Raw genomic sequence first — 109,708 nt, 5'->3', positions numbered from 1 at the left:
GTACAGCCCGACGCCGATCGGCTCCGGTTCGCCGGCGTACTCGTGTGTGACGACGAGATAGCCCCAGTCGCCGTCCCAGTCGACCTCCTGGTCTTCGCCGGCGAGGAACCGGGTCGCGGTTTCGCCCTCGACCTGGATCACGTTTTTCGTCGCCTCGCCCCCGAACCGCTGAACGGCGTTCGTCGTCGGTTTCCAGTGCTCCTGTCTCGTGCGCAGGAACGCGAGGCCGAGCCCCTCGATCTCGATCGGCGATGGCGCCTCGCCGCTGTACGCCCAGATCTTTCCGGCGCCCTTCTCCCAGAAGCTGTGCTCGTCGAACGTCGACGGCGGGATCCCGAACCGGCCCTCCCACCACTCGAGTACCTCCGCCCGCGTGGCCCGTCCGGGAACCGTCCGGTCGTCCGCAGTTTCGGGCAGTCGGTCGAACCGCTGGCCGTCGTTCGTGGGGGCGTCGGCCGGATCTGATTTGTCGGTCATCCTGTCACCTCCAGGGTCGCACAGTAGAACCCGCCCGTGTCGTTGTGGTGGGGATACACGCGGTGGGTGTCCCGGAGGCTCTCGTCGTACCTCTCCCCCTCCCACTCGGTGACGCCTTCGGCAGTTACGAGCGGAAGAGCGATTGGGTCGATCCGACACGGTTCAAGGTCGAGGACGTGATCGACCACCGCTTCGTTCTCCTCGGGTGCGAATGTGCACGTCGAGTAGACGACGCGGCCGCCCGGCGCAGTCAGCTGGACCGCCCGGCGCAGCAGTCCCTTCTGAATCCCCGCGATCGACTCCACGTGACCCAGCGACCACTCCTCGAGAACATCCGGGTTCTTCCGACACGTCCCCTCACACGAGCAGGGGACGTCGACGAGGACCCGGTCGAACGCCTCGAAGCCGAACGGTTTCACCGAGAAGTTCCGGCCGTCCTGGTTCGTCACCGCCACGTTGGTGACCCCGAGGCGCTCGCAGTTGTGCCGCAGCGCCGAGAGCCGGCCCAGGTTGTTGTCGTTAGCGACGAGCGTGCCGCTGTCGTCCATGGCGGCCGCGAGTTGACTCGTCTTGCTTCCCGGGGCCGCACAGAGGTCGAGCACGCGCTCGCCGGGGTCGGGGCCGAGTGCAATGCCGGGCAGCACCGATACCTCCTCCTGGCCGTGGAGCCAGCCGTGGACGTACGCCCAGTTGCGCCCGGGACTGTGCCCGTCGAGTCGGAACAGGCCTTCGTGCCAGTCGACGGGTTCGTAGTCGACGCCCTCGGAGTCGAGCCCCTGTCGGGCCCGCTCGACGGTCGACTTGATCGTGTTCGCGCGGACGACCGACGGGAGCGGGCGGTCGCAGGCGGCTCGAAACGCCGCTGGATCGTCGACGAGCGGTTCGTACCGCTCGAGTGGGTTCATACTCGCCTCTCGGCGGGGAGGCGTTTGTCGGTTTCGGAGTCGGCGGTCAGTTCCCCGCATCCCGGGTGCTGCGGGACCACACCACACTTTATATGTTCCGTCGAGTTGCCTCTACTATGGCACATGTTCGCATTCTCGAGGACGACGTCGAACTGACGGAACCGTACATGATCGAGGGGCTTCCGGGCGTGGGGCTGGTCGGAAAGATCGTCGCCGATCACCTGATCGACGCCCTCGAGATGACTCAGTACGCGAACGTCCACTGTAGCGGGCTCCCGTCCGTCGCACGATACGAGGAGGGGGATCCGACGCTTTCGACGCCGCTGAGACTGTACGCTAACGAAACCGGCGACCTTCTGGTATTGCAAAGCGACATCCCGGTCTCGCCGGACGCGGCCACGGAGATCGCAAACTGCATCCAGGGCTGGTTCGACGAGGAGGAGGTAACGCCCGTGTATCTCTCCGGGATTCCGCGGGAGAAGGACGCCGAACCGCCGGAGCTGTACGGGATCTGTGCGGGCGACGGCGGTCGACTGCTCTCGGATGTCGGTATCGGCGATCCGACCGAAACCGGGATCGTAACCGGGCCGACGGGGGCGTTGCTCGCTCACGCCATCGAGAACGACACGACTGCTGTCGGCTTCGTCGTCGAATCGGATCCGCAGTTCCCCGACCCGGAAGCTGCCCGGATCGTCATCACGGAGGGGATCGAACCGCTGACGGGAAGGGAGTTCCCCGTCGACGACCTCGTCGATAGCGCAAGCGAGATCAGAACGGCGAAAGAACAGCTCGCACAGCAGATGCAAAGCGGCGGCGAGGAGAGCACACAGGTGCAACCGCTGCGGATGTACCAGTAGTTCTGTCGGACGGAGTTTCGGACGGAGTTTCAGACTGAGTTTCGGACGGAATATCGGAGCGCTATTTTTCTTCGGAGCCGTCTGCGTCCTCGAGGACGTTCAAGACCGGCTGGAACTTGAGCTGCGCTTCGTCCCACTCTTCGTCGGGATCGCTGTCGCCGACGACGCCGACACCGGCAAACAGGGTCGCACTCGATCCGGCTGCAAGCGCCGACCGGAGCGCGACCGCGAACTCGCCGTTTCCGGCGGCGTCGACCCACCCCACCGGTGCGGCGTACCAGCCGCGGTCGAACGGTTCCGTCTCCCTGATCGTCTCGAGTGCGCGTTCGGGCGGAACGCCGCCGACCGCCGGGGTCGGGTGTAACGCCTCCACGAGTTCGAGAACGCCGCGATCGCCGACCAGTTCGGCGGTTATCGGCGTCCAGAGGTGCTGGACGGTCGCGAGCCGCTTGATCCGTCGTTCCCCTGTCGAAATCGAGGCCGAAAACGGGGACAACTGGTCGCGGATCGCCTCAACCACGAGCTCGTGCTCGTGGGCGTTTTTCGGGTCCGTTCGGAGCTGCTGTGCGAGCCACTCGTCTTCGGCGGGCGTCTCGCCGCGGCCGGTCGTGCCGGCGAGCGCTCCGGTCTCGACGGTCCGACCGTGCAGAGAGACGAGTCGTTCCGGCGTCGCTCCGAAGAACGCAGCCTCACCGTCGGGCGTTTCAAAACAGAAGCGATAACAGTCGGGATACGCGCTGCCGAGCCGATCCAGCGTCGAGCCCGGATCCAGTTTTCCCTCGAGTTCGACTTCGAGCGCCTGGGCGAACACGACCTTGGTGAGTTCGTTTCGCTCGATCCGGTCGATCGCCGACTGGATCGACGCGCTCCACTCTTCGGGGGTGGTGGTCCGCCGCCGCTTTGCGATCCCCGGCGGGGTCGGGGGAGACGCTGCCTGCGACGTCTCGGTGAGGCGGTCGAACTCGGCGTCGAGACGCCGCTCGACGTCCTCGACCCGCGCGTTCTCTCCCGCCTCGGTGACGGTCAGCCACGCGCCCCGATCCGTGAGCGTAACCTGCACGCTGGGCAACAGAAACCGCGCGTCCGGATATCCGTCCCACGTCGATCCGTCGTCGTGTTCGCGGTGATCCCCGTCGCCGCCGTGAAAGGAGAACCCGCCGAACACGCGAGGACGAGCCGCCTCGGTTCCCGCGTGGACGTCTCCGGAATCGAACAGCGTCTCGATCGCCGATGCCACCTCTCGAAAGCGGTTCCCCTCCGTCGCCTCGATCGTGGCGGCCGCTCCTCCGGCGACGACGAGTGCACCCTCGGGGGGGCCCCAGACAGTTCGAGGTGGTGAGAGGGCGTCGAACGCTGTCCGGAGCGACGTCTCCGGCAACTGTCTGGCCCGGCTGACGAGGCCGGGGCGGTTCCTCGTTCGGGGCGACTCCATCGACGGACAGTGAGGGTGCCGGACTCTTAGGGCTGACTATCCGCCGAACCGGGTCGACCGACTGTCGCCTCGATCAGTTGTAGTCCCGCCACCGGTGGCCACACTCCTTACATTTGAAAAACCGCGTCGGCGGTTCGTCGGCGGAGGCGGTCTGTTTGATCGTGTACCACGCCTCGCCGTGGCCACACTCCTCGCAGGTGACGTCGTCCGCCGTCGGTTTGCCCTCGAAGTTCGCCCCTTCCTCGGTTTCGATCACGTCGTCGTCGCGCTGTTGGTCCGTCGAGACGAACTCCGCGGCCAGCCCCTCGTCCCGTTTTGCGGTCGCACCGCAGTCGTCGTTCGTACACGTCATTTCTCCGTCCTGTGACACCATCATCGAACCGCACTCCTCACAGAACTGCATGTCTCCGTGTATACGACCTCGTCAAAATTAATCGTGTGGATGGACGCCGCCACCGGCGGATCCGCCGCCGGTCGGGAGTCAACGCGTCGTCGATTCCGGTCCGCCCCGCTCGATCATCGGACAGCCTCGAACCCTGAACCTCTCGCTGTCGACGACCTCGAGGATCTCGGTTCCGTCGTGGGTGCATTCAACCGCCGGCGGTGCCGACAGGTACCGGCAGCGCTGGCAGAACGACCGCTTGTCGACGACGTCCGCTTCCACCCTGTCTTTTTCATCGACGGGAGCCAGCGTCGACTCGCCCGCGGACTCCCCCTCGCCGAGCGTCTCCCAGACGTCCTCTATCGGCTCTTCCTCGTCGTCCATCTCCTCGAACGGATCCTCGGGCGAGCCGTCCAGTTCTTCGAACGGGTCCTCGGACGAGTCGTCCAGTTCTTCGAACGGATCCTCGGACGAGTCGTCACCGTCGTCGAGTTCCGCGAAGGGATCGTCCCTCCCGTCGGGATCCCGGTTCGGATCACTCACGGGCGGTCGCCCCCCGTCGGTCGTCAGACTCGTCGTTCCCGGGATCCGCTTCAGGGGCAGTCTCCCCCTCCAACGCCGGCCGATCGTCCGCCAAAAGCGTCGCCGAACCGAAAAAGCCCCGCGACGGGTCGATCTCCCGGAACCCCGCCTCGCAGTGCGGACACCTCGGGGCCGAAAGCAGCGCGACCGTGACCGTCCGACCGCATTGCCCACAGTCTGCGGTCCGACTCCCCGTCCGGTTCGCTTCCCGTTTGAGCGCGTCCAGTCGGTCCTGGGTTTCGAGCCTCGCTTCGAGCCGGTCGGTTCGTCTTCGGAGCCCGACGACGGCGCTTGCGAGCCTGTCGAGTTTCCCCTCGATTTCCCCGGTTCGATCCTCGACGGCACCGAAACGCGTCGTGAATTCGTCGACGCGGTCGGTAGTTTCCGCGAGATCGGACTCGAGAGCCTCCATGTCCTGACGCTGCGCTTCGACGTCGATCGACTCCTCGAGCTCCGTCAGTGACGCTTCCAGGTCTGCCAGCGATTCCTCGAGAGGTTCGATCCGGTCCGTGACGTCGGCGATCGAGTTGTCGATCTCCGGGTGCGTGTGGTCTTTCTCCGCCCGGTCGTGGGTCTCCTCGAGAACCTGAATGACGCGTTCGCGGACGTCCTCGATCCCCTGCTGGAACTCCGCTCTGGTTTCTTCGAGTCGGTCGGGGAGCCGTGCGATCGACTCGAGGTCGGGCGGGTTCTCGCCGTCGGTGCCGAGCTCGGTGCCGTCGGTTCCGGGGCCGGCGCCGTCGGTGGCGAGTCGGTAGACGGCGACGATGCGATCGAGTTCCTCCCCAGGAGTCCGGTCGGTCCCCTCGACGCGGTCGGTCAGCCACGATTCAAGCTCCTCCTGCAGCTGTGGTGTGGTCGTACTTTCGCCGGTATCAGACATTCTCGCTTCCCCCGAGATGGCGTCGGCATCTACTCATCGGATCTTCCTCACGTCGCTTATGTCGAGTCCACCCTCGTGGATCTCTACCTCGAACTGTACGATGTCCTCCTCCTCGAGACGGGACAGTACGCCCCGGAACTCCCGGACGACCATCGTTCTCGCCCGCTGGGATCCGCCCGTCTCCCAGGAGAACCGCAACGTTCCGCTCGCGGCGTCCATCAACGCGCCGAACTGTCGGTCGGTGATCGCGTCCTCGCTCACCAGAAGCAGTATCAGTCCGTCCCAGCGGAACGCGGCCTTCTTGAGCCCGCGAACGAGCATGATGACGTCGTCCCATCCTCGTTCCATCTCGCCACCCCTCGCGGTCGTGAGATCGGTCAACGAGTCGAGCAGGACGAGGTTCCCCGGCGCGTGTTCGCTCAGATATTCTCCCAGCGTGCTGAGGACTCCATCTCGCCGTTCGCGCTTTCCCATCTCTCCGATCGAGGTGGCGTTTCCGAGATACCACTCCCGCGGCAGCGGGGATAGCTGGAAGTACTCGGGTGAGAAATCACGAAACTGAATCTCCTCGATCGCTGCGTCGACGATCTCTTCGGTCATCGTGAACGCGAGTTCCCGACGGAGCGATTCCGGCCCCTCTGTCAACGAGAGATAGTGAACTTCCGGCGGGACCGACACGTTCGGGTCGAGATCGCCGTAGTGCAGCGAAAACAGTTCCTGATCCGCGTGTGACAGCGCGTTCATCGCGGCGCTGGTGTACAGAAACTCCCGTGCGCCGGCACCTGACTCCTCGGCCAGGAGGACGACGCTTCCCGACGGCGCTCCCCCGCCGAGAAGCCTGTCGAGTCGCCCCACGCCCAGCGGTAAGCTCCCCATAACAACCGTGTGGATGCGCCGGCCGCTTAGCCGTTACGGCGTCTGGGTGGGTGGACTGTTCTCGACGCAGATGTACCCGAACGCTGACACAAACGATTTATCCCGTCCCGTCGTTGGTTTTCGTATGGCAGACAAACCCGAATCCGGCGAGGTTTTCGGCGTGCCGTACAACTTCGAGCGACCGAGCCTCGGTCGGATGCTTTCGGCCTACTGGCAGCCCGGCAAGGGGATGCTGGTGCAGAAGCCGTTCGGCATCGGCTACACGCTGAACCTCGCGAACTGGCGGTCCTGGATCGCGCTCGTGGTCGTCGGGGCGCTCTTGTGGCACGACCGGGAGTCCCGCAGTGACGTCGACACCGAAGAGGAGCAGGACGACGGGCCCGTCGAAGTAATCGTCGACGACTGAGGGGATATCGACGCGCAACTGAATCGCCCTCTCGGGCCGTTCAGCCGCTTTCCCCAGGCTTTTTCGCCCCCGTCGCGTGGCTTTCAGCATGTCAGACGATCCAGCCGAGCCACCGTCCACGGCGGATGTAGCGGGGACGTATCCGCCGGCGCTTCTGGACGCGCTCGGACGCACGTGGACCGATCGCAGCGCGTGGGAGTTTCTCACCGAGATCACCGCGATCGGGAGTCGCATGGCCGGCAGTTCCGGAGAGCGACGGGCAGCCGAGACGGTCGCACGGGCGTTTCGGGACGCAGGCGTCGACGACGTGACCGAAGAGACGTTCGAACTGACCGGCTGGAAGCGGGGGGAATCTACCCTGGAACTGCTGTCGCCACGGGAACGCTTGTTCGAGGCGATCGCGCTCCCGTACTCCCCGTCGGGCGAGATGACCGGCGACCTCGTCGACGTGGGGTACGGCACGCCCGACGAGATCGACGATCTCGACGTCGATCTCGAGGGCCGGATCGCGGTCGCCTCGACGACGACCCCGCCCGGCGGGCGATTTATCCATCGGATCGAGAAGTTCGGCTACGCGATCGAGAAGGGGGCGGAGGCGTTCGTCTTCGCAAACCACGTGGCGGGACAGCTCCCGCCGACGGGGGCGCTCACGTTCGGGGAGGAGGCTGCCGCCCCGGCGGTCGGGGTCAGCAGCGAAACCGGCGAGTGGCTCCGGGAGTACGCGGTCAACTCGCCCGGGGGGACGGGAACCGTCCGCCTCGCGGTCGAAGCATCGACCGCGCCGGCCACGAGCCGGAACGTCGTGGGACGTCTCGGCCCGGAGACCGACGGGACGCTGCTGTTGCTCGCCCATTACGACGCCCACGACATCGCCGAAGGGGCGCTGGATAACGGCTGCGGGATCGCGACCGTCATCGAAACCGCCCGGATTCTCTCGGCGGTCGAAGACGAACTACCGACCCGCGTTCGGGTCGCCGGCGTCGGCTGCGAGGAGGTCGGACTGCTCGGCGCGGAGGCGCTTGCAGACCGGCTCGATCTCTCCGACGTCCACGGCGTGATCAACGTGGACGGCGCCGGACGCCACCGAAACCTGGTGGCGTACTCCCACGGATCGGAGGCGACGGCGGGTGCCACAAAGGACGTGTCGGAGGCGACCCGCCAGCCGATCGAACTCGAATCGGAACCGCATCCGTTCTCGGATCAGTGGCCGTTCGTCCGGCGCGGCGTCCCGGCACTGCAGCTCCACAGCGACAGCGGCGAGCGCGGACGTGGCTGGGGCCACACCCACGCCGACACTCGAGACAAAATTGACGACCGGAACGTGCGCGAACACGCCATGTTGACGGCGCTTCTGGCGTTCGAACTGGGGCGGCGGGAACTGCCGCGACTGGACGACGAAAAACTCTCCGCGGCGTTCCGCGAGGCCGAATTCGAGGTCGGGATGCGCGCGGCGGACCTGTGGCCCGAGAAGTGGGAGTGAGTCGGGGGCTATCGGAGCTCCGCTGTTCCGATCTCTCTATCCCTGTCGATATTCGGAAACGAGTAAAAGAAAACTGACACATATTCAGAAATATGCTTATCCCCGTTGAGGGCCGACAGTAGTAAATCCACGGAGGGATGTACCCATGGTTGACAGAACATACACGTCGCGTCGTACAGCACTGAAGTTGATCGGGATCGGTGGGGGTATGCTGCTCGGTTCGGGGACAGCCACCGCCGACCACGGGGGTTCACATCCCGGCCCCACTTTTTTCGCCCGCCTTTCGGACAATCCCTCGATTCCAGGACACGACAAAGTGCGCTCCAGGGGGCGGGGAAGAGTGGATCTGGAGGGAGATTCAGACGGGACTGAACTCCACTTCGAACTGCACGTCGCAAACCTGGAAGGCGGTGCATTTGCGGCCCATATTCACGGCGAGGGGCGAGCTGACGGGCCGATCTGGGTGACGCTGTACGAGGGTGAACCAATCAACGACGAAAAATTAACTGGAACCATTCGTGACGATGACGTCGACAAGTCGGTTGGAACCGTCCGGAATCTCATCTGGAACGAACTCGTCGAGGGAAACGGCGTCGTAAACGTTCACACGAAGTTCGAATCGGGTGGGGAGATAGCCGGCATAGTCAGACCACGTCCCGTTGGCGGATGGATCGCCGTTTGAAAAACGATCCAGCAATACGGCGTGCTCTCGGTTCGGAGTTCGAGTCGCTCGAGACCCTTATCCCAAGAGCCCGGGCTCTTCGTCGACCCGCTGGAGCCAGACGATTCCGCCGGCGGCGAGCAGAAACGCGACCGTCTCCCCGTCGATCCAGCCGTCGACGACCGAACAGCTCCCCCGGTCGAGCGTTCGACTCCACCGTCGCCCCTCGGAGTCCACGCCGATCGCCTCGCAGTTTTCACCGAGCGAGTAGACGCCCTCGGTCCCGGCAACGATCGGCGGTGCGGCGCCGACGTCCGCCGTCTCCCATCGTCGATCACCGGTGTCCCGGTCGTAGGCGGTCACCCTCCCGTGAACCACGAGGTGTACCCGACCGTCGGCGATCGCCGGCCGAGCGTCTCTGCCTTGGACAGTGGTCGACCAGCGGACGTCCCCAGTACCGGTGTCGACAGCCGCGAGGTCGGTGTCGTCGCCGGACAGGCTCCCTCGTGCTCGGAGGACTGTCAGGTCACCGTCGACCGCGAACGTCGCCGGTCCGTCGATCTCGAACTCCCAGCGAGCCCCGCCGTCGGGATCCAGCGCGAGCGCGGCCGACTCGATCGCGGCCAGCACGACCCCGTCCTGGGCCTGGAGCGTCTCTGCTGGTCCAGCAAGGCTTCGTTCCCAGACGACAGTTCCGTCCCGGACTGCGAGGAGTCTGTTTCCGTCGGGGACGTACACCGTCCCGTCGGCGGCGGCGATCGGTGCGTCCGGGTCGTCGAGTTCGATACGCCAGGCCTCTTCGAGGCCGTCGGTGTCGTCGGTTTCGTCGGCGTCCTCGCGGGCTCGGATCGGCTCGGAGGCAACGAGGCGTCCCGCCTCGTCGAGGACAACGAGGCGTTCTCCCAGCGCCAGGTCCAGGGTCGGTTCGAGGTGGACGAACTCGCCGATCTCCTCGGCGTCTCGGTCGGTGATGTGCACGGTCGTTGCTGTCTCGAACGATCGATCGCCGAACTCGCCGACCCACTGCTGGCCGCTTTTGGCGGCGGCGATCCGATCCCCCTCGACATCGAACCGGTTGCTGCCGCCCAGCCCACCGATCCCTGTTAGGAGCGACGCTTCCCTGCGCACGTCACCGCCGCCGGGGGCGTAGCCACAGCCGGCGATCCCGGTGGCGAGTCCGGTTCCGATCGCCGCGAGGAGTCGTCGTCGGGAGTTCTTCATTCCACTTCACCAGCCAGTTCGCGGAGGCGGTCGATGCGGTCTTCGGTCTGTGGGTGGGTGTCGGGGAAGATGTCCGTGGAGACGAGTGCGGCGTCGGTGAACGATCGCGCCGAAAGCGGGGCCACGTATAACGCCTCGGCGCCGCCGTCGAGCTTCCGGAGATCACGGTCCGGAATCTCGGACATCTCTTCGTCCAGGGTTCGGAGTGCGCTCGCGAGGGCTGCTGGCTCGCCGGTCAGCGTCGCCGCCCCCCGGTCGGCGGCGTACTCGCGGTATCGCGAGAGGATCCGATGGATCAGCACGCTCGCCGCCCAGAACAGCGCGGAGATGGCGATGGTAACGACCGCAGTGACCGTGAGGACGACCACCGCCTTCGCCAGCCCGCGGCCGTTTCTGCCGGAGGAACTGCCAGCGCCGAGCGCCCGGTAGGTGCCGTACAGCAGGTACGCCGCCGCGAGCGCCAGATAGTAGGTGACCGTCGGGAGGAACCACGCGACGGTCATGACGGTCGCGTCGCGGTTCTTGAGATGGGCGATCTCGTGGGCGAGAACCGCTTCGAGTTCCTCCCCGTCCAGCCGGTCGAGCAGCCCCGTCGTCACGACGATCGACGCCCCCGCAGGCCCGCGGACGGCAGCCGCGTTCGGGGCGTCGTTGCTCGCGACGGCGATGTCGGGTGATTCGACGTCCGCTGCCTGTGCGAGTCGAGTCACCGCAGCATGTAGTTCCGGGCGCTCGTCGGGAGTGATGCGACGGGCACCGATGCTCCCCAGCACTGTCGAGGGGCCGAACCAGACTTGTGTCGCCAGTCCCCCGAGGACGATCACGACAGCCAGCACTGGGCTGACGTAGACGCGCCCGTGGTAGGGCCCGTGTCCGAACGATTCGAGCAACGGGAGGAGCACGTGGTTTATCGCGGCTACGAACGCGTAGATGAATCCGAACGGGAGGAGGACCACCAGTACACTGGCTATCAGAATCCGACGTCCGAGGGCGGGATCCGCGGCGTGCATGGGAGGGCAGGTACCCGCGTGGTGTTCGTATCCGACAGTAAATCCTCCGATTCGTTCGACTTTCGTTCCGCTACGGCTCGACTGTGTCGGCCGGATCCACCGCTTCACCGTCGAGTTCGTCGATCCCGACCCGATCACACTGGTCGTACAGCGGACACGCCTCGGGACCTTCGAGACACGCCGGCTCCCGGGCAGTGCAGTACTCACGGCCGAACTGGATCATCGACGTGTGGCCGAAGCCGCACTTCTCGCCGGGGATTGTAGCCTCCAGGTGTTCGCGTACCTCCTCGTGGTCGGCGTCCGGCGGGGCCAGACCCATCCGCCGCGCGATCCGATGGACGTGCGTGTCCACGGGAAAGACACCGTCCTGTCCCCCCGAAAACAGCAGCACGCAGTCGGCCGTTTTGGGGCCGACTCCCCGGATCGACAGGAGCGTCTCGCGGACATCCACGGGTTCACCCTGTGTTACGTATTCGTCGAAGGAAGCCGCCGACCCGTACGAGTCGAGCGCCCACTCGGCCGCCTCGCCGATCACCTTCGACTTTTGGTTGTACAGGCCGGCCGAGGAGATCGTCTCCGCCAGCTCCGATCGCTCGGCGTCGGCGAGCGCCCGGGCGAGGTCGACGCGTTCCGGATTTCCGTCCTCTGGATCCCTCTCCGGGCCGTACCGGGCGATCAACTCGTCGAACGCGGGCTGGCTCGCCTTGTCGGAGGTGTTCTGTGAGAGGATCGTCCGGACGAGACACTCGAAGGCCGCCTGTCCCCCGTACGCCTTCTCCCAGTACATGTCCCCGAGCTCGTCGACGGCTGCCTCCGCCCGGGTCTTCGGTTCGCCGTCCGGAAACGCCTCCACGCGACCGCCGCCACCGGCGCCACCGCTTATGTTCTCGGCGGGTTCCTCGGCCATGCACCGCCGTATGGTTTCCACCGACGAGAACGTTTTCATCGGCGAAATCTAGCTCGATCACTCGACGGAAAGTGTCAGAGTCGCTTCGGCCCCCGCGGCCAGCGCAGCCACCAGCTCCCTGTCGACGTCGACGGCGGCGGAATCCGCCTCCACGAGCACCGTTCGGTCGTCGACGTAGTCGCTCGTGCGCCCAACCAGGCTCCGGTCGCTCTCGAAGGTGAGTTCCGGATCGCCACGTCCGGTGATCGTCTCGACGAGCGGCTCGGCGCCGTCGTTCGAACCGACCGGAGTCACCTCAAGCCGGGCAGTGATCGTGGCCTCCCGGCTCCTGCAGGCCTCGACGAACTCCGGGGAGAACTCCGCCGGCGTTCGGTCGGCCTCGACCGCGAGGATGCAGTCGCCCGCCGGCGTGAGCCAGTCGTCGCTGGTCACCTCGAAAGTGCTTTCGTGTTCGCCGCGGACGTTCTCGTGACCCCTGGCCCGGATCGTCTCGGTGAGAGCGTCGTCCATACCGAGTATCTTCGCCTGAGAACCAAGTCCCTGACGACCTTCGATCGAACCGTCTCCCGAAAAAACCGAACCTCACCACATCGATCGCGTGTATTCGAACGCCAGTTCGTCGACGTGTCCGGGATCGAGGCCTACGTCCTCGAACATCCGCCGGAACGTCTCCCGATACTCGGCTTCGGGAATTTCCTCGCCCGCTGGAAGTTCGATCCGGAGGTTGAACCCGCCGAGCCGATCCAACTTGAGCCGGTACTCGCGGTCCCCGTCCTCGTGGACGACCGCGAGGCTCTGGACGACGAAGTCAACGTCGGCGAACTGCACCTCGTCTCGGAACGAGCGCTGTGTGTACCAGCCGTTGCCGCCGGTTTCGGATCCCTCCACGGCGGTCCGTTCCGCCTCCATGTGGGCGTACGCGTTCTGGAACGTCACCGGATCGGAGACGTCGATTCGCGGGGTTCGCGTCCCTGCAACCACCTGCTCCCGGAGATCGGCGGCGTACGTCTCGGCGGTCGATCGCCCGACTTCGAGCGATAGCATGATTCGTTCGACGATCCACTCCGCGGGCGGGAACGATTCGAGGTCGAAATCTTCCATCACCGTCCGCCAGTCGAAGAGTGCGATCGAGGTTCCGCCCGTAAGCTCGAAGACCATCACGATCTGTGGAGTGTGGTAGAACGCGAACTCGAACACACGGTAATCCGGCCCAAATCGATCGTCGAGGGGCGCGATACCCTCCGGATGGATCCCACCTGGATTCCGCGAATTCACGTAGTAGGGCTCCTTGACGGTGTACCCGGCGTCCCGCGCGTTCGAGAGCACCGACTCGTAGTCGGCGTCTCCGGGCCCGAGCTGTCCCGGATCAGACCAGTATACCGCCGCGTCGTTCCAGGGACCCGCACAGCCGGCGAGCGAGCCGAGCACAGCCACTGCTGTGGCTCCGACCGCTCGCTTACAAAACGATCGACGCGTCGTCATTTCGGTCATGAGAACGCTCGCATGAACCACGCAAGCAGCGCAAGACCAAACAGGACGAGCACCGTCCCGATCCCGAGAACGAGCGTCGCCTGCTCGTGTTTCTGGCTCCGCAGGTACAGCCCCAGCGCGAGCAGCACGATTCCCAGGCCGATCGACACGTACGAGGTAAGGATGACTACCATACAGAACTGTTCGTCTACATCGGTGAAAAAATGTATGTGAGCTATGATGTCTGTTCTCTCGCCGAAGGCCTCCGGAATCACTTACTTTGATGATCCCGTGAGATACCGCGATCGTCGCTCAACCCAGCAACGTCGCCGCCGCGTCCGACAGGAAGTAGACGCCGAACCCCGCGAGCACGAGCGCCGACAGCACTGCGACGACGGGCGCCATGCTGTCGATCCGTCGCTCGGCGTAAACCAGCGCCGCCGGGTAGGCGACGATCCAGATCCCGATTCCGACGAACAGCCCGCCGACGAGCGCCGTCGAGCCGGTCTCGACTATCACGGTCCCCGAAAGCGCCTCGCCGACGTACGGCACCTGCGCGAACAGGTCGACCCGCCCCGGACGCAAAAGCGCCGTGCCGATCGTGAGCCAAAAGAGGATCTGGTAGGGGTTCGACAGCCCGAGGACGAGCGCCTTCCGGAACCCGCGGCTCTCGGGAAGCGTCCCGTCGGTCGGTCGAAACGACGCGCGGGCGCTCCGCGTCGCGTCGTACGCGAAGTACAGCATGAACAGCCCACCCGCGCCGATCATCACGCCCTGCAGGGTTTCGAACCGCTCGATCACCGCGACGACGCCGACGGACGCCAGGACGAAAAACAGCAGGTCGGCCACGCCCGCCCCCAGTCCGGCCAGCACGCCTTCCCGCCACCCCCGGACCACGGACTCCTCGGCGATGATCGCGTTCATCGGGCCGGGGGGCGCCGCAAGTGCCAGGCCGAACAGTGTTCCCAGCAGTAGCGAACTCAGTGTCGATACCACACCGTATCGGCTGACAGCAGTCCCGATAAATGGATTGATTCGATCCCGTGGATCGTCCCGGAGCTGATCGAACACAATATTATTGACAGTTCGATGCGTTCCCGTTCGGTATGCCGCGAGCGTGGATCCGACGCAACCAGGTCCCCGCCTTCCTCCTTGTGACGTTCGCCTGGACGTGGTTCTGGCACGGAATCTTCTTCCTGTTCGGCCTGTGGGACGAACTCCTTTATACGGCGATCCCGTCCGTCTGGGGTCCGCTGATCGGCGCGATCACCGTCGTCTGGGCGGGTGAGACGACGTTCCGGTCGTGGTTCCGGCGACGACTTAACTGGCGGCTTCGGCCCACACTGTATCTCGTCGCCGTGCTCGCGCCGCTGATCGTCACTAATCTGCAACCGGTGATCGGGGCCGTCGGCGGGGGGATGTTGCGGTACGATCCGCCGGCTCCTGTGGGCCTGATGGTGGTGTGGGTACTCGTGAACGTGTTCGTCTGGGGCGGAACCGAAGAGATCGGTTGGCGAGGGTTTCTGCAGCCGCGGCTACAGGAACGGACGTCGGTGTTTACCGCGGGACTCGCGATCGGCGTGATCTGGTGGGCGTGGCACCTGCCGATGTTCCTTACGGGAGATCCGAACTACTCGCTCGCGCCGTTGGCGTTCGCGTCGTACGGCGCGATGATTCTGGGAATCTCGGTCGTCCTCGGAGCGCTCGTAAACGCGACTGACGGGTCGGCGCTTCCGGCGATGGTGCTGCACGGAACGGCCAACCTCGGCGCGGTGCTCGCGGCTACCGGCGGCCTGCTCGGTGGCTCTCCTGTCCTCCCGCTCCTCGGAGGCGGTCTCTGGTGGGTGATCGTGCTTTCGCTTCTGCTCAAGAACGGTCCGTCGATGGTGTCGGACCCCTCGATCGAGCCACGGGTGTGATTGGACCCCTGATCGACACCCCGGTACCGGGACTACGTCTCTTCGACGTGCCGGACCGCGGAGGCGACGCCTCGCGTCGATTCGACCATCTCCGGGCCGGACATCGCCGCCCGCCCGACGGCGAACGCCTTCGGCCCCTCGATGACGACCTCGTCGCCGACACGGATCGCGTCGTCGGCGTCGACGACCCCCGGTGCGAGCACCGACCCGTGGGGGACGAACCCGTCGATCTCGACCCGTTTCGTGGGGGCGTCACTGTCGACCCACTGGCGCGCCCCGGCGAGGGTGAACGCCAGGGTACCGTACTGCGGCACCACTGTCGCCAGCTGGTCGCTGTCGTCGCCACCGCGGTCGACGTCGCGGGCCCGGATCTGGAGCTTCGGATACCGGCCGGTCGTCTCGATCGCACCCTCGCCGAAGACGTCATCGCCGGCAGCCGGCCCGAGCATGTAGTCGGCGATCGCCCGGACGGTGTTGTGTTCCCGCTGCCGCTTCGCGTACGCCAGTTCCCCGTCGAGAGCATTCCGGAGGTTCGACAGCGAGTCCCCCGACGTCGGATGCCCGTCGCAGGTGAACTCGAACGGGACGTCGGCCTCCTCGCTGACGCGCTCGCAGATGTCCCGGTAGCCCTCGTCGGGGACGTGTGCGATCACCCGCGGGTAGTCGTTGCCCTCGAGATACCGCCGCAGAACCTCCGAGACGAACTCCTTTTCGTCTTCGGACCACCGACCCGTCACCACCGTGTCGTAGTGCTGTGCCGGATACGTGAGCTCCAGCTCCTGTGGTACCACCCCGATCGGTGAGGTCATCGAGACGATGTGGGCCCGCCAGCCGATCGCGTCGTGGAACTGCTTGTGGCTCTGTGATTCGCTGTACGGCTTCCGGGCCGAGCAGGGGAGCAACACGAGCGGCGCGGAAAACCGGTTGCGGTACCGGGTCGTCACCCGGTCGGCGAACCGCTGAATCTCCACCCGCCGGATGGTGTCCTCGCTGGCGGCGAGCAGTTCGGTGTCGCGCACGACGGGCGTCCGCTGTTCGAGGTAGCCGTACTCCCCGTCGAACTCCCGGAACGTCGCAGTCAGCCACGCCTCGTGGCGGGCCTGCCCCTCGATGTAATCCCGGAGCCGCCCGGCGCGGATCCGCTCGCGAACCCGGCGGAGCTCCGCCTCCAGCGCGTTGACGTTGTGCTGGCTGCAGTCCTCGCGGGTAAACTCCTCCCGGGGACCCTGACACGCCGGACACGAACAGGGGAGTTCGGTCAGATCCTCGAGGAAGTGTTCGCCGTCGGCGGTGAGGTATCGGCCGCGGGCGCCGGCGATCCGGGCGTACGTCCGATCGAACAGGTCGACGCCGACAGACGAAAGCGTCGCGACGTTCGCCGGCGTCGCCACGCCGGAGAGAAACAGCGCTGTGTCGGCCGGAATCGCCCCCTTGACCGCGAGGATCGCCTCCTTCAGGCCGGCGGCATGGCCGATGAACCCCTGGACGTCGGAGAGAACGTACGAGTCAGGCGGGTGGTCGATCTCGTTGCCGGGAGCGATGTCGATCTCCGCCTCGCCCGACAACTCGACAGCGTCACTGGAGACGACTGCAGCGGTCGGCGCGTCGACGTCGGTCGGATCGACCGCGAACGCCTCTCGAACGTCCGGCGGCGTTCCGGACGGAAACGCCCGGTGGGGAAGCACTGTCAACACCGAGTCGTCCGGCTCGGGTATCTCCCGATCGGCGGCCCACAGCGAGCCGGCGTCCCGGAGCCGGCCGTCGATCGTCGCCGGCGTCACGACCGGCGGATCGAGCCGGAGCTCCCCGAGCCGGGCGGCGGCGTCCCGCTCGAGGACTTCGAAGTAGTCGGTCATGAAAACGGATCGCACCCGGAGGCGGGAAGCTTTTGCGTTCCGTCGCCGGGATCTTACACCGGCGCAGGCCGGGACAACCGACCGATCGCTCCCTCTCCTTGCGGCCGATCACCCGTCGTCGTTTCGGCGCTCGATCGCCGCGAGGCTTTCGAGTTCGACCCGGTCGGGAAGTCGATCGATCGCCGAGTCGACCCAGTCGTCGTGTGCAAGACGGATCCGGCTCTCCGGCGCCACCTCGGCCAGCCGGGCGACGCCGTCGGCGGCGGCACGCTGGGCGCTTTCCTCGGGTCGATCGGGCGTCTGGGCGGTGAGCGGATACGTCTCTGCGAGCTCGCGGGGATACGGCCCGAACGGCGGCTTGATACGCCAGACGGCGTCGTACTCGTGTGTTCTCGGGACCCCACCTTCGGTGACCAGTACGCTGTCGGGAACCTCGAGCCGATCGAGCCGCTCGTGGTGCCGGCGGACCTCGGGTCGGCGAGCGCTTTCGGGGGAGACGGCGAAGAACGTCCCCTTCGAGGTGGGATCTTCCCGCTCCAGCTGTGCTGTGCCGTCGAGCAACGCCCGGTAGCCATCCAGGAGTGCGGGATGTCCTCGGGCCCGACGTTCGACGAGTTCGAGCAGGCGCCCCTGCCGGATCGCCTCCTTGATCCGGCGGAGCTCCGCGAAGCTGACGTGGAGGTTGTGCTCGGCGAGCAGCCGCTCGGTCTCCGCTTCGTCGGCGTCTCGAAGTTCGTCGGGAGTGTGTTCGACGCAGACTGGACACGAGCACGGGAGATACGACAGCTCCGAAAGGTGCTCCGTTCCGGACGCGGTGAGATATCGTCCGTCGCGGGCGTAGATCGCATACGCCGCGGAATCGAACAGGTCACACCCCGCCGCGACCGCCAGCGCGAACGTCATCGGGTGGCCAGCTCCGAACAGGTGGACGGGGGCGGCCGGACCGAGCCCCCGCTTTGCTGCGAGGACGACCTCGATCATCTCGCCGTAGCGGTAGCTGTTCATCAGGGGGACGACGGCGCCGACGGGGAACACGTCGAGGTCGGTTTCGCCGGCGCGTTCGGCGGCCTGCTCTCGGAGATCCGGATACGTCGATCCCTGGATCGGTGCGTTGACGAGCATCTCTCCGGTGTTTGCGGCCTCGGCGTCCGACAGCGCCATCGCGGTCGTCTCGAGGTCCCGTTCGGCCTGCTCGCGGTCCACGTCCGGCGGCGTCGGAATGTCGACAGGGGTGGCGACGTCGGAGCCGATCTCCCGCTGGAACGCGAGGATCTCCTCGGTCGTCACGTCGATGTCGCCGTACTCGGCGAGCTGGAACGAACCCGAGTCCGTGGCGATGACGCCGTCGAATCCGAGCATTTCGTGGAGCCCTACCGACCGGGCCTGTTCCCGGAGGTCGTCGTTCGAGTGGATGATGTAGGAGTTGGTGATCAGCATCTCGGCGCCGAACTCCCCACGCAGACGGGACGGAGCGATCGTCTCCAGGTTCGGGTTGATCACCGGCATCAGCGCCGGCGTCTCGACGACTGCGTCGGCCCTGGGAACGGACAGCTCCCCGATCCGGCCGAGACAGTCTGCGTCCCGCAGCTCGAAGCAGTCGCGCATAATCGTCGTGGAACGGGCGCGTCACTAAGCCTTTCGAGTGGAATCGAACCGCCCGCGGTCCACGGTGCGGCCCCAACTCTCACCGGAACCGAGTCTGCCCGCGATCGAACTCCCGGGCGAGCGTCGCCTCCTCGATTCGCAACAGCGTGGGGCGTCCGTGCGGACAGGCGTACGGTTCCGCACACTCTGCGAGCCGATCCAGCAGCGCGTTCGCCTCCGGGTCGGTCAGCGTCTGGCCCGCTTTCAGCGACGGATGACATGCGAGATCCCGGAGCAGCCGGTCCCGTCGTCGGTCCGGCGAGCCGCCGTCTGCCAGTCGATCCAGCAGGTCGCAAAGCGCCTCGGGATCCGCCTCCCGTCCCAGTGGGGCCGGCACCGCCCGCACCCGGACTAGGTCGCCGCCGAACGGTTCGGCGTCGAAGCCGAGTTCCCGGATCGTCCCCTCGTTGGCTTCGAACACCGAGAGGTGTCCCGGGTCGAGCGATACGGTCGCCGGCGGCTCCAGCTCCCGGTTCGGAACCGGTTCCCCGGAGAGGGCCGCCCCGAGTCGCTCGTAGTTCACCCGTTCGTGGGCCGCGTGGCCGTCGACGACGAGCAGGTCGCCGTCGAGTTCGCACAGCAGGTACAGCTCCCGGTACTGGCCGATGACTTCCGCGTTGGTGAGCGACGACGCAGGCCCGGACGCGTTCGCGACGTCTCCGGATTCGAGTCGGGTCACGAAATCGGTCGGCACGGCGGCTGCACGCTCGACGTCTGCGGTCTCGAGTCCGTCGGAAACGGCGGTCTCGATGGCCGTCTCGACGGCTCCGGAGACGGAGAGCGCCACCTCCTGCTTCGCCGGGTGGACATTCGCGTCGACGAGCTGGGGCGGCAGCCGCACGTCGATCGCGCCGATCGGGTGACGGTTCTCGGGAAGCAGCGTCCCGTACCCGGATTCGACCGCCCGGACGAGCTCGCCGTTCGACACGGGGCGGCCCCCGATTGCGACCCTGGTGGCCTCCCGCGTGGCACGGGTCTCAGCCGGCGGGACGATCGCCCCCCGGACCCGGCACTCTGCTGTGTCGGCCCGGGATTTGTCACCCGCGTTGACCTTCCCGACGCCGATGTCGACGGTCCGATCCAGTTCGATCGCCCGGCGGGCTACCTCCCTGCCGTACACCGACAACAGTGCCCCTCTGACTCCGTCCCCGTTCGCCGAGAGCGTCTCGCGGCCGTCGTGAATCAGGGCGATCGCGACGTCCGGACGGGCGAGCGCATAGTCCGCAACAAGCGTCGAGATCCGCGAAAACTCCGTGTCCGGGTCCGCAAGCGACGCCAACCGGGCCGGCCGATCGGCGAACAGGTCAGTCACCTCCACGGTGGTGCCCCGGGCCCGGCCGGCGTCGGCGACGGTCTTTTCGTCGCGTTCGACCAGCACGCGTGTTCCTCGGTCGCCGCCGTCGTTGGTGAGGACGTCCAGCGTCGCAGACTCCGCGATCGCCGCGAGTGCCTCCCCCCGGAAGCCGAGGGTGTCGACCTCCCGGAGGTCGTCGGCCCCTCCGAGCTTGCTCGTCGTGTGGGGTTCGACCGCCAGTTCGGCGTCCCGCCGACTCATTCCGCGTCCGTCGTCGGCGACGCGGATCCGTCCGGGCCGGGCGTTGCCTTCCCCCGTCTTTTGGTTACTGCGGTCGGTCCCGTCGCCGTCGATCGTGACCTCGATCCTGGACGCGCCGGCGTCGAGGGCGTTTTCGACGAGCTCTGCGACCACCCGCGCCGGCCGGGTGATCACCTCGCCGGCGGCGATCCGTTCGACCGTGTCGGTGTCCAGTTCGCGGACCCTGGATGGCTCGGCCTCGGTTCCGGACTTTTCGTCACTCATCGTTGAGCCGTTCCTGGAGCTCCTGGAGCGTGAGCAGCGCCTCCATCGGGGTCGTCCGGGCCAGATCCACCTCCCGGAGCTTCGAGAGCACCTCGTGCTGGGAAGCTGGAACGTCACCCTCCTGACCGGTTTCGTTCCCGTCGGCGACGTCGGCTTTGCCGTCGTCGTTCACGTTGCTGTCCGCAGTCCCTTCGTCGATTCCAACCCTCGAGCGCTCTTTTGCGTCGGTTGCTTCGAGGAACTCCTGTGCACGTTGGACGACCGGCTCGGGCACTCCCGCCATCTCGGCGACCTCGACGCCGTAGGAGGACGAGGATGGCCCGCGGGCCACCCGGTGGAGGAACCTCACGTCGCCGTCCTCCCGGGTCGCGGTGAAGTGGAGGTTGAACACCCGCTCGAACTCGTCGGCGAGTGTCGTCAGATCGTGGTAGTGTGTCGCAAACAGCGTCGTCGCCTCGAGCTCGTCGTGGACGAATTCGACGGCGGCCCGGGCGATCGCCTGGCCGTCGGTGGTCGCGGTGCCGCGTCCGACCTCGTCCAGCAGGACGAGCGAGTCGGGGGTCGCATCGTGGAGTACTTCCGTCAACTCGGCCATCTCCCGCATAAACGTCGACTCCCCGCCCGCGATGTCGTCGCTCGCACCGACCCTGGTGAAGACCCGGTCGACGACTGGAAGCCGTGCCCGCTGGGCGGGAACGAAGCTCCCCGACTGTGCAAGCACCACACACAGCGCGATCTGGCGCATGTACGTCGACTTCCCGCTCATGTTCGGGCCGGTAATGACGGCGACGCTCCCCCGGGGGTGCGTGGCGTCGTTCGGGACGAACTCCGGCTGAGTTCGCTCGACGACCGGGTGTCGTCCGCCCTCGATCTCGATCTCCCCGTCGGATCGAACGGACGGCCGGACGTACTCCCGCTCGACTGCGGCGGTCGAAAGCGACGCGAGCGCGTCGAGTTCGGCGATCGCCGACGCGAGCGCCTGTATCCGGTCGGTCTCGGCGCCGACCTGCGATCGAACATTGGTGAACAGCTCGTATTCGAGGCTGTCGGCGCGCTCGGCGGCCCCGAGGATCTCGTCTTCGCGCCGCTTCAGCTCCGGGGTATAAAAGCGCTCGGCGTTCTTCAGCGTCTGTCGTCGGCGATAATCGTCCGGAACCCGGTCCAGGTTCGGGTCGGTCACCTCGATGTAGTAGCCGTGGACCTGGTTGTGGCCGACCTTCAGCGAGTCGATCCCGGTGCGTTCCCGTTCGCGGGCCTCGAGATCCGCAACCCAGGCCCGTCCGTCGCGTTCGGTCGCCCGGAGATCGTCGAGCTGTTCGTCGAATCCCTCGCGAACGATTCCGCCTTCCGTGATCTCCGTGGGCGGGTCCGGGGCGATCGACTTGTCGATCAGTTCGCAGATCTCCGAGAGGGGGTCCAGCCGGTCTCGGAGCTCTTCGAGGGGGTGGCTTTCGCGTTCGCCATCCGTCCCGCCGTCGTCCGAAAGCGCCGCCCGGAGTTGGGGAACGATCTCGAGGGTGGCGTGTAGCGACCGGAGGTCGCGTGCGTCGGCCCGCCCTCGAGAGATCCGACCGACGAGACGCTCGAGGTCGTACGCCGACGCGAGGCGATCGCGGATCTCCTCGCGGACGATCGGTCGATCGGCCAGCTCCGCGACGGCGTCGTGACGGGCCTCGATTCGGTCCCGGTCCACGAGGGGTCGCCGGAGCCAGTGTTCGAGACGTCGCCGCCCCAGCGCCGAGACGGTTCGATCGAGGCTGTCGAACAGCGTGGTCCCGTCGGCGCTGCTTCGGTTTTCGAACAGTTCGAGCGATCTAAGCGCCGCCGAGTCCAGCCGGAGATGATCCCGTGTGTCGTACCGCCGAATCCGGGAGATGTACTCCAGCGGCCCGTCGTCCCCCTGGGTGTACTCGGCGTACGCGAGCACCGCACCGGCGGCGCGGCGCTGTGCCCGTGAGAACCGGCGTTCCGGCGCGGCGACGTACGCCCCGAGCCGTTCGCTCGCGGGGTCGAGTTCGAACGCCGCCGGATCGTACTCGTTTTCGTCCCAGTCGGCGCCGACCGTGTCGGGCGGGAACTCGGGACCGTCGGGTGATCTGAGGAGTTCAGCGGGGGCGATCCGCTGGAGCTCTTCGGCGATCGTCTCGCGGTCGCCGTCGGTGACCAGACACTCGCCGGTGGAGACGTCGACGGCAGCGAGCCCGACGAGGTCGGCGGATCTTCCGTCCGCGCCCCCATCTGCTGTCGTTTCCCCGGCAACCGCGGCGACGTAGTTCGCCGTGGCGCTTTCGAGCAGTTCGTCGTCGACGATCGTTCCGGGCGTGATCACCCGCGTGACCGCACGATCGACGAGTCCGGTCGCCTCCTCGGCGTCCTCCACCTGGTCGGCGATCGCGACCCGGTAGCCCGCCTCCAGCAGCGCTTCGAGGTAGGAGGCTGCGTTGTCGATCGGGATCCCGGCCATCGGGTATTCGCCGGTCGAGTCCTCGCGTTGGGTCAGGGTCACCTCACAGATCCGCGCGACCGCCTCGGCCGCCTCGCAGAACGCCTCGTAGAAGTCGCCGACCTGGAACAACACGAGCGCATCCTCGTGGTCTGCACACAGTTCGACGTACTGGGTGAGCATCGGCGTCAGTTCGTCGGCGACGGGCGCCATCGACGGCGGCATCCCGGTCACGCGCTCCTCGTCGATCCCCGCTTTCGCCATCGTTGTTCGATCACGTGCGCGGCAGGGAGATAAACGCCACGCCGCCGGTCGCGACTCGAGCGTTTAAGGGCCGGGACGACCGAAGGGCCCACAGGTGATCGAACGTGGACTTTGATGGGAGTTTGAACGGATCGACCGGCGTGTTCGCCCGGCAGTTCGAACGCATCGGTCGCGCGGTCGAGCTCGGCCTCGCCAGCGGGCGCGTCATCAGCGTCTCGTTTCCCGAGTCAGCGCCGGCGGACGCCGACGCGGACCATCCGCTCCTCGACCGGATCGGGGCGTATCTCGAGGACGAACCGGACGACTTTTCGGATGTCCAGGTGGCGCTGACGCTTTCGACCGATCGACGCCGCGTCCTGGAGGCGACCCGGAAGATCCCGTACGGCGAGACGGCGACCGTGAGCCAGATCGTCCAGCTCTCCGGACTCGATTCCGACGATCCGGAGGACGTCGAGCTGGTGAAAGACGCACTCGAAGAAAACCCGACGCCGCTTTTCGTCCCGGATCACCGGGTCGAGGCGCGAACGGCGACGCCCGAGGACGTCGCCGAAACACTACGCGCAATTGAGCGCTGAAGAGCGGGCGAGGGACCCGGCTACTCCGAATCCAGATCGAACCCTTCCGAGACCCGGTCTTCGATCGTCTCCCGATCCCACGACCGGATCGCCTCCCCTTCGACTTCCGCCTGGATCTTCTCTTCGAGCAGGTTCACAGCGACGCTGTTTGCCCCCTCCGGAACGATGAGGTCGGCGTGTTTCTTCGTCGGCTCGACGAACTGCTCGTGCATCGGCTTTACCGTCGAGAGATACTGGCGCATCACACCCTCGAGGTCGCGCCCGCGTTCGACGACGTCCCGCTGGATCCGTCGGAGGATACGAACGTCCGCATCGGTTTCGACGTACAGACGGAGATCGAGCATCTCGTTTATCCGCTCGTCGTACAGCGCGAGGATCCCTTCGAGCACGATAACGTCAGTCGGTTCGACCCGGATTCGCTCGTCTTTGCGGTTGTGGATCTCGAAGTCGTACTGTGGCATCTCCACCGTTCGCCCCTCGAGTAGGTGAGTCAACTGCTTCCGGAGTAGTTCCCACTCGAACGCCGACGGGTGGTCGTAGTTCACGGTCTCGCGCTCCTCCATCTCGAGATGCGAGAGGTCCTCGTAGTAATTGTCCAGCGGAATCCTGGTGACCGCGTCCTCGACGTTTTCGGTGACGAGCTGTGCGACCGTCGTCTTGCCAGCTCCCGTCCCCCCGGCGATGCCGATCACGAACGACGGAATGGTCATGATCATATGAGCGACAGCCGGGAGCAAAAGGACGACGGGTTGCCGGCGATGAAATCCCAATCGACTCAGAACCTGAATCTACGTGAAGGGCCGATATAACCGTACCGGGGGCAGTTTTTACAGGATGGACGGTAAGATACGGATATGAGAGACGAACCGACCGTCAGGGACGTGATGCATCGGGAGTTCCTGGGGGTGAGCGAGTCGGACGCGCTCGAAGATGCCGCCGAGCTGTTGATCAGGGAGAACGCGGACCATCTCGTCGTCCTGCGGGGACACGAGCCGGTCGGCTCGCTTTCGGCCCGCAACGTTCTCGCTGCAGTGCTCTCCGAGGAGGCACTCGACGACGATGTCGCCACGGTCATGCAGCCCCCCGTACCGACCGTGTCGTCCGAGGAGCGCCTCGCGGATGTCGAGGAGCGACTGCTCGGGGAGGACGCGGGACACCTGATCGTCACCGAGGAGGGGGAGGCGATCGGCGTTATCACCGAGCGGGACCTGCTTGCGGCGACGACGACGGCCCGGGAGCCGACGCATCTCCACGAGGGATCGGATCCAGCCGTCGAAAACAGTATCTGTGAGGTTTGTGGGTCGCTCTCCCCGGAGCTCACGTCCGTGAACGGTCAGCTCGTCTGTCCGGACTGTCAGGGCGGCCTGTGACCGGCGTCCGGACGGCGGGCTCTGTCGACGATCGTCGGGCGTTCGTCTCGCGTCAGGCGTACGCCTCGAACTCTGTTCCGTACACCAGGAAGTAGCCCGTGCCGACCACACCGATTACGGCGGCGATCGTGAACGCGACTTCCGGACTCACGAACTCCCAGAGGGCGCCGCCGATCGCCGCACTCGGGATCACAACCGTGTTCCGAAGTAGGTAGTAGGTCCCCGTCACCCGCCCGCCGGCGCCGCTTTCGGCGGGGCCGACGATGAGCGCCTTGTGCGATGGGAGCCCCGCAAAGCGCAGTCCAGAGAACGCAAACACCAGGATCAACGCGGCGGCGCTCGCAGGAGTGTTTATAAGCACGATCGGGAAGATCGCGTAGACGGCGAACCCGACAGCGACGACAGGTTTGAGGCCGACCGACTCGGCGAACTTCGCGGCCGGCGCCATCACCAAAAGCGCGATCAGCATCTCCACGCCGAGCAGGTAACCGAAGAAGGCTGGCGGTGAGAGGCTGACATCGTAGCTGAACCCGCCGACCGCAATAGTCGTGTCCAGGCCGACCTGGAGAATCTGCGTGACCACGAGCACGAAGAAGACGTACACCATGCCGTTGGCGAATCGAACGAGGGTATCGCCGACGAGCAGAGGGCGCAGCTCGTCAGGCATCTCCCGGAGGTCCCGTCGAATGCGCGCGATTCCCTCGAAAGAACCGCCGATCGTGTCCGCGCTTGCGTCGTACAGGAAATGCTGGGCGACGGTGCCGACGACGCCGAAGATCACCGCCACCGCGAGTACGTACCGGAAGCTCACCGTGAAGTCGGGGTGGAGATCGATGAGGATCGCCGCGAGCACCGGCCCGACGAGAAACGCCGTCCGCCGGAACGTTTCGGTGCTGGCGAAGCCGACCGCCAGCCGCGATGAGTCTGTCGCCTGCTTTACAACCGCGAAGGTCGCGCCGAGCCCGAACGACTTCCACGCCTGGGCGAGCAGGAGGCCGACGAAGATCCAAATCCACGGCTCGATCGTGATGTCCCCGACGGTGAACGCCCCGATGGTCGGCGCGAACAGCCAGACGATGAACCCGAGTGTCGAAACGAGCCCAAAGACCGTAAGCGCGTATCGGGAGCCGATACGGTCGGAGATAGCGCCGCCGGGATACGGGTAGAGGGCGGCGATAACGTTGCCGAACGTGCCGAACAGCCCGATGACGAATCCGGTCGCCCCGAGCGCGACCATGTACTCTGGGAGGAATCGGTTCGTCATCTGGAACCCGAGGCTGAACGCGAACATCGCAAGCGAGAGCACCAGCACGTCCCGCTGGAGGGCGAAGAACTGCCGAAACGCGTCGATCGCGCCGGACGCTTCCGCCGTCTCTTTCGCCATGACCCACAGTTGCGAGGAATCCAATAAAAAGGTCCCTTCGGAAACCCTGCTCGGGGTCGCTCACGGATTTTCGATCGAGATCCGTCGGAGGTCGCGAGGCGACCCACAGCGACGCGGCTTCGAAAGCGCCCTGGAACTGAACGAGATGTGCTCACAAATGGGCGTTAGACGGCCTCAAAAGGGCAATTTCACTTCCACCACGAGATCGGGGAACGGTTAAGTGACCGGCGATCAGTGATACAGCCGATGGGAGACGGCCACGACGACGGGATGCTCTCGTGGGATGAATCGGTGTTTCGCGACGAGCACGTCTTCGAGATCGATTACGTTCCCGAGACGTTCAAACACCGCGAAAGCCAGCTCGAGAGCCTGAAGTACGCGCTCCGGCCGGCTGTCCGGGGCTCGCGCCCGCTCAACACGATGGTACGTGGCCCTCCGGGGACCGGGAAGACGACCGCCGTCCAGAAGCTGTTCGGGGAGCTTCACGCCCAGACGGACGTCAGAACCGTCCACGTCAACTGCCAGGTGGATTCGACCAGGTACGCCGTTTTCTCCCGGCTGTTCGAGGCGATCTTCGACTACGAGCCGCCCTCCTCGGGCGTCTCGTTCAAGAAGCTGTTCCGCCAGGTCGCAGAGCAACTCGTCGACGAGGACGACGTCCTGGTCGTCGCGCTCGACGACGTGAACTACCTCTTTTATGAAAACGAGGCGTCCGACACGCTGTACTCGCTGTTGCGCGCCCACGAGGCTCACTCCGGCGCGAAGATCGGCGTGATCTTGATCTCCTCGGACCTGAATCTGGACGTCGTCGAGTCGCTCGACTCCCGGGTACAGAGCGTCTTCCGCCCCGAGGAGGTGTATTTCCCGGTGTACGACGTCGACGAGATCTACGACATCCTCCGGGAGCGGGCAAAGCGGGGATTCCACGAGGGCGTCGCTGGCCGACCGGAGCTGGAGCGGGTCGCCGATCTGACCGCCGAGAGCGGCGACCTCCGGGTAGGGATCGACCTGCTCAGACGCGCGGGGCTCAACGCGGAGATGCGCGCCTCCCGAACCGTCTCGACGGCGGACATCGAGGAGGCGTACGACAAATCGAAGTACGTGCATCTCTCGCGGTCGCTCCGCGGGTTGGCCGATTCCGAACGGACGCTTCTGGCCGTGGTCGCCGATCACGACGGCGAACAGGCGGGCGAGGTGTACGAGGCGTTCCACGAACGGACCGACCTCGGCTACACGCGGTATTCGGAGATCGTCAACAAGCTCGATCGCCTCAACCTTATCGAGGCCGAGTATACGGATGTCGACGGGCGGGGTCGCTCGCGCTCACTGGAACTCCAGTACGACGCCGACGCCGTATTAGCGCGGCTCGAAGACGGCTGATCCGTTTTTCCCGTCGTACGGTTGTTCGACCCCGGAACCCTTTTGAGCGGGACTCGTCTATCTCGACTCACAATGGGACTGGGCTCGGACATGTATCGCCAGCAGATCCTGGATCACTACAAGAACCCCCGTAACTACGGGGAGCTGGAAGATTCCGATTTCAGCCACGTCGGGGAGAACCCCTCGTGTGGCGACACGATCCGGATCGACGTGCGACTCGATGACGACGGCGAGACGATCGACTACGTGGCGTTTACGGGTGACGGCTGTGCGATCTCGATGGCGAGCGCGAGCATGCTCTCCGAGCGCCTCCAGGGGATGACTCTCGAGGAGCTCGAGGAGCTCGACACGGACGCCGTCACCGACATGCTGGGCGTCGATATCTCCCCGATGCGGATCAAGTGTGCCGTCCTCGCGAGGCAGGTCGCCCAGGACGGCGCCAAACTCCACCGCGGCGAGGTCGACGACCTGGGGCCGACCAGAACCGAAGACTGAACGCCCAGATCTCTGCGTCCTGCTGGCTACTGTTTCCGTCGGCGTCCCGGTTTCCGTCGTCTTTTTCCTTTTTAGGCTCGTTCGTTCCCCTATGAGCGATTTCGACAAGGAAGCAGAGCGGGAGAAACTCCGCGAGAAGTACGAACGCGACCGAGAGAAGCGTCAGTCGACCCAGGTGATGAGCGATCTCCTCTTGAAGGGGGCGACGATGACCAACCGCCACTGTGACTCCTGCGGCGATCCGATCTTCCGATACGACGGCCAGGAGTTCTGTCCGACCTGCCAGCGTTCGGAGGCTGACGAGGGCGCCTCCGAACCCTCCCCTGGAGACGGGGATGAAGTGGACGAGACTGCCACAGACCACCAGTCGACCGCGAGTGGAGGGGTCGGCGCTGACGGCGTCGATCAGCGGAAGCCCTCGCCGGGAGCGTCCGGACCGAGCAACGATCCCGGTCGAGGCTATCCTTCAGATTCCGTCGACCCCTCACCCGTCGATGGGGGGCTCTCGGAGGCCCACGATTCGCTCGTCCGGACGGTCGTGAAGTTCTCGCGAGCCGCCGAGTCTACCGACGACCCGCGGCGTGCCCGGGAGGCGCTGTCGGCGGCGCGGGAGGCTGCCGAGACCCTCGAAGCGCTGCGACGATAATTGTTCTCGGGACGCGGTCGCTCCACCGGACTGCGATCTTTACTCGCCATAGAATAAATCTTTTGTCGGTGCTCCACTTGAGTGTATACATGGAAGCCATAGCGGTTCGGCGCGAGGGCGGGAACGCGACCGTAGAGCGCATCGAAAAGCCCCGTCCGGAGCCGTCGACAGGGGAGGCGCTGGTCCGGACGCTCCGCGTCGGCGTCGACGGCACCGACCACGAGGTCATCGAGGGGGTTCACGGGGAGCTTCCCGAGGGGGAGGACCACCTCGTGCTCGGTCACGAAGCCGTCGGAGTGGTCGCGGACGCGAACGGGACCGACCTCGAGGAGGGCGACCTGGTGGTTCCGACAGTCAGACGCCCGCCGAACGGGACGAACGACTACTTCGAACGCGGGGAACCCGACATGGCCCCGGAAGGGCAGTACGTCGAACGGGGGATCGTCGGCGCCCACGGGTTCATGGCCGAGTATTTTACCTCCCCTGTGGAGTATCTGGTGACGCTGCCGCCGGAACTCGCGGAGTGGGGGTTTCTGGTCGAGCCCCTCTCGATCACCGAGAAGGCGGTCGAACACGCCGAGGCCGCGCGGTCGGCATTCGACTGGCAGCCCGAATCCGCGCTCGTGCTCGGCAATGGCAGTCTGGGACTGATCACGCTTGCGGCGTTCGAACGGGAGTACGAGCGGACGTACTGCCTGGGCCGGCGCGAGCGTCCGGATCCGACGATCGATATCATCGAGTGGCTCGGCTCGACGTACGTCAACTCCACCGAGACGCCGGTGTCGGAGATCCCGGCGGCGTACGAGCCGATGGATCTGATCTACGAGGCGACCGGCTACGCCCCGCACGCGTTCGAGACAATCGAGGCGCTTGCACCCAACGGTGTCGGGGCGCTGGTCGGCGTTCCCGAGGACTGGTCGTTCGAGATCGACGGCGGGAAGCTCCACCGGGAGTTCGTGCTCCACAACAAGGCGCTCGTGGGGAGCGTGAACTCCCACGCCGGCCACTTCGAGGCGGCGATCGACACGCTGGCCGGGCTGGAGGAGGCGTTCCTCGACCGACTGGTCACCGGTGTCTACGGGCTCGACAAGTACGAGTCGGCGTTCGCGGATGACGACACGACTATAAAAACAGCCGTCGAATTTGCCTCCTATGAAGAACGTTGACGACCTGATCGAAAGCGCAGCCGAACTCGCAGAACGCGGGCTCTCGAAAGGGGAGATCGCGGACGAGCTGAACGTCTCCCGGGAGACCGCGAGCTGGCTGGTGGAACGCAGCGGCGCGAACCAGATAGAACCCACGCCCGAGCCCGCTACCGCTCACCCGGCCGACATCCACGTCGACTGGAGCGCGATCGGGCGGGACTCCGCCCGGCTCACCCACGTCGGACGGGCGATGGCGGACCTGCTCTCGAAACGGGGCGAGGAGGTCGACCTCACGATCGGGATCGAGAAGGCCGGCGCGCCGATCGCGACGACCGTCGCGCGCGAACTCGACACCGACCTGGGAACGTACGCGCCGGCGAAACACCTGTGGGACGAGGGGGACATCGCCGACAAGGGTGGCGGGTTCTCACAGAACTTCGCGACGATCCGCGACCGGGAGTGTTACGTCGTCGACGACACCATCACCTCCGGGACGACGCTCACCGAGACGATCGAGGCGGTTCGCGCGCAGGGTGGGACCCCGGTCGCCTGCTGTGTCCTCGTCGACAAACAGGGCGTCGAGGAGATCGACGACGTGCCCGTCTACTCGCTCGTGAACGTCGTCCAGGTCGCCCGCGAGGGCGACGAGGAGTAATCGAGGAGGAAGGGATCGAGGAGGAAGGGATCGAGGAGGAAGGGATCGAGGACGTGAACGTTTGTGCACGTTCGGCGGCGGAACGCATTTCCCTATCAACTCCTAACGGAAGCCGATGACGTTCCAGCCAGGCGGAAATCTGTCTCAAGAGGAGGTCGACGAGCGGGTCGACCGAGCCATCGAGGAGAACGACGTCGTGCTGTTTATCAAAGGGAACCGGTTGATGCCACAGTGCGGCTACTCGAAGCGGGCGCTCGAACTCGTCGGACAGTACACCGAAGAGTTCGAGACGGTCGACGTGTTACCGGCACTCCCCGAGTACCGGAACGCGCTCGAATCGCACAGCGGGTGGGAGACGATCCCGCAGACGTTCGTCGGCGGCGAGTTCGTCGGCGGGAGCGACGTGCTCGCGGAACTCGACGAGCGAGGGGAACTCGAGTCGACGCTTCCGGACGCGTGACGTCCCGGACGCTCGGGGGACCGGGAGGCTCGCGACGCCGTGAAGGATAGGTCATATAACCCCTGGGTGCGTATTAGGCAGTAGATACCGTCGCCGTGCGGGGTTCCGTTGCCCCCGACACGCCGGAATTCGATCGACCAACGACCGCTTCAATCCATGTCAGGCCGCGTATTCAGACTGCACTCGACGCTGGAACTGCCCCTCGAAGACGTCGAATCGTTCTTCGACGACGACCCAGAACTACCGCCGGAGGTCGAGGACGTCGATATCACTCGGCGGAACAACACGCTGATCTTGAAAGCCGTCTCGGCGGACGACAGCATCAGCAAGTACACGCCGACGGCACAGTTGAAAGCGAGCGTCACCGAGACGCGAGTGTACGAAGAGGAACCGCCCCGGGCGGGCGGCCCGCAGTGGGCCCGCGAGGAGGAAGAGGAGATCCCCTCCGAGCTCGTCGAGTTCGCCTGTTTCAAAGGTGACCGAGAGACGGTGTTGCAGAACACTGCCCTCCAGTATCCGATGTTCCTGGTGCTTCGGGAGATCGCGCTGCTGTCCGAGAAGGGGACGCTCACAGCGATCACCGAATCCGACGGCGAGCTCCAGGCGACCCGGATTGTCGAGGGCGAGGAACGCCCCGCGAGCGTCGAAGTCGTCGAAAGCCCCCGCAGCGGCGACGGGGAGGGCGGCGTGAACTGGCGGGACAACAAGTTCATCAGCGAGTGAAACGCGACACTGAAGGGAAGTAACTAGTTGCGCTACCGAAAACGATCGGGAGTTCTTTACGAGACACCCGAGTAGAGTCGACTCGAGAGGTCAAACTACCAGCCACGATGATTCCATCCGATCCACAGACGCTCCTGATAAAGTTGTTCGCGGCGATCGTGCTGATCTGGTTTCTCAGTCTCTGGTTTCCCGCCTTTATGGATGCGCTTTCGGCAGTTCCAGTGTAGGGCTGTTTCTCCGACAGCTCCGGTTTCCTGTGTTGGTTGTCGACCGTCGGCGAAACCAGGATCCCCTGCCGGCGAAACCGGAGTATTCTTTAATGAATATTCATAATATAAGGGCATGGTTCTCGATCGGATGACCGAGTACGGCCACGAGACGGTAACGTACCATACGGATCCGGAGACGGGTCTCCAGGCGATCGTCGCCGTACACGACACGACACTCGGTCCGTCGCTGGGCGGAACGCGAATGCTCCCATACGACACCGAGGCGGACGCCCTCCGTGACGTGTTGCGCCTGTCGGAAGCGATGACCTACAAGGCTGCGGCTGCCGACCTCGATCTCGGTGGTGGGAAGGCCGTCATCCTGGGCGATCCGGAACAAAAGACCGAGGAGATGATGGCCGCCTACGGTCGGGCGGTCGACGCGCTCGGCGGGCGGTACATCACCTCGGTCGATATCAACACCGGCGTCGAAGACCTGGACGTCATCGCTGAACAGACCGACCACGTGGTGGGCGTAAGCGACGGACTGGGCGACCCCTCACCGGTGACGGCTTACGGGGTCTTCCGTGGACTCGAGGAGACTGCGAGAGACGAACTCGACCGACCGGTCTCGGAGCTTTCGGTGACGATTCAGGGGATCGGGAAGGTCGGAACGGGGTTGGCCGAGCGTTTGCTCGAACGGGGGGCAGACGTGACGGTGTCGGACGTCGACAGCGACGCAGTGGAGGCGTTCGCGGAGGAACACGGCGTCGACACGGTCGGGCCCGAGGACGCGTACGCGAAGTCGTGTGACGTGTTCGCACCGTGTGCGATCGGCGGCGTGTTGAACGACGACACGATCCCACAACTGAACTGCGACGTCGTGGCCGGTGGGGCGAACAACGTACTCGAACGCCCCGAACACGCGGAGATGCTCCGCGATCGCGGGATCAGATACGCGCCGGATTACGTCATCAACGCCGGCGGACTGATCACCGTCCACACCGAGTACGTCGGCGGAACGATCGAGGACGCCTTCGAGAAGGCCGACCGAATCGGTGAACGCCTGGTCGAACTGTACGAGCGCGCCGACGACCGCGACGTGACGCCCCTCCAGGCCGCCCGGGAGTACGCCGAGGAACGGCTCGAACGCGAACGCGACCCGCTCGCGACGCCGGCCTGAGATCTCTCTTCCGCTCTGGGGCGTTCTTCTTCCCGACGACGTGACTGTTAACTGTTAACTGATGCCGTGACCTTGTAAGAGACATGCGCGTCGCGATCGTCGGCGGCGGGATCGTCGGGCTGGCGAGCGCGTACTACCTGGCCGACCGGGACGTCTCGGTCACCGTCTTCGAGAAGGAGTCGGTCGGTGGCGAGACTACCGGACGGGCGAACGGGGGGATCCGGGCACAGTTCACCTCGCCGGTGCACGTGCGGTTTTCCCGCGAGAGCATGCGGGTCTGGGAGTCGTTCGAGGGGACGTTCGGCGTGAATATCGGCTACCGCCGGACGGGCTATCTCTTCCTCGCGAGAACGGCCGACACCGCCGAACAGCTCCGGGAGAACGTCGCCAGACAGAACGACCACGGCGTCCCCAGCGACTGTCTCTCCCCGGCAGAGGCTACCGAGTACTGTCCCGGCCTCGACGCCGATCGGTACGTCGGTGCCGCCTACAGCCCGACGGACGGCTTCGCGGATCCGCATCTCGCTCTCCAGGGGTTCCTGCGGGGTGCCGGGGAGGCGGGCGCCGAGATTACCACCGGCGTCGAGGTGATCGACGTCCACACGCGGGACGGACGGGTCGACCGGATCGAGACCGAGGACGGCGTCTCGGACGTCGACTTCGTGGTCAACGCTGCTGGACCGTGGGCGGGAAACGTCGCGGCTATGGTCGGCCTCGAACTCCCGGTTTCACCCCGTCGTCGACAGTTGCTCGTCGCGGAACCGGCGCCGGCGCTGCCGTCGGACGCCCCGATGACCGTCGACGTGGACGCAAGCGTTCACTTCCGACCGGAGTCCGACGGCGCAGCGATCGTCGGCGGCCGGGATGCCGACGGGGATCCCGAGCGCGATCCCGACCGGTACCGAACCTCGAACGATCCCGACTGGATCGTCGACACGCTGGACCGCGCTGCCGACGTCGCTACCTATTTCGGTCCGGAGACAGCGGTCGTCCGCGGCTGGGCGGGGCTGTACACGGTGACGCCGGATCACCACCCGATCGTCGAGGAGACGATACCCGGCTTCGTAAACGCCGTGGGATTCTCGGGACACGGGTTCATGCACGCTCCGGCGACCGGACAGGTGGTCGCGGAACTGATCGTCGATGGAACATCGGAAACAGTCGACGTCTCGCCGCTTTCTGCCGATCGGTTCGAACGAGACGCGGGGTTACGCGAGGGAACTGTGATCGACTGACGAGGAACCGTCGAGCGGGGTAGTCGAATGATCGTTCCAGCGAGACAGAGTGTTCTGTCGACCATACACTTACGTCGAGTTGCGGCGTGTCTCGGAGCATGACCGACGAATCCGACGACCACACGACAGACACCGAATCGACACCGAAACGACTCGTCGCCGGCTGGCACGGGCGCTACTACGAGGACTTCACCGTCGGCGACGTCTACAAACACCCGTTCGGTCGCACGGTTACCGAGACCGACAACGTCTGGTTGACGAACCTGACAATGAACCTAAATCCGATGCACTTCAATGAGGCGTACGCCGCCGAAACCGAGTTCGGCGAGCGTCTCGTCGACGGAACGTTCGTCATCGCCCTGGCGGTCGGGATGAGCGTCATCGACGTCTCTGTCAATGCGACAGCGAACCTGGGATACGACGACGTGCGGCACCACGCCCCGGTGTATCACGGGGACACGATCTTCGCCGAAAGCCAGGTGCTGTCGAAACGCGAGAGCAGCTCCCGCGACCACGTCGGTATCGTTACGACCGAGCTGCGTGCGTACAACCAGGAGGACACCAAAGTGCTTTCCCTGAAACGGACACCGATGGTGCTCAAACGCGAACACGCGAAGCCGACTGCGGCGCGTCCGCCGGGATGGCCGCCGGATGTCGGAACGCAGCCGGACGACCTCTTCGGCGACGACTCACTCTCCAATGACACGGGAACGACGGTCGACGGGGAAGAGACGGACGGCGAGGACGGCCCATAATGACGCGAACGACAGGGTTCGATCCGGAGGCCGGGCGCCTGCAGGGTGTCTCGTCCGTCGTAGACGCTCAGACCGCCGCGTCAGCGATCGATCCAGATGACGTCGTCCTCGTCAGCGGTTTCGGAGGAGTTGGCTATCCAAAGCGGGTTCCGGAAGCGCTGGCATCAGGCTACAGTGGCCTGGGCCTCACTGTCGTGAGCGGCGGCGGCGTCGGTGCGGAGATCGACGACCGGCTCGTCGAATCCGGGAATATCGCCCGTCGGTATCCGTTTCAAACGAGGCGAACCTCTCGAAACGCCATCAACGACGGCAGGGTCGGGTTCCACGACAGGCACATCTCGAGATTCGGCGACGAAGTTCGGTTCGGCGAGTATGGAACGCCCGACCTCGCGATCGTCGAGGCCGTGGCGGTCGGAGACGGCTGGCTCGTTCCGTCGACGTCGATCGGACACACGCCCTCGTTCGTCGCGGCCGCCGACCGGTTGATCGTCGAGGTGAACCGAACCCAGCCGCTGGAACTGGCACGAGTCCACGACGTGTATCTCCGAGAGCTTCCGCCGAACAGGGAGGCGATACCGCTCGAGGGGCCGACCGACCGGATCGGCGGCCCGGCGATCTCGTTCGATCCAGCAACGCTGGTCGCGGTCGTCGAGACGGACCGCGCCGACGATCCCTACGAGTTTCGGGATCCCGACGACACCGACCGACAAATCGCCGAGGGGCTCGGCACCTTTCTGGAGGCGGAACTCGATGGGAACCCGATGCTCGCGGAGACAGTTCACCTGCAGTTCGGCGTCGGGAGCATGGGAAATGCGCTGATGGGGACGCTCGGAGCAGTCGACTTCGGGGATAGGGACGTCGTCTACTTCGGGGAGGTGTTCCAGGACGGTCTCCTCGACAGCATCGATAGCGGGCTCCTCTCGGGAGCCAGTGCCACGTCTCTCGCGCTGTCGGAAACCGGGCAACGCCGGCTATTTGCCGACATCGACCGCTACGCCGCAGACGTCACGCTGCGCCCGGCAAGCGTGTCGAACAACCCAGCACTCGTCGAACGCTTCGGCGTTGTCGGAGTGAACAGCGCAATCGAGGTGGACCTGTACGGTAACGCCAACGCGACTCACATCGGCGGAACCCACCTCGTAAACGGGATCGGCGGCGGCGGGGACTTCAACCGCAACTGCCGGTTGAGCGTTCTCGCACTCCCCTCGACGGCCGGGGACGGAGACATCTCGCGGATCGTCCCCATGTGTCCCCACGTCGACCACACCGAACACGACTTCTCGGTCGTGGTCACCGAACACGGGATTGCCGACCTGCGCGGGGCGACTCCGAGGGAACGCGCCCGGGCGCTCGTCGATATCGCCGACCCGTCGTTCAGGAGGGACCTCCGCGCATATCTACGGCGTGCCAAAGAAGGGGGAGGAAACACGCCACACGACCTCGAGACCGTTTTTGAATGGCAGAACAGTCGGGATTGACTGTCGGGTCGTGGTCAGGGAACCCGGTTCGCGGTGAATCCTGTGTCGGATGTCCGGAACGAGTGGTTTGATATATCATGACAGTAGAGAAATGAGCATGTATCGAATGCTCGTGCCGGTAGACGTAGACGAGACCCGTGCCGGAGCACAGGCCGAGGCGGTTCTCGACCTCGCAGCGGAGATGGACGACCTACAGGTAGAGGTTCTGTACGTTCACGAGGAGATCGACGCCCCTGCAGACGAGGCGGGAACGGCGTACATCGACGCCATAAACGAAAACCTCCAGAACCTGCAGGGGCTCCCGGACTCGACAGCAACTTTCGTCGATCGACTACGGGAGGCTGGCGTCGACGCGGACGTCCACAGCGTCACCGGTGATCCGGCCACAGCAATCCTCGAACTCGCAGACGAATTCCAGGTCGACACGATCGTTCTCGGTGCTCGTCGGCGGTCGCCGGTCGGAAAAGTCCTGTTCGGGAGCGTCACCCAGTCGGTCATCCTCGATAGCGACTGCCCGGTGACAGTCGCGCCGGAGCCGAGAACCGAGCAGTGACCGCGGCTTCGATGGAGGCGGAACCTCGTTTCCTCCGCACTCGCCACAGCGCGGTTCCGGAGCCGTAGCCAACAAATGACCAGTGAATCGACCTCTCGCGGGTGGAAAGTAAACACCGTCCTCATTCTGCTGTGGCAGGTCACGGCCAGCGTGTGTTTTTACACTATTTACGCGGTGACTCCGTTCGTCAGGGACGAGTTTCTCGTGTCCGCGACCCTGGTCGGAGTGATGTTGACGACGTTGACTCTCGGCTACACAGTGTTTTTGTTCCCGGTGGGTTCGCTGGTCGACGAGTACGGGGAGGGATTGATGCTCGTCGTCGGACTCTTCGGACTCGGTCTCGCGGCGGCCGCCGTGACGGTTGCCCCGACGTACCTCGGGTTGCTTTTCGTCGTGTTTGTCCTCGGAGCGTTTTACGCGACAGCGATGCCAGGGACGAACAAGGCGGTGTTCAATGCCATCCCGACGGAGCGACTCAACCTCGCGATGGGGATAAAACAGGTCGGCGTAACCGCAGGAAGTGGGATCAGCGCGATCCTTATCCCGTGGTTCGGAGCGACCCGCTTCGGATGGGAAGTCGGATTTTTGCTCGCGTCAGTGGCCGCCGCAGTGGTCGGCGTCCTTTTTTACTGGACGTACGAGGAGGGCGGTGGCGGGGACGGCGGCAGTCGACACGGGATCCGAACACACTTTCGCAATCCCTCGTATCTCGTGGTGACCGGTGCGGGCTTTTTCCTCGGCGCCGCGCTTTTTACGACAGTCGGGTACACGATCCTCTACGTCGACGAGTCCGTCGGCGCAAGCGTGGTGTTCGCCGGAGTCACGCTCGCGTTCGCTCAGGTGTTCGGCAGCGTCGGCCGGGTCGGATTCGGCTGGCTTGCCGATCGACTTTCGGCCCCGCTTACGACGTCGACGCTGCGGATCCTCGTGGTGCAGGCGGGAGCTTCGACCCTGCTTTTCCTCGCCGTAACACGTGTCGAGTCGCCGCTCGTCACACTGTTTGCCTTCTCGTTGCTCGGAACGTTCGTGCTGGGATTCACCGGCATCTACTACTCGTGTATCGGATCGCTCGTTCCGACCGAGCAGATGGGGAGTGCGACTGCAGGCGGGCAGATCGCGCTCAACTCCGGGGCGCTCGTCGCCCCGACGACGTTCGGATTTCTCGTCGACGTCCGCGGTTACAGCGAGGCGTGGACGATGCTCGCGCTGGCGACGTTCGCCTCCTTTCTCCTGCTGTTTGCGCTGTTGCGACGCTACTGAGCTCTCGAGGCGCCTCTGAAAGAAACCGACGGTGGTTACTTCATCTAAACTATCAAACGCCTTTCGCCAACCATTCCGCAATATTTACTTTTTCAAGAACATTCGCTCACAACGAAAATAATTGTACACGAATGTAACCATGCGATAAATAGATTTAAATATTGGTGAGTTAGCTATTAGGTAATGGTAGTGAATAACAACCAATCACGGCGTGACGTTTTAAAAACGATTGGAGCAGCTAGTGCAGTTGGGGCCACAGGTATCGCGGGTTGCCTCGGGGACGGTGAGGAAGTCGTCACGATCGGTGCCACGTCGACCGGAAGCTCGACGCAAGCGGCCGCACAGGCGCTCGCGAGGGCCGCAAACCAGCACAGCGAAACTGTCCGCGTCGACCCGCAGGAGACGGGGGGATGGACGGCGAACCTCTACGAGTTCGAAGGTGGAGACATTCCCGCGATGGGAGTCGACAACAACTCGCTTGCAAAGGCCATGGCGGGTGAAGGGCCATTCGAGGACGAACCGGTAGACACGCTTCCGATGCAGGGGTTCATTTTCACGAGCCTAGAGATGTACTGGATGGCCATCGAGGGGTCCGGCATCGAGTCCACACAGGACATCGAGGATGGCGGGTACACGATCTATCCGATTCAGCCCGGGTTCGGGACACGGCTGTTGACACAGGAGGTCATCGAACGCGCGGGATTGTGGGAGCAAAACGACATCAACAACCTGGACACGGGCGACATCGCCGGCGCGGTCGAAGAGGGGCGGATCGACGCGATGGTCGTCTACGGCGCCAACGGGGTCGACCTCACGGGCTGGGCCCAGGAGGTCGACGCCAGGGCGGAGGGCGAACTGTACGCGATTCCGATCCACGACACGTTCGAGGAGGCGATCGACAACACCCCGGGCGCGCTGAAGACGGAGTTCGAACCGTACGGCTGGCTCAACCAGGAGGCGGTCACGAGCCGAACGGACACCGTGACGAGCTGGGCACTGGCGGGTCAGTGGGCGTTCGGACCGGATATCTCGGCGGATGCGACCTACGAGCTCTGCCGACTCGCGGTCGAACACGACGACACGATCCGGGAGTCCGACCCGACGACGCTCGATCACACTCCCGAGAGTATGACCGACGCCGTCATCGCTGACCTCGAAATTCATCCGGGTGTGGCAGACTTCTTCGAGGAGCACGGCGTCTGGGACGACTCGTGGATCCGTGGTGAAGTCTAGACAGCGTCGCGTCGAAGGGCGTCGAACGTCAGTATCGTTCGCTCGATGACACATCGGCGGACACGCCGCTTCCAAATAAGTTCGAATGAAAACTCTCAACACCGATCGCAATCAAAACGTACTCGAGTTCATACTGACGTACGGTTCGATCCTGCTGTGGGCCGTCGTCATATTTTACGCGTACACACAGCTCATCGAACGCGCGCTGTACGGCGTCATGTTTCTTGGCGGAATCCTCCTTTTGTACATCGTCCACGAGTACATGGACGTCTTCGAGGAGGACGACTACCTGTCTGCGATCCTGCTCGGCATTTCTGCGATAATCGTTCTGGTCACCACGGTCTACATTGTCCAGAACTTCCAGATGTTGTTCGTCGAACAGCGGGGGAGGGCAACCGATCTCCAACTCGCACTCGCGGTCGCGTTCACCCTGGCGATGATCTACCTCACCTGGCGGTCGTTCGGGATGACGTTCCTCGTCGTCCTGCTCGCCGGGATCGGCTACGGGCTGTTCGGCCAGTACATTCCCGGCGTTCTCGGTCACGGGGGGATCTCCTGGGGTCGGATGCTCCGTCTCCTCGTCCTCGAAGTCGAGGGGTTTTACGGGTTCTTGAACCGGCTGGTTGCCGCGTGGATCGCGCTGTTCCTGTTGTACGCCGGTCTGCTCAAGGCGTACGGGGCGTTCGACCTGATCCTCAGACTCGCAGTCAGGTCGGCGAAGTACGTCTCTTCCGGCGTCGCCCAGACGGCAGTGATCGCGAGTGCGGTCATCGGTTCGGTCAATGGGAGCCAGACCGCAAACGCCGGAATGACCGGCTCGTTCACGATCCCGATGATGATAGAGAACGGCGTCGAGCCGAAAACTGCCGGCGGAATCGAGTCGGTTGCCTCGACGTCGGGACAGGTCCTGCCGCCCGTCATGGGTGCTGGCGCGTTCATTATGGCGTCGTTGATCACGGGCGTCACGTACATCGACGTCGTCATCGCCGGCCTGATCCCGGCTGCGATCCTCGTCGTCTCCGTCGTGGTCGCGGTCCACTACATCGCTGCCCCACAGATCGAGGACCCGTCGATGGACGACTTCTTCGAGGACAAGAAGACTGCCGTAGAGATCGTTCTGGAGACGCTCAAGTACGGTATTCCACTCGTCGTTCTCATCTACGTCCTCGGCGTCCTGCAGTACACGGTGATGACCGGCGCGCTGTGGACGTCGGTGTCGATGATCATCACTGGCACAACGATTCCCGTTGCGAAGGCAGCCTACGATCGACGAAGTATCTCCGGGGAGATCAGAACCGTCATCGACCAGACGATCGAAGGGTCCCGCGAAGGCGTCGTCGTGCTCGCTCCGGTCGCGATCATCCTCGCGGCGATCAACGGCGTCGTCGACATCCTGATGGCTACCGGCGTGCCGACCGCCGTGTCGCTTGCGCTTTTGGATCTCTCTGGTGGGATCATGATCGTCGCGGTAATCCTCTCGATGGCGATCTGTATCCTGCTCGGGTTGGGCATGCCGACCACGGCGGCGTACACCGTGGTCGCGTTGCTCGTAGCGCCGACGCTGATCAACCAGTTCGACATCCCTCACCTGGCTTCCCATTACTTCGTGTTCTACGCGGCGATCCTCGCGGGGCTTACTCCGCCGATTGCGACGTGTGCTGCGGTGGCGTGTGGAATTGCTGGCGCTGACTTCTGGGAGACGATCTGGGAGGGGCTCAAGATCTCTGCGCCGCTGTACATCCTCCCGTTCACGTTCGTCTACCACCCCGAGATCGTCTCCGGGACCTTCGACGCGACGACGTACAGCATCGGCGTGCTCGCCCTGATCGGCGCGCTGTCGATCATTCACGGGATCAACTACCGGTTTTCGTTCGACCGCACGGTGACTTACGCCGCCCGCGCGGTGTTTTTCGCACTGGGCATCGTGGCGATGGTGTTCCCGAATCTCGTCGTACAGCTCGGTGCAGTTGCAGCGATCGCTCTGCTTTACCTGCTCCAGGCGTTCAAAGGCAAGCCCGATCCCGTCGGCGCGTTCCGATCTTTCTTCAGGAACCTCCTCGGATACATCAACGGCCGTCGAACGGTTCCGGAGGAACAGTAGCTGACTCGCCCGGATTTCGATCACTCTCCGTGGCTGTCCTCCAGGTATCTCACTGAATGAACCAGAACGACCGCCGAATCGTTTTGTTCACTGCCGGATCACACGGCCTCGTTCACACCTACGAGCTGTCGATTCCGATCCTGATGACGATCTGGCTCGTCGAGTTTTCCGTGACTGCGGCCGTTCTGGGGGTGGTCGTCACGCTCGGATACGGGCTGTTCGGCGTCGGTGCGTTACCGGGAGGTATCCTCGTAGACCAGTTCGGATCGAAGCCGTTGATCGTCGCCTCGCTTCTCGGGATGGCGGCGTCGTTCGTCCTCGCGAGCGCGTCTCCGACGTTTCTCACGCTCGCGGTGGCGATCGCCCTGTGGGGGGTGGCGGCCTCCGTCTACCATCCGGCAGGTCTCTCGCTCATCTCGAAGGGTGTTTCGAGTCCGGGAGTGGCGTACGGCTACCACGGGATCGGTGGCAATCTGGGTATCGGCCTCGGTCCGCTGGTCACCGTGCTGTTGCTCTTACAGTTCGGCTGGCGGACGGTCGCTTTGGCACTTGCTGTGCCGACCGTCCTGGTCGTCACCTACGGCCTTGCCGTCGATCTGGACGAGACTGCCGGCATCGACCATACAAAGACGGTAGACGACGGTGAAACGAAGGGGCAACTCACCGTGACCGCGATTACGACCAACACGCGGGCGCTTTTCACAGTCGCGTTCTCGCTTGTCTTCGTGGTCGTCCTGTTGAGCGGTCTCTACTACCGGGCATTTCTCACGTTCCTGCCGGATCTCCTCTCGGATCTGCTCGGCGGACTAGTCGATATCCAGCTGTTCTCGGAGGGGAGCCAGTATGCCGAGGAGTTCGACGTCTCGAGGTATCTCTACGTGGCGATCCTGATGGTCGGCGTCGTCGGGCAGTATCTCGGGGGACGGCTCGCCGATCGGTTCGACCCCGTCCGGGCTCTCTCGACTGCACTGGGGGTGCTTGCCGTCCTGGCGGTGCTTTTCGTCCCCGCAGTCGCCGTCGGATTGCTGCCGTTCCTTGCGGTCGCACTGTTTCTCGGGATCGCACTGTTTACGATCCAGCCGCTCCAGCAGGCCACAGTCGCGAGCTACTCCTCACAGGAAACGCGGGGGCTTTCCTTCGGCTACACGTTCCTGGCCATCTTCGGTGTCGGCGCTCTCGGGGCCGGACTGGCCGGAACTGTACTGACGTACGCCGACGTCGGCGTTCTGTTCGTGGTGCTCGCAGTGATCGCGGGAAGCGGGTCGGCTCTCGCGTTCGCCGTCCGACGCATCGACCGGTGAACGTTCCTCCAGTGGCCAAACCGAGTGGACACCGAATCACTCGGAATCGGTCTCGGGCTGCGGCCCGCCGCCGGTCTGGGCCTCGTGGGCGTTGCTCCACCCGCCAGCGTCGACTATCTCGAACAGCTTCCGCCAGTTTTCGTCGTCCTCGCTTTCCGGCAGCATGTCCCGGAGCTGCCGAAAGTCGGATGTCGGTATCTCCGAGTGGACGAGGTCGACGACGATTCTCGCGTGGTGGGCGGCTTCGGGCGGGTCGACGTTTTCGATCTCGCTTACCCGGTCGATGAACTCCCGCCAGTCGAACCGCTGGCCGTGTTCCTCTACAGCACCGGTCAGGTACCACTTGATCTCCATCGGCAGCGAAGCTGCCAGGTCCTCGGCGTTCTCCTCCGGGATCCGAGAACCCAGCGTCATCAGCGTCGCCCGGATCGCGCGCACTGCACGTCCCGTGTCCGGGAGTTCGAGCCTGTGTTGTACTGTCCCGGTGAATTCATCGAAGTTCATACAATTGATAGAAATCCCGGAACTATCATTAATTTAGGTGTGGGTTCTTGCAGGTTGGGAACGGGGTCACTACCGCCGAATTCTGAGCCGGCTACGCACGCACCACCATCTCGTCCATCGTCCCTATGTACTCCATGTCATCCACCCTTAAGTTATGCCGTCCGGGGTCGGTTGTCAACTCATCTCGAACGAGTTGCCGATGAAAACCTGCCGTCACGTCGATTCGGAAACTTCGACGTCGCTTGCGACTCTCCGTATTCCCGTTTGTCGGGAACCTTCGATCGGTACATGGTGTCACGGGACTAACCATTAGATATGTCCGGGCAGACTCCATTCCAGGATCGAACGGATGCGGGCGAGCGTCTCGCGGCGAAACTCCGCGAGCGCGAGGTCGAGGCCGACCTTGTCCTCGCAATCCCGCGGGGAGGCTTGCCGCTGGGGCGGGCGGTCGCCGACGAACTGGGAGTGCCACTCGACGTCGTCGTCGCCAAGAAGATCGGCGCACCCGGGAACCCGGAGTATGCCATCGGCGCGGTCGCGAGTGACGGGAGCGTCTGGCGCAACGAGGAAGCGTTCCGGGGACGCGAGATCGACGAGGAGTACTTCCAGCGGAAGCGGGAGGAGGAAGCGGAAAACGCGCGGCGAAAAGCCGAGCGATACCGCGAGGGGGGACCCGAACCGGCGGTTGCCGGAAAGCGGGTCGTCCTGGTAGACGACGGGGTAGCAACGGGCTCGACCGCCCGTGCGTGTATCGAACAACTGCGAAACGCTCAAGCCGAACGGATCGTCCTCGCCGTACCGGTCGGGCCACCCGAGACGATCGAGGAACTCGTGCGGATTACCGACGAGGTGGTCTGTCTGGAGAGCCCGGAATATTTTATGGGTGTCGGCGGGTTCTACCGACGGTTCGATCAGGTGTCCGACGAGGAAGCGATGGCGTACCTCGAGTAGCTTTCGGACACTCCCCTCATCGCCGTCGATTCGGACGGAGAGCGGGTGACTCAAAAGAGATACAGCAGGAGCGAAAGTACCCAGCCCAGTCCAGTTATCGTCGACGCCGTGACGTCGGCCGCCGTCGGCTCGATCGGCGGATTGCGAAGGATCGCTTCGTACAGTAAAATCGACGATGCGAGACTTCCGAGTGCGAGCCCCTGATGGAACGCCAGGGGCCCGAGGAGACCCGCGAGGGCACCGAGGGCCAGTACGGCCGGAACGGCCGCGAGGAGTTTGTCGTAGTAGTCGACCATTCCCCGTCTGGAGAGACGGTGCCGAACGGTAACAAACTGCTGTCAATTCTCGCGCTGCCGGAATAGCGTCGCTTCGACAACGACGGAGCAAGAGAGAGTCGTCGGATGGTCGTCTCGATCACGAACCGTCGCGTTCAAACAGCGTCGACGCTGCCCCGCCGGCCCCCGCGAACACCAGTGGATAGACGATCCCCGCGAGGACGACGCCCGCCAGCCGATCGGGTGCAGCGCTGGCGCCGCCGACGGTGATTTCAAAGAGGAACAGCCCTGCGACCGATAGCACCAGGTAGCCGATCACAACGGTCACTCCGGCGATCGCCCCGTCGGTCGGATCCGACGCGCCCCGATAGTAGCCGACGGCCAACCCTGCAAGCAACAGCAGGACGATCGGGACCACGTACAGCAGGACAGCAAAGCCCTCCTCGCCGCCGATGTAGGAGGTGGTGTGGCTACCGACGAAGGGCAGATCACTGAAGACGGTGTTCACGAAGTGGGCGTTGTAAAACACCCACCCGACCATCTCGTAGGTCGCGGGTTCGCCGTCGAGCGCCTCGATAATCTGGTTCAACGGCGAATCCCGTACGCCCGGTGAAACCACGAGATACGTGGCGAGATAGCCGAGCAGCCACGCGAGGAGGCCAGCCGCGGCCCCCTCGACGATCGGAACGCCGCCGACGCCGGAGTCGGAACCGGTAGCCGGGCCCCTCTCGTGAGTTTCTGTTCGAGTATGTTCTTCCGCGTTGTCGTCGGAGGATCTGTTTTGACTCATGGTATCGGATATGGCGGGGTCGTTCGTATCGTTCGATCTCGGCTCACTTCGTTTGGTCGGTCGGCTCGTCACCGCTGCTGTCGGCTGATCCGGTTCCCTCGCCGACAATCTTGTCGGCGATGAGGTCGGCACTCGGGTCGAGTCCGACGTAGAGGCGGCCCACGATGACGACGAGCACCGGGAACGCAACGAGCAGGAACATCGCGTCGTACACCCACCCGAAGTCGTCGAACAGTGGAGTCGCGATCCCGGCCAGCCCGCTGTGTGCCACGAGGATTGCGGCCAACACCACGACCCAGTGGACGACGGACGCGACGTTCTCGACTACCTCGCGCGGGCCATCGAAAGCCAACCGAACGAGCGAGGCGAGCTTCGGGGCGGAGTACACGAGCAGCCCGACGACGGCGACGGTCGCGATCGCGGTTACGACTGCCGCGAACGTCACGGGCGTCTGTGGCACGAGTCGGTCGACTCCGGGCAGAAGCGTCACCAGATACAGGACGAACAACAGTGCCGCAGCCGAAAGCAGGAGCTTGCTCGCAGATCTGACTTCGGTGCGGCCGATCGCCTTTCGGAGGGTCGTCGAATCTAGGTTCATGATCGCAGTCTGTTCGGAAGGCCTGGTAGCTTATAGGTAGTCGAGGCCCTCAAGGCGGATTTGACCGAATTAAGCGGGATTGAACTCGCCCAAAACCCCCGGATAGTTTCTTGCCCCGGGCGTGTGACCGTCCAGCTATGGAGCTCTGGAAGCGCCGAGCGGCGAAAACGATCGTCGCCGTCATCGTGCTGATCCTCGTTACGTCGGTGCTATACCACTACATCATGGTCTCGTTCGAGGGCGAATCACCGACGTATCTCCACTCGCTGCAGGTGGTCATCGAGACCTACACCGGGACTGGCTACGGTTCGGACTCCCCGTGGGACTCCCCCGTGGCGAACGTCTTCGTCTCGCTGATGGATCTATCGACGTTCCTCATCTTGTTCATCGTCGTCCCGTACGTCTTTCGCCCGGTGCTCGAGGAGGCGCTGTCGCCGGAGGTTCCCGCGGAGACTGCTCTCTCGGGGCACGTGGTAATCTCCGGTGCAGTGCAGCAGGGCGAACGGTTGGTGGACGAACTCGAAGCGCGCGGTACCGACTACGTGCTCCTCGAACCCGACGAAGAGCGTGCGCTCGAACTCCACGGTCGAGGGATCACCGTTGTTCACGGCGACCCGACCTCCGCAGAGTCGCTGGAGCGCGCGGGCGTCAACAGGGCGCGGTCAGTCGTCGTCGACACCGTTGACGAACGGACAGCAAGCGCAGTACTCGCCGTCAGGGAAGTCAACGAGGACGTGCGAACGATCGTTCTCGTGAGCGACATCGGGTACGAACAGTACCTCCGGTACGCCGGAGCTGACACAGTCATGACGCCGCGGCACCTCCTCGGCAAGCGGATCGCAGAACGGATCCGGGCGGAAACGCGGTCGGGCGCCAGCGACAGAATCTCACTGGGGGAGGACCTGTGTCTGCTCGAACTGTCCGTGTTCGAGGACAGCCCGATCTGTGGGGAATCGATCGAGTCGATCGACACTGATCTCGATGCCGACGTCAGGATCCTCGGGCTCTGGACGGAGGGTGAGTTCCTCGACGAACCGGCTCCCGATACCGTCGTCGACGAGGACACCGTCCTGCTCGTCGCCGGTCCCACCGACGCGCTCCGGGAGATTGAAGAGGAGACCTACCGGGGCCGTCCGATGGACGCGAAGGCCATCGTCGCAGGGTATGGAGAAGTTGGCGCTACCATCGTCGAGGAACTCGACGAGTTCAGGATCGAGTGTACGGTTATCGACCGAGCGGATCTCGAGGGAGTCGACGTTATCGGTGACGTCACCGACGAGGAGACGCTTCGACGCGCCGGAATCGAAGAGTCGACCGTGCTGGTCCTGGCAATTGCTGACGACGACGAGACGATTCTCGCGACGCTTTTGGCTACGGAGCTATCCTCGGACCTGGACACGCTCGTGCGTATCGCAGATCCGGCGAACGCGACCAAGGTCCGCCGCGCCGGCGCAGATTACGTTTTGAGCCTTCCGGAAATAAGCGGGCGGATACTCGCACTCGAGGTTCTCAGGGAGCAGATACTTTCCTACGACAGACAGATGAAGGTCGTCAGGATCGAGGCAGACGAGTTCGTCGGACGCACAATCGCTGAAACGGAAATCGGCGACTCGGGTCGGCTGGTGATCGCGGTGGAGCGCAACGGGGAACTTGACCCCGACGTTTCCCCCCACTTCGAACTCGAGGAGGGGGATCACCTGCTGGTCGCCGGGACGGATCCGATGATCGACGAAATCGAACCCCACGTGGTAACCGACGAATAACAGGAATTATCCCCCCGTCCAGCGTTGCGCCGACAATGCGCCAGGGACTGCGGGCGAAACTCCACCACGCTCGGGTGACACAGACTGAAAAGGAGTACGAGGGGAGTATCACGATCGATCGGTCGCTGCTGGAGGCGGCCGACATCGCGGTACACGAGAAGGTGCAGGTCGTGAACGTCGACAACGGCGAGCGGTTCGAGACGTACACGATCCCCGGCGACGCCGGCGAGGTCTGTCTCAACGGCGCGGCCGCCCGGCTGGCTGCGGTCGGCGATCGGGTCATCATAATGGCGTACGGCCTGTACGACGACGAGATTCCTGACCCGACGGTCGTCAGGCTCGACGAGACCAACGATCCGGTCGAGTAGTCAAGCCCGTCGAACCGACCGAGTAGTCAAGCTCGACGAACCGACCGAGTAGTCCGGTTCGACGGTCCGGCACAGCTCACCGGACGTACTCGCTCGCGACGACCTCCCGAATCCTGTCTGCCGTGACCTCGCCGACGCCGTCGACCTCACGGAGGTCGTCTTTCTCTGCAGTCATCACGGCTTCGACGCTGCCGAACGCCTCCAGCAGTCCCCTGGCCGTGATCGGACCGATGTCGGCGATCGCGGAGACGACGTACTCCTGCTGTTCGGGAAGCGTTTTGCTCCCCTTCTCCCCGTGGACGCTTACAGCACGGTCGCGGTCCTCCTGTTCCCGCCTGGCGATCGTCTCGAGCATGTTTGCCGTCCCCTCGGCGTCCTCGGTCCGGAGCACGCTCACGTCGAAATCGATCGCCAGACTCGCGAGCGCCCCCCGGATCGCGTTGGGATGGACGTTGCGCGCTCCGTACAGGTCGGTCTCGCCCTCCAATATCACCACCGGTCGCGAGTAGTTGCGAGCCAGGTCGCCGGCCTGGTCGAACAGCGACCGGTCGCCGCCCGTCAACGTATCGAGGAAGTCGTCGACTGACTTCCGCTCGACGGCGACCCGGTCCGACAGCACGTAATCGCCCACCGACAGCGTCTCCAGCCGGGTGTGGATCCCCTCGCGAGTCGAGAGGTCCCGGGCGATGTGAGAGTCGAGTTCGCGCTGGTCGATGACGATTTCGACCCCGTCGTCGCGCTCGGCGGTCGCGACGATTCCGTCCTCCTCGCCCGCACCGCCACTGCTGTCCGCACTGGCGCTACCGCGTTCCTCGTCGTTGTCGTCTCCGGTGGCTCCGTCTTCGGGTGTTTCGCCGTCGCTACTGTCCGCTGGCGTTCCCGACCCGGTTGTGAAATCGGAGAGTCCAGGCTGCCTGTCCCCGTCGTAGTCGCCCTCGGCTTCCTTGCCCACGTGTTCGTCGCCGTTGCCGCCGTCGTCGTCGCCATTGCCGCCGTCGTCGTCGCCATTATCGCCGTCGTTTCCGCCCTCGCCCGGAAGCTCCTTTTGAATCTCGTTGGCCGACTCCTTGAGCTCCCGGAGTTCCGATTCCATCCGCTGTTCCCGCCGCCGGGCGATCCAGAAGAACGCCTCGTCGCGGGTGTCCTTCGCCATCAACACGACCACGCGCCCGGCTGCCTGCCGTCCAGTGCGACCCTTCCGCTGGATCGACCGGATCGCCGTCGGGACTGGCTCGAAGAACAACACGAGGTCAACCTCCGGGACGTCCAGCCCTTCCTCGGCGACCGACGTCGAGACGAGAACCTCGAACTCCCCGTTCCGGAACGCCGAAAGCGTCTCGGCCTGCTGGGTCTGCGTCATGCCGTCCGAGCCCTCCTTGTCGCCCTGTCCGACGAACCGGTGGACGTCGAAATGTTCCCCGAGGAACTCCGTAAGCGCCTCCGCTGTGTCGCGTGACTCTGTAAACACGATGACGCGCTCCCCACCGCCGATGCCCAGGGTTTCGGCCAGCAGAATGCGCGTCCGGGAGAACTTCGGGTGGGTGCCGTCGAACGACTCGGCCTTCCGCATCGCCTCCCTCACTTTCGGCTCCGAGACGAGACGCTGGCTCGCCTTCGAGGCGCCCGACGAACGGGCGGCCTGTCGCTGGCGCTCGAAGTACCGACATAAGGCGTCGACGCTTTGCGTCTCGACGAGTTCGACCGCCCGACGGAGCTTCATCACCTCTGCGTGCGTGGAGATCCCCTTGTAGCCTTCCGACTGGTCGGCGTCCATCATCTTCTGGAGCTTCCCCCGCATCCGGTTGAGCTGCTTCTGTGAGAGGTCCGGGGAGGTCGACTCCGTCACCCCGAGCGACTTCAGCTTCTCCAGCCGGTCTTCGATCACCTCGTTGAGCGCGTCCCGGATCTCGATCACCGTCTCCGGGAGCTCCACTTCGATCCACTCGACGTCCGTGTCGTGTGTGTACTCGTCGACGTCCGCGTCCTCCTCGGTCATCACCGCCACGTTCCCGACGCCGAGGTTCTCACAGACCGTCCGAATCTCCTCGCCGTCGCCGCCGGGGGATGCCGACATCGCCGTGACCAGGGGATCGTCGGCGTCGGCGTGGTACCGCTCGGCGATGTACACGTACGAGTAGTCGCCGGTCGCCCGGTGACATTCGTCGAAGGTGAGGTGTGTGACGTCCGCGAGGTCGATCCGATTGCCGACCAGGTCGTTTTCGATGACCTGCGGCGTTGCGATCACGATCCGGGCGCGCTCGAACAGCTCGCCGCGGTCGTCTGGACTGACCTCGCCGGTGAACACCACGATCTCGTCGTCGGGGATCTCGAGTGCCTGGCGGTAGAACTCGGCGTGCTGTGTCACGAGCGGCTTCGTCGGCGCGAGAAACAGCGCGGTCCCGCCGCGCTCGTGGAGCCGCTCGGCGGTCACGAGCAAACTCACCGTCGTCTTTCCCAGACCGGTCGGCAGACAGACAAGGGTGTGTTCGGACCGCGCCTGGCCGGCCAGTTCGAGCTGGTAGCGGCGGCGCTCGACGAGCCCGGGGGGCAAAAGGGGATGCTCCACGTACGCGACGTCTTCGGTGGCCGCCATCGTCGGGTCTATGGCGGCTTCCTCGAAAAGGGTTCCCCAAGCGCGGCGGAAGTGAACCGGCGGCTACCTCGAACGTCGGTGCAGTCCACGTCCGTCCCCCCGGGGGTTTCGGGTGTCTCGGCCGTCCCCGTCGTCCTCGCTGTCCGAATGGCCGTCCGGGAACGCCGACAGCGTGGGACGTTCGAGCGCCCGTTCCGGTAGTTCCTCGTCGACGAGATCGGCCCATTCGGCGAGCCGCAACCGGCGCGAACGCTGATTCATGGTCGTTTTGAACCATTCAGTCAGTCGTAAAAACCGTTGCGCCGATTCCGTCCGAACGAAAGCACCGGGGAAGAAACCTACAGTTCGCCGAGCTTCCGGAGAAGCTGCCCGCGGTACTCCTCGTCGGCTTTGAATCCCTTCATTTCGAGGACGTTGCGTTCGAGTTTGTCGAGTGCGACGTGGAACGCGTGTTCGGAACCGTATCCCTCGCCCGAGCCGGCGACCTGTCCCTCGCTCGTTCGGAGCCGGATCTGACACTGGAGCAACGGGGTGCCGCGAAGCTTCTCCTTGTGCTCGTGGAACCGCACGTGGGCGTGGTGGACGGCCATCTCCTGGTACTTCTCGGAGACGGATTCGATCGACTCGACGATGTGTTCCCGGGAGATGGTGTCCAGAAGTGCGATGTTGGTGATCTGGACGTCCATCGACTCCTCCTCCGTGAACGTCAGTGCCCTGAGGACGTCCGTCTTCGTCACGACGCCGTCGACGGCGTCGCCGTCGTCGCTGACGATCAGGCCCGCGATGTCGTTTTCGAACATCCGCTCGACGGCGGCTTTCACGGTCTCCTCTGGCGTGGCCGTCAAGACGGGGTTGGACATCAGATCGTAGACGGGGATGTCGAGCATCCGGTCGGTGTCGCCCGACCGGTCGTGCCGTCCGAGCCGGTTCTCGCCCCGGATCACGAACTCGACGATGTCGTGGGTCGTGATCACCCCGGTCAACCGATCGTTCTCGTTGAGCACGGGCAGCCTGGAGATGCCGTTTTCGCGTAGCCGATTGATCGCCTGCCCGACGTGTCCTTCCTCGGTGATCGTGACGACGTCTTTCGTGTAGATCTGCTCGACGGTGATCGCATCCAGGTTGTCGAGTACGGCCTCGAGGATGCCGTCTTCCGTGACGATCCCGTAGAGCTTCTCCCCCTCGTAGACGGGCGCGATCTTGACGTTCCCCTCGACGAGGATCCGCGCAACCTCGCGAACGTGCTCGGTTCGCTTCACCCGCGGGGCGTTTTTCATCACGACCGACGCCTTCGTGTCGTCCTCGATCCGCGACTTGATGAGGTCCCGTTCCCCGATGACTCCTGCGTACTCCCCGTCCTCGGTGACGACGATCCCTTTGGGGTTCTTTTCTTCGAAGATAGACCGAATTTTCCCGAGGCGAGTGGAGGCATCGACCTCGACGTACTCCTCGACAGCAATATCAGTGATATTCATAGCGGTATTCGGCGGTTGGATGCGTGTGGTCTTGAAAGTTGGTTCCTGTCGGCGTCACCTATGAATCTCAGTCGTCCCACCCGATTTGTCCGTCCGGGGAGCCGTCCGGTTCGTTCGTCCCGGTTGTTCCTCTCACTAGCCTGAACCCCAACTCGAGTGTTGTACGTTCCGACACACCGCAACGTATGCGTGGAGGCAACTATTGTGTATCGCTACCAATAAACACGAAATACCCGACGACGGCGATCACCACTGATCGGGGAGCTTTCCGGGTGCGGAAACGTCCACCGTCCCGTTGTCCCGTTTGTTCCATTCGACGGGAGCCCCGAACGTCTCGAGCAGTTTCAGGTGGGTCTCGAGATGCTCGGTGAGCCGCGGTGCTCGGAACGCTCCGCCGGCGACGGCGAGAAACGGGAGCAACTGGTCGGCGAGGTGGACGTCGACGGTCGCTCCGGCGTCGATCGGTTCCTGGAGGGCGTCGACCGCGTCGCGCCCGACCCGTTCTGCGGGAACACCGGGTTCCCCGAGCGCGCTGGTCCCGAACCGACACGTCGGCCCGAATCCGGCGTCGGCCGCTTCCGATGCCGGTGGGTCGGTCCCGGCTTCGTGTTCTGCGACCAGCACGATCACCGCCCCTGTGGCGTCGCTGTCGACGTAGCTCACGGTGCGTTCGAGCACGGTCCAGTCGTCGTCGACCTGTTCGAGTGCGGCGTCGGCGAGGCGCTCTGCGACGTCAGCGTCGGAAAGATCCTCGGAGACAGTCGAAAGCGCCCTGATCCCTCGGCGTTCGCCAGATTCGTCCAATTCGAGCGGTGCAGGGGTTGAAGGGCCGATCGACAGCGTCACGTCCCCGCCGCCAACCGGATAGAATCCGCGCCTCCCGACGTCAACTGACGCCAGCAGTCCCGCCTCACGGAGGAGCGGCAGCTTCACCCGGCGGAGATACGAAAGCGGCGGTGACCATTTCACGTCGGTTCCGCCTGTTACCCGCAGTCGTACTGGTCCCCGAGCGACGAGTGAAAGGGGCAACACCGCGTCGACGACCAGCGGCGCGCTGCCGGCGGTTTCGATCTCGACGGTGTACCGTCCCGGACGTACTTCCCCCGGGACGAACGAGACGGTTCGACTTCCACGTTCGACACCGTCGATCTCCGCGCCTGCGATCGACGACAGCGCCTCGGCAGCGGCGACGTGCTGTGGTTTCAGGCCCGGATTCTCGCGTGCTCCGCGAACGTCCCGTATCTCGACGCGCCGGCCGGTCAGCACCGAAAACGACAGCGCGGACCGGAAGTACTGTCCGCCCCCGACACTTCCGTCCAGCGTCAGCCCCGGTTGTTCGGAATCGCCCATACGGGATTCGCGTTCCGGCACCGACAAAGCCGTGTCGGCGGGGAAAACAGAACGTGTCGCTCGAGCGTGTACCGTCCACTACGATTCGAGGAGGCGAAACGCGGTCCGGGTGTCGCCGTCGAACCGGGAGAGCAACCTGCGGACGTCGCGTTTCACCGTCTCGGTGACGGCGACGTGCACCATCCCCTCACCGGGCTGTCCGTACACCACGCTCGATCCGACGGGGACCGCGAGCACGGCGGGAAGCGCCGCGAGGTCCTCCTCGCCGTCGACGCGAAGGATCGTGGGGTTCGGCGAGGAAAGTCCCTCGTGGAGCGCCTCGAGCAGTTCGCGGCGCAACACTGCGGCGGGGTTTTCGACCGTTCGGCTGTCGGCGTCGTTGCTCGCCCCCTCGATCGCCTCGAGCACGGGCTCGGGTGCGGTTTCCCGTTCCGTCCGCCCGTCGACCACCGCGAGGTCCGGACGACGGCCGGCGTCCAGCAGGTGGGCGGTGACGACGTCGCCGACTGCGACGAGCCTCGGTGTCCGAGTGACGGACTCGGTGGCGCCGTCGGGCTCACTCTCGTCGCCCTCCCGGTCGGCGTGCTCGGTGGCGAACTCGTCGATCGCAGCAAGTAGCTCGTTCGCGTCGGTGTAAATCGGCCCGAGCGGGTCCTTCAGCTCGGGTCGAAGTTCGTCCGGAAGACCCAACAGGGGGGCGCCGGTACCGCCGTCGGACAGGAGGTCGACCACGGCGGACACCTACCGGACTTTCAGGGCGTAACTTCCGGGTTCGGTGACGTTCATCTCGTCGGCGATCTCGCTTTGTTCGGGGTGGGTGATGACGACGTAGCCGGCCCAGTCTTCCGTCAGCGACGAGGAGCCACACAGCTTGCAGCTCTGGGCGTCGCCGTGGTTGACGAAGTGACACTCCCGACACGCGAGGCGATCGGAGGCCATCTATTCGTCCCCCGCCGAGGCTTCGCCCTCCTGCTCGCGGCGACGGCGGGCCTTCTCGAGCCACTCGTGTTTGCCCAGTCCGGGCTGTTTCGCCGTCAGACCGATCTTCGAGTCTCGGGGGTTCCGCTCGTCGATACTCTTGGTGACGATCCGGACGCGGACGGGATCGTCGACCCCGAGCGACTGGTCCGACTCGCTGGAGGCGAGCTGCTGGTTCGCTCCGTCGTAGGCGAGATACTCGTCGGAGATCTGCGAGACGTGCAACAGCCCGTCGACCGGACCGATACCGACGAAGGCGCCGAACTCGACCACCTCGACGACGGTGCCGTCGACGACCTCCTGCATCTCCGGATCGTAGGTGATGGCGTCGAACTCCGCCTCGTAGTACACTCCCGGACGGTTCGGCAGCACGGCGCCGTCGCCGATGTCGTGCACGTCGACGACGCTCACGACGCTCCCGACGTCCTCGTCCATTCGTCCCTCGAGCTTCTCCTGCAACAGGGCCTTCACCCGCTGGGGGGTGACGTCCGCCAGATGTTTCGGCGGAACTTCGACCGTGTCCTTGAGTCGTACGCGTTTGTACATTGATCAGATACCTCGCATTCCTGTGACGTTCGTCATCTCGTACCGTTCGTCTCCCCGTGACCGTCTACCTGTAGGGTTGCTGTCTCGTCGCCGCCGTATAACCTCCCTGGTTTCCGCGGATCGCTGCGTACCGCCTCGCTTCTGGCGACGCCGAACCGCCGCCGACGGGCTCGGCCTCACGGCTCCGTTATTGCCAGTGTGTTCCGACCCCTTAAACCGATTACTGGAACACCCGAGTCCAGGAGCCGGTCCCGCAGGGGGAGATCGTTGGTCACCGCGTACGCGCCCTCGGCGACTGCCAGCTCTAACACGGCGTCGTCGGCGTAGCGGGCCTCCGTCTCCCGGACGTCGCACCGTTTCGAGAGGTCCAGTCCGACACTGGCGGCTGTCGCCTCCTCGCCGGCGCCCGAGGCGAGCGACTCCAGCTCCGCGACCACCGGCTGCGGCGCGAGCGGATCGACCTCGCCGAGGAGTCGATCGAGTTCCTCGAACACGCGAACGCCACACTCCACGGGCATCATCAGGGAGCTCGTGTCCATCACGACGGTGGCCACGGGTTCTCACACTCACGTTCACTTGAGCGTCCCGACGCCGATGAGCCGCCACCGGGCACCGACGCGCCGGTTGATCGCGATCTTGGCGCCGTCTTCGGCACAGACGGGACGCTTGAGGTTTACCTCACACTCCCCGCCACGGGCGCTCGTCACCGCGCCGACCGTCGTGGCGGTGCCGACGGTGAGCATGAGCGGTTCACCGGTGGAGATTTCCTCGACGTTACCGTCGCCGTCGCCCTCGCCGACGACCCGATCGAGCAGTTCGACGTCCATCTCGAACGACTCGCGGGTCGGCGGGAGCGTGCCGGGCTCGCCGGCGACCTGTCCGGCGAGGGCGTCGCCTTTGGTGAGGCTCGGATCCAGCCCGGTGCCGACGCCGAGCAGCCCACCCGGCGACGCTTCCTCGACTGGGGATCCCCCGGCCTGCAGCGACCGGACGGTCGTCTCGAGGGAGCGCCACTCGGACTGTCCCCCTTCCTCGACCTGTCGACCGGGTCGGAGCTCCAGTTCGTCGCCGACCGACAGGGTGCCACGCACGAGCGACCCGCCGACGACGCCGCCGACCAGGTCCTCGTGGGTCGCGCCCGGCCGGTTGATGTCGAACGAGCGGGCCGCGAACATCCGCGGGGACAGATCGGGGTCCCGGTCCGGCGTGGGAATCTCCTCTTCGACCGCCTGGATGAGCAGGTCCATGTTCACGTTCTGCTGGGCGCTCACCGGGACGATCGGCGATCCCTCGGCGACGGTTCCCTCGATGAACCCCTGGATCTGTTCGTAGTGATCGACCGCCCGATCTCGATCGACGAGGTCGATCTTGTTCTGGGCGACGACGATGTTGTCGATGCCGATGATGTCCAGCGCCATCAGGTGCTCTTCGGTCTGCGCCTGGGGGACGTCTTCGGTGGCGCTGACCACCAGCACGGCGCCGTCCATGATCGCGGCGCCCGAAAGCATCGTCGCCATCAGGGTCTCGTGGCCCGGCGCGTCGACGAACGACACCGTACGCAGGGGCTCGCTTTCCTCCCCGTCGGGGCACTCCTCTTCGACTGTGTATCGTTCCGGTTCGTCCATCCCCGGGCACTCGCGGAACGTCGCGTCCGCGTACCCGAGCCGTATGGAGATACCGCGTTTCATCTCCTCGGAGTGCTGGTCGGTCCACGACCCCGACAGCGCCTGTACGAGCGTCGTTTTGCCGTGGTCGACGTGGCCGACCAGTCCGATGTTCACCTCCGGTTGTTTGTGGTTTCGTGTCACCGTGTACCTCCTGGAGTAATCTTGTGCGTGATTCGCTCTCTGCGAGTGATAAAGTTGCTGTTATGGATCTCCCGTCGGGCACTGGACGCGGGCGGGCCGGTGGCGAAATCCGCCGGCTGTCACTCCGCGGTCGGATCGGCGACCCGACCGTAAAACAGCAGCGCGTCTGTGGGCCGGTCGCGGATCAGGAACAGGAACGGTCTGTCGGCGACGAATTCGAAGGGATCCGCCGGCGCCGAATCCGCGGAGACGACGACCGCCGTTGCAGCGGCTGCTTCGGTTCCCTCTTCGTCGACTGCGACGTAGCTGTCGTGGTACACGTCGTCGACGAACAGGTTCTCGCCGCCTGCGGCGGGGTCGTCGGGATCGTACATCCCCGTGAGGTCGGCCTCGTCCGGGTCGAACGCTTCGACCATCCCCAGTTCTTCGAGGGCGGGCCGCAGCTGGAAGCCGGACTCGAACTCGAATCGGGGGAGTTCGACCCGTCCCTCCCGTCGGTCCAGGTCCTCGAGGATGGCGGCGAGATCGTCGCCGTCGAAGCTGGCCGCGACCGATTCGAATGCGCCCTCCTCGGGGAGGACGACCAGCATGGAGACGTCGTCTCCCACGTACGGAAGCTCGACCGATTTTACGTCACCGCCGGACAGGTCGGTCTGCGCGTACGGGACGCTGATCTCCGTGTGGCGCATCATCGGGACCTCGACCGACTCGTCCTCGAGTGTAGTGAACGGCCCGATCTCGGTCGCCTGTTCTTCGAACGGCTCGGCCCAGTTGGCCTGGAAGTAGATGGCGTTTGTCAACACCAGCCGGGTGAGTTCGTCCAGCGCACCCTGCGGGAGTAGCTCGTCGATCCGGTCTTCGGTCTGGCCGGCCACCCACTCGTTTATGTCCTCGCGGGCGCCGTCCGCGTCGCTCACGTAATCCACCTCGCGAAGCCCCGCGCCGTAGAAGGTCTCGAGCAGGTCCAGATACTCCTCGCGGAACGGGTAGCTCTCTTGCCCCCAGATCGCGTTGACGATCGACAGTTCGAACGGGACGGGATCGTCTTCCTCGTCGTACGCCGACGGGAGGTCCTCCGGGTCGATCGCTTCACCACGTTCGTTCAGCCGGGACAGCAGCTCGGCGATCGCCCCGTGGAGCGCCTCGTTCGGGACGTCGGTTCCAGCGTCTTCGTCACCGTCGTTTCCGTCAGTGTCGTCATTCCCAGCGTCCCCGGCGGTATCGGCGTCGCCCAGGTCGTATCGCAACGCTGCACGCATTTCTTCCCGCGTCACTCCCCTGGCCCCGGCGTACGTCATCGCAAGGGCCGTCGACACCGACAGCGGGGACGCAAACAGGTTGGGGGCTCCGTCTTCGTCGGCAGCGTGGGAAAGTCGGTCGAACAGGTCGAACGTGAACCCGTTGGCGTTCCGAATCGTCGTCGCGAGCGTTTCGTCGTCCACGTCCGGGAGCGGTCCGGCGGGGGTCATCGAGCCACCGTTGTCGCCGGGACCGTCGCCGACACAGCCGGCGATCCCCCCGACGGCGAGGGCGGCAGACACGGCGAGCAGGCGTCGTCGGTTCATGGTAACAGGTTCGCTCCGTCTACTTGAATCCCTTCTGTAGGCACAAAGGCCGATTTCACACATCCCATCAGCAGGAATCCGGCCTGGCGTCGGGTGTGCGTTGGCCAGCGATATGGCTACAACCGATTCCGATAGATCTCGCCGAACGCCTGCCGTCGAACCGTCGCAATCGCAGCCTCCCGAGCGTCCTGGAAGGTCGCCGCAACGACCCGCTTTGCGAACGGTGCGGCGTGCCAGACGACCCGGTCGACGTTCTCCCCGCCGACGAGCCGGCTGTCGTACGACGGTCGCTCCCCACACCACTCCTCGAACTCCTCGCGGCTCCCGATCCGGACCGAAAGCAGAGACGCGAACAGCGCGTCCCGGGCGGTCTCGACGACGTCGCTCGTCACGCGTGATTCGTATTCGGCACTGTCGAACTCCATCGCGCTGGCCGTCTCGCGAACGATAACTTTCGCCGCGGGGCCGGCCTCCCTGTAGGCTTCCTGCGCCTCCTCGATCGTCTCGGGTTCGTACACTCCCGTCGTCTCCATGGGTTCTCCTCGGGACGGGGATTCAAAAGGCCCGTCGGTCAGTCCTGGATGTCATTGCTGTCGTTTTCGTCGCCGTCGCTATCAGCGTCCGCTTTCTCATCCTCTTGCGTCGCCACTTTTTCTTCCTCGTCGTCCATCATCGCTCGGGTGAGCGCCTGCGCCTCCTGCAGGATCGCTGCGGCCTCGTCGTCGAATCCGCCGCCCCTTGAAGCAGGGCGACGCCGCTCGCGGGTCGGAACCGACTCCCCGTGGGAGTGCGTCTGCTCCACTTCGGGGCCCTCGGTCTCGGACGCCTTCTCGACGATCACCTCGGCCAGTTCCTCGGGGCCGCAGTCGCCCCACCCCGGCGCGTGCTCCTCGAGCCACGCCTCGTGGTCGTCGCCGTGAAGCATCGCCGTAAACGCCAGGTGATGTGCGAGGTGTTCGCCGCCGGGCTGTGTGACCGCGCAGACTGGACACGCGTATCCCATCGTCCGTCCGATGGCGCTCGACGCTGAAAACCGTTGTCCGCGCAGTCGGCGGCACGTTTACGATTGATAGGCCCGAACGGGACGACATGACAGTTATCGCCCTGTTGAGCGTCGCACCGGTGACCGAAGAGAGCATGTCTGGCGAGGTAGCGAAGGCCGTTGCCGCCCTCGACGACTTCGCCGTGAGCTACGAGACGAATCCGATGGGCACAGTGGTCGAGGCCGACGACGTCGACACTCTGCTCGATGCGGTTGCCGCAGCCCACAAGGCGGTCGACGGGGACCGGGTGAGCACCTTTCTCAAGATCGACGACAAACGGACGCGGGACCAGCGCGCGAGCGAAAAAGTCGAGGCAGTCGAACGCGAACTCGGTCGCCCCGCGAAATCGGAGTGAGCTATTTAAATCGGAACGTTTCGAGGTTCTTCGGCGCGAACGTCCGCATGTTGTATTCGTGATACAGCGCGGAGGAGAGGTCCTGGACGGAGCGCTCGTCGCCGTGGACACAAAGCACTTTCTCGGGGCGGGGGTTCATCGTCTTGACGAAGTTCTCGAGGCCTTGTCTGTCTGCGTGACCGGAGAAGCCGTCGACCGTCTCGACGTCCATTTCGAGCTTGAGCGTCTCCCCGCGGCCGTGGTTGCCCCGGGTGTTGATCGGGATCTCGTCCCAGCCGTTCTGGATCCGGCGGCCGAGGGTCCCTTGGGCCTGGTAGCCGACGAACACGAGCCGCGACTCCGGTTCGGTTCCGACGTGACGGAGCCAGGACATGATCGGTCCGCCGGTGACCATCCCCGACGTCGAGAGAACGATGCAGGGGCCGCCGTCGGCGACCTCCTGTCGTTCGTCCTCCCCGCCGTCGATGTGGTTGAACTGTTCGGCGAGGAACGGGTTCTCGTCGTCGTGGAAGATCCGGTTCTGGAGTTCGTCGCGCAGATACTCCGGATAGGTGGTGTGGATCGCCGTCGCCTCCCAGATCATCCCGTCGAGGTGGACCGGCATCTCCGGAATCTCCCCGTTGCGCATCGCCTTCTCCAGCACGAGCATGATCTCCTGTGACCGCCCCACCGCGAACGCCGGGATCAGCACTTTCCCGCCGTCGTCGGCTGTCCGGTTGATCACATCGATCAGTTTCCGCTCGGAGTCCTCCTGGTCGGTCTGGTAGTCGTTTCGCCCGCCGTAGGTCGACTCGAGGACGAGCGTCTCGACGCGGGGGAAGTCGTTGACCGCGCCGTTGAAAAGGCGGGTGTCGTCGTAGTGAATGTCACCGGAGAACGCGACGTTGTACAGTCCGTCCCCGATGTGGAAGTGAGACACTGCAGAGCCGAGGATGTGGCCCGCGTTGTGGAGCGTCAGCTTCACGTCGGGGGCGATGTCGGTGACGTCGCCGTATTCGAGGGGGATCGTGTGTTTGATCGCCTCCCGCACCATCTCCGACTGGTACGGCGGCGTCCGACCCTCCTTTGTGGCGACGTCGAGGTAGTCGAGCTGCAACAACCCCATGAGGTCCCGCGTCGGCTCCGTACAGTAGATCGGCCCGTCGTAGCCGTACTTGAACAGCAACGGGATCAGCGCGGAGTGGTCGAGGTGGGCGTGGGTGAGCACCACCGCGTCGATGTTCGTCGCGCCGGCCCCCAGCGCCTCGGGCACCTGGAGGTACGGGACCTCCCCTTCGGCGCCGGGCTTGTCCCCACAGTCGATGAGGATGCGCGTCTCAGCCGTCGACAGGATGAACGCGGCCCGACCGACCTCCCGACAGCAGCCGAGTGTGGTGATTCGCACCCACTGTTCGTCGGCCATCTCCTCGCGGTGGATCTGCCTGCCGACGCGCTCGAGAATGTCGCGTCGCTCCTCGCGTTCCTGTTTCAGGAAGTTCCGGACGTTCGACACGGTCGCCGACTCGATCGGCGGCGTTCTGACGACCTCCGGGGTCCAGCCGACTTCCTGGGTGATCTGCCGCAGCGTCGACCCGTGTCGACCGATCACCATCCCCGGCTTTTCGGCCTCGATCACGACCTCGCCAGTGTCGGCGTGGAAATCGAGGTCCGTCACGCCGGCCTCGTCGGGGATGACGTTCTGGATCGCGGCTTCCGCCTCCGATGGCGGCGTCAATACGTTGGGGTCGGGGCGGACGGTGATCCGCTTTCGAAGTTTCGACGCGAGCCGGCGAACGAGGTCGCCGTCCTGGGCGAACTCCTTCGGATGCTGGGTGTACACGACGACCTCCGGTCCTTCGTACTTGACGTCGGAAACGTGGATGTCCGGCGGTACTTCCTGTTCGATCTCGTCTCGTATCTGCTCGAGTTGTTTGTCGACTGCGCTCATAGCTCAAAGAGGTTCCCCGCCGCGACCGACCGCCGGACGGCACTGCTCGATAGCGGTATCGCCGGGACGGTCGAGCCACGAGGGTACATAGTGGTAGTCTGTCCGGGTTCGTATCCGGGGCTGCAGTGCGGGAACAGTGCAGGAAAACCCGCTCGAACGAACCTTAAACGCGATTATTATAAAAGCCTTCGCAAAGACGCGGTTCGTGGCGATCCCTCGACGGCCGGCAATTTAAGAGGACAGCGGTCGATCCGGTCGTATGCGAATAACGCCCGAGACGGTCGCAAGCGAGCGCGACTGGGTCCGCGACCGCGCGCCGATCGTCGTTCCACTTATAAACGACACCCGGACTGCGCTGGGGGAACTGTTCGAGACTGACGTGGGTACGGTAGACCGCGAGCAGTATCGCCGCGAGGTCGCGACGGTGTTTGCCGACGGGGACTGTGCGGTGAACGTCGCCGGCTACGTCGGCCTCCTCCGGGACCTGGATATCGAAGGGGACTATCCGGGGTTCGTCGTCGACGAGATACTCGGTCGGAAACTGGCGTCGACGATCGCCGGCGGTCAGCCCCTCGCGCTGCTGGCGGAGGCGACGTTTCACTTCGCGGACTCGCACGTTCACTACGCGGAGCCGGACGTAGACGACGGGCGCCCCGACCTGGACCCCGGGGACGACGCCGCCGGGCTGGACGACCTCGATGCGGCGCTCGCCGCGGGGTTCCAGACGCGGCTGCCCGGATGGAAGTGGCGCGAGACCGAATCGCCGTTTTCGGTCGGGGGCTGATTTCGGGAGGGGAGAATGCGGCCGAGGACTGATCTTCGAAGACTTCAAGCCCGGGCCTACAGAACCAGGAAGTATGCAACACCTCATCGTTCGGGGGGACCCGGGGATCCGCAAGGACGCCATCATCGAGTACGAGGGTGAGGAACTCGTCTGTTTCACCGTCAAACGCCAGGGCGACTGGCACGGTCCAGACGAGGTTCAGCTGTGGTGTACGATCGGAACGGAGGACGAGCGGGAAACCTTCGAGAAGCGGGAGTACGTCCCCACCTGGCTCGAGGTGGACACGATCGAGGCCGAGGAGTTGACGGTCATCAAGGCGAAAGGCGAACTGGCGGTGTAGTCGGCCAGGACGGGAGGTCTCTTCCGTCGAGCGCTACTGTCGTCGAGCTGCAGCTTCCGGACGTTACAGCCGCCGGACGTTACAGCCGCCGGACCTTTTCGACGGCGTCGCCGATCGGGGGTGCGTCGAACCACTCCCGTCCGGTGTACGCGTTGGCGCCGGCGGCATACAGTTTCGAGACCGCGTCGAGTACGTCGGGGGGAAGCGACGTCGGTTCGGCCGAACAGAGCCGCCGCCAGTCGGCGATCTCCCGTTCTGTGACGTCCCGCTTTGCCGCGGCGACGGCGTCGACCCATTCGGGCTGTTCCCGTTTGTACCACTGTCTCACGACCTCCTTCGAGACTTCTTGCCCGCCGTAGGAGAACCTGTTTTCGTCGAACGTCCCCACGACATCGGCCACGCGGAGCGCTCCGCCGTGGTACAGGACCTCTATTTTCCCGTCCTCGTGGACGAACCCCGCGTCCGTCGCCCGTTCCGTGACGACGTCGTTCACCTCGCGTGCGAGCGTCTCGAGGTCGTCAATGTCGGCCTTCCCCGCGATCTCGTCTGCTGTGATCCGGTCGAGATATCGGTCCTGTTCCTCGTATTTCGTGGAGAACTCCACCACCGGCTTCGGGAGGTCGACGGTCTCGTCGGGCCAGGTGTCGAAATCGAGTCCGAGATCGGCAGGGTCGGTTCGGGATCGCAGGCTGGAACCGACGGGAACGGTGTTGCGAAACACGACCTCCAGGGGGACGAGGTAGTTGTCGCCCGCCTCGGCGTGGTACGCACCGTAGTCGTACGATTCACCGTCGTACGGGAGGTCTGGAACCTGTGTGAGTTGGATCTCCATCTCGCGTGGGGGTTCTGCTTCGCCCGATTCGACCGCCTCGGCGGCAGCCGAAAGCGACGTCGACTCGCGATCCCCGGCCGCGTCGTCGGTTCCGGCAGGCACGACTCCCCGGTAGTGGGTCGGAATCCCCGCAGCGTCGAGACGCTCGAAGTTGTCGGCACCCATCACACAGAGGCTCGCCCCCTTGTTCGGAATCGGATCCGGCATCTGCCCCCAGTCGAACACCGAGTACGCGTCGGTGAAGTAAAACCGTCCGCGTCCCGTCTCTGTCGCGGTCGGCTCGGTTTCGATCCGGAACTCCTTCACGCTCGTCATGTGCGAGTACGCGAGGGCCACCCGTATCAATGTGTCTCAATCTTCCCACCTCTATGCCGCTACGGGGGCGGCTACACCGCAATCTTGCCCACGATCATGCGTATCCCCCGGCAGAGCAAACATCGCTTTCGCCGCAACCCACATACCGGCGGACACCGTTCGCTCGTCCATGACTCACTCGCGGACAGTCGAACTGGAGGGGCACATCATTGACTCCGGGACAATGCAACAGTGTTTCGGCGCGATCATGGAACTCGGGGGGATGTTCGAGGTCGAGCAGTTCGACGTCGGAAAGCACAAAGACGAGACCTCCTATTGTCGGATGGTCGTCACCGCCGAAGAGGAGTCGACCCTGCAGTCGATCATCCACGAACTCCACCAGAACGGGGCGACGCTTGCGAACCCGCGGGACGCGACGCTCGAAGCGGCACCGGCCGATCAGGTCGTTCCGCCCGGCTTCTACTCTACGACAAACCATCCGACTGCAGTGCGGTACGACGGAGAGTGGCTCGACGTCGAGCGGATGGAGATGGACTGTGCGATCGTGGTCGATCCCGGTAGCGAAAAGGGGACCGACGAACCGCGAGCGTACACGAAGGTCCTGAACGCGATCGAGGAGGACGACCTGGTCGTCGTCGGGGAGTCGGGGATCCGCGTTCGACCGCCGGAACGTCCGCGCGACGCGTCGGGACCGTTCGGCTTCATGCAGGGGGGCGTCTCGGCGGAACGCCCCTCGGAATCGACGATCCGGGAGGTCGCAGAGGAGATCGAGGCCACCCACGAGTCGGATGGAAACGTACTCGTCGTCGTGGGGCCGGCCGTCATCCACGCGGGCGCGGGCGGAGACCTCGCGCGGCTCGTCCGTGCCGGTTTTGTCGACGCGTTGTCGGCCGGGAACGGCTTCGCGACCCACGACATCGAGCGCAACCTGTACGGGACGTCGCTGGGAGTCGACGTCGACACCCTCGAACATCCCCGGAAGGGACACAAACACCACATCTACACCATAAGCGAGGTGATCAGGCACGGCGGAATCGCCGAGGCAGTCGAGGCGGGCGTGATAACGGACGGCGTGATGTACGAGTGCGTCGAAAACGACGTGCCGTTCGTTCTCGCAGGGTCGATCCGGGACGACGGCCCCCTGCCCGACACGATCACCGACGCCGTCGAAGCACAGGACGCCATCCGGGACCAGGCTCACGAGGCGGACCTCGTGTTGATGCTGTCGACGCTTCTCCACTCGGTTGCCGTCGGGAACTGTCTCCCATCGACGACGAAAACCGTCTGTGTCGACATCAACCCCGCGACGGTGACGCAGCTGCTCGATCGGGGGTCCTCGCAGGCGATCGGGATGGTCACCGACATCGGGACGTTCGTGCCGACGCTCGCGGAGTACCTCATCGAGGAGTAAGGCCGAAGTTCGGAGGCGACGGCGGCCGGCTCACTCCCGCGGGACGACGACGACTGGTCGGTCCGTATTCAAAAGGAGCTTCTGTGCGACGCTGCCGAACAGCGCCTTTCCGGCCGGAGACCGTTCACGAACGCCGATGACAAGTTCGTCGGCGTCCACCTCCTCGGCGAACTGCAGGACGTCGGCCGCCGGGGTATTGCCGCGGATGAACTGGTGGGTATCGACGGTCGCGACTGTTCCCAGTCGGGCGGAGACGACGTTCAGCGCCTCCTCGCCGTCTCGGACGGCCTCGGCGCTTGTGGCGTCGCCGCCGCGCTGTGAGTTCACCGCGTGAACGGTGTCTTCGGCCTCGATCCGCTCGTCGAGATAATCACACAGCGTCGAGCTCACGTGAACCCCATTCGTTGCCAGAACGAACGTCGTCATACGAGTTGGTGTGTGGCCGGAGCATATAATCGGTCCGGGAGCCGGGGGGAGTAGCGTACCGACACTGTGGATCGTCACAAAAGACTTATCCCCCGATCGTAAACGTCCCATCGCATGAACCGCGAAGCCCTCCTTGCGGCGACCGCAGTCGGACTGCTCGCGGTCGTCGCGATCGCCGCCCTCGCCGGTCCGGGCGTGCTCGCGGATCCGGATCCCGAAGAGCCGGTCCGTCCCGGGCACGTCGGCATCGCCGAGGTGGCCGTCTCCCCGGCCGAGGTGACCGGCGAAACCGTCCAGCTCCAGCTCACCACTGCGCTCGCCCACCGCGGTAACGCTGCGGACAACGTGACCGTCCGTCACCGCGCCTACGACGCCGACTCCGGGCTCCTCACCGCCGAGGAGACTGTCGACGTAGGCGAGGTCGACGTCGACGGCGAACAGTCGGTCGAGGCGTCGCTTACGGTCCCCAGGGACGGTGGCTACCGCCTCGAGACGACCGTCTTCCGTGGGTCCGAACGGCTCGACACCACGTCGACGACGGTTCGCGGGGTCGAAGCGCTGGAACCGCCCTACGAACGAACCACCGTCTCCTTTGCAGACAGGCCGGTCTTGCCGTCGCTGTCGGTCGGCGTCGAGGACGCGAGCGACGGGACGGCGACCCTGCGGATCTCGGCGCTGGTCGCCAACGGCGGGGACGACCCCGTCAACGACGTCGAGCTCCGGATCGTGCTGCGGCAGGCCGACTCGAACGTCGTCGCCGACGAGGGGGTCGAACCGGTCGGCGAACTGCGTCCTGGCCGAACCCACTCCGTCGACGCGACCGTCGAGGTTCCCGACGGCTACAACTACTACGTCGATGCCGCGCTGGTTCGCAACGACGTCATCCTCGACGAGACGCGCGAGGCGGCCAACCTGAATCCCCAGGAGACACTCGACGTGAACGAGACGCGCGAGGAGATCGCGTTCGAGATCGAGGAGTTCACAGAGGAGACGGCCGAACCGCGGCCGGAGGCGACGCCGGCGCCGGAGGAACTCGAGGAAGAGACGCCCGGATTCGGCCCCCTCGTCGGGGGCGTCGCCGTGATCGCGCTTGCGCTGTTGTTGGCTCGCTCGCGTCGGACACCAGGTAACTGACCTCGACCCAAACGGAATTCCCAACGATGACCGACCAAAAATCCCTCGCAGGCGAACCGAACGGCGGACAGTCTCCCGACGAACAGTCCACCGACGAACAGTCCACCGAAGCACAATCCACCGAAGCACAACCCACCGACGAACAGCCCGACGAGGAGTTTGTTGGGACGACCAACCGGCTCAGGCGCTACCTCGACAGGGCGTTACTCGTCGCGTTCCTGCTGCTTGCAGCGGTTGCCGCGCTCCAGTTTTACTTCCAGGTCGGCGCCGCGATCGAACTGTGGATCTCGGAGCCGTACGAACCGATCGTGAAAGCCGGATTCAACCTGGCTGTACTCCTGTTTGCGGCAGCCGGCCTCTCCTATCAGCTCCGCCGGGTCGACTCGATCAGGCCGGGCGGCGATTCGGCCGACCCGACCGGCGAGTGAGCGCTGACTGACGCGTTACCCACGGGGGAATCTTCGCCGCCGGGCGGAGAGGAAGTCAATGGAAGCCGCGGTCGACCTCGTCTTCCTCGATCAGGTCCTCGAGTTCGCTGTTCAACAGCTGCTCGGCCTCCTCGAAAGTGTCCGACAACTCGTCGAGTCGGTCCGGTCGACCGGCGAACTCGTACTCCATCGGCCCCCAGGCGGGGGAGTCGACGGCCTCCATAACGTCCTCGAAGAAGTCCTCGGGTGTCGTGGGGGCCTCGGCGTGTACCTTGACGGTCTCCTCGAGCCGTCTGGCCATCCGTTCGGCCTCGTCTTCGTCTTCCGGGGGTTGTCGTACCGCGAACCGACCGCCGTCTTCCTCCCCGTGACCTGGCAACAGGGGATCCAGTTCCTCGTCGATCCGGCGGGCCACACGGGTACCCACACCCCGTAGATCACGGGGGTTCTTGGCGTACGTTTTCAGCTGGTAGACGCCGGTCGCGGGATGGCCGAGATAGAAGTCTTCGCCGACACCAGCGTTCCGGCGGCCCGCAACGGCCCGCCAGCCGTCGGGATCCGCGTCCTCGGAGGCGACGTCCTCGAGAATGTCCTGCCAGTCCCTGACGCGCATGTCCGTCGGTTGTGGCGGGACGGAAATGAGGCTGTCGGGTCCTCCCCGGCCCGGGATATAGCGGTCTACAAGAGCCGGTATCGACCGCCGGATTCGGATGCGTCCCCGCTCCGGACGAGCCGTTCGAGCAGGGTTCGGGCGGCGTCTTCGGGAACGCCACGGTCGGTCGCGTACGCGAGGATCTGGGATTCCGTGGGTTCCTCCACGCAGTCGACGGCGTCGCGAACGATCTCCTCGCGTGATCGGGCGGAGGACTGGCCTGCCCCGACGCTCGCGTTCTCGCCGGCGGATTCGATCTCGGCCACGTCCAGCCCCGACTCCTCGAGGTACTCCCGGTCGTCGACACCTGCGTCCTCGAGTTGCCGTTCGAGGTCGGCGACGTGGGCCACCTCGGCGAACGACTCGCTTTCGTCCCGCTTGTTCGCCAGAAGCGCCGCCCGTGCCTGTCGTGCGGCCGCGCGGTCCTCGTCGGTATAAAAGCGCTTGAGCTTCCGCACGCGGTGGCGCTTGCCACACCGCGAGCAGGTGGCCGACTCCTGACCGTCGGGGTCGGAGAGCAGCCAGAGGTTTCCACACTCGTTGCAGCCGACGACCGCGTACATGGTACCGGGTTGTGCGGTCGGGTATTTTATCGTTCGGCTCTCAGGTGGTGTCGTTGTGAACATTGTTGTGATCCGTGGTCGGTGGCACGTTCCGGCCCGCCCTGAATACAGGGGGCGAATTCAGCACCTGCTTCCCGTTTCTGTCCGGCGGGAACCCGTCACGGAGCCCCCATGCTACTCGTTACCGTGTTCCATGGGATTTTGGGGATGCTGGTTGTGAGCACTATGTATGTCCTCGGTCATGGCCTCAGTAGTGTTTCAGACAGTAACGCTCGAACTAGATGGTCTGATCAGTGGAACCGTTGATTTCTGGCCACACCTCGTTCCAGCCGGATGGTTTCTCGGTGGATTTGCCGTCGTCTTTCTCCTGGGCTGGTACATCGTAGAACCCGCGATTGCACGAACTATCCGTCGTCGCAATCCGAACAATCCGACCATCCAGGAGGCCATCTCCCGATACGTCCGGTTGCTGGTCATCATCGCGGCAGCTTTGTTTGGCGTGAGTGTCTCTGGATATGACCAGTTTCTGGGCAACTCCGCACTCGTCATCGCCGCCGGAACCCTCGCCATCGGTGTCGCCGCACAAACGGTCATCGGCTCGGTCGTAAGCGGGGTGGTGCTCGTAACAGACCCGGAGTTCAACATCGGGAACTACATCGAGTGGTCGGACGGGGAAGGTGAAGTCAAATCGATCACGCTTCGAGTCACTCGCGTCCACACACCTGGCGGGCAGCTCATCACGGTTCCGAACACGACGCTCACAAGCGAGACGATCTCTCGTCCGTACGGTTGGGGACGCTATCGAGTCGTCGAACACATTGGAATTGCCTACGAGGACGACATCGACGACGCACTTGATCACCTCCGAGAGACGGCGACCGAACTCAGCGGCGTTCTGGCTGATCCGCCGCCGCAAGCGTACGTCGACGAGTTCGGTAGCGATGCGATAATCGTCCGCGTTCACTACTGGATCGAAGATCCGGAACATAAAACCACCTTCCGCATCCGGTCGACGTACGCACGAGCTGTCAAAGACCGGCTCGAACGAGCGGGTATCACGATTAGTCCGGCCTCCGAACGCGAGCTTCGTGGCCGAATAGAGATCGCGGACTCGGATTCAGCCCCGTCCTGAGGACGAAAAGCGACTGTTTTGTACTGATTCGGCTTCCGGAAAAATCGAGGCGAAAGCCCCGATTTCAACGCGGGGAGGATGTCAAAGTCGCTCTTGGAAGGGGGCTCGCGCTACGATCGATCCTCCAGCGCCGAGTTCGGGAGTTCCTCCCCTGCAACGCCGGCGAGCAGGTTCTCTGCGGCCATCGTCGCCATCTGGTTGCGGGTCCCGATGCTCGCGCTCGCGATGTGCGGGGTGACGACCAGCTTTTCGGGACAGTGCCGGAGGATCTCGTGGTCTTCAGGAAGCGGCTCAGGATCGGTCACGTCCAGCCCCGCACGCTCGATCCACCCTTCCTCGAGCGCCGTATCCAGGGCGCCGGTGTCGACGATCGGACCCCGGCTCGTGTTTATGAGAATTGCACCCTCCTTCATCCGGCGGAGTTCCGCCTCGCCGATCAGGTGGTGGGTCGACTCGAACAGCGGGACGTGGAGGGTGACGAAGTCGCTGCGATCGAGGAGTTCGTTCTGATCCACGTAGGTGACGTCGACGCCGGCGGCCTCCAGGTCGGCTTCCGCCTCCTCGTTCGGCCCGACGTCGGAGTAGAGCACCTCCATCTCGAAGCCGGCCGCGCGACGGGCGACAGCCTCGCCGATGTTTCCGAGACCGATGACCCCCAGCGTTGCGTGGTGGACGTCCGGGCCGGTCAGGAGTTTCGGCCCCCACGTCTCCCACTCGCCGTCGAGGACGTACTCCTGGCCCTCGACGGTCCGCCTCGCGGTGGTCATCAAAAGCGACCACGCGAAGTCGGCGGTCGTCTCCGACAGGACGCCCGGCGTGTGGCCGACTGCGATCCCGCGGTCTGCTGCATCGTCGAGGTCGACGTGGTCGTATCCCACGGAGAAGGTGCTCACGACCTGCAGGTTCGGCGAGGCGTCCATGATCTCGCCGTCGACGTCGTCGGAGAGGAGACACAACAGGCCGTCGGCCTCCAGCTCCGCGAGTCGCTCGATGATGTGATCCTTCGACGGCGGGAGCTTGCCGTCCCAGACGTGGAGATCACACGACTCCTCGAGCAGTTCCAGGCCGGCGTCAGGGATCTGTCGGGTGACGTACACCGTCGGGTTGCCGTTCGGATCCCCTGCGCTTCCGTCCCTCATATGAATCCCTCGGCGTCCAGCCGATCGACGGCTTCACGGATCCGCTCTTCCGTGTCGACGACGGAGGCACGCACGTAGCCGGGCGTCCCGAACGCCTGTCCGGGAACCAGGCCGACACCGGCCTCCCGCACCGCGTCCTTGCACCACTGCATGTCGTCGTCGGACTCGATCGGGATCATCGCGTAGAAAGCGCTCTCGGGCTCGGGGATATCGACCCCGCGCTCGGCGAACAGATCGACGAGCGTCTCGCTGCGGCGCCTGAACGTCTCTTTCATCTCCCCGGCGATCGCGTCGGTGTCGGCGTTGCCGAGCGCCTCGGCGGCGGCGTGCTGGACGAAGTTCGAAGCACACGACACCGAGTGGCTGTGGACCTTCCCGGCCTGGGTCGTGTGGTCGGTGGGTGCGGCCATAAAGCCCAGGCGGTAGCCGGTCATCGAGTAGGTCTTCGAGACGCCGTTGATGGTGATCGTCCGGTCGAACATCCCGTCCAGCGCCGCCAGGCTCGGTTGTTCTTTCTCGAAGATCAGTTCCTTGTAGATCTCGTCGGAGATGACCGGAATATCGTGATCCACCGCGAGGTCGCGAACTCCCTCGAAGGCGGCGCGGGAGAACACCATCCCGCTGGGGTTGACCGGCGAGTTGAGCATGATCAGGGCAGTGTCGTCGGTGATCGCCTCGGCGAGGTCGTCCAGGGCCGGCTCGAGCCGGAAGTCGTACGGCGCGAGATCCACGTGAACTGCCTCGCCGCCGGCGAGTTTCACCATCGGCTCGTAGGAAGACCAGACCGGATCGAACACGATCACTTCGTCGCCGGGATCGACGATCGCCATGACCGTCTCGAACAGCGCCTGCTTGCCTCCGGGCGTCGCGATGATGTTCTCCGGGGCGTAATCGAGTCCGTGGCGCTCGTTGAGATACCCTGCGGCAGCGCGCCGGAGCTTGGGGATCCCGTCCGAGGGCGTGTACGTCGTGTGTCCCGCATCCAGCGCCTCGTGGGTCGCCTCGAGGATCTCGTCGGGCGTTTCGAAGTCGGGCTGCCCGACGCTGAGGTCGACGATGTCTTCTCCCTGCTCTTGAAGTTCGGAGACGAGGTTCGTGATCACGAACGGTGCGGCCGGTTCGACTGCGTTAACTCGGTTTGAAAAATTGATCATTGTTCTGTTGTACGATAGCAGTACACAAGTACACGTTCGAGTGCTGCTTAAAGCCGGCGCGAATGGTCAAAATTGAACAACCGAGGAGAGTGACCTCCGCATTTGCAGGTGTTTAAGTCACGCACGCCCGCAGAGGGGGGTATGGAACGGATCACGGCCGACGAGGCCGACCCGAGCGAAGCTGTCGAGGGCGTTCACCTCTCGGCGCTTGCGGCTGGCGAGCGAATGAGCCTCCAGGAGTTCCGGATCGAACCGGGCAAGGAAGTCCCGACGCACAGTCACCCCCACGAGCAGGCGGGCTATCTCGTTCGGGGGGAACTCACGTTCGTCGTCGGCGAGGAAAACGCAAAGAGAGAAGAGCTCGTCCTCCAGGAAGGCGACAGCTACGTGCTCCCGGGCGGGGAGCCCCACGAGGTGTACAACGACGGCGACGAGCCTGCGGTGGGAATCGACGTCTTCTCCCCGCCGCGGACGGATCCAGACTGGAAGGACTGATCGGTCGCGGCCGGCGAACTCTCCTACACCAGGTTTCGCAGCGCCGGACCGTACCACCACCACGCGACCAGCCAGAGGCCGACGGTGCCGACCGGAATCGCGATCACATCGCCCACGGTTCGGGTTGCAAGCCCCAGCGAGATCCAAAGCGCCGCGATCCCCGCGAGGACGAGCAAGCCGCCAGTGACCCGCGGATCCTCTCGCCGAAAGACGGCACCCACCCCTGCGCTCGCAAGCGCCGCCCCGTACAGGAGCGTCCCGACCGGCCACACGCGCAGCGAGTGCGGGAGCAGCCAGTAGGACGGCCACGACTCCGTGAGCAACACGTAAAGCGAGTGAACGTGGAGATCATTCGGATGGAACAGCCCCCAGACCATGACGAACGCGACGTCGTCTCCCTGCCAGAGCACGCTCCAGGGGAGCAACCCCAGTAGAAGGACGGCGATCGCCGCCCGAGCAGTTGAACCCGGCGGCCGAGAGACGGCGTCGTCCATGGAAGTTCGAGGGGATCGAGTCGCTTGAACCTCACGGGAAGGAGTCGGTCTCCCCAGCTCACGGGACGGCGATCAAAATTCGGTAATCACTTCCACGCCGACGGTCTCGTGGTCGGTCATCGCTGCAAGCCGGTCGGAGACGTTCTCGAGGGAGATTTCGCGGGCGACGAGGTCCGCAAGGTCGATCCCGGAGGCCGCCACGAGATCGAACAGTTGCTGGTACTGCGTCGGTGGCATTCCCCGGGATCCGACGAACGTGATCTCCCACCGGGTCATCCAGTCGGTCGGCAGCGACACCTCGCCGCGTTCGGCATCCGTCGTTAACCCCACCTGCGCGTGGGTGCCCCGCTCGCGGAGACATCGAACGGAGTTGCGGCAGGTCTCGGCGATGCCGAGCGCGTCGACAGAGACGTCGGCGCCGCCGTCGGTAATCGAGTGGATCTCCTCGACGGGATCGCTGGCTCCCGGATCGATCGTCGTGTCGGCGCCGACCGACTCCGCCCGATCCCGTGCCCGGCCGTCAGGGTCGACGGCGGCGATGCGGGCCCCGAGTGCGTCCGCGAGCTGGATCGTCGACAGGCCGACCCCGCCGCAGCCGTGTACCGCGAGCCAGTCACCACCCGATAGGTCGGCCCGGTCTGCGAGCGCGTGATAGGCGGTCATGTACCGGCAGCCGAGCACGGCGGCGTCGATGGGTTCGAGGCCGTCCGGAAGCGGGACCAGGTTGTAGTCTGCCGCCGGAACCGCGACCTGCTGTGCGAACGCTCCCGGCGCCTCCGGCTGGAACCCGAGTGCGAGCCCGTCCCGGCAGACGTTCCCGTGTCCGGATCTGCAGTTGTGACAGGTTCCGTCACCCAGCGAGAACGGGACGACGACGCGATCGCCCACGCCGATTCGGTCGACCTCCTCGCCGACCGCGATCACCTCCCCTGCCGGCTCGTGTCCTAACACCTGTCCGAGGGGAACGTTGTCGTCGGCCCACTCGCCGTGCCCCTTCCAGGCGTGCCAGTCGCTGCGACACAGGCCACAGGCTTCGACTGCGACGACCGCGCCGTCCGGATCGGGGTCGGGTTCGGGAACCGTCGCTATCTCGAGCGGTTCGCCGTACTCTCGGAGAATCGCTGCGCGCATGGGTCGAGAGAACCGACGCCGACGCCCGACCTAAAGCTTTGGTGGTAGTTCGATCACTTCCGGGCGACGATCCGGAGGACGTCCTCGTCGTCGAGGTGGTGGTCCTTCCCCACCTGCTGTTCGTCGTGTTTCGCGCTCGGACCGGTGACCCGGGCGAACTTGAACCGCTCTGTGAAGTTGCCGCCGATCTTCCGACAGGCGTCCCCGACCGTCTGTCCCTCTCGGAGGATCAGCGGCTCCTCGTAATCGACCCCGCGACCGGGCTTGTCCATGTAGATGCGAATCAATCCCAGCTCCTCCCAGATCCGGTCTTTCAGGGCGTCGAGCCCTCGTTCCTCTTCGGCAGAGATGAACGTCACCGCTTCGGGATCGAGGTCGCGCTCTTCGAGTTCCGACTCCACGGTCGGCAGGTAGTCGCGGTCGATCAGATCGGCCTTGTTCACCGCCGCAATGGACGGGAGATACACCCGGTTGTCCATCACGCCGTCGATCAGTTCGTCCAGGGTGAGGTCATGGGGAATCGTCACTTCGGCGTTCACGAAGCCGTGCTCACGCAGGACGCTTTTGACGGTCCCCTCATCGAGCGAGACTCCGTCGCCCATCGTGACGCGGATCCCGTCCTTGTGGGTCTTCCGGACCGAGATGTTCGGCGGTTCCGTGTCCAGGCGGATCTTGTTTTCGTACAGTTCCCGCTTGAGTCGGTCGTACTGGTCGATCTCGAACACCGAAAGCAGGAAGATCACGAGGTCCGCCGTTCTCACGACCGAAAGCACGGCCTTGCCGTCGCCCCGACCCCCTGCGGCGCCTTCGATGAGCCCGGGGACGTCGAGCATCTGGATGTTTGCGCCCCGGTACTGTAGCATTCCGGGATTCACGTCCAGTGTCGTGAACTCGTAGGCGCCGGTCTCGCTTTCGGCGTTCGTCATTGCGTTTATCAGCGTGGACTTGCCCACGCTCGGAAAGCCGACGAGCGCGACGGTGGCGTCGCCGTGTTTTTCGACGGCGTACCCCTGGCCGCCCCCCGGGGAGGACTGGTTCTCGAGCTTCTCCTTTTTCTCCGCGAGTTTCGCCTTCAGACGGCCGATGTGCTCTTCGGTCGCCTTGTTGTAGGGGGTTTCGGCGATCTCCTCGCGGAGGTCCGCGATCTCCTCCTCCAGTCCCATCACCGGATCGTCGGGTTCGCCCGGCGAAAAAGCTGTCCTTCCCTCCCGGACAGTCGGATGGAGTCTTCTCCGACCCGTCTATCGGATCCGCTCGCCGGGCTCCGCGTCGCCGTGGGTCGTAAGCAGGTCCGCCTCCTCGCCGGCGGCGAGGATCATCCCGTTCGACTCGACCCCGAACAGTTCCGCCTTCTCGAGGTTGGCCAGCAGAATCACCTTCTTGCCGGGGAGCGTATCGAGGTCGTGTAGCTGCTTGATCCCGGCGACGACCTGCCGTATCTCGACGCCGATGTCGACCTCCAGGCGTGCGAGTTTGTCCGCGCCCTCGATCCCTTCCGCGGAGATGATTTCGCCGACGCGCACGTCGAGTTCCTGGAACTCTTCGAAGCTGATCCGCTCGTCTGCAACCGGCTCGAATGCTGCCATGTCGTCTTCGTCGTCGGCCACCGTCTCGTCGCTTTCGGTTTCCGTCCCGGCCGCCGCTTCGGCCGGCTCTCCGTCCGACTCGGCGTCGTCCGCAGTCGCGGCCGCGACACGCTCTTGTAGTTTCTCGTTGAGCTGATCGACCCGCTCTTCGGGGATTTTCTCGAACAGTTCCGTGGGCTCGTCGAACGTCGACTTCGGTGCCTCCAGCGCCGCGTCCACTGTCACGGCGTGGACGTCGCTCTCCTCGCCGATCTGGTCCCAGAGGCGTTCCGCGGCTCGGGGGGCGATCGGCTCGAAAAGCACTGCCACCGCCTTCGACACCTGCACGCAGTCGCGGATGACCTGCGCTGCTGCTTCGGGGTCGTCGTCGGTCAGCTTCCAGGGCTCGTTGCGCTGGATGTACTCGTTGCCGAACCGCGCGAGGTCGACCGCGGCCTCGCCGACCTTCTTGATCGAGTAGTCGTTGACGCCATCGCGGAACGCGTCGATCGCATCCTCGATGCGGGCTTCGACCTCGGAGGAAAGCTCCGCCTCGGGGGTGCCGCCGTACTCCCGGTAGGCGAACAGCAGCGCCCGGTACCAGAAGTTGCCGACGGTACCGACGATCTCGTTGTTTACCCGTTCGCGGAACCGCTCCCAGGAGAAATCGACGTCCTGCTGGAATCCGCCGTTGGTCGCGAGGTAGTATCGTAGCAGATCGGGTTCGAACCCCTCATCGAGGTATTCGTCGGCCCAGACCGCCCGGTTGCGGCTCGTCGAAAAGCCTTTCCCGCCGAGCGTGACGAACCCCGACGCCATCACCGCACGGGGCTCCTCGTAGCCGACGCCCCGCAGCATCGCCGGCCAGAAGATGGTGTGGTGCTGGATGATGTCCCGGCCGATCACGTGGACGATCTCGCCGTCCTCCTGCCAGACCTCCGCCCAGTCGTAAACGTCCTCGCCAACGCGGTCGGTGTACTGCTTCGTCGAAGAGACGTACTCGATCGGGGCGTCGACCCAGACGTACAGGACGAGGTCGTCGGTGTCGTCTTCGTCCGTCCCGTCGCCTTCGTCCGTCCCGTCTCCCCCGTCGCCTTCGTCCGTCCCGTCTCCCCCGTCGCCTTCGTCCGTCCCGTCTCCCCCGTCGCCTTCGTCCGTCCCGTCTCCCTTTTCGTTTTCCGAATCGGGGTAGTCGATCCCCCACTCCATGTCGCGGGTGATACACCAGTCCTGGAGCCCGGATTCGATCCACTCCCGGGGCTGGTTTTGCGCGTTGCTCGTCCCCTCCAGTCGGTCGAGAAACTCGCTGAGATAATCGGCAAACTCCGAGACCCGGAAGAACTTGTGGGTCCGCTCGCGGTACTCCGCAGGATTTCCGGTGATCGTCGAAACGGGATTCTCGATTTCGCCGGGTTCGAGGTGGCGTTGACAGCCCTCGTCGCACTCGTCGCCCCGGGCGTGGGCCCCGCAGTACGGGCAGGTCCCCTCGACGTAGCGGTCGGGGAGGTACTGATCCTCCGCCGGATCGTACGCGACCATGATCTCCTTCTCGTAGACGTATCCCTCCTCGTCGAGCGTCCGGACGAACTCCTTCGTCGTTTCGGTGTTCGCCTCGTCGTGGGTGTGGCCGTAGTTGTCGAAGTCGACGTCGAACCGCGGGAACGTCTCCTCGTAGGTTTCGTGCCATTCGAGGGCGAACTCTTCCGGGGAGACGCCGGCCTGCTCTGCGTTGACAGCCACCGGCGTCCCGTGCATGTCCGAGCCGCTTACGAACGCGGTTTGCTGTCCGAGGCGTTCGAGTGCGCGGGAAAAGACGTCGCCGCCGACGTACGTCCTGAGGTGACCGACGTGGAGATCGCCGTTGGCGTACGGCAGCCCACAGGTGACGACCGCGGGACGGTCGGTCGGAAAGCTCTCGTGACTCATGCTCTATCGTACCTCTCGGCGATGAGCGCCTAAAGCGCGCTGGTTTCCGTCGGGGTTTTCGATCCGCGCGAGGCTGCGAAGCCACTCCCTCGGCGCCGTCCGAGACCAAACGGGTTTTAACGACCGACCCAGTAGAGGCCTGTAAGGTAATCAGCCATGCAGATTCCACGACGCTTCAACACGTACTGTCCGTTCTGCAACGGACACCGGGAGCACGAAGTAGAGAAAGTCCGTACCGGTCGCTCGACCGGAATGAAGAAGGTACAGGACCGACAGCGGAAGCGCCAGACGGCCACCATCGGCAACACGGGGAAGTTCTCGAAGGTGCCCGGTGGCGACAAGCCCACCAAGAAGGTCGATCTTACCTACCGCTGTTCCGACTGTGGAAAGGCACACAACCGGGAAGGCTGGCGCGCCGGCCGGCTGGAGTTCCAGGAGTAACCCGGAGGGGATTCAGATGGCAGGAAACTTCCTTCGCGTCCGGTGTACCGACTGCGAGAACGAACAGATCGTCTTCGAAAAGCCGGCCTCGAAGGTGAACTGCGCGGTCTGCGGGACGACGCTCGTCGTCCCCAAAAGCGGCAAAGGCCATATCGAACACGAGGTCCTCGAGACCGTCGAGGCCCGATAACGGGGGGTTCCGGGCATGAAGTACAGCGGCTATCCCGACCAGGGCGAACTCGTCGTCGGCAAGGTAGACGAGATCGCCGACTTCGGCGTCTTCGTCGACCTCGAGGAGTACGAGGACAAACGTGGCCTCGTCCACATCTCCGAGGTCGCGTCCGGCTGGATCAAGAACGTCCGGGACCACGTCCGTGAAGGCCAGACGGTCGTCGCGAAGGTGCTCGACGTCGATCAGTCCTCCCAGCAGATCGACCTCTCCCTGAAAGACGTCAACGAACACCAGCGCAAGGACAAGATCCAGGAGTGGAAAAACGAGCAGAAGGCGGACAACTGGCTGTTGCTCGCGCTGGGTGAAGACGTCGACGACGAGACGTACGGCGCGGTCGCGAACGCGCTGCTCGCGGAGTTCGAAACCCTGTACGACGCTTTCGAGTCGGCGGCGATCCGGGGGACGGAAGCGCTTTCGGACGTGGATCTCGACGAGGACGAAATCGAGGCGGTCGTCGAGACCGCCCGCGAGAACGTCTCTGTTCCCTACGTCGACGTCACCGGCTACGTCGACCTGGAGTGTGCGGCCGGCGACGGCGTCGACGCGATCAAAGCGGCGCTCGAGGCAGCAGAGGGGAACGGCGAGGTGCCCGAGGAGATCGACCTCGAGGTGACGTACGTGGGCTCGCCCGAGTACCGGATTCGGGTGCGTGCACCCGACTACAAGACCGCCGAGGACGAACTCGAGGCCAGCGCTGCCCGCGCACGCGAATCGATCGAATCTGCCGGCGGAACCGGGGAATTCCACCGCGAGCGGCGAGAAGACGACGAGTGACCGGCGTCGCTACTTTTGAACCCCGATGAAATCCGACATCCGACGGTGTTCGGTGTGGCGCGACCGTCACGACCGACCGGTGTACACGCTCGGCGAGGAGTGTCCCCGCTGTGGCGCTCCGGCGGAAAACAGCGCCCCAGCCAGATTCGATCCGAACGACAGGTACGGGGAGTACCGGCGGCGGCGGAAACGCGCCGCTGGCGTCGTCGAGTTCGAAGAGTAGCGGAAACGGAGTTCCGGGCGGAACACCACGTAAACGCCGCTTCAGGCGACGATGCCTTCTTCGGCTTCCAGCAGTTCGTGATACCGGTTCCGGATCGTCACTTCCGAGATGTCCGCGACCTCGCTTACGGCCGCCTGCGTGGTCTTTTCGTTGGTGAGTAGCGCGGAGGCGTACACGGCGGCGGCGGCCAGTCCCACCGGCGACTTCCCGGAGTGGACGCCCTTGTCCTTCGCGTTCTTCAGCAGCTGTTTCGCCCGGAGCTCCGCCTCGTCGCTCAACTCGAGCGAGGACGCGAACCGCGGGACGTACTGCTCGGGGTCGGCGGGCTTCACCTCGAGGGAGAGCTCGCGGACGACGTAGCGGTACGTCCGAGCGATCTCGCTTTTCTCGACCCGCGAGACGTCGGCGATCTCGTCGAGGCTACGGGGAACGCCGGCCATCCTGGCGGCGGCGTAGACACAGGAGGTCGAGACGCCCTCGATCGAACGGCCGGGCAGGAGGTCTTCATCGAGCGCACGGCGGTAGATGACCGAGGCGGTCTCGCGGACGTTGTCCGGGAGGCCCAGCGCCGAGGCCATGCGGTCGATTTCGCCGAGCGCCTGCTTGAGGTTGCGCTCTTTCGAGTCGCGGGTACGGAACCGTTCGTTCCACTTGCGGAGCCGCTGCATCTTCTGGCGCTGTCGCGCGCCAAGTGACCGGCCGTAGGCGTCCTTGTCGCGCCAGTCGATGTTGGTCGACAGCCCCTTGTCGTGCATCGTGTTCGTCGTCGGGGCGCCCACCCGGCTCTTCTGGTCTTTCTCTCGGGCGTCGAAGGCGCGCCACTCCGGGCCACGATCGACGGATCCCTCGCTTACGACCAGCCCGCAGTCGCTACAGACGGTTTCCCCGTGCTCCTCGTCGGTGACGACGTTGCCACCACACTCCGGACAGGAGAGCGACTCGCTGGTTCCACTCGTTCGTTCGTTCTCTACAGTTCTCGTTCGTGTCGTTACTTCGTCACTCATTGTGTGTCACATCACCCACAACCGAACGTGCTGGGTGGTAGTCTGTACCCGGTGGACGGAAGTGAATCACTTAAAAGATTTGGTGTCGGGCGAGGAAACCGTCGATCCGGGACGGTTCGGGAGGTTTACAAGGGCCGGAAAGGCGTACTTAAATAGTTCTTCGGTTTCGTCCCGGGTGGTGCTTCCGAACGAATCACTCGTTGACCGGATCCGGTTCGTTCAGTTCCCGACTCTCCTCTGCGGCGGTCGACAAGGAGACGTTCAGCGCGAACATCGATATCCCGCCCCCGACGAGGGTGACCACGTTTTTCAGCGCGTGATCCAGGATCGCCGCACCGACGGCGACGGCGGGGCCGATCGGCGTGAGTCCGACAACGAGCAACGTAAACGCTGCCTCGTACAGACCGACTCCGCCGGGCGACAACGGCAACACCTTCGCGAGGTTTCCGACACTGACTGCGAAGAAACAGACCGCGAGCAGCGACGCCGTCGTCAACCCGACGCCGAACGCCGCGAGGACCAGCGCGGCGGTGAGTACGTCGAGCGTCCAGATCACCACACTGGCGGCGCCGACCCGCGCGAACACCGTCGAGTCGGCACCGACCCGCTGGACGTCGGCCACGAACCGTTCGAGCACTCCGGCGACGTACTGGCCGTAGGAGTCGTCGGTAATCCAGCCGACGAACTGGCGGATCCGGTTCCCGCCGGATCGCGCGGAGGCGACGATCGCGGCGACGGCCAGAAGCGCCGCGCTCCCGACGCCGACGGCGCCCGCGACGGCGATCTGTCCCGGGTCTTCCCCGCCGGAGACCGTCGCCGCGACCTCGCCGAACTGACCCGACATCGCGTAGCCGACGAGCACGAGTCCCGCAAGCCCCGTGATGGTCAACAGATCGAACACCCGTTCGGCCGCGAGCGACGCAAAGCCCGAGGGGTACGGGATGTCGCGTCTGACCTTCACGATGTACGCTCGAATCGCGTCGCCAGCCCGTGCCGGGAACACCAGGTTCCCGGTCTGACTGACGAAGATTGCTCCCGTCAGGAACCCGAGGTCCTCGCGGAACCCGAGTTCGGCAAGGATGTCCCGATACCGGTAGCCGCGAACGGGCCAGGAAAGCACGTACACGCCCACGGCGAGTCCGATAAGCGTCGGATCCGCACGTCCCATCTCCGCGAGTACCTCCCGGGGATCCAGATACCGCGTCATCAACAGCACGGCGAGGGCGACCAGCAGCGTCCCCGCAACGAGCGTCACCCGCGTCGTGATCCGCGGGCGAACCGACAGTTGCCACCACAGCCGGACGATCTGCGAGCCCATCCCGAAGACGTCCCGCACCAGGTCGACCTTCGTGTCGCCTTTCGGCTCCCACTCGACGGGGAACTCCGCTACCGACAGCCCCCGCCGCTGCGCCCGGACCAGGAGTTCGGTGTCCCAGAACCAGTGTTCGTCCTGGATCTCGCCTTTCAGCTGGTCGAACGCCTCCCGGGACACCGCCTTGAACCCGCACTGGTGATCGAGCACGTCCGAGCGCAGCATCGTCCTGACCAGGAGGTTGAACCCCTTCGAGGGGATGCTCCGCTTTACTGGGCGGTCGGCCTCGTGGCCGGGCATCCACCGGGAGCCGGTCGCCACGTCGTACTCCCCGGACCGCACCGATTCCACGAGCTCCTCGAGGTGGCCCATGTCCGTCGCCAGATCGGTGTCGAAGTAGACGAGCGTCCCGCCGTCCGCCGCGTCGAACGCCCGTGTCAACGCCCCGCCCCGTCCCAGCCGCTCGTCGCTGTGGAAGTGACGGACGCGCGGATCCGACTCGGCGAGCCGCGTCGCGATCTCCGGGGTGCGATCGTCACAGCCGTCCTCCGCGACGATCACCTCGAAGCTGCCCGACGGAAGAAACTCCGAGAGGGTCGAGAGCGTCAACCGAACCGTCGACTCGATGGTCTCCTCCTCGTTGTACGCCGGGAGGACGACGCTAACTTCGACGGCCGCCGGGTCCGGCCGTGGACCGTCGCTCATTGGGTGACCATCGCCGGGGCGCGGATAAGTACCTTCTGAAGCACTCTGCGCGTTCGACCGTCCGAGCTCTCCTCCCCCGTCGGCGTTTGCGACCCCGTAGACAGCCGTACCCGTTCTGGGGGACACCCGGCCGCTATTGTGGCAGTTTCTCGGGTGAAACCACAGTATAGCGGCGGGTTAGGCCGACGTACCAAACCCGTTTTAGTCGGTGCTCGCCTGGTACCAGTATGAGCAGCACAGCCGCATCGGCCGGCGCCGAGACGTCCGTCGACACCGAACCCGTTCGCGAGTCCGGATCGCTGCCGGAACCAGTCCGCGGCTCGCTTTCCGAGAAACAGCTGCGCATTTACGAATACCTCCGGTCGAACGCCGACGACAAGACGTACTTCAAGTCGCGGCTCATCGCAGAAGAGCTCGAACTCTCCGCGAAGGAAGTCGGTGCGAACATCCGGGCAGTCCGGGAGGCCGAGACGGACCTCACGATCGAGAAGTGGGGGTACTCGTCGGGGACGACCTGGATGGTCGAGTGAGGAAACCGACGCGGTCTGTTCTTGACGAGATCCGGTGGAACTGTCAGCGACGTGGATCGTGGCGGACGTAGTCGGCGAGCTGATCGGCGAACGCGACCGCCTCCGGCCCGAACGAGTCGGCGTACCGGACGACGAGTGCGATGATTCGTTCGGGCTCCTCCAAGCGATAGCCGTCCTCTCGATCGAGGATTCCGGCCTCGGATAGTTCGCCTGCAGCTGCGCTTATCGTCGGCCGCGAGACGCCGATCCGGTCGGCCAGCGCCGCGCCGGTGAGGTCTGGTTCCGAAAGGAGTTCGAGGATCATCAGCCGCGGCGTTTCACGACGGAGATACCCCAGCGCTTGCTTCTCCCACCGGTCGAACCTGTCGGCCGGGTAGTAGCGTCGGTAGTCGCCGTCTTTAATCGATTCGACGGCACCGCCGTCTTCGAGCCGACGGAGGTGATACTGAGTTTCGCCCGTCCCGAGCCTGAGGTCGTCTCGGAGTTTCGAAAAGTGGGCCCCGGGCGTCGTCGAGACGTATCCGCAGATCGCCTCCCGGGTCTCGTTGTCGTCTTGTCCGGACGGATCATCCGTGGTCCCGTCGTCCGAGTCTGCTGTTGCCGATCCGACGAACGGGGCGGCGGCTCCAAGCGCGGCGAACCGCCGCAGCGTGTCCCGCTTCCGTTCGTCGACGCCGTCTGTCACTACCCGTTCGTAGTCGGTTGGCGCTAAAAACACTTCGCTTGGTCGAGCCGATTCTACCGCCGAGAACGGCCGATCGTGTTCACTCCTTGTCGGTCTCGACGGCGGCTTCCCCTTCCATCTCCTCGTCCATTTCCTCGATCACTTCGTTCGCGGACTTGATGCCCCCGCCCGTGTCGCCCGCCTTGATCGCTTCGGCCGCCTCCTCGAGTTGCTCGACGTCCATCTCTGCCGCCTCGTCGATCTGTCCGAGAATCTCTTCGATGTTGTCGAGGCCGAGAAGTTCGCGGGTTTCCTCGTCGAATTCGAGGGCGTCCAGTGCCTGCATCTCCTGGGTGTCGGCACCCGAGAGCTGTTTGCCGTAGCGACCCACGAGGCTGGTCAGCTCCTGGGGTAGCACGAACGTCGTGGATTCACCCTGGCCGATCGCCTCCAGCGTCTCCATGCCGCGTTCGATGATTGCGCGTTCGCCCATCGCTTCCGCGGATCGTGCCCGGAGCACGGTCGAAATCGCGTCACCTTGCGCCTCGAGGATCTGGCTTTGCTTTTCACCCTGTGCCCGGATGATGTTGGACTGCTTGTCACCTTCCGCCTTCTCGACGGCAGAGCGGCGTTCACCCTGCGCTTCCAGGATCATCGCCCGGCGGCGGCGCTCGGCGGACGTCTGCTGTTCCATCGCCTGCTGAACGTCCTTCGATGGGTTGACTTCGCGAACCTCGACCGATTCGACCCGGATTCCCCACTCGTCGGTCGGCTCGTCCAGTTCGGTTCGGATCTTCGCGTTGATCTCCTGGCGCTTGTTGAGCGTGTCGTCCAGTTCCATGTCTCCCAGCACCGCACGCAGCGTCGTCTGAGCCAGGTTCGAGACGGCCTTTTTGTAGTCGTCTACCTCCAGGAACGCTTTCTTCGCGTCCATCACCTTGATGTAGACCACAGCGTCGGCGGTCACCGGCGAGTTGTCCCGCGTGATCGCCTCCTGACGCGGGACGTCGAGCGTCTGGGTCCGCATGTCGAACGGGTACGTCCGGGAGACGAACGGCGGGATGATGTTGAATCCCGGCTCGAGGAGTTTCCGGTACTCTCCGAACACGGTAAGCGCCTTCTTCTCGTAGGCGTCGACGATCTCGACGGACTGCCAGATGACGATGACGACGAGCAAGAGAAACAGTAATCCGATCGTCGCCGCGCCCGTTTCGAGACCGAACTGCAGTACGGGGTCCATACACCGCATAGGGCGACGCGCCACATAAGGATTGGCCAGCACTCTCCCGATTCGACCCGCGCAACCGGGGCAGGCACAGGACACGCCGGGACACGCCGGGACACCACCGCCGGGGGAAGCGATAACCCTCCCGAGTCCCGAGCGGGAGTATGAACCACGGGGATCAGCCGCTGTTGCGCGAGGGGACAGAGCTGTCTGCGGCGTCGGCCGCCGTCGTGTTGCTCCACGGTCGGGGGGCCAGCGCGCGAAGTATCCTGGGGCTAACCGAGGAGTTCGACGCCGAGGGCGTCGCGTACTTCGCCCCGCAGGCGGCACAGCGAACCTGGTATCCACAGTCGTTCCTGGAGCCGATCGAGCGAAACGAGCCGTGGCTTTCGGCCGCCCTCGATCGGGTCGGCGAGGTCGTTTCGAAGGCCGCCGATCGGGTGAGCACAGAGCGGGTCGCACTGATCGGGTTCTCGCAAGGGGCGTGTCTCGCCTCGGAGTGGACCGCACGAAACGCGCGCCGATACGGGGGGCTCGCGGCACTCTCGGGGGGTCTCGTCGGTCCCGACGGAACGCCCCGCGACTACGGGGGCACGCTCGACGGAACGCCGGTGTTTCTCGGTTGCAGCGACGTCGATCCGCACATTCCAGTCGAACGCGTCCACGAGACTCGCGACGTCTTCGAGCGTCTCGGAGGCGACGTCACCGAGTCGATCTACGAGGGCATGGGCCACGGGATAAACGCGGACGAAATCGAACACGTATCGACAATGGTCAAGAGACTCGTGGGGTAGCGAGGCCGACACCGGGAGAGGTCACCGTTCGCGTTCGGGTTCCCGTTCCGAGTCGGGTTCTTGCTCTCGATCCGAGTCGCGGTCGTCTTCCTCCTCTTTCGCCTCCTGCATGGCTGCGTCGACTGCGGCGTCTGCGGCGTCCGAGGCGTCGCGACCGCGGGCAAGTTCCCGGTCGATCTCGTCTTCGACGACCTCCAGCGATTCGACGGTGATGACGTTCCCGCCGCCCGGGTCGATCACGAGCACTTCCGCCCCCTCCGGGATCTCGCCGTCGATGCTCCGTGCCGAGTAGTACGGGTTGAACCCGCCGGAGTCCAGTTTCACCTGTCCGCCGGTCGGCGTGACCGCCTCCGTCACTCGTCCGGTTTGGCCCTTCAACGAGTCGGAGTCCCGCGTCTGTGCTTGCCCTTTCCCGCCGTAGATGTCCAGCTCCCGGTAACCGTAGAAGGCGACCGAACCGAACAGCAAGACGAGCACTGCCAGCACGATCGGGCTTGCGAGCGGCCCCAGTGCGAGACCGACCAGCCCCGCCCCGAGCAGGGCGATCCCGACGACGATGAAGTTTGCTCCCGGTGCGAGCGCCTCCGCCATCGAGATCAAAAGCCCCGCCGTTATCAACAGAAGCGGCAGCGTCTCGGGACCGAGAAGCTCCATCTGGAGTAGCATTGGTTGTAGTTAGGTCTCACGCCGATTAACAGTTGTTGTCACACTGGGGTGGCGATACCGGACGACAGCGAGACCGGCGAAACCGATGTCGGTCCCGCGTCGTTCCGCCTCAGAGAAGTCGGCGACTGGAGTTGAGCACGACGAGCAGGCTGCTTGTCGCCATCGCCGCCGCCGCAAACAGCGGGTTCAAAAGACCCGTGAGGGCGAGCGGAATCGCGATCCCGTTGTAGACGAACGCCCAACCGAGATTCTGTCGGATGCGACGGTTGGTCGCAGACGAGACCGCAAAGAGGGTCGGGATCGAAGACAGGTCTCGTCCGGTGATGACCGCGTCGGCAGCGTCGGCAGAGAGTTCGGTCCCTTCAGCCATGGCGACGCCGAGATCTGCGGCGGCGAGCGCGGGAGCGTCGTTCGTTCCGTCGCCGATCATCGCCACCACACCCGACGACCGGAGACGCTGGATCGCTGCGGTCTTTCCCTCCGGCGGGACGCCGGCAAAGACACTCGAGACGTCCGGGTGGGACTCGAAGTGGGTGGCGGCCGCCGAGTCGTCGCCCGTGAGGACGACGATCTCCCGACCGGTCCCGGCCAGTTCCGCGACGACTTCGTCCCACTCGGCCCGCGGGGCGTCCCCGACGACGAGGACGCCGAGGATCTCCCCCTCTCCGCCTGCGTCTCGCCTGCCGACCACGACCGGCACGTGGCCGGACTCGGCGGCGGCAGCCGCTCGCGTACGGGTTTCCTCGGGCAATGTCCAGTTCCGTTCGTCGAACAGCGACGGATGCCCGACGAGCAGGGATCCACCGTCGAGGGCCGCCTCGACGCCGCGTGCGTGGATCGTCACGTCGCCGGCGTCGACAGTTCCGTCGCCGGCCCGTTCCAGGCTATCGTGTCCGGGTTCGGACGCCGAATCGTCCTCCCCTTGCAGGCCACCCGGTGGATCGCTGTCGGCCGTGCTGCCGTCGACCAGGCCGCCGTCGGCGACCGCTCCGCCCTCGAAGGCGCCCTCTGCGGCGCGTTCGACGATCGCATCCGCGACTGGGTGTTCGGAGAACCGCTCGACTGCGGCGGCGACTTCCAGGAGGTGCCGTTCGGTTCCCTCGAAGGGAACAACGTCGACCACCTGCATACGCCCCTCGGTGAGGGTCCCCGTCTTGTCGAGCGCGACGATGTCGACCTCCGCTGCGTCCTCGAAGATCGTCTCCGTGGCGACGACGATCCCACGGTCGGCGGCAGTGCGGACTCCACTTGCCACCGCAAGCGGTGTCGCCAGCCCGAGCGCGCACGGACACGAGACGATCAACACGGTGAGTCCCACGAGGAACGCCCGGGTGGGCGAGGCTCCCGTGAGGAGGAAAAGCGCCGTGATCGCGACCGCAAGCACGGTCACGAGCGGGACGAACACCGTCGCGAGTTTGTCGGCGAGGTGCTGGACGCCCGAGCGGGCGCTCTGGATCTCCCAGAGCTGCTCGACCAGCCTGTCTCGGGTACTCTCGACGGGATCGGCGACCTCGACGACGAGTGGCGAATCCGCGACGACCGATCCGCCGACCACTTCGTCGCCCGGGCGCTTGGTGACGGGCAGCGACTCGCCGGTGACGACCGCCTCGTCGATTGCGGCGGCCCCATCCCGAACTGTCCCATCGAACGGGATCCGTTCGCCGGGCTTTACGAGGAGCCTGTCGCCGGGCGAGACGTTCTCGATTCCGAACTCGGTGCCGTCCTCTCTCCGGACCGTCTCGATCCGGTCGCCAGCAAGCGTCGAGAGCAGTCCCATCGCCCGACGCTTGATGTGGCTCTCGTAGTAGTTGCCCGCGGTGACGACCACGATTACGGCGACGGTGACGTCGAAGTAGAGGTCGGTCCGCCCGACGAGCATCGCGATCGTGCTGTAGAGATAGGCACTCGAGGCCGCAAGCGACACCAACAGATCCATGTTCGGCTGCCGGGCCCGGAGGCTGACGTACGCCCCTCGGAGGATCGGAAATCCCGTGTAAAACAGCACGACGGATGTGAACAGCCAGATCTGCGTAAAGAGGTACAGCCGGTCGAACTGTCCGAACTCGACGACCGGCTGGAAGCCGAAGTACGTGGGATACAGAAAGAGGACGTACCACAGCATTGCCATCATGCCGAAGAAGCCGCCGCCGATCAGGAACCGGACGACTGCGACGTCTCCCGACTCCGGCTCGCGGTCGACCTCCCGGAACGACGCGGTGTACCCGGTTCCAGTGACGACCGACGGGAGATCCTCCTCGTCGACCGATTCGGGATCGTACCGGATCCGCATCGTGTCCGTCGCGTAGCTGGCCGTGGCGTCGACGACGCCCGACTCGCGTTCCGACACGGCCTCGAGGAACGTCTCGCAGGTCGCACAGTGCATCCCGTCGACCGTCAGATACGCGGTCTCGCAGGCGTTTTCCGGAGGCGACATCTGATCGGCGTCGGCGCTTTCGTTCTTTTCGCCGGTGACCGCCCGTTCGATCGCCTCCCTGTCGAGTTCGTCCCCCTCCCGGCCCTCGAGGGCATCCGTTCCCAGCGCCTTTGCGACCTCCAGACAGCCGCGACAACAGAACTCCCCCTCGACGGCGTCGCCACTCACTGGCGGATCCGGGGTCGGGAGATCACAGAGGGAACACTCACGCGAGGACATCTACTGTCCGACGGGGCCTCCGTTCGCCGCTTTCGCTTCCGGCGGTTCCGACTCGGATTCGGTGTCGGACATCGCGTACACGAGACTCGCGACGATGAGAACCACGTTGACGATTGCGATCGCGGCGATGTACTCGCCGGTGCCGACCGCGAAGATTGCCCCCGGAACGATCGCGGCGAGTCCGATCAAAACGACCTGCCGTGGCGAGAGATCCATACCCTCCGTATGGACTACCCGGTAAAGAATCGTTCCCCGATTCGAGCCCCCCGATTCGACGCTACTTGACTCCGGAAGTCAAAAAGAAGCTTTTTGCGCCCGAACCGCGGGTAGGCCCCCGTCACGAACTGGACCTGGTGCCGATGCAAAACGACGAGTGATCGCGTTCATGTCGGCTGATTTGTGGATGCGTCTCGTAGTATTTATACAACCGTAGATCGAAGGCATACCCATGACAAACGGGGCGGCGTCACAGACATCCACCGAGTCGGCTCTGGTCGACGACTCGGACGGAGAAGAGTTCGATCCGAAAGGCACTCTGGCCCTCATCATGGTGTACTTCGGGATTCTCGTGGTGATGTGGTTCTTCATGTACTTCGTGGAGTTCCTCGGAAACGACCTGGTTGTGATCGGGTGACTATGCACGTTCACAAGTACGAAAAACTCTGGCTCGCGCTTTCGCTCGTGCTCATCCTGGCGTTCATCGCAACGGTGACGTACGGTGCCGTCGGCGCCGGCGTCTCGATGGTCGCCGACGACGAGGAACCGGTCAACCCGGACACGCTTTCCGACCATCCGAAGTTCGGTGAACCCGGTGTCGAACAGGTCGGCGAAAACGAGTACGAGGTGTACGTGATCGCCGAACAGTTCGAGTTCAGGCCGGACCCGATCGTGGTCCCCGAACACAGCACGGTGACGTTTTACGTCACCTCCCCGGACGTGATCCACGGCTTCGGGGTCGTCGGGACCAACGCGAACACGATGGTGATCCCCGGAGAAGTCGCGAAGGTCACCGTCGAAACGGACGAACCGCGGGAGTTCGGAATCGTCTGTAACGAGTACTGCGGAGCCGCCCATCACGCGATGGAGGGGAAACTACACGTCGTTCCCGAAGAGGAGTTCGAAGAACACCACCAGGGAGGTGACGAGGAATGACTGAAACCGCGTTCGTCGACGAGTATCCCGAAGAATCGCGGGTGATCAGGGCTGCGTTCCTGGGCTCGTTCCTGGCGCTTGCACTGGGTGCGTTCTTCGGGATCGTACAGGCACTCCACCGGACGGACATCCTGCGGATATTCAGTTCGGTCGACTACTACACGATCCTGACGGCACACGGCGTCTTCCTCGTGATCAGCTTCACCATCTTCTTCCTCGTGGGTGTGTTCACGTGGGCAACCGTTCGCAGTCTCGGGAGGCCCGTAGAGGACATCCGATTCACCTGGCTGTGGTACGGGCTGATGTCTCTCGGCATCACGATTACCGGCCTGACGATCCTGCTGGGCTTCGTCGGGAGCATCGACATCAGCGCGGACGTGCTGTTCACCTTCTACGCGCCGCTCCAGGCTCATCCGCTGTTTTACGCGGGACTGGTGGTGTTCATCATCGGAACGTGGCTCGCCGGCGCCGACTGGTTCCGGTCGTGGTTCGCCTGGCGGAAGGAGAACCCAGACGAGCGGATCCCGCTGCAGACGTTCATGGTGCTCACGACGATGCTGATGTGGTACATCGCCACGACCGGCATTGCCGTCGCCGTACTCGCGTTCCTGCTGCCGTGGTCGCTGGGTATCGTCGACACGGTGAATCCGCTCTTGACCCGGACGCTGTTCTGGTTCTTCGGCCATCCGATCGTCTACTTCTGGCTGATGCCGGCGTACCTGCTGTGGTACACCGTCCTCCCGAAGATCTCCGGCGGGCGGCTGTTCAGCGACCCGCTCGCACGCGTCGTCTTCGTGCTCTTCTTGCTGCTCTCGACTCCCGTCGGGATCCACCACCAGTACCTGGATCCGGGCATCGCTGAAGGGTTCAAGTTCATCGCGATGACGAACACCATGTTCCTCCTGCTTCCGAGCCTGCTTACGGCCTTTACCGTGGTCGCGAGCATGGAGTACGGCGCCCGACAGCGCGGCGGGACTGGCCTGTTCGGCTGGCTCCGCGCGCTGCCGTGGCGGGATCCGGCGTTTACGGGAATGGCGCTTGCCGGGCTCATGTTCGCGGCTGCCGGCTTCTCCGGGATGATCAACGCCGGGATGAACATCAACTACCTGGTCCACAACACGATGTGGGTGCCGGGTCACTTCCACCTCACCGTCGGCACCGCCGTGACGCTGACGTTCATGGCGGGGACCTACTGGCTCTGGCCTCAGATCAGCGGGAAACAGCTGTACAGCCGGCCGATCGCGCTTTTGCAGGTCGTGCTGTGGTTCGTCGGAATGGCGCTGATGGCCAACGCGATGCACGTCCAGGGGCTGCTCGGCATTCCCCGACGGACTGCCGAACCCCAGTACGCCGGCTTCGAGTTCGAGACAGTCTTCGGCAGCGTTGCCGAACTCAACCTCCAGATTGCCATCGGAGGCACGCTGCTTTTCGTCTCGACTGTACTGTTCCTCGGTAACGTCGTGTTGACGATGGGGAACCCCCGGGCCGACGGCGTCGGAGAGACGCTACCGCCGGCGCTTTCGGGCCCCGACGACGCTCCCCAGGTGCTCGACAACCTGGCGCTGTGGACCGGGATCGCGATCGTGCTCGTGGTTCTCGCGTACGCGCTACCGCTCGCGAGCATTGTCACCGACCGCGGGCTGTTCGGCCTCGGCGGCCGCGCGTTCCCGGTGCTGTTAGAACTCGGAAGCGGACTGCTCCCGGCCGGTCTCGGAGACTCGGCAGTCGCGCTCGCGGAGGCGATCCGATGAGCGGAATCTCCCGCAGTGGACTACTGGTCACGGCCGGAGTCGCCGCCGTGATCCTGCTGGAGCTGCGCACGCTGCTTGGCATGTTCGGGATCGACATCGATCCGCTCGTCCACCTGGTGGGTACGGTCGTCGCGGTCGCCCTGCTGGTCGTGGTTCTCGACTGGTATCCGCGGATCGCCGGCCGCACCGGCGGGCAGGACGGGACAGCGAACTGAGGCGTGAAGTACCTTACAGTTCCCAGTCCAGTTCTGCGAGCAGCGCGTCGACTTCCGCGGGCGTGTTGAACACGTGCAGGGAGATGCGTACCGCGTTCATCGGCGGGATCGACCGAACCGTGAACCCGGCGTCGTCGAGTCGTTCGACCGTCTCCTCGGGATCGGACACGTCGACGGTCACGAGTCCTGACTCGTACTCCCGGGGGCTCAACAGCCGTTCGTCGGGCACGCCGGCCTTGAACCGGTCCGTGAGATCGCGGATCCGACCCTGTATCGTTTCCAGCCCGACCGATTCCATCGTTTCGATCGCCTCGAGCAGTCCGACGTGGGCCGCCAGGTTCGTCGTCCCGATCTCCAGGCGGGGAGCACCCTGCTTGAACCGGAACGACGAATCACCGGGCGACTGGACGCTCCGATAGCCGATCGACCGCGGTTCGAGCCGGTCGGCCACCTCGCGCCGGACGTAGAGGAAGCCGCCGCCCCAGAGCCCGAGCAGCCACTTGTGGCCGGCGGAGGCGACGGCGTCGGCTCCCCACTCTTCGACGTCGAAGGGTGCCTGCCCCGGTACCTGGACGGCGTCGACGAGCGTGAGCGCTCCCGCCTCGCGGGCGATGTCTGCAAGCTCCGAGATCGGAAGCCGTGTCCCGTGGGTCCAGGTGAGCGCGCTGAAACACGCGAGCTTCGCATCCGAGACGGCGTCGGTAAACTCGTCTAAGTCGATCCGGCCGTTTTCGGTTTCGACGACGCGGACCTCGACGCCCTCGCGTTCGAGCCGCTGCCAGGGCAAGATCCCTGCAGGATGCTCGAGATCCGTTCTGACGACGATGTCCCCCGGCTCCCAGTCGATCCCGGACGCGAACCGGGCGATCCCGTCGGTCGTACTCTCGGTGAGCGCCAGTTCCGCCGGCGAGGCACCCACAAACTCCGCGATTTCCTCCCTGATCCGTTCGTATTCCCCGAACGTAAACTCGTAGATGTCGCCCGAGGCGTGAACGTCGTACTCTACACGCTTGAGGTAACCGTGGGCGGCCTCGACGACCCGTCGAGGGCTCGGACCGCTCGCGCCCGTGTTCATGTACGCCACGTTCTGTACGGCTGGAATCTCTGATCTGAGTTCTGCGGGTTTCATCACTGTAGTGTCCGACTTCCAGGTCACCCGGGTGATCGCGCCGGGGTGTGAAAAGATTAGGCGTACCGCTCGACGACAGCAGTTAGCTGTTCGGACGACTGGACACCGACGAGCCGTTCGACCGCCTCGCCCCCATCGAAGAGCAGCAGGGTCGGCACGCCGCGAACGCCGTAGTTTTGTGCCAGCGGCTGGTTGGCGTCGACGTCGACCTTTGCGACGACTGCGTCGGTGTCTGCGGCGATCTCTTCGACTACGGGCTCCATCATCTGACAGGGGCCACACCAGTCGGCGTGGAAGTCGACGAGAACGGTCTCTCCGTCCGCGATCAGCTCTTCGAACTCGGCGGTTCCGTTGACGATCACTGGTTCGTCGGATTCGAGTTGCGTTGACATCGACTGTCGTTTGGACCCTGGGATGTATTAGTATTGTGGTTTCTATACAATTTTGAAAAACCGATGGAACCGTTGCCGCCGGTGGGTCGACTTCGGTCACGGACTGGGACCAAAGACGGCACAGGAACGGGTGGTACAGGAACGGGTGGTACAGGATCGGGTGGCACAGACGATCGAGGACCGCGCTAACGAGAGACGTGACACAGTAATATCAGGGAACCTATATATAGTCGGGAGGTGTATAGACAATTGTCTCACGGTAACCGCTACGTATGGTGATTTATCGCCAAACAGTTCGCTTTCCGTGTCAGTACACAGAGAAAATACGTCATGAAATTACAGACATTATTTACGGAACGGCGCGCAGTTTCTCCGGTTATCGGCGTCATACTGATGGTCGCGATTACCGTGATCCTGGCGGCAGTGATCGGCACGTTCGTGCTCGGACTGGGCGACCAGGTCGGAGACACCGTCCCCAACGCGAACTGGGGCGCGGAATTCGATGCGAACGGGGGCGAAAACGGCACAGTGACGTTCACCCACCAGGGCGGTGACGCGGTGGAGGCGTCGGAACTCTCGATCACCGCATCGGACAGTACCGTGTTCGAGGCCATGAACGCCGCCGAACCCAGCGACGGTCGATTGGCCGCCGGTGACACGATTAGCAGGGAGATCAGCGATAATTTCGGCGGAACCACCACCGCGAACCTCGTCTGGGAAAAGGGCGACCGCTCGAGCATTCTGCGCTCGATCACGATCACCGTCGACTAGCTCTCCCGATCGAGGAACCCTTTTTTGGACAGCAGAACGACGACGCCAAAAGTACAACAGCCCCGGGACCTCATCCGACGACGCCGAACAGGAGCTGGGCAGCGATCACGGCAAGGAACAGCAGGCCGAGGGTTCCGACCCCGACGCCGACCGCCTGAGCGTTGCCGAGCCCCCGGCGTCGACTCGCGGCGTAAGTTCCCCAAAAGAGGTACGCCACGAGCACGAGCGCAAGCGTGGCTCCAAGCACCACCGCAAGCAGGTCGACTGGTACCCCCTCGAGGAACCCGTCGCCGACCGCGGCAACGACGCCCAGGCCCATTCCGACGGCCAAAAGCAGGAATCCCACCGCCAGAACGGCCGGATCCTCGGCTGCCGTTTTCATGCGGGACTGCAGCCGGCGCCATCCGCCCGGCCCCCGATCGTCCGAACTCCCGCCGGCTTTCCTGGAGCGCCGCGTCGCCGCCAGGAAGACGACGAGCAGTACCCCGGCCATCAAAACCGCACTGAGTAACTGGGCAGTAACCATGCGAATATGTCCCGTGCTGCGTACTCCGTTCGGTTGTACTTATACCCTTCGCTGCCTCCCTCGAGTTAATATCAGATTTTTTATCCATACTTAAAAATAGCCTTCATAACTCGGGAAAATAGCCTTATGGCAGCTTCGAGCTCCCCGGCTACATCCCCTATTTGCCAAAAGAGCTAAGTACGTCCTACCGTCAGGAATACCAAGACTCGCTACCCATGACATGTGTACTCTTATCGGGACTCCTCCTGCAGGTTCGACCCGGGGAATGGCGGTCTCAGGCGGACGTGTTCGAGGAGATCTTCTTCGTGTTCCTCGCGCTCGGGACGCTCGTGGGGATCGTCGTGGTCGCCTACACGCTTTACAACGCCTACAAGTACCGGGACAACGGCGAGCCCGAGGACGACGAAGAAAACCGACCGACTCTCGGTGAGCTCCCGACGGGAGACGACGGTGGAAAAGGAAAGAAGCTGTTCCTCTCGTTCGGCATCAGCGCCATCATCGTCATCAGTCTGGTCGTGTACGCGTACACCCTGTTGATCTACGTCGAATCGGGGCCTGACGTCGATCCCGAGGCCGAACTCGAGATAGACGTCGAAGGCTACCAGTTCGGTTGGGAGTTCGAGTATCCGAACGGGCACTCCGTGGACAACGAACTGCGAGTTCCGGCCGATCAGGTGGTGTACCTCCACGTGACATCACGGGACGTGTGGCACAACTTCGGCTCGCCGGAGTTACGCATCAAAACCGACTCCATCCCCGGCGAAACCTCCACGACCTGGTTCCTCGAGGAGGAAACGGGAACGTACACCGCCGAATGCTTCGAGCTGTGCGGAAGCGGTCACTCGTACATGAAAGCAGACATTATCGTAATGGAACCTGGCGAGTTCGAGGAGTGGTACGAAGGAACGGATCCGGAAGCTGACGAAAACGGCGGAGAAAACGCCGAAACTGACGACGCCGATGACGCCGAAACTGACGACGCCGAAACTGACGACGCCGACGACTCGGACGCTGACGATACGTCGTCTTCGCTGACCGGCCCGGCTCTCGGAGCCGTCGTCTCCTCCGGAGGTGTCGCTGCATGAGCGGCGCCCACGCCGGGGACGAACACGGATCGCCCGCCCCCGTCGAATCCGAAGGAGAAGACGACGATCACAGCCACCACCTCCCTCCGAAATCGACGCTGAAACGGTGGTTCGTCACGACGAACCACAAGGACGTCGGCATCCTCTACACCCTGACTGCGCTGTTCTTTCTGCTTTTCGGCGGCATGCTCGCGCTGCTCATCCGGATGCAGATGTGGGTGCCCGGCGACCAGGTCCTGACGGGGCTCGCGTACAACGAGGCGGTGACCGCCCACGGCCTGTTGATGGTGTTTTGGTTCCTCTCGCCGCTGGCGTTCGGCTTCGCGAACTACTTCGTCCCCCTGCAGATCGGCGCGGAGGACCTGGCGTTCCCCCGGCTCAACGCGCTATCGTACTGGCTGTACCTCCTCTCGGGGGTCCTGTTTGCGATCTCGTTTTTCCAGGGCGGAACGCTGGACGCCGGCTGGACGATCTACGCGCCGCTGAATCTGCCGGCGTACACGCCCAGCATCGGCTCGACGGGGGCGATCCTCGCGCTCGGCATGTTCCTCACCGCCTCGACCGCCTCGACGATGAACTTCCTCGTGACGATCCATCACTCGCGGGCGGAGGGGATGGGGCTGTGGGACATGCCGATGTTCACCTGGACGATCCTGCTTACTGTCTGGATGATGTTGTTCGCCTTCGCGACGCTGCTGGCGGCGGCGCTGATCTTGCTTTCCGACCGGATCTTCGGCAGCGTCTACTTCTCCGCGACCGAGGGAGGGTCGTTACTGTGGGGGCATCTGTTCTGGTTCTTCGGCCATCCGGAGGTGTACATCGTCTTCTTCCCTGCGCTGGGGGTGATGCTGGAACTGTTCCAGACGTTCGCCGGCAAGCGTCTCGTCGGCCGCAAGTGGGTGATCATCGCGATGTGTCTGATCGCGATCCAGTCGTTCCTGGTGTGGATGCATCACATGTTCCTCACGACGATCAACCTCGAGATCAAGACGCTGATGATGGCGACCACCATCGGCATCTCGCTCCCGTTCGATCTGCTCGTGTTCGCGCTTATCTACACCCTGATCAAGGGACGTGTCCGGTTTACTACGCCGTTTTTGTTCGCGTTCGGGGCGCTGCTTCTGTTCATCCTCGGTGGGATCACCGGGGTTTTCCTCGGTGCGATTGTGCTCGACTACGAGTTCCGGGGCACCTACTGGGTCGTCGCGCACTTCCATTACGTGATGTTCGGCGGCGCGACCGCCCTCTTCGGCGGGCTCTACTACTGGTTCCCGAAAATGACCGGGAAAATGTACGACGAGCTCCTCGGAAAGCTCCACTTCGCGATCTTCTTCGTCTCCTTCAACGTCGTCTACTTCTCGATGTTCCTCGCCTGGGAGACGCCCCGCCGCGTCTTCGAGTACAACGTCGACTTCATAACGTTCCATCAGTTCGGGACGATCGGTGCGTTCCTGCTGGGTGGATCGTTCTTCATCATGTTCTACAACTTCTTCAAGAGCTACGTTTCCGGCCCGGACGCGGCCGACAATCCCTGGCGGTACACCCGGACTGCCGAGTGGGCGGTTCCCTCTCCGCCGCCGCTGGAAAACTGGTCCGGGCGCCCCAGCTACGCCTCCGGAAGGCTCGAGTTCGTCTCCGACGCGGTGCCCGACGGCGGACACGCGGGTTCGACCGACTCGATAAACGCCAGTCCGGGGGACCACGCCTCTCACGCCAGCATCTGGCCGTTCTGGATCAGCGTCGGGCTGTTCGTGTTCTTCCTCGGACTGTCGGGGCTGGCCGACCAGATCACACTCGAGGCGGGCGCAAGCAGTATCGACGGCTACTTCTACCCGATCACGACCGCCGTCGGGCTCGCGGGGCTCATCTACGCGTGTGTCAAGTTCGGCCTCGAAGACTTCTTCGCGCCCGCAAGCGAGGTCGCCGAGCGGTGGCCCTTCGAGGGGATCGAGAAGAACAAACTCGGCGTGTGGTTCTTCCTCGCCTCCGACGTGATGGTGTTCGGTGCGTTCCTCTCGGCGGCGGTGTTCATCCGCGTCAACGCCGGCTGGACCGCCTGGGAGCCGATCCCCGACGCCACCTTCGGCCTCATAAACACGTTCGTTCTGCTGACCTCCTCGTTTACGGTGATCCTTGCGCTCGTTGCCGCACAACGGGGGGACAGTCGCAAGCTCGTCGGCGCTCTCGGAGCGACGATGCTGCTCGGATTTACCTTCTTCGGCATCAAGCTGTTCGAGTGGTACGAGAAGATCTACATCGACGGGATCACTCTCAGCTCCAGCGTCCAGGCGTCGACGTACTACGTCACCACCGGCCTCCACGCCGTGCACGTCATCATCGGCCTGCTCATCGCCGCGTTCCTGATCGCCAGGGCCGCCAGGGGCGCCTACCTGGAGGACGAGCGGTCGATCGAGTACTTCGGGCTGTACTGGCACTTCGTCGATATCGTCTGGGTGTTCCTCTTCCCGCTGTTCTACCTGATGTGACGCCCCGAACGACGTCGGTGTGACGCCCCGAACGACGTCGGTGTGACGCCCCGAACCACTTTTCCGGTCGGACGCGAACAGTTGCATCGATGGACGTCTTTTCCCTGATGGTGATGCTGTCCGAACTGCATCCGGTGCTCCGCGGGGTCCTCATCGGCGTGTTCGGAATCGGGAGCTGGATCGTCGGATTGGCGATCGCGTATCTCCTGTACCGTCGATATCGTGGATGAGCTGTTGTCGACGAGGTGACTGTAAAGGGCTACCCCCCACATTGGGGGAAGATATAAGTTCACACGGTCCCCCGGTTCGGACGCCAATGACGTCGGTACGACAGTACACACTCGTCTACGTGCTTCTCCTCGTGCTTGCTGCCTCGAAGTGGCTGTTCTTCAATCTCCCGGGGTTCGACTACTGGACCGCGATCGGCGCCACGATGGTCGCGGCGTTCCTCAAAACCGGCCTGATCGTCGGTTACTACCAGCATCTCAAACAGGAGCCGCGGTCGCTTACGTATCTGATGCTTTTGAGTGCCGCCCTCGTCGCACTGCTCGGCGTCGCTGCGTCGTTCTCGATCACGTAGCGGCTCCGGAGGCTCCGATCGACCGCGACCGACCGGTTGCGAACCGCCGAGTTCTTTTCGCGCCTCGTCGATAGCGAGCACATGGATCTCGACCGAGCCCGCGAGGACCTTCTCGTCGCGGGAGTCGCCGCGGCCTGTGCAGTCGCGCTCACGCTGGGGTTCGAATACGCGCTTTCGACCCCGATACCGCTCCAGTACCGTCTGACACCGCTTTTGGTGTACGTACTCTATGTGTTTTCCAGGAAGGGTGGACCGTACGGCCGATACGACACTCCGAAAACGTGGGCAATTCTCGCGGTTCTGGTGTCGGTCGTGACCGCCGTCGTCGTGGCGTGACTGGCCATCGATCTGGTCTACAGACAAAAGCAGACCGAGTGCCTCGGGGTCGTCCGAAAATCGAAGACTTTCGTGATCACGAGAATCGAAGATTCTCGAACGACTTGACCCCGAGGTACTCCACGACTCGTGCAACCGCTATACGATCCTCACAGACGGTCACCGTCGACCGGAACCACCCCGGCCACCGTGTATCCGAACCCCGTATCGAGTACCGACGGTTCGAAACCGGCAGCCGAGAGTTCGTCGGCCAGTTCCGCGGGCGTATAAAAGCGGGAGCGCATACCGACGGCGTGCTCGCCGGCGACCAGCAGTCGTCCGAGAGGGTGGGACGGATCGAACTCCCGGATCACGAGCACACCCCCCGGTGCGAGCACCCTGAACGCCTCCCGTAGTACTACTGGCCGGTCGGGAACGTGATGGAGTGCGTCGACCAGAAGCGCCGCGTCGAAGGCGGCGTCCGCAAACGGAAGCCGCCTCGCGTCGGTCAACACCCCGTGGACGTTCTCGCCGCCGATACGTCGGAGCATCCCCGCGGAGGCGTCGGCGACAACTCGCTCGGGGCCGCGGATCGACGCGATCGCCCGTCCGGTTCCTCCACCGACGTCGAGGACTCGATCGATCGGCCGGTCGGCCATCGCGAGCCCCGCCGACAGGTCCTCGACGGACGCCGGCGGCATCACGGCGTCGTACACGTGCGAGACGAGATCGAAAAAACGGACGTCGCCGGGGCCGAACATGGTTCCATCTACGATCCAGGGACGCATAAAGGATGTATCGTCCCAGTACTTGCGACACACACCGTGATTGCGAGAGGCAGACCGTACTTAAGAGAGCGGATCCTACCGAATGCGTGAAGTTCGAACTGCTCGGCTGGCCGCCGTCGGGGCCCACCCTCAGGCTCGATTTCCGAACGTTCAGCTACGCCGGCAAGTTCGTCATGACCACCACCGGTAAGGCCGTGATCCGCGGTGACACCGAAATCGAGGGCGCGGCAAAAGCGGAAGCTGACGCCGAGGATCTCCCCGACGGAGTCGATCCGTCGGCGTTCGAGGACGACGTCCTGGCAGCGGTGGCGTTCAACGAGGACCGAACAGATCCCGGAACCCTCTGGCTTCGGTACGTCACGGTCCACGCCGACCACCGGGGACGGGGACTGGGTCCCCGTCTCCTCGGGTTCGTCGCCAGAAGGGCCGAGATCCGGGGATACGAGCGCTGTCGAATCGCCGTCAACAACCCGTTCGCCTACGAGGCGGCCTACAGGGCGGGGTTCGCGTACACCGGTCGACGAACGGGGATCGCGGAGCTGGTTCTCGAACGCCCCGGCAGCGCCGATCCGGGAACCTACGAGAACGGTCTGAGACAGTTTCTGGACCGAGAGCTCTCGGTGGCCGAACGCGAGTTCCTCGACCGAAAGTTCGATTCCGAACCGCCAGAAACGATCGATCCGCCACCGTGACCCCTTCGACACTCCCTGCGAGAGCAAAACCCGCACAACCGTTATACGGTACAGGGGCGTACTCGCGCCCATGAGCGCCGACAGGGTCGTGCTCGAACGGGCCCTCGAACGTGGCGAACGGGAGGGCGGACACGTCGAGTTCAAAGAGCGCCTCTCCCGGGAGATCCACCTCGCGGACGGTCGCCTCCAGAGCCTCGCCGCCCAGCTCCGGCACCGCGTACTGTCGGGCAACGGCGAGGCGACCTACGTTGTGGGCGTCACCGACGACGGGGGGATCGCCGGGATCTCGCCGGACGCGTTCTCCGAGACGATGGACGTGCTGTCGTTGCTCTGTGAGGAGGCCGACGCACACATCGCCGATGTCGAGACATGGAGTGCGGGAAAACGAGGGAACGGCTCCGAGGAGGGGCTGGTGGGGGTGGCGACGATCCGGGACGGCGGAATGCTGGCCTCCGATGACGATCACATCGTGGTGGGGACGGCCGGCCACGTCGATCACGGCAAGTCCACGCTCGTGGGATCGCTGGTTACGGGCCGACCTGACGACGGTAACGGCGACACCAGGTCGTATCTCGACGTCCAGCCACACGAGGTCGAGCGGGGGCTCTCTGCGGATCTCTCGTACGGGGTGTACGGCTTCGACGACGAGGGGCCCGTCCGTCTGGAGAACCCCCACCGGAAGCAGGATCGGGCCCGGGTCGTCGAGGAGGCCGACCGGCTCGTCTCCTTCGTGGACACCGTCGGTCACGAGCCGTGGCTCCGGACCACGATCCGAGGACTCGTCGGACAGAAGCTCGATTACGGACTGTTGACCGTCGCTGCCGACGACGGTCCGACGAAGACCACCCGGGAGCATCTGGGGATCCTGCTGGCGACCGATCTCCCCACGATCGTCGCGCTCACCAAGGTCGATCTCGTGGACGAACAGCGGCTGCTGGAGGTCGAACGCGACGTCGAGTCGATGCTCCGGGACGCCGGGCGGACGCCCCTGCTTTTGGCCCGCCACGGCGTCACGACGGCCGTCGACGAGATCGGCGACGGCGTCGTGCCGATCCTCCGGACGTCGGCCGTGAGCGAACAGGGACTGGAAACGCTGGATCGACTGTTCGAACAGCTTCCGAACCGCAACGAGGAAAAGCGAGAGGCCTTCCGGATGTACGTCGATCGGACGTACGGCGTCACCGGCGTCGGCGCAGTCGCCTCCGGAACGGTCAACTCGGGGACAGTCGAGGCGGGAGACCAACTCCTCCTGGGCCCGATGCCGGACGGAACGTTCCGCGACGTCGAGGTCCGGTCGATCGAGATGCACTACCACCGGGTCGACGAGGCGCGCGCTGGTCGGATCGTCGGGATCGCACTTACAGGGGTGAGCGAACCCGAGATCGAACGCGGGATGGCGCTGCTCCCCAGGGACGCCGATCCAACCCCGGTACGGGAGTTCGAGGCGGAAGTGATGGTGCTGAACCATCCTACGCGGATCCAGGACGGCTACGAACCGGTCGTCCACCTCGAGACCGTCTCGGAGGCGGCTTCGTTCCATCCCGACGACGGACGCCTGCTTCCAGGTGACACCGGGACGGCTCGGATTCGATTCAAGTTCAGGCCGTACCTCGTCGAGGAGGGACAGAAGTTCGTCTTTCGGGAGGGACAGAGCAAGGGCGTCGGTACTGTAACTGATCTTACACCAGGAGCAGAAAACGACGACTGAGACCGAACGGGAGTGCCCTCGCTCGCTCGGTACATTTATGTCCGATTCGCTTCAGATCCCTGTATGGACGTACGGCACGGGGTGTGGCGTATCTACCGCGAATCCATCGCCATCCTCCTCGTGAGCCTTCTGGGGGGTGTGTTCGCAGGGTCGGTTCTGGGGACCGAGGGGATGATCGACGGGTTCGAGCGCTATCCTGGGCTGTTACTGCTGTTACCCGCGTTTCTGGCCACCCGTGGTAACGTCTACGGCGCGCTGGGAGCGCGGATCTCCTCCGGGCTCCACCAGGGGCTCATCGAACCACGGTTCCAGCGCGACCGGCGGCTACTGGCCGCGGTGATCGCCTCGTTTATCAACGGGATCGGAATCTCCGTATTCATCGGCTTCCTGTCGTGGGGGCTGTTACAGCTCGTTCCGGGACGGGATCCCGCACGGCTCGTCGAACTCGTCGGTATCATGCTCATCTCCGGGGTGTTGACGTCGATCGTTCTCATCGGTGGACTGCTGGTGCTGGTGTTCGCCGGCTACAAACACGGTCTCGATCCCGACAACCTGATCGGACCGATCGTCACCACACTGGGTGACATCTTCGGCGTCGTCTTCCTGTTCGTCGCGATCACGGTCGTAGGGGTGGTCGTGTAATGGTGTCGATCCCCGGTGACTCGCTGGATAGCTGGACCGTGAAAAGCATCGTCGGAACGATGTTCCCGATTCTGGTGGTGCTGTCGATCCTCGAGATGGGATCGGGGTTTGTCCTCGAGACGCTCGAGGAGACGTATCTCGGCAACCCGACGCTTCTGGTGCTCGTCCCTGTGATGATCGACATGGGAGGGAACCTCGGGGCGATCCTCTCCTCGCGGCTCTCGACCCGGCTGCATCTGGGACTGCTCGAGTTCGATCCCCGGGATACAGTCCTGTGGACGAACATCCTCGCGATCCTCGCGCTCGCTGGAACGATCTTCACGATCCTCGGGTTCGTCGCCTACGGGGTCGGCCACCTGATAACCGGTGAGCCGATGGCACTTTGGGACCTGCTCGTCATCTCGGTCGTCAGCGGGATGATCCTCGCGGTTGTCGCGATCGTGCTGTCGATCGCGGCGACGTACGTCTCCTACAAACAGGGATTGGACCCGGACGACACGACGATCCCGGTGGTGACGAACGTCTGTGACATCCTCGGCGTGATCATCCTGTCGGTCGTCGCCATCGCTGTGCTCGGCGGCCCGCCGCTTCACGTCGTGCTGTTGGAAGAACTCGGCGCTGTGCTCATTCTGTTGTGAAAGTAGTTTATCGAACCCGGACCAGTCCGGGCTAGGTCGCCAGTTCGGCGAACTCCACCGCTGAGGTTCGGGTACCCTTCGTGATCACGACGTCCCCGGGACGAAGGGCAGTATTCATGTCGGGACCGACGATCCAACCCTCCTCGGGACGTCGGATCGCGATGACGCTCGTCGAAATGTCTGTGTCGGGAACCCCCTCCGTGACGTCCGTCCCGTCGAGGGCGCTCCCGGCGGCGATCGTCGTTCGAGTGATGATCTCGTCGGATTCCCGTACCGCGAGCTCGACGACCGGGTGGACGTCCAGGTCCCGGAGCACCCCTTCGGTGATCTCCAGAGCCGCGTCGGACACCTCCTCGGTCGCGACGCCGAGATGGATGAGCCCGCGCAGGGCGACGGGATCCTCGGCGTTTTTCGCCGCCTGGAGCGTCCACGCCTCGAACCGCGACTGCAGCGCGTCCACCTCGACCTCGAGGTTCGACACCTCTTCGGCCAGTTCCTCGTTGTCGAAGAGCACGCTCCCGTAGGCCAGATCGACCGCCAGTTCCGAGAGGTTCTTCATCAGTACGATCGAGTCGACCGCTCGCTCCAGGTCGTCGATGTCGGACTCGACGGGCGGTTCGACCTCGTAGGGGTCACCGGTTGCCCGCTCGTACACCTCCTCGATGTTGGGTTCCGGGCCCCGGAGGATGGTGACGTCGCCGTCTTCGAGAACGGTCTCCGGGCCGGGGTTGAGGATCCAGTCGTCGTCGCGCCGGATCGCGATCACCCGGACGCCGGTCTCCGACTCGAGGTTGATGTCCAAAAGCGTTCGGCCGGCGTACGGTGAGTCCGGCGCGATCGTGCCGCGAACCAGCACTTCGACCGCCTCCGAGAGCGCACCCCGCATCGCATCCGGGAGCCCGATGTCCTCGAGGACGATCTTCGCGATGTCGCCGGCGGCGTCGGATACCTTGTCCGCGCCCGCCACGATCCCGAGGACGGGAGCCAGCTGTTCGGCCTCGGAGGGGTTCCGGGCCGCGAGGATGAGACTCATCCGGGCGCGCATCTGGAGGACGTCCATGCGGTGTTCGAGTTCGAGAACCTCCCGGGCGATGTTCTCGCTTTGATGGAGGACAGCCGAGTACGCCAGATCGATGAGCAGCTCCGAGGTGTCCTTCATCTCGACCAGAAGCTCCTTCACACTGGTGGGTTCGTACTCCACCGGTTCGGCCGGGTCTCGGCCCCCGAACAAGTTCATGAACGATACGTTCCGTGGAAGCGATAAAAGGGTTATTACGCACCTGCGGTCATCGGCGCGTCTTCAGTCGATAAGTCGGCACCGCTGATTTCTCCCCGGGCTCGATGCGGTCTGCCAGATCCAGCCGGACCGCCCACTCGAGGAGCAGTCCGGTTCGTTCCCGCCAATATTCGTCGTGGTGGACGCGCCGGTGACGCTCCCAGGTCGGCTCGCAGTGGGTAATTCGCTCGGCGATCTCTGCGGCAGTCAAGGGGCGATCCGCCGAGGAAACCACAGTCAGCGCCTCCTCGGCAGCGTACACCCGCCGTCGAAACGGTCGGTCGAGGGTTTCCGAAGTTTCCTCGCGGCGCGTTCGGCGATAGCCTCGGGCGGTACGTTCGACCAGTCCGAGCGCCCGGAGAAACGCGAGCCACGCCCCGGCTTCCGTTTCGTCGATGTCCAGTCGCTCACGGAGCCGACGCTTACAGTCCGGTTCGGACGCCGGGACCAGCGGTATCGCACGGCGGACGTCCTCGAGCGACGATCGCTCGGGCACCGTCGGGACGGGCTTGAACCGCATCGGGTCAGTTCGGGGTCGTATGTCCGAACGACTCCGCGAGCAGTTCCTCGTCTGTTTCGCCGTAGACGTACGTCGGCCCGTCCTGGACGTCGATCGTGACTACGGCGGGCGCAAACACCGACGCGTCGACCTCGTAGAGATCCCAGTCGACCGCCTCGAACACCTCCACGAACGGCGTGTCGTGCTCTTCGCGGGCGCTGGAGGGAACCTCCTCGAACCGATCGAACTCTTCGGCGACCTGGAGGTACACCTCCCCACCGTAGGCGACCGCGTCGTTGGTCCGCCCCATCGCCACGGATTCGTCGTACGAGACCGGCGCGACCGGCGCGGAGCCAGTCGCCGTGATGACGTCCCGAGGGTCGTATCCCAGCTCCGAGAGCCGGAAGACGGCGAGCTCGGCCGCGCGCGCGGCGGCCGTCACGCTGCCGACGGTCGAGCCGAGTGCGAAGGTGGGCAGGAACACCCCAGACGGTTCGACGCCCGCCAGGTCCGCGACGTGTTCGGCGATGTCGTCGCCTGGGAGATCGATCGCCTCCACCGCCAGCACGGTGAGGTCGAACTCGTCGAAGTAGCCGACCCGCTGGAACTCCGACTCCTCTCCGACGAGCGCCCGCGCGGGACCGGAGCCGAGCCCGTTGAACCCCTCGACGTCGATCTCCCAGCCCGCTTTCTGGGAGCACAACAGCGCGATTGCAGGGTGATCGCTCGACAGCTCGACGTACGGCGTCGGTGCGCCCGCCACGCGGTCCATCCGCGTTTGAACCGTCGCCAGCCCCGCGGTCTGTATCTCCGACAGCAACAGCCCCGCTTCGAGCCCGGCGTCGACATCGACACCGAAGTCGAGCACGGTCGCCCCACAGCCGAGTTCCCTCGCGACGATTCCCAGCTCCTCGGCGAAGTCCAGCGCCTCGTCCATCAGCTCGATGGCCGTCCGGTTGATGCTCTCCATAACCCCCCTTTCGAGCGCCATCCGGTAAGTGATTTCTCAGTCGCCGGCGCCCCCGAGGATTCAAACCGGACTACGAGCCACCCGGGCGTGCCGTGACAGAAAACCCACGCTTCACGAGACGCACCGGCCTCAAACTGCTCGCACCGCTTCTGGCGGGTGGCGGGACCACGCTGGCGGGGATCTACCGGAGCAGTCGCCCGGCGGTCGCAGTCAGCGATCCCGGTTCCTCCCGGTTCGAGGCCAAAGACGCCCCGACCGTCGAGCGCAACGACGGCCGCGTGAGCGCCGTGACCGTCGCCCCCGAAATCGACGTCGACTGGCGGAACTTCGGCGGCGGAGTGGCCGAGATCGGATTGACGCTGGGCGCCAGCGTCGACGGAAGGATGGACCTGCTGGCCGACGTGTCGGTCGCCCCCGACGAGCCGACTGAGGCTCCGATCGCGGACGTTGACGGGGAGTTCGACGACGTCGACGGGACGCTTGCATTCAGCTTCGAGACGATCGACGCGACGGCGGTCGGCGACGGTGTCACCACCGAGTCGTTCGGGGATCCGGAACTGGAGGCCGACGAAACCGCGACGACGACGGTCGAACTCTACGTCGGCGTCGAGATCACTGGTAACGAAGGCGAGTTCGAGGAGACTGTCGAAACCACAACGTTCGACGTCACCGTCCGGAACCCGGACGGCGAATCCGACGTCGGCGGGCAGGCGAATCCCGACGCCGGCTGAGAGGCGCCGGTGTACCGGGGCGCGGGAGCCGAGTTCGGGTGGTTTCGGAGGTCCAGCCGTCTCACCGGCAGTCCGATTTAAGACCTCCGCGGTAGATGTTGCAACTGTATGACACACCACGACCACGGAGACGGACACGGGCACGGCCACGGAGACGGACACGGACACGGGCACGGGCACGGACATGCACACGGGCACGCCCACGCGCACACTCACTGCCACAGTCACGAACACAGCCACGGCGGGCAGTCGCTGGAGTACGAGGTCGACTACCGGCTCTCGGACCGCGAGGAGAACATCCACCGGGTGTGGGACAACTCGCTGGATCCGATTTTGACCGTCGAGGACGGCGAAGTCGTCCGGTTCGAATGCCGCGACGCGGTAGACAGACAGGTCGACATCGAGTCCGACGTCGAGGACTTCGCGAACGTGAGTTTCGACCCGGTTCACCCCCTTACCGGGCCGGTCGCGATCGAGGGGGCCGAACCCGGCGACGTCCTCCAGGTAGAGCTTCTGGATCTCCAGCACAAGGGCTGGGGATACACCGGGTTCCTGCCCGGCGAGATGGGACTCGGATTGCTCCCCGAGGAGTTCCCCGACGCCGGTGTGCACTACTGGGACCTGGAGGGCGACGTCGGCCGGTTCGTAAACGGGATCGAGGTGCCACTGGATCCGTTCCCGGGCGTGATCGGCGTTGCCCCCGGCGAGGAGGGAGAACACGACACGCTGCCGCCCCGGTCGACCGGGGGCAACATGGACGTAAAGCACATGGCTGCCGGCTCCACCGTCTATCTCCCGGTCGAGGCGGACGGCGCGCTGTTTTCGGTCGGCGACTGTCACGCCGCCCAGGGCGACGGGGAGGTGTGCGTGACGGGGATCGAAGCGCCGATGTTCGTCACCGCACGGTTCACCCTCCGGACGGACATGTCGATCGAACAGCCGCAGTTCGAGACGTCCGGACCGTTCACGCCGACGGGTCACGACGAGCAGATGTACGCTACGACGGGGATCAGCGACGACCTGATGGACGCGACGAAGAAAGCGACGCTGCACATGATCGAGTATCTCGCCGGCGAGCGTGGACTCACCCGCGGGGAGGCGTACATCCTCTGTTCGGCGGCGATGGATCTCAAGATCAGCGAAGTCGTCGACGCGCCCAACTGGACTGTCACGGCGTACATCCCGGAGAGTATATTCCCGGAAACGGAGGACGAATAGGGCGAAAAGCTGCGTTAGCGACCGCCGTGGCCGCGGTCGTCATCGTCGTCGTGATCTGGCCCGCGGTCGTCGGCGCCGCCGCCATCGTGGCCGGGGCCGCGGTCGCCGTCACCGGGCGGGCCGTGTGACATCCCGTCGGGCGGACCTGGCCGGTCACCGGCGTGGGGGCCGGCGATTTCGCGTGCAGTCTCGGCGACGTTGGCTCCACCGAGTTCGCCTGCGCGATCCCGAAGCTCATCGATTTTCGCCACGTCGACCCCCTGCTCTTCGAGCGTCTCCTCGGGGATGTCCGCAGCCGTCGCGTTGGCGTCAGCCAGTGCCCGTTCGAGGCTCCGCGTTTCAGCGTACATCGTTGCCATCCGGGCGTTGTGCATCCCGTGTGAGAGGTCGCTTCGATGACGCTGGTCTGCGATCGAGGCGTTGCGGTTTTCCATCTCCTCGATCTGTGCTTCGGTCCGCTGGATCAGCGAGGCGATCAG

At 64.6% G+C, this 109,708-nt stretch carries 117 protein-coding genes and 1 pseudogene (2 of these 118 cut by a window edge); 56 read left to right on the top strand and 62 right to left on the bottom strand.

The window, feature by feature from the left end; all coding sequences use genetic code 11:
* Positions 1-477 carry the 5' portion of a hypothetical protein gene (locus tag RH858_RS01755; protein ID WP_310561021.1) on the bottom strand. 63 nt of this gene lie to the left of the window's left edge, so only the first 477 of its 540 coding nucleotides appear in the window; its start codon is at positions 475-477; its stop codon lies off the left edge, out of view.
* Positions 474-1,382 (bottom strand): RsmB/NOP family class I SAM-dependent RNA methyltransferase, encoded by a 909-nt coding sequence (locus tag RH858_RS01750; protein WP_310561020.1) that lies wholly within the window; start codon positions 1,380-1,382, stop codon positions 474-476. Before RH858_RS01750 ends, RH858_RS01755 begins: the two co-directional genes overlap by 4 nt.
* A 116-nt stretch (positions 1,383-1,498) precedes the next feature.
* On the opposite strand from RH858_RS01750, the gene RH858_RS01745 reads away from it, so the two are divergent.
* Entirely contained in the window at positions 1,499-2,239 is a 741-nt protein-coding gene (locus RH858_RS01745) for a PAC2 family protein (protein ID WP_259533519.1), read from the top strand.
* Positions 2,240-2,300: 61 nt separating this feature from the next.
* On the opposite strand, the gene RH858_RS01740 is transcribed toward RH858_RS01745, so the two are convergent.
* The 5 genes from RH858_RS01740 to RH858_RS01720 all read right to left on the bottom strand — a co-directional run bounded on the left by RH858_RS01740 (position 2,301) and on the right by RH858_RS01720 (position 6,394).
* Positions 2,301-3,671 (bottom strand): isochorismate synthase, encoded by a 1,371-nt coding sequence (locus RH858_RS01740; protein ID WP_259533518.1) that lies wholly within the window; start codon positions 3,669-3,671, stop codon positions 2,301-2,303.
* 73 nt (positions 3,672-3,744) lie between these two features.
* A complete protein-coding gene (locus tag RH858_RS01735; protein ID WP_259533517.1) occupies positions 3,745-4,074 on the bottom strand; it encodes a transcription factor S in 330 nt (109 codons plus the stop codon).
* A 78-nt stretch (positions 4,075-4,152) separates the two neighbouring features.
* Positions 4,153-4,596 (bottom strand): transcription initiation factor IIA subunit 1 family protein, encoded by a 444-nt coding sequence (locus tag RH858_RS01730; RefSeq protein ID WP_259533516.1) that lies wholly within the window; start codon positions 4,594-4,596, stop codon positions 4,153-4,155.
* Positions 4,589-5,518, bottom strand: coding sequence for a hypothetical protein (locus RH858_RS01725; protein WP_259533515.1), 930 nt, complete (start codon positions 5,516-5,518; stop codon positions 4,589-4,591). Before RH858_RS01725 ends, RH858_RS01730 begins: the two co-directional genes overlap by 8 nt.
* Positions 5,519-5,551: 33 nt before the next feature.
* Complete coding sequence (locus RH858_RS01720; protein WP_259533514.1) at positions 5,552-6,394, bottom strand: HTR-like protein; 843 nt, start codon at positions 6,392-6,394, stop codon at positions 5,552-5,554.
* A 124-nt stretch (positions 6,395-6,518) separates the two neighbouring features.
* Between RH858_RS01720 and RH858_RS01715 the strand changes: the two genes are divergently transcribed.
* The 3 genes from RH858_RS01715 (at position 6,519) to RH858_RS01705 (ending at position 8,962) form a co-directional block, all read left to right on the top strand.
* Positions 6,519-6,800 carry a DUF5808 domain-containing protein gene (locus RH858_RS01715; protein ID WP_259533513.1) on the top strand — a complete coding sequence of 94 codons (282 nt, stop codon included), beginning with the start codon at positions 6,519-6,521 and terminating at the stop codon, positions 6,798-6,800.
* Positions 6,801-6,888: 88 nt separating this feature from the next.
* Positions 6,889-8,280 carry a M28 family metallopeptidase gene (locus RH858_RS01710; RefSeq protein ID WP_259533512.1) on the top strand — a complete coding sequence of 464 codons (1,392 nt, stop codon included), beginning with the start codon at positions 6,889-6,891 and terminating at the stop codon, positions 8,278-8,280.
* Between the two features lie 145 nt (positions 8,281-8,425).
* On the top strand, positions 8,426-8,962 hold the full coding sequence (locus tag RH858_RS01705) for a CHRD domain-containing protein (RefSeq protein ID WP_310561019.1): 537 nt from the start codon (positions 8,426-8,428) through the stop codon (positions 8,960-8,962).
* 57 nt (positions 8,963-9,019) lie between these two features.
* Here RH858_RS01705 and RH858_RS01700 read toward each other — a convergent pair whose 3' ends face one another.
* The 7 genes from RH858_RS01700 to RH858_RS01670 all read right to left on the bottom strand — a co-directional run bounded on the left by RH858_RS01700 (position 9,020) and on the right by RH858_RS01670 (position 14,545).
* Positions 9,020-10,162, bottom strand: coding sequence for a PQQ-like beta-propeller repeat protein (locus RH858_RS01700; RefSeq protein WP_259533510.1), 1,143 nt, complete (start codon positions 10,160-10,162; stop codon positions 9,020-9,022).
* Complete coding sequence (locus RH858_RS01695; RefSeq protein ID WP_310561018.1) at positions 10,159-11,172, bottom strand: M48 family metalloprotease; 1,014 nt, start codon at positions 11,170-11,172, stop codon at positions 10,159-10,161. Before RH858_RS01695 ends, RH858_RS01700 begins: the two co-directional genes overlap by 4 nt.
* 70 nt (positions 11,173-11,242) lie before the next feature.
* Positions 11,243-12,079, bottom strand: a complete 837-nt coding sequence (gene nth, locus RH858_RS01690; RefSeq protein WP_310561017.1) for an endonuclease III — start codon at positions 12,077-12,079, stop codon at positions 11,243-11,245.
* A gap of 57 nt (positions 12,080-12,136) precedes the next feature.
* Complete coding sequence (locus RH858_RS01685; protein ID WP_310561016.1) at positions 12,137-12,589, bottom strand: DUF371 domain-containing protein; 453 nt, start codon at positions 12,587-12,589, stop codon at positions 12,137-12,139.
* Positions 12,590-12,661: 72 nt separating this feature from the next.
* Positions 12,662-13,513, bottom strand: a complete 852-nt coding sequence (locus RH858_RS01680) for a hypothetical protein (RefSeq protein ID WP_310561015.1) — start codon at positions 13,511-13,513, stop codon at positions 12,662-12,664.
* A 53-nt stretch (positions 13,514-13,566) separates the two neighbouring features.
* On the bottom strand, positions 13,567-13,743 hold the full coding sequence (locus RH858_RS01675) for a hypothetical protein (RefSeq protein WP_310561014.1): 177 nt from the start codon (positions 13,741-13,743) through the stop codon (positions 13,567-13,569).
* A 118-nt stretch (positions 13,744-13,861) separates the two neighbouring features.
* Positions 13,862-14,545, bottom strand: coding sequence for a LysE family translocator (locus RH858_RS01670; RefSeq protein WP_310561013.1), 684 nt, complete (start codon positions 14,543-14,545; stop codon positions 13,862-13,864).
* A gap of 110 nt (positions 14,546-14,655) precedes the next feature.
* Between RH858_RS01670 and RH858_RS01665 the strand changes: the two genes are divergently transcribed.
* Positions 14,656-15,468, top strand: a complete 813-nt coding sequence (locus tag RH858_RS01665; protein ID WP_310561012.1) for a CPBP family intramembrane glutamic endopeptidase — start codon at positions 14,656-14,658, stop codon at positions 15,466-15,468.
* A 32-nt stretch (positions 15,469-15,500) separates the two neighbouring features.
* On the opposite strand, the gene arcS is transcribed toward RH858_RS01665, so the two are convergent.
* The 4 genes from arcS to mutS all read right to left on the bottom strand — a co-directional run bounded on the left by arcS (position 15,501) and on the right by mutS (position 23,494).
* A complete protein-coding gene (gene arcS / locus RH858_RS01660; protein ID WP_310561011.1) occupies positions 15,501-17,324 on the bottom strand; it encodes an archaeosine synthase subunit alpha in 1,824 nt (607 codons plus the stop codon).
* 108 nt (positions 17,325-17,432) lie between these two features.
* Positions 17,433-18,929, bottom strand: coding sequence for a tRNA guanosine(15) transglycosylase TgtA (tgtA, locus tag RH858_RS01655; protein WP_310561010.1), 1,497 nt, complete (start codon positions 18,927-18,929; stop codon positions 17,433-17,435).
* A gap of 79 nt (positions 18,930-19,008) precedes the next feature.
* Positions 19,009-20,787 (bottom strand): DNA mismatch repair endonuclease MutL, encoded by a 1,779-nt coding sequence (gene mutL / locus RH858_RS01650; RefSeq protein ID WP_310561009.1) that lies wholly within the window; start codon positions 20,785-20,787, stop codon positions 19,009-19,011.
* Positions 20,780-23,494: a DNA mismatch repair protein MutS gene (gene mutS / locus RH858_RS01645; protein WP_310561008.1), complete on the bottom strand. Its 2,715-nt coding sequence runs from the start codon at positions 23,492-23,494 to the stop codon at positions 20,780-20,782. Before mutS ends, mutL begins: the two co-directional genes overlap by 8 nt.
* Positions 23,495-23,598: 104 nt before the next feature.
* Here mutS and RH858_RS01640 point away from each other — a divergent pair, with 104 nt between their 5' ends.
* Complete coding sequence (locus tag RH858_RS01640) at positions 23,599-24,069, top strand: MGMT family protein (RefSeq protein ID WP_310561007.1); 471 nt, start codon at positions 23,599-23,601, stop codon at positions 24,067-24,069.
* A 20-nt stretch (positions 24,070-24,089) separates the two neighbouring features.
* Here the strand turns inward: RH858_RS01640 and udk are convergent, their stop codons facing one another.
* The gene (udk, locus tag RH858_RS01635) at positions 24,090-24,779 is read right to left on the bottom strand and encodes a uridine kinase (RefSeq protein WP_310561006.1); all 690 of its coding nucleotides are present in this window, start codon (positions 24,777-24,779) and stop codon (positions 24,090-24,092) included.
* Positions 24,780-24,923: 144 nt separating this feature from the next.
* Here udk and RH858_RS01630 point away from each other — a divergent pair, with 144 nt between their 5' ends.
* The gene (locus RH858_RS01630; RefSeq protein ID WP_310561005.1) at positions 24,924-25,439 is read left to right on the top strand and encodes a CBS domain-containing protein; all 516 of its coding nucleotides are present in this window, start codon (positions 24,924-24,926) and stop codon (positions 25,437-25,439) included.
* A gap of 52 nt (positions 25,440-25,491) precedes the next feature.
* Here RH858_RS01630 and RH858_RS01625 read toward each other — a convergent pair whose 3' ends face one another.
* On the bottom strand, positions 25,492-26,823 hold the full coding sequence (locus RH858_RS01625) for an MFS transporter (RefSeq protein ID WP_310561004.1): 1,332 nt from the start codon (positions 26,821-26,823) through the stop codon (positions 25,492-25,494).
* 246 nt (positions 26,824-27,069) lie between these two features.
* On the opposite strand from RH858_RS01625, the gene RH858_RS01620 reads away from it, so the two are divergent.
* From RH858_RS01620 to RH858_RS01545, 16 genes are all read left to right on the top strand, one after another.
* Complete coding sequence (locus RH858_RS01620) at positions 27,070-28,203, top strand: ORC1-type DNA replication protein (protein ID WP_310561003.1); 1,134 nt, start codon at positions 27,070-27,072, stop codon at positions 28,201-28,203.
* A gap of 72 nt (positions 28,204-28,275) precedes the next feature.
* Entirely contained in the window at positions 28,276-28,698 is a 423-nt protein-coding gene (gene sufU / locus RH858_RS01615; protein WP_259533486.1) for a Fe-S cluster assembly sulfur transfer protein SufU, read from the top strand.
* Positions 28,699-28,789: 91 nt separating this feature from the next.
* Positions 28,790-29,344 carry an Sjogren's syndrome/scleroderma autoantigen 1 family protein gene (locus RH858_RS01610; RefSeq protein ID WP_310561002.1) on the top strand — a complete coding sequence of 185 codons (555 nt, stop codon included), beginning with the start codon at positions 28,790-28,792 and terminating at the stop codon, positions 29,342-29,344.
* Between the two features lie 89 nt (positions 29,345-29,433).
* Positions 29,434-30,510, top strand: coding sequence for a glucose 1-dehydrogenase (locus tag RH858_RS01605; RefSeq protein ID WP_259533484.1), 1,077 nt, complete (start codon positions 29,434-29,436; stop codon positions 30,508-30,510).
* A complete protein-coding gene (gene gfcR, locus RH858_RS01600; RefSeq protein WP_259533483.1) occupies positions 30,497-31,144 on the top strand; it encodes a transcriptional regulator GfcR in 648 nt (215 codons plus the stop codon). The genes RH858_RS01605 and gfcR overlap by 14 nt, the downstream gene beginning before the upstream one ends.
* A gap of 115 nt (positions 31,145-31,259) precedes the next feature.
* On the top strand, positions 31,260-31,604 hold the full coding sequence (locus tag RH858_RS01595; RefSeq protein ID WP_259533482.1) for a glutaredoxin domain-containing protein: 345 nt from the start codon (positions 31,260-31,262) through the stop codon (positions 31,602-31,604).
* Positions 31,605-31,760: 156 nt separating this feature from the next.
* On the top strand, positions 31,761-32,327 hold the full coding sequence (locus tag RH858_RS01590) for a hypothetical protein (RefSeq protein WP_259533480.1): 567 nt from the start codon (positions 31,761-31,763) through the stop codon (positions 32,325-32,327).
* A gap of 342 nt (positions 32,328-32,669) precedes the next feature.
* A complete protein-coding gene (locus tag RH858_RS01585; protein ID WP_259533478.1) occupies positions 32,670-33,716 on the top strand; it encodes a Glu/Leu/Phe/Val dehydrogenase dimerization domain-containing protein in 1,047 nt (348 codons plus the stop codon).
* A gap of 83 nt (positions 33,717-33,799) precedes the next feature.
* Positions 33,800-34,951, top strand: a complete 1,152-nt coding sequence (locus RH858_RS01580) for an FAD-dependent oxidoreductase (protein WP_259533477.1) — start codon at positions 33,800-33,802, stop codon at positions 34,949-34,951.
* Positions 34,952-35,049: 98 nt separating this feature from the next.
* Complete coding sequence (locus RH858_RS01575; RefSeq protein ID WP_310561001.1) at positions 35,050-35,706, top strand: MaoC family dehydratase; 657 nt, start codon at positions 35,050-35,052, stop codon at positions 35,704-35,706.
* Complete coding sequence (locus RH858_RS01570; RefSeq protein ID WP_259533475.1) at positions 35,706-37,184, top strand: acetyl-CoA hydrolase/transferase C-terminal domain-containing protein; 1,479 nt, start codon at positions 35,706-35,708, stop codon at positions 37,182-37,184. The genes RH858_RS01575 and RH858_RS01570 overlap by 1 nt, the downstream gene beginning before the upstream one ends.
* A 97-nt stretch (positions 37,185-37,281) precedes the next feature.
* The gene (locus tag RH858_RS01565; RefSeq protein ID WP_259533473.1) at positions 37,282-37,737 is read left to right on the top strand and encodes a universal stress protein; all 456 of its coding nucleotides are present in this window, start codon (positions 37,282-37,284) and stop codon (positions 37,735-37,737) included.
* Positions 37,738-37,812: 75 nt separating this feature from the next.
* A complete protein-coding gene (locus tag RH858_RS01560; protein WP_310560999.1) occupies positions 37,813-38,997 on the top strand; it encodes an MFS transporter in 1,185 nt (394 codons plus the stop codon).
* 183 nt (positions 38,998-39,180) lie between these two features.
* Complete coding sequence (locus RH858_RS01555) at positions 39,181-40,230, top strand: TAXI family TRAP transporter solute-binding subunit (RefSeq protein WP_310560998.1); 1,050 nt, start codon at positions 39,181-39,183, stop codon at positions 40,228-40,230.
* Between the two features lie 85 nt (positions 40,231-40,315).
* Positions 40,316-42,331 (top strand): TRAP transporter fused permease subunit, encoded by a 2,016-nt coding sequence (locus tag RH858_RS01550; RefSeq protein WP_310560996.1) that lies wholly within the window; start codon positions 40,316-40,318, stop codon positions 42,329-42,331.
* Positions 42,332-42,387: 56 nt separating this feature from the next.
* Positions 42,388-43,632: an MFS transporter gene (locus tag RH858_RS01545; RefSeq protein ID WP_259533465.1), complete on the top strand. Its 1,245-nt coding sequence runs from the start codon at positions 42,388-42,390 to the stop codon at positions 43,630-43,632.
* A gap of 36 nt (positions 43,633-43,668) precedes the next feature.
* Here RH858_RS01545 and RH858_RS01540 read toward each other — a convergent pair whose 3' ends face one another.
* Positions 43,669-44,136 (bottom strand): DUF2267 domain-containing protein, encoded by a 468-nt coding sequence (locus RH858_RS01540; protein ID WP_310560995.1) that lies wholly within the window; start codon positions 44,134-44,136, stop codon positions 43,669-43,671.
* A 315-nt stretch (positions 44,137-44,451) separates the two neighbouring features.
* Here RH858_RS01540 and RH858_RS01535 point away from each other — a divergent pair, with 315 nt between their 5' ends.
* A complete protein-coding gene (locus tag RH858_RS01535) occupies positions 44,452-45,087 on the top strand; it encodes a phosphoribosyltransferase family protein (protein WP_259533463.1) in 636 nt (211 codons plus the stop codon).
* Between the two features lie 50 nt (positions 45,088-45,137).
* Here RH858_RS01535 and RH858_RS01530 read toward each other — a convergent pair whose 3' ends face one another.
* The 3 genes from RH858_RS01530 to RH858_RS01520 all read right to left on the bottom strand — a co-directional run bounded on the left by RH858_RS01530 (position 45,138) and on the right by RH858_RS01520 (position 46,750).
* Positions 45,138-45,383 (bottom strand): hypothetical protein, encoded by a 246-nt coding sequence (locus RH858_RS01530; protein WP_259533461.1) that lies wholly within the window; start codon positions 45,381-45,383, stop codon positions 45,138-45,140.
* A gap of 118 nt (positions 45,384-45,501) precedes the next feature.
* The gene (locus RH858_RS01525) at positions 45,502-46,152 is read right to left on the bottom strand and encodes a transporter (RefSeq protein ID WP_310560993.1); all 651 of its coding nucleotides are present in this window, start codon (positions 46,150-46,152) and stop codon (positions 45,502-45,504) included.
* A gap of 43 nt (positions 46,153-46,195) precedes the next feature.
* Positions 46,196-46,750, bottom strand: coding sequence for a hypothetical protein (locus tag RH858_RS01520; protein WP_310560992.1), 555 nt, complete (start codon positions 46,748-46,750; stop codon positions 46,196-46,198).
* Between the two features lie 137 nt (positions 46,751-46,887).
* Between RH858_RS01520 and RH858_RS01515 the strand changes: the two genes are divergently transcribed.
* Both RH858_RS01515 and panD read left to right on the top strand, forming a co-directional pair.
* Positions 46,888-48,513 carry an NAD-binding protein gene (locus tag RH858_RS01515; protein WP_259533458.1) on the top strand — a complete coding sequence of 542 codons (1,626 nt, stop codon included), beginning with the start codon at positions 46,888-46,890 and terminating at the stop codon, positions 48,511-48,513.
* A 35-nt stretch (positions 48,514-48,548) separates the two neighbouring features.
* Complete coding sequence (panD, locus tag RH858_RS01510) at positions 48,549-48,881, top strand: aspartate 1-decarboxylase (RefSeq protein WP_259533457.1); 333 nt, start codon at positions 48,549-48,551, stop codon at positions 48,879-48,881.
* Between the two features lie 76 nt (positions 48,882-48,957).
* Here the strand turns inward: panD and RH858_RS01505 are convergent, their stop codons facing one another.
* The 12 genes and pseudogenes from RH858_RS01505 to RH858_RS01450 form a co-directional block, all read right to left on the bottom strand.
* The gene (locus tag RH858_RS01505; RefSeq protein WP_310560990.1) at positions 48,958-51,474 is read right to left on the bottom strand and encodes a DEAD/DEAH box helicase; all 2,517 of its coding nucleotides are present in this window, start codon (positions 51,472-51,474) and stop codon (positions 48,958-48,960) included.
* Between the two features lie 63 nt (positions 51,475-51,537).
* Complete coding sequence (locus tag RH858_RS01500; protein WP_259533454.1) at positions 51,538-51,735, bottom strand: hypothetical protein; 198 nt, start codon at positions 51,733-51,735, stop codon at positions 51,538-51,540.
* Positions 51,736-51,812: 77 nt separating this feature from the next.
* Positions 51,813-52,949 (bottom strand): CBS domain-containing protein, encoded by a 1,137-nt coding sequence (locus RH858_RS01495; protein ID WP_259533453.1) that lies wholly within the window; start codon positions 52,947-52,949, stop codon positions 51,813-51,815.
* Between the two features lie 246 nt (positions 52,950-53,195).
* Complete coding sequence (gene rtcA / locus RH858_RS01490; RefSeq protein ID WP_259533447.1) at positions 53,196-54,299, bottom strand: RNA 3'-terminal phosphate cyclase; 1,104 nt, start codon at positions 54,297-54,299, stop codon at positions 53,196-53,198.
* A 64-nt stretch (positions 54,300-54,363) separates the two neighbouring features.
* A pseudogene (locus RH858_RS01485) lies at positions 54,364-54,992 on the bottom strand (GTP-dependent dephospho-CoA kinase family protein); the annotation flags it as partial.
* A gap of 48 nt (positions 54,993-55,040) precedes the next feature.
* Positions 55,041-55,238 carry a transcription elongation factor subunit Spt4 gene (gene spt4, locus RH858_RS01480; RefSeq protein WP_259533446.1) on the bottom strand — a complete coding sequence of 66 codons (198 nt, stop codon included), beginning with the start codon at positions 55,236-55,238 and terminating at the stop codon, positions 55,041-55,043.
* On the bottom strand, positions 55,239-55,823 hold the full coding sequence (locus RH858_RS01475; protein WP_259533445.1) for a DNA-directed RNA polymerase: 585 nt from the start codon (positions 55,821-55,823) through the stop codon (positions 55,239-55,241).
* Positions 55,824-55,999: 176 nt separating this feature from the next.
* A complete protein-coding gene (locus tag RH858_RS01470; protein WP_310560989.1) occupies positions 56,000-56,362 on the bottom strand; it encodes a twitching motility protein PilT in 363 nt (120 codons plus the stop codon).
* Between the two features lie 33 nt (positions 56,363-56,395).
* A complete protein-coding gene (locus RH858_RS01465; protein ID WP_259533441.1) occupies positions 56,396-57,631 on the bottom strand; it encodes a translation initiation factor IF-2 subunit gamma in 1,236 nt (411 codons plus the stop codon).
* A gap of 119 nt (positions 57,632-57,750) precedes the next feature.
* Positions 57,751-59,196, bottom strand: a complete 1,446-nt coding sequence (locus tag RH858_RS01460; RefSeq protein WP_310560988.1) for a serpin family protein — start codon at positions 59,194-59,196, stop codon at positions 57,751-57,753.
* A 116-nt stretch (positions 59,197-59,312) separates the two neighbouring features.
* On the bottom strand, positions 59,313-59,729 hold the full coding sequence (locus RH858_RS01455; RefSeq protein WP_259533439.1) for a DUF5809 family protein: 417 nt from the start codon (positions 59,727-59,729) through the stop codon (positions 59,313-59,315).
* A 38-nt stretch (positions 59,730-59,767) separates the two neighbouring features.
* Positions 59,768-60,199 carry a DUF5810 domain-containing protein gene (locus tag RH858_RS01450; protein WP_259533438.1) on the bottom strand — a complete coding sequence of 144 codons (432 nt, stop codon included), beginning with the start codon at positions 60,197-60,199 and terminating at the stop codon, positions 59,768-59,770.
* Positions 60,200-60,285: 86 nt separating this feature from the next.
* On the opposite strand from RH858_RS01450, the gene RH858_RS01445 reads away from it, so the two are divergent.
* Positions 60,286-60,594, top strand: coding sequence for an MTH1187 family thiamine-binding protein (locus tag RH858_RS01445; RefSeq protein WP_259533437.1), 309 nt, complete (start codon positions 60,286-60,288; stop codon positions 60,592-60,594).
* Between the two features lies 1 nt (position 60,595).
* Here RH858_RS01445 and RH858_RS01440 read toward each other — a convergent pair whose 3' ends face one another.
* Entirely contained in the window at positions 60,596-62,521 is a 1,926-nt protein-coding gene (locus RH858_RS01440; protein ID WP_310560987.1) for a beta-CASP ribonuclease aCPSF1, read from the bottom strand.
* Between the two features lie 259 nt (positions 62,522-62,780).
* Here RH858_RS01440 and RH858_RS01435 point away from each other — a divergent pair, with 259 nt between their 5' ends.
* A complete protein-coding gene (locus RH858_RS01435) occupies positions 62,781-63,305 on the top strand; it encodes a hypothetical protein (protein ID WP_259533433.1) in 525 nt (174 codons plus the stop codon).
* Between the two features lie 73 nt (positions 63,306-63,378).
* On the top strand, positions 63,379-63,645 hold the full coding sequence (locus RH858_RS01430; RefSeq protein WP_259533432.1) for an HAH_0734 family protein: 267 nt from the start codon (positions 63,379-63,381) through the stop codon (positions 63,643-63,645).
* Between the two features lie 79 nt (positions 63,646-63,724).
* Here the strand turns inward: RH858_RS01430 and RH858_RS01425 are convergent, their stop codons facing one another.
* Positions 63,725-64,792 carry a phosphoribosylaminoimidazolesuccinocarboxamide synthase gene (locus RH858_RS01425; RefSeq protein ID WP_259533430.1) on the bottom strand — a complete coding sequence of 356 codons (1,068 nt, stop codon included), beginning with the start codon at positions 64,790-64,792 and terminating at the stop codon, positions 63,725-63,727.
* 169 nt (positions 64,793-64,961) lie between these two features.
* Here RH858_RS01425 and RH858_RS01420 point away from each other — a divergent pair, with 169 nt between their 5' ends.
* Positions 64,962-66,203: a TIGR00300 family protein gene (locus tag RH858_RS01420; protein WP_259533429.1), complete on the top strand. Its 1,242-nt coding sequence runs from the start codon at positions 64,962-64,964 to the stop codon at positions 66,201-66,203.
* A gap of 30 nt (positions 66,204-66,233) precedes the next feature.
* On the opposite strand, the gene RH858_RS01415 is transcribed toward RH858_RS01420, so the two are convergent.
* Positions 66,234-66,629: a universal stress protein gene (locus RH858_RS01415; protein WP_259533428.1), complete on the bottom strand. Its 396-nt coding sequence runs from the start codon at positions 66,627-66,629 to the stop codon at positions 66,234-66,236.
* 114 nt (positions 66,630-66,743) lie between these two features.
* On the opposite strand from RH858_RS01415, the gene RH858_RS01410 reads away from it, so the two are divergent.
* The gene (locus tag RH858_RS01410) at positions 66,744-67,763 is read left to right on the top strand and encodes an FxLYD domain-containing protein (RefSeq protein ID WP_259533427.1); all 1,020 of its coding nucleotides are present in this window, start codon (positions 66,744-66,746) and stop codon (positions 67,761-67,763) included.
* A 26-nt stretch (positions 67,764-67,789) separates the two neighbouring features.
* Positions 67,790-68,191, top strand: coding sequence for a hypothetical protein (locus tag RH858_RS01405; protein ID WP_310560986.1), 402 nt, complete (start codon positions 67,790-67,792; stop codon positions 68,189-68,191).
* A 55-nt stretch (positions 68,192-68,246) separates the two neighbouring features.
* Here RH858_RS01405 and RH858_RS01400 read toward each other — a convergent pair whose 3' ends face one another.
* Positions 68,247-68,804, bottom strand: coding sequence for a hypothetical protein (locus RH858_RS01400; protein WP_310560985.1), 558 nt, complete (start codon positions 68,802-68,804; stop codon positions 68,247-68,249).
* A gap of 65 nt (positions 68,805-68,869) precedes the next feature.
* Positions 68,870-69,406, bottom strand: coding sequence for a DUF5817 domain-containing protein (locus RH858_RS01395; protein ID WP_310560984.1), 537 nt, complete (start codon positions 69,404-69,406; stop codon positions 68,870-68,872).
* 253 nt (positions 69,407-69,659) lie between these two features.
* On the opposite strand from RH858_RS01395, the gene RH858_RS01390 reads away from it, so the two are divergent.
* Entirely contained in the window at positions 69,660-70,538 is an 879-nt protein-coding gene (locus tag RH858_RS01390) for a mechanosensitive ion channel domain-containing protein (protein ID WP_310560983.1), read from the top strand.
* Positions 70,539-70,648: 110 nt separating this feature from the next.
* On the opposite strand, the gene RH858_RS01385 is transcribed toward RH858_RS01390, so the two are convergent.
* A complete protein-coding gene (locus RH858_RS01385; RefSeq protein ID WP_310560982.1) occupies positions 70,649-71,677 on the bottom strand; it encodes a D-glycerate dehydrogenase in 1,029 nt (342 codons plus the stop codon).
* A complete protein-coding gene (locus RH858_RS01380) occupies positions 71,674-72,831 on the bottom strand; it encodes a pyridoxal phosphate-dependent aminotransferase (RefSeq protein ID WP_310560981.1) in 1,158 nt (385 codons plus the stop codon). The genes RH858_RS01385 and RH858_RS01380 overlap by 4 nt, the downstream gene beginning before the upstream one ends.
* Before the next feature lie 141 nt (positions 72,832-72,972).
* Between RH858_RS01380 and RH858_RS01375 the strand changes: the two genes are divergently transcribed.
* Positions 72,973-73,326 (top strand): cupin domain-containing protein, encoded by a 354-nt coding sequence (locus RH858_RS01375; protein ID WP_310560980.1) that lies wholly within the window; start codon positions 72,973-72,975, stop codon positions 73,324-73,326.
* Positions 73,327-73,349: 23 nt separating this feature from the next.
* On the opposite strand, the gene RH858_RS01370 is transcribed toward RH858_RS01375, so the two are convergent.
* The 4 genes from RH858_RS01370 to metG form a co-directional block, all read right to left on the bottom strand.
* Positions 73,350-73,820: a TIGR04206 family protein gene (locus RH858_RS01370; protein ID WP_310560979.1), complete on the bottom strand. Its 471-nt coding sequence runs from the start codon at positions 73,818-73,820 to the stop codon at positions 73,350-73,352.
* A gap of 72 nt (positions 73,821-73,892) precedes the next feature.
* Entirely contained in the window at positions 73,893-74,951 is a 1,059-nt protein-coding gene (locus tag RH858_RS01365) for a zinc-dependent alcohol dehydrogenase family protein (protein WP_310560978.1), read from the bottom strand.
* Positions 74,952-75,004: 53 nt separating this feature from the next.
* Positions 75,005-76,114: a GTP-binding protein gene (locus RH858_RS01360; RefSeq protein ID WP_310560977.1), complete on the bottom strand. Its 1,110-nt coding sequence runs from the start codon at positions 76,112-76,114 to the stop codon at positions 75,005-75,007.
* A gap of 78 nt (positions 76,115-76,192) precedes the next feature.
* On the bottom strand, positions 76,193-78,442 hold the full coding sequence (gene metG, locus RH858_RS01355; RefSeq protein WP_310560976.1) for a methionine--tRNA ligase: 2,250 nt from the start codon (positions 78,440-78,442) through the stop codon (positions 76,193-76,195).
* Between the two features lie 156 nt (positions 78,443-78,598).
* Between metG and RH858_RS01350 the strand changes: the two genes are divergently transcribed.
* From RH858_RS01350 to RH858_RS01335, 4 genes are read left to right on the top strand one after another with little or no spacing between them, the layout of a single operon-like run.
* Positions 78,599-78,883 (top strand): 50S ribosomal protein L44e, encoded by a 285-nt coding sequence (locus RH858_RS01350; RefSeq protein ID WP_259533406.1) that lies wholly within the window; start codon positions 78,599-78,601, stop codon positions 78,881-78,883.
* A gap of 16 nt (positions 78,884-78,899) precedes the next feature.
* Positions 78,900-79,073: a 30S ribosomal protein S27e gene (locus RH858_RS01345; protein WP_259533405.1), complete on the top strand. Its 174-nt coding sequence runs from the start codon at positions 78,900-78,902 to the stop codon at positions 79,071-79,073.
* A gap of 15 nt (positions 79,074-79,088) precedes the next feature.
* Complete coding sequence (locus tag RH858_RS01340; protein ID WP_259533404.1) at positions 79,089-79,889, top strand: translation initiation factor IF-2 subunit alpha; 801 nt, start codon at positions 79,089-79,091, stop codon at positions 79,887-79,889.
* Between the two features lie 25 nt (positions 79,890-79,914).
* The gene (locus RH858_RS01335; RefSeq protein ID WP_259533403.1) at positions 79,915-80,112 is read left to right on the top strand and encodes an RNA-protein complex protein Nop10; all 198 of its coding nucleotides are present in this window, start codon (positions 79,915-79,917) and stop codon (positions 80,110-80,112) included.
* A gap of 41 nt (positions 80,113-80,153) precedes the next feature.
* On the opposite strand, the gene RH858_RS01330 is transcribed toward RH858_RS01335, so the two are convergent.
* Positions 80,154-81,116, bottom strand: coding sequence for a transcription initiation factor IIB (locus RH858_RS01330; RefSeq protein WP_259533402.1), 963 nt, complete (start codon positions 81,114-81,116; stop codon positions 80,154-80,156).
* Between the two features lie 193 nt (positions 81,117-81,309).
* A complete protein-coding gene (locus RH858_RS01325) occupies positions 81,310-83,133 on the bottom strand; it encodes a flippase-like domain-containing protein (protein WP_259533401.1) in 1,824 nt (607 codons plus the stop codon).
* A 227-nt stretch (positions 83,134-83,360) separates the two neighbouring features.
* On the opposite strand from RH858_RS01325, the gene RH858_RS01320 reads away from it, so the two are divergent.
* Positions 83,361-83,663: a hypothetical protein gene (locus RH858_RS01320; RefSeq protein ID WP_259533400.1), complete on the top strand. Its 303-nt coding sequence runs from the start codon at positions 83,361-83,363 to the stop codon at positions 83,661-83,663.
* Between the two features lie 43 nt (positions 83,664-83,706).
* On the opposite strand, the gene RH858_RS01315 is transcribed toward RH858_RS01320, so the two are convergent.
* Positions 83,707-84,348, bottom strand: coding sequence for a MarR family transcriptional regulator (locus RH858_RS01315; protein ID WP_310560975.1), 642 nt, complete (start codon positions 84,346-84,348; stop codon positions 83,707-83,709).
* A gap of 79 nt (positions 84,349-84,427) precedes the next feature.
* The gene (locus RH858_RS01310; protein ID WP_259533398.1) at positions 84,428-85,567 is read right to left on the bottom strand and encodes an SPFH domain-containing protein; all 1,140 of its coding nucleotides are present in this window, start codon (positions 85,565-85,567) and stop codon (positions 84,428-84,430) included.
* Positions 85,568-85,716: 149 nt separating this feature from the next.
* Here RH858_RS01310 and RH858_RS01305 point away from each other — a divergent pair, with 149 nt between their 5' ends.
* Positions 85,717-86,346 carry a dienelactone hydrolase family protein gene (locus tag RH858_RS01305; RefSeq protein WP_259533397.1) on the top strand — a complete coding sequence of 210 codons (630 nt, stop codon included), beginning with the start codon at positions 85,717-85,719 and terminating at the stop codon, positions 86,344-86,346.
* Between the two features lie 21 nt (positions 86,347-86,367).
* Here the strand turns inward: RH858_RS01305 and RH858_RS01300 are convergent, their stop codons facing one another.
* From RH858_RS01300 to RH858_RS01290, 3 genes are all read right to left on the bottom strand, one after another.
* Positions 86,368-87,012: an NfeD family protein gene (locus RH858_RS01300; protein ID WP_310560974.1), complete on the bottom strand. Its 645-nt coding sequence runs from the start codon at positions 87,010-87,012 to the stop codon at positions 86,368-86,370.
* 109 nt (positions 87,013-87,121) lie between these two features.
* Positions 87,122-89,665: a cation-translocating P-type ATPase gene (locus RH858_RS01295; protein ID WP_259533395.1), complete on the bottom strand. Its 2,544-nt coding sequence runs from the start codon at positions 89,663-89,665 to the stop codon at positions 87,122-87,124.
* Positions 89,666-89,881, bottom strand: a complete 216-nt coding sequence (locus RH858_RS01290; protein WP_259533394.1) for a hypothetical protein — start codon at positions 89,879-89,881, stop codon at positions 89,666-89,668.
* A 232-nt stretch (positions 89,882-90,113) separates the two neighbouring features.
* Here RH858_RS01290 and RH858_RS01285 point away from each other — a divergent pair, with 232 nt between their 5' ends.
* From RH858_RS01285 to RH858_RS01270, 4 genes are read left to right on the top strand one after another with little or no spacing between them, the layout of a single operon-like run.
* Entirely contained in the window at positions 90,114-90,299 is a 186-nt protein-coding gene (locus RH858_RS01285) for a hypothetical protein (RefSeq protein WP_259533393.1), read from the top strand.
* A 2-nt stretch (positions 90,300-90,301) separates the two neighbouring features.
* The gene (locus RH858_RS01280; RefSeq protein WP_259533391.1) at positions 90,302-90,817 is read left to right on the top strand and encodes a cytochrome c oxidase subunit II; all 516 of its coding nucleotides are present in this window, start codon (positions 90,302-90,304) and stop codon (positions 90,815-90,817) included.
* Positions 90,814-92,568, top strand: coding sequence for a b(o/a)3-type cytochrome-c oxidase subunit 1 (locus RH858_RS01275; protein WP_259533388.1), 1,755 nt, complete (start codon positions 90,814-90,816; stop codon positions 92,566-92,568). Before RH858_RS01280 ends, RH858_RS01275 begins: the two co-directional genes overlap by 4 nt.
* Complete coding sequence (locus tag RH858_RS01270; protein WP_259533387.1) at positions 92,565-92,783, top strand: hypothetical protein; 219 nt, start codon at positions 92,565-92,567, stop codon at positions 92,781-92,783. The genes RH858_RS01275 and RH858_RS01270 overlap by 4 nt, the downstream gene beginning before the upstream one ends.
* A gap of 13 nt (positions 92,784-92,796) precedes the next feature.
* Here the strand turns inward: RH858_RS01270 and RH858_RS01265 are convergent, their stop codons facing one another.
* Complete coding sequence (locus RH858_RS01265) at positions 92,797-93,912, bottom strand: aminotransferase class V-fold PLP-dependent enzyme (protein ID WP_310560973.1); 1,116 nt, start codon at positions 93,910-93,912, stop codon at positions 92,797-92,799.
* A gap of 56 nt (positions 93,913-93,968) precedes the next feature.
* Entirely contained in the window at positions 93,969-94,328 is a 360-nt protein-coding gene (gene trxA, locus RH858_RS01260) for a thioredoxin (RefSeq protein ID WP_323805935.1), read from the bottom strand.
* Positions 94,329-94,634: 306 nt separating this feature from the next.
* Between trxA and RH858_RS01255 the strand changes: the two genes are divergently transcribed.
* Positions 94,635-95,075, top strand: a complete 441-nt coding sequence (locus RH858_RS01255) for a type IV pilin N-terminal domain-containing protein (RefSeq protein WP_310560972.1) — start codon at positions 94,635-94,637, stop codon at positions 95,073-95,075.
* Between the two features lie 70 nt (positions 95,076-95,145).
* Here the strand turns inward: RH858_RS01255 and RH858_RS01250 are convergent, their stop codons facing one another.
* Positions 95,146-95,601: a hypothetical protein gene (locus tag RH858_RS01250; RefSeq protein ID WP_259533383.1), complete on the bottom strand. Its 456-nt coding sequence runs from the start codon at positions 95,599-95,601 to the stop codon at positions 95,146-95,148.
* 215 nt (positions 95,602-95,816) lie between these two features.
* Here RH858_RS01250 and coxB point away from each other — a divergent pair, with 215 nt between their 5' ends.
* From coxB to RH858_RS01225, 5 genes are all read left to right on the top strand, one after another.
* Positions 95,817-96,686, top strand: a complete 870-nt coding sequence (coxB, locus tag RH858_RS01245; RefSeq protein ID WP_259533382.1) for a cytochrome c oxidase subunit II — start codon at positions 95,817-95,819, stop codon at positions 96,684-96,686.
* Positions 96,683-99,172 (top strand): cbb3-type cytochrome c oxidase subunit I, encoded by a 2,490-nt coding sequence (locus RH858_RS01240; protein WP_259533381.1) that lies wholly within the window; start codon positions 96,683-96,685, stop codon positions 99,170-99,172. The genes coxB and RH858_RS01240 overlap by 4 nt, the downstream gene beginning before the upstream one ends.
* A gap of 89 nt (positions 99,173-99,261) precedes the next feature.
* Complete coding sequence (locus RH858_RS01235; protein ID WP_259533380.1) at positions 99,262-99,402, top strand: hypothetical protein; 141 nt, start codon at positions 99,262-99,264, stop codon at positions 99,400-99,402.
* An 86-nt stretch (positions 99,403-99,488) separates the two neighbouring features.
* Complete coding sequence (locus tag RH858_RS01230; RefSeq protein ID WP_259533379.1) at positions 99,489-99,752, top strand: cytochrome C oxidase subunit IV family protein; 264 nt, start codon at positions 99,489-99,491, stop codon at positions 99,750-99,752.
* An 81-nt stretch (positions 99,753-99,833) separates the two neighbouring features.
* Positions 99,834-100,088, top strand: a complete 255-nt coding sequence (locus RH858_RS01225; RefSeq protein ID WP_259533378.1) for a hypothetical protein — start codon at positions 99,834-99,836, stop codon at positions 100,086-100,088.
* Between the two features lie 149 nt (positions 100,089-100,237).
* On the opposite strand, the gene RH858_RS01220 is transcribed toward RH858_RS01225, so the two are convergent.
* Positions 100,238-100,828, bottom strand: coding sequence for a methyltransferase domain-containing protein (locus tag RH858_RS01220; RefSeq protein ID WP_259533377.1), 591 nt, complete (start codon positions 100,826-100,828; stop codon positions 100,238-100,240).
* Positions 100,829-100,941: 113 nt separating this feature from the next.
* On the opposite strand from RH858_RS01220, the gene RH858_RS01215 reads away from it, so the two are divergent.
* From RH858_RS01215 to RH858_RS01200, 4 genes are all read left to right on the top strand, one after another.
* Positions 100,942-101,547, top strand: a complete 606-nt coding sequence (locus RH858_RS01215; RefSeq protein ID WP_310560971.1) for a GNAT family N-acetyltransferase — start codon at positions 100,942-100,944, stop codon at positions 101,545-101,547.
* Positions 101,548-101,617: 70 nt separating this feature from the next.
* Entirely contained in the window at positions 101,618-103,255 is a 1,638-nt protein-coding gene (locus tag RH858_RS01210; protein ID WP_259533374.1) for a GTPBP1 family GTP-binding protein, read from the top strand.
* Between the two features lie 63 nt (positions 103,256-103,318).
* Positions 103,319-103,897, top strand: coding sequence for a magnesium transporter (locus tag RH858_RS01205; protein ID WP_259533373.1), 579 nt, complete (start codon positions 103,319-103,321; stop codon positions 103,895-103,897).
* Complete coding sequence (locus RH858_RS01200) at positions 103,897-104,535, top strand: magnesium transporter (RefSeq protein ID WP_259533372.1); 639 nt, start codon at positions 103,897-103,899, stop codon at positions 104,533-104,535. The genes RH858_RS01205 and RH858_RS01200 overlap by 1 nt, the downstream gene beginning before the upstream one ends.
* Positions 104,536-104,566: 31 nt before the next feature.
* Here the strand turns inward: RH858_RS01200 and RH858_RS01195 are convergent, their stop codons facing one another.
* From RH858_RS01195 to mch, 3 genes are read right to left on the bottom strand one after another with little or no spacing between them, the layout of a single operon-like run.
* A complete protein-coding gene (locus tag RH858_RS01195) occupies positions 104,567-105,772 on the bottom strand; it encodes a potassium channel family protein (protein ID WP_259533371.1) in 1,206 nt (401 codons plus the stop codon).
* Between the two features lie 49 nt (positions 105,773-105,821).
* Positions 105,822-106,331 carry a hypothetical protein gene (locus tag RH858_RS01190; protein ID WP_259533370.1) on the bottom strand — a complete coding sequence of 170 codons (510 nt, stop codon included), beginning with the start codon at positions 106,329-106,331 and terminating at the stop codon, positions 105,822-105,824.
* A gap of 4 nt (positions 106,332-106,335) precedes the next feature.
* The gene (gene mch / locus RH858_RS01185; RefSeq protein ID WP_259533368.1) at positions 106,336-107,280 is read right to left on the bottom strand and encodes a methenyltetrahydromethanopterin cyclohydrolase; all 945 of its coding nucleotides are present in this window, start codon (positions 107,278-107,280) and stop codon (positions 106,336-106,338) included.
* Positions 107,281-107,372: 92 nt separating this feature from the next.
* On the opposite strand from mch, the gene RH858_RS01180 reads away from it, so the two are divergent.
* The gene (locus RH858_RS01180) at positions 107,373-108,011 is read left to right on the top strand and encodes a hypothetical protein (RefSeq protein ID WP_259533367.1); all 639 of its coding nucleotides are present in this window, start codon (positions 107,373-107,375) and stop codon (positions 108,009-108,011) included.
* 108 nt (positions 108,012-108,119) lie between these two features.
* Entirely contained in the window at positions 108,120-109,229 is a 1,110-nt protein-coding gene (locus RH858_RS01175) for an acetamidase/formamidase family protein (RefSeq protein ID WP_310560970.1), read from the top strand.
* A gap of 14 nt (positions 109,230-109,243) precedes the next feature.
* Here RH858_RS01175 and RH858_RS01170 read toward each other — a convergent pair whose 3' ends face one another.
* Positions 109,244-109,708, bottom strand: the 3' portion of a protein-coding gene (locus RH858_RS01170; protein WP_259533365.1) for a hypothetical protein. It continues 354 nt past the right edge of the window; 465 of the gene's 819 nt are visible here — the last part of the coding sequence; its start codon lies off the right edge, out of view — the gene reads right to left on this strand; it ends in the stop codon at positions 109,244-109,246.

Source organism: Halalkaliarchaeum sp. AArc-GB, assembly GCF_031432225.1.
In the GTDB taxonomy this organism is placed as follows: domain Archaea; phylum Halobacteriota; class Halobacteria; order Halobacteriales; family Haloferacaceae; genus Halalkaliarchaeum.
Note: the sequence above shows the minus strand (reverse complement) of the source record. Positions and strands in the feature narration are given on the sequence as shown.

Excerpts from the sequence above, each read along its gene's own strand:
- RH858_RS01750 (WP_310561020.1), bottom strand. The coding sequence starts at position 1,382 with ATGAACCCACTCGAGCGGTACGAACCGCTCGTCGACGATCCAGCGGCG.
- RH858_RS01745 (WP_259533519.1), top strand. The coding sequence starts at position 1,499 with ATGGCACATGTTCGCATTCTCGAGGACGACGTCGAACTGACGGAACCG.
- RH858_RS01740 (WP_259533518.1), bottom strand. The coding sequence starts at position 3,671 with ATGGAGTCGCCCCGAACGAGGAACCGCCCCGGCCTCGTCAGCCGGGCC.
- RH858_RS01735 (WP_259533517.1), bottom strand. The coding sequence starts at position 4,074 with ATGCAGTTCTGTGAGGAGTGCGGTTCGATGATGGTGTCACAGGACGGA.
- RH858_RS01725 (WP_259533515.1), bottom strand. The coding sequence starts at position 5,518 with ATGTCTGATACCGGCGAAAGTACGACCACACCACAGCTGCAGGAGGAG.
- RH858_RS01720 (WP_259533514.1), bottom strand. The coding sequence starts at position 6,394 with ATGGGGAGCTTACCGCTGGGCGTGGGGCGACTCGACAGGCTTCTCGGC.
- RH858_RS01715 (WP_259533513.1), top strand. The coding sequence starts at position 6,519 with ATGGCAGACAAACCCGAATCCGGCGAGGTTTTCGGCGTGCCGTACAAC.
- RH858_RS01710 (WP_259533512.1), top strand. The coding sequence starts at position 6,889 with ATGTCAGACGATCCAGCCGAGCCACCGTCCACGGCGGATGTAGCGGGG.
- RH858_RS01705 (WP_310561019.1), top strand. The coding sequence starts at position 8,426 with ATGGTTGACAGAACATACACGTCGCGTCGTACAGCACTGAAGTTGATC.
- RH858_RS01700 (WP_259533510.1), bottom strand. The coding sequence starts at position 10,162 with ATGAAGAACTCCCGACGACGACTCCTCGCGGCGATCGGAACCGGACTC.
- RH858_RS01695 (WP_310561018.1), bottom strand. The coding sequence starts at position 11,172 with ATGCACGCCGCGGATCCCGCCCTCGGACGTCGGATTCTGATAGCCAGT.
- nth (WP_310561017.1), bottom strand. The coding sequence starts at position 12,079 with ATGGCCGAGGAACCCGCCGAGAACATAAGCGGTGGCGCCGGTGGCGGC.
- RH858_RS01685 (WP_310561016.1), bottom strand. The coding sequence starts at position 12,589 with ATGGACGACGCTCTCACCGAGACGATCCGGGCCAGGGGTCACGAGAAC.
- RH858_RS01675 (WP_310561014.1), bottom strand. The coding sequence starts at position 13,743 with ATGGTAGTCATCCTTACCTCGTACGTGTCGATCGGCCTGGGAATCGTG.
- RH858_RS01665 (WP_310561012.1), top strand. The coding sequence starts at position 14,656 with ATGCCGCGAGCGTGGATCCGACGCAACCAGGTCCCCGCCTTCCTCCTT.
- arcS (WP_310561011.1), bottom strand. The coding sequence starts at position 17,324 with ATGACCGACTACTTCGAAGTCCTCGAGCGGGACGCCGCCGCCCGGCTC.
- tgtA (WP_310561010.1), bottom strand. The coding sequence starts at position 18,929 with ATGCGCGACTGCTTCGAGCTGCGGGACGCAGACTGTCTCGGCCGGATC.
- mutL (WP_310561009.1), bottom strand. The coding sequence starts at position 20,787 with ATGAGTGACGAAAAGTCCGGAACCGAGGCCGAGCCATCCAGGGTCCGC.
- mutS (WP_310561008.1), bottom strand. The coding sequence starts at position 23,494 with ATGGCGAAAGCGGGGATCGACGAGGAGCGCGTGACCGGGATGCCGCCG.
- udk (WP_310561006.1), bottom strand. The coding sequence starts at position 24,779 with ATGACCATTCCGTCGTTCGTGATCGGCATCGCCGGGGGGACGGGAGCT.
- RH858_RS01630 (WP_310561005.1), top strand. The coding sequence starts at position 24,924 with ATGAGAGACGAACCGACCGTCAGGGACGTGATGCATCGGGAGTTCCTG.
- RH858_RS01625 (WP_310561004.1), bottom strand. The coding sequence starts at position 26,823 with ATGGCGAAAGAGACGGCGGAAGCGTCCGGCGCGATCGACGCGTTTCGG.
- RH858_RS01620 (WP_310561003.1), top strand. The coding sequence starts at position 27,070 with ATGGGAGACGGCCACGACGACGGGATGCTCTCGTGGGATGAATCGGTG.
- sufU (WP_259533486.1), top strand. The coding sequence starts at position 28,276 with ATGGGACTGGGCTCGGACATGTATCGCCAGCAGATCCTGGATCACTAC.
- RH858_RS01610 (WP_310561002.1), top strand. The coding sequence starts at position 28,790 with ATGAGCGATTTCGACAAGGAAGCAGAGCGGGAGAAACTCCGCGAGAAG.
- RH858_RS01605 (WP_259533484.1), top strand. The coding sequence starts at position 29,434 with ATGGAAGCCATAGCGGTTCGGCGCGAGGGCGGGAACGCGACCGTAGAG.
- gfcR (WP_259533483.1), top strand. The coding sequence starts at position 30,497 with ATGAAGAACGTTGACGACCTGATCGAAAGCGCAGCCGAACTCGCAGAA.
- RH858_RS01595 (WP_259533482.1), top strand. The coding sequence starts at position 31,260 with ATGACGTTCCAGCCAGGCGGAAATCTGTCTCAAGAGGAGGTCGACGAG.
- RH858_RS01590 (WP_259533480.1), top strand. The coding sequence starts at position 31,761 with ATGTCAGGCCGCGTATTCAGACTGCACTCGACGCTGGAACTGCCCCTC.
- RH858_RS01585 (WP_259533478.1), top strand. The coding sequence starts at position 32,670 with ATGGTTCTCGATCGGATGACCGAGTACGGCCACGAGACGGTAACGTAC.
- RH858_RS01580 (WP_259533477.1), top strand. The coding sequence starts at position 33,800 with ATGCGCGTCGCGATCGTCGGCGGCGGGATCGTCGGGCTGGCGAGCGCG.
- RH858_RS01575 (WP_310561001.1), top strand. The coding sequence starts at position 35,050 with ATGACCGACGAATCCGACGACCACACGACAGACACCGAATCGACACCG.
- RH858_RS01570 (WP_259533475.1), top strand. The coding sequence starts at position 35,706 with ATGACGCGAACGACAGGGTTCGATCCGGAGGCCGGGCGCCTGCAGGGT.
- RH858_RS01565 (WP_259533473.1), top strand. The coding sequence starts at position 37,282 with ATGTATCGAATGCTCGTGCCGGTAGACGTAGACGAGACCCGTGCCGGA.
- RH858_RS01560 (WP_310560999.1), top strand. The coding sequence starts at position 37,813 with ATGACCAGTGAATCGACCTCTCGCGGGTGGAAAGTAAACACCGTCCTC.
- RH858_RS01555 (WP_310560998.1), top strand. The coding sequence starts at position 39,181 with ATGGTAGTGAATAACAACCAATCACGGCGTGACGTTTTAAAAACGATT.
- RH858_RS01550 (WP_310560996.1), top strand. The coding sequence starts at position 40,316 with ATGAAAACTCTCAACACCGATCGCAATCAAAACGTACTCGAGTTCATA.
- RH858_RS01545 (WP_259533465.1), top strand. The coding sequence starts at position 42,388 with ATGAACCAGAACGACCGCCGAATCGTTTTGTTCACTGCCGGATCACAC.
- RH858_RS01540 (WP_310560995.1), bottom strand. The coding sequence starts at position 44,136 with ATGAACTTCGATGAATTCACCGGGACAGTACAACACAGGCTCGAACTC.
- RH858_RS01535 (WP_259533463.1), top strand. The coding sequence starts at position 44,452 with ATGTCCGGGCAGACTCCATTCCAGGATCGAACGGATGCGGGCGAGCGT.
- RH858_RS01530 (WP_259533461.1), bottom strand. The coding sequence starts at position 45,383 with ATGGTCGACTACTACGACAAACTCCTCGCGGCCGTTCCGGCCGTACTG.
- RH858_RS01525 (WP_310560993.1), bottom strand. The coding sequence starts at position 46,152 with ATGAGTCAAAACAGATCCTCCGACGACAACGCGGAAGAACATACTCGA.
- RH858_RS01520 (WP_310560992.1), bottom strand. The coding sequence starts at position 46,750 with ATGAACCTAGATTCGACGACCCTCCGAAAGGCGATCGGCCGCACCGAA.
- RH858_RS01515 (WP_259533458.1), top strand. The coding sequence starts at position 46,888 with ATGGAGCTCTGGAAGCGCCGAGCGGCGAAAACGATCGTCGCCGTCATC.
- panD (WP_259533457.1), top strand. The coding sequence starts at position 48,549 with ATGCGCCAGGGACTGCGGGCGAAACTCCACCACGCTCGGGTGACACAG.
- RH858_RS01505 (WP_310560990.1), bottom strand. The coding sequence starts at position 51,474 with ATGGCGGCCACCGAAGACGTCGCGTACGTGGAGCATCCCCTTTTGCCC.
- RH858_RS01500 (WP_259533454.1), bottom strand. The coding sequence starts at position 51,735 with ATGAATCAGCGTTCGCGCCGGTTGCGGCTCGCCGAATGGGCCGATCTC.
- RH858_RS01495 (WP_259533453.1), bottom strand. The coding sequence starts at position 52,949 with ATGAATATCACTGATATTGCTGTCGAGGAGTACGTCGAGGTCGATGCC.
- rtcA (WP_259533447.1), bottom strand. The coding sequence starts at position 54,299 with ATGGGCGATTCCGAACAACCGGGGCTGACGCTGGACGGAAGTGTCGGG.
- spt4 (WP_259533446.1), bottom strand. The coding sequence starts at position 55,238 with ATGGCCTCCGATCGCCTCGCGTGTCGGGAGTGTCACTTCGTCAACCAC.
- RH858_RS01475 (WP_259533445.1), bottom strand. The coding sequence starts at position 55,823 with ATGTACAAACGCGTACGACTCAAGGACACGGTCGAAGTTCCGCCGAAA.
- RH858_RS01470 (WP_310560989.1), bottom strand. The coding sequence starts at position 56,362 with ATGGACACGAGCTCCCTGATGATGCCCGTGGAGTGTGGCGTTCGCGTG.
- RH858_RS01460 (WP_310560988.1), bottom strand. The coding sequence starts at position 59,196 with ATGAACCGACGACGCCTGCTCGCCGTGTCTGCCGCCCTCGCCGTCGGG.
- RH858_RS01455 (WP_259533439.1), bottom strand. The coding sequence starts at position 59,729 with ATGGAGACGACGGGAGTGTACGAACCCGAGACGATCGAGGAGGCGCAG.
- RH858_RS01450 (WP_259533438.1), bottom strand. The coding sequence starts at position 60,199 with ATGGGATACGCGTGTCCAGTCTGCGCGGTCACACAGCCCGGCGGCGAA.
- RH858_RS01445 (WP_259533437.1), top strand. The coding sequence starts at position 60,286 with ATGACAGTTATCGCCCTGTTGAGCGTCGCACCGGTGACCGAAGAGAGC.
- RH858_RS01440 (WP_310560987.1), bottom strand. The coding sequence starts at position 62,521 with ATGAGCGCAGTCGACAAACAACTCGAGCAGATACGAGACGAGATCGAA.
- RH858_RS01435 (WP_259533433.1), top strand. The coding sequence starts at position 62,781 with ATGCGAATAACGCCCGAGACGGTCGCAAGCGAGCGCGACTGGGTCCGC.
- RH858_RS01430 (WP_259533432.1), top strand. The coding sequence starts at position 63,379 with ATGCAACACCTCATCGTTCGGGGGGACCCGGGGATCCGCAAGGACGCC.
- RH858_RS01425 (WP_259533430.1), bottom strand. The coding sequence starts at position 64,792 with ATGACGAGCGTGAAGGAGTTCCGGATCGAAACCGAGCCGACCGCGACA.
- RH858_RS01420 (WP_259533429.1), top strand. The coding sequence starts at position 64,962 with ATGACTCACTCGCGGACAGTCGAACTGGAGGGGCACATCATTGACTCC.
- RH858_RS01415 (WP_259533428.1), bottom strand. The coding sequence starts at position 66,629 with ATGACGACGTTCGTTCTGGCAACGAATGGGGTTCACGTGAGCTCGACG.
- RH858_RS01410 (WP_259533427.1), top strand. The coding sequence starts at position 66,744 with ATGAACCGCGAAGCCCTCCTTGCGGCGACCGCAGTCGGACTGCTCGCG.
- RH858_RS01405 (WP_310560986.1), top strand. The coding sequence starts at position 67,790 with ATGACCGACCAAAAATCCCTCGCAGGCGAACCGAACGGCGGACAGTCT.
- RH858_RS01400 (WP_310560985.1), bottom strand. The coding sequence starts at position 68,804 with ATGCGCGTCAGGGACTGGCAGGACATTCTCGAGGACGTCGCCTCCGAG.
- RH858_RS01395 (WP_310560984.1), bottom strand. The coding sequence starts at position 69,406 with ATGTACGCGGTCGTCGGCTGCAACGAGTGTGGAAACCTCTGGCTGCTC.
- RH858_RS01385 (WP_310560982.1), bottom strand. The coding sequence starts at position 71,677 with ATGAGGGACGGAAGCGCAGGGGATCCGAACGGCAACCCGACGGTGTAC.
- RH858_RS01380 (WP_310560981.1), bottom strand. The coding sequence starts at position 72,831 with ATGATCAATTTTTCAAACCGAGTTAACGCAGTCGAACCGGCCGCACCG.
- RH858_RS01375 (WP_310560980.1), top strand. The coding sequence starts at position 72,973 with ATGGAACGGATCACGGCCGACGAGGCCGACCCGAGCGAAGCTGTCGAG.
- RH858_RS01370 (WP_310560979.1), bottom strand. The coding sequence starts at position 73,820 with ATGGACGACGCCGTCTCTCGGCCGCCGGGTTCAACTGCTCGGGCGGCG.
- RH858_RS01365 (WP_310560978.1), bottom strand. The coding sequence starts at position 74,951 with ATGCGCGCAGCGATTCTCCGAGAGTACGGCGAACCGCTCGAGATAGCG.
- RH858_RS01360 (WP_310560977.1), bottom strand. The coding sequence starts at position 76,114 with ATGGGACTGGAGGAGGAGATCGCGGACCTCCGCGAGGAGATCGCCGAA.
- metG (WP_310560976.1), bottom strand. The coding sequence starts at position 78,442 with ATGAGTCACGAGAGCTTTCCGACCGACCGTCCCGCGGTCGTCACCTGT.
- RH858_RS01350 (WP_259533406.1), top strand. The coding sequence starts at position 78,599 with ATGCAGATTCCACGACGCTTCAACACGTACTGTCCGTTCTGCAACGGA.
- RH858_RS01345 (WP_259533405.1), top strand. The coding sequence starts at position 78,900 with ATGGCAGGAAACTTCCTTCGCGTCCGGTGTACCGACTGCGAGAACGAA.
- RH858_RS01340 (WP_259533404.1), top strand. The coding sequence starts at position 79,089 with ATGAAGTACAGCGGCTATCCCGACCAGGGCGAACTCGTCGTCGGCAAG.
- RH858_RS01335 (WP_259533403.1), top strand. The coding sequence starts at position 79,915 with ATGAAATCCGACATCCGACGGTGTTCGGTGTGGCGCGACCGTCACGAC.
- RH858_RS01330 (WP_259533402.1), bottom strand. The coding sequence starts at position 81,116 with ATGAGTGACGAAGTAACGACACGAACGAGAACTGTAGAGAACGAACGA.
- RH858_RS01325 (WP_259533401.1), bottom strand. The coding sequence starts at position 83,133 with ATGAGCGACGGTCCACGGCCGGACCCGGCGGCCGTCGAAGTTAGCGTC.
- RH858_RS01320 (WP_259533400.1), top strand. The coding sequence starts at position 83,361 with ATGAGCAGCACAGCCGCATCGGCCGGCGCCGAGACGTCCGTCGACACC.
- RH858_RS01310 (WP_259533398.1), bottom strand. The coding sequence starts at position 85,567 with ATGGACCCCGTACTGCAGTTCGGTCTCGAAACGGGCGCGGCGACGATC.
- RH858_RS01305 (WP_259533397.1), top strand. The coding sequence starts at position 85,717 with ATGAACCACGGGGATCAGCCGCTGTTGCGCGAGGGGACAGAGCTGTCT.
- RH858_RS01300 (WP_310560974.1), bottom strand. The coding sequence starts at position 87,012 with ATGCTACTCCAGATGGAGCTTCTCGGTCCCGAGACGCTGCCGCTTCTG.
- RH858_RS01295 (WP_259533395.1), bottom strand. The coding sequence starts at position 89,665 with ATGTCCTCGCGTGAGTGTTCCCTCTGTGATCTCCCGACCCCGGATCCG.
- RH858_RS01290 (WP_259533394.1), bottom strand. The coding sequence starts at position 89,881 with ATGGATCTCTCGCCACGGCAGGTCGTTTTGATCGGACTCGCCGCGATC.
- RH858_RS01285 (WP_259533393.1), top strand. The coding sequence starts at position 90,114 with ATGACAAACGGGGCGGCGTCACAGACATCCACCGAGTCGGCTCTGGTC.
- RH858_RS01280 (WP_259533391.1), top strand. The coding sequence starts at position 90,302 with ATGCACGTTCACAAGTACGAAAAACTCTGGCTCGCGCTTTCGCTCGTG.
- RH858_RS01275 (WP_259533388.1), top strand. The coding sequence starts at position 90,814 with ATGACTGAAACCGCGTTCGTCGACGAGTATCCCGAAGAATCGCGGGTG.
- RH858_RS01270 (WP_259533387.1), top strand. The coding sequence starts at position 92,565 with ATGAGCGGAATCTCCCGCAGTGGACTACTGGTCACGGCCGGAGTCGCC.
- RH858_RS01265 (WP_310560973.1), bottom strand. The coding sequence starts at position 93,912 with ATGAAACCCGCAGAACTCAGATCAGAGATTCCAGCCGTACAGAACGTG.
- RH858_RS01255 (WP_310560972.1), top strand. The coding sequence starts at position 94,635 with ATGAAATTACAGACATTATTTACGGAACGGCGCGCAGTTTCTCCGGTT.
- RH858_RS01250 (WP_259533383.1), bottom strand. The coding sequence starts at position 95,601 with ATGGTTACTGCCCAGTTACTCAGTGCGGTTTTGATGGCCGGGGTACTG.
- coxB (WP_259533382.1), top strand. The coding sequence starts at position 95,817 with ATGACATGTGTACTCTTATCGGGACTCCTCCTGCAGGTTCGACCCGGG.
- RH858_RS01240 (WP_259533381.1), top strand. The coding sequence starts at position 96,683 with ATGAGCGGCGCCCACGCCGGGGACGAACACGGATCGCCCGCCCCCGTC.
- RH858_RS01235 (WP_259533380.1), top strand. The coding sequence starts at position 99,262 with ATGGACGTCTTTTCCCTGATGGTGATGCTGTCCGAACTGCATCCGGTG.
- RH858_RS01230 (WP_259533379.1), top strand. The coding sequence starts at position 99,489 with ATGACGTCGGTACGACAGTACACACTCGTCTACGTGCTTCTCCTCGTG.
- RH858_RS01225 (WP_259533378.1), top strand. The coding sequence starts at position 99,834 with ATGGATCTCGACCGAGCCCGCGAGGACCTTCTCGTCGCGGGAGTCGCC.
- RH858_RS01220 (WP_259533377.1), bottom strand. The coding sequence starts at position 100,828 with ATGTTCGGCCCCGGCGACGTCCGTTTTTTCGATCTCGTCTCGCACGTG.
- RH858_RS01210 (WP_259533374.1), top strand. The coding sequence starts at position 101,618 with ATGAGCGCCGACAGGGTCGTGCTCGAACGGGCCCTCGAACGTGGCGAA.
- RH858_RS01205 (WP_259533373.1), top strand. The coding sequence starts at position 103,319 with ATGGACGTACGGCACGGGGTGTGGCGTATCTACCGCGAATCCATCGCC.
- RH858_RS01200 (WP_259533372.1), top strand. The coding sequence starts at position 103,897 with ATGGTGTCGATCCCCGGTGACTCGCTGGATAGCTGGACCGTGAAAAGC.
- RH858_RS01195 (WP_259533371.1), bottom strand. The coding sequence starts at position 105,772 with ATGAACTTGTTCGGGGGCCGAGACCCGGCCGAACCGGTGGAGTACGAA.
- RH858_RS01190 (WP_259533370.1), bottom strand. The coding sequence starts at position 106,331 with ATGCGGTTCAAGCCCGTCCCGACGGTGCCCGAGCGATCGTCGCTCGAG.
- mch (WP_259533368.1), bottom strand. The coding sequence starts at position 107,280 with ATGGAGAGCATCAACCGGACGGCCATCGAGCTGATGGACGAGGCGCTG.
- RH858_RS01175 (WP_310560970.1), top strand. The coding sequence starts at position 108,120 with ATGACACACCACGACCACGGAGACGGACACGGGCACGGCCACGGAGAC.